Raw genomic sequence first — 115,343 nt, forward strand, 5'->3', positions numbered from 1 at the left:
AGTTCGTACACTGCATCTCCCAAATAGGCCCAGGCTGCGGGCGAAATTCTTTCTATTTCTGCTGGTGTAGCCCTCGCAGGATGCACTCGATTTAAACTGATATCCGTCAGACTCAGTTTGAGCCCGTCATCTGCGATCGGCGACATACTTTTTTAAATAAAACTTCCGCACAGCTTGGTTTTTCTAGTCACTTACTTATTGCGTCTTTCGCTACTTCAGCAATTATAGCTTTCCCAGGAGTGTTCGCGGTCAGATCACGAAGCGAGATATATAGGCAAAGCTTGGCGCAAAGACGATCGCACTCCTAATCGCACTCCTAAAAAAGGCTTTTTACCAAATCTGGATGCTCTAATTTTTATACCATTTTTCCGCGTGTTTGCCACACATATTTTACTGCCCATCCACCGAAACTCTAAGCATCGGGGAAAGGGTGGCTGGCCCGTGTCACAGCTTCTGGGTAAATCGGTATTGTTTTACCAGCAAAAAAATAAAAATTTGCTATCCAGCGTTGAGAACCGGATAGCTAATTTAATCCACTTTGGCGTCAAGCATCCTTGACGTTTTTTACCGCCTCATCAACCGAAGGCTGCAAAGACAAAAATTTCTCTAAGCGAACCAGTTTAACAGTCTGAGTTACGCGGGGATTTGAGACAATTTGCAATGTCCCCTCCAAGGTTTGGGCTTTTTTGACAAGTTGCACAAGTGCGCCCAGGCCTGAACTATCCACAAAGTCTATCTGAGACAAGTCCAAAATTACGTGTTTTGGGCCCTCGTCAATACATTTGCTTATTACCTTCCGAAAAGTTGCCTCAGAAAAAGCGTCCAGCAGGCCCGTCAGGCGAAATAACTGACAGTTATTCCTGACTTCGCGAGTGCCTCTGAGGCTAACGGTCAGGGTCAATGACTCAGGAATGACACCCTCCTAGCTAGATATGGCTTAAAGTCGAGGCTTCATTATAGGAGTTTTTTGGTCTTTTGTCTACAGTTTTTTTTGGTCAGTGGTTTTTAGTTTTTTTGAGGCAGCAGTCATTAACGGTTGACTGCTGACTGCTGACTATTTACTGCTGGCTACTTTCTGATTGTCTCGCATTGACTGCACGAATCGATCGAATAAATAATCGGCGTCGTGCGGGCCCGGACTAGCTTCTGGGTGGTACTGCACTGAGAACAGTGGCAGAGTTTTATGCTTCAATCCGGCTACGGTGCGATCGTTCAAATTGAGATGAGTAATTTCTACTTCTGGGACTAAGGAATCGGGGTCGATCGCAAAACCATGATTTTGGCTAGTAATTTCTACTTGCTGAGTTAAACCCGCTGGATGATTCAATCCCCGGTGGCCGAACTTAAGTTTAAAAGTTTCTGCACCCAAGGAAAGTCCTAAAATCTGGTGTCCCATGCAGATGCCGAATACCGGTTTGTCCGACTTTAACAAAGCTTTCGCAGTCGCGATCCCTTCCGTTACCGCCGCCGGATCTCCGGGGCCGTTGGACAGAAAAATGCCGTCCGGGTTGTATTTGAGGATTTCCTCGGGCGACGTGTCAGCGGGGACAACGATGACCCGACACCCATAACTCGCCAGACGCCGCAGGATGTTGCGCTTGATCCCAAAGTCTAGCGCTACCACCGTCCACATTTCGCCGTTAGCAGGTTTGACTGTAGGACTGAACTCCCAAACCGAGTCCGTGGCTTCAGACCACTCGTAAACCTCGCGAGTGGTGACTTCCTGGACCAGATTCAGCCCGTCCATGCTGGGGGCATCTTGCACTTGCTCCAAAAGTTCCGCCTGGTCGAGAATCGTGGTCGAAATGCCACCGTTGATCGCTCCCACCGTGCGAATTTTGCGAGTGAGGGCGCGGGTGTCGATCCCGTAAATGCCGGGGATATCGTACTGTTTTAGGTAGTCTTGCAGAGATTGCGAGCAGCGCCAGTTGCTGGGGCGGCTGGATACGTTCCGGGCGATCGCACCTCGAATTTGGGGGCGCGAGGATTCTTCGTCTTCGAGATTTACCCCGGTATTGCCCAATTCTGGATAAGTAAAAGTTACAATTTGACCGCAATAGCTGGGATCGGTCAATACTTCTTGGTAGCCCGTCATTCCCGTATTAAATACTACCTCGCCAACGACGGTGGCGTCAGCGCCAAACGACCAGCCGCGGTAAGCAGTACCGTCAGCCAGGACTAGGAGAGCGGGTTGTGCAGTTGAAAGTGACATGGCATCCTTAATTACTTTCGTTTGGTTTAATTCTTACCACTGCCAGCGATTTGATGCTAGTCGGCAATATACAGATATTATTTTAATTTGTGCAATGGTTCGGCAAACCAAGGCACCTATGCCCGAGGCAGAAGCAACAGGTAATCAAAAAGCTGCAACAAGTGCAAATTTTCCATCTCCCCCCGCCCCAGCAATTTATCTGCCAGCAGCTTATGAGGGCCTGAAGTCTAAATCTATACCAAAAGGCAGTTGTCGCTGTTACGATCGAGCTACAGCGTTTAACGAAACTATGGCTAGTAAATCTCCCTTGCCTTTACTCTCAAACTTATACAAGCATCTACTGAGCTCTCAAAAACTGTGCAAACCGTTACTGGTTGTAACAACAGCTATTTCTCTGAGCAGTTCAATTTTAATAGGGACTGTTGCCAACTCCTCGCGAGCAGTGGCTCAAGAAAGTGAGGGATGCTTCATGCGGAGCTCGTCAGGCCGAACCCTCAACCTCAGCCAATCAGTCTGCGGTTTTCTCCCCGAAGCATTGAATTCCGCTACTGCGCCCGCAGCGAAGTCTGGAGTATTTCAGGCAAAAATTAAACGCCGAGAGGCCAATATCCCCGTCATAGAAGTCACATTTAACGGTAAACAAAAGTTCGAGATGATGGTAGATTCTGGAGCTAGTGGCACAGTAATTACACCAGCAATGGCTAAAGCCTTGGGCGTTGTGCTCCAGGGAACAGTGCAAGCACAAACTCCGAACGGAGTGGCTACTTTTCCCCTCGGTCGTTTGACTTCTATGGAAGCTGGGGGTCTGGCGGTTAACAATGTAGTTGTCGCAGTCTCGCCGTCGCTAGATATCGGACTATTGGGTCACGACTTTTTTGGTAATAAAGACATAACGATTAAGCAAGATGTGATTGAATTTCGATCGCGCTCTTAAACAGAGGGTTGAAGGAAGAAGGAAGAAGGAAGAAGGAAGAAGGAAGAAGGAAGAAGGGTTTTTTTTTACTAACCAACAAGAAGAGAAGAGAGAAAAAAGTTTCCCAACTTGAAAAAGTATGAATGCAGAAGGCTGAGTTTTAGACGGTTAGAGCGGGAAGATTTGGGCATTCTAAATTTTTCTTTACTTCTTCCCTCTTCCTTCTTCCCTCTTCCCTCTTCCTTCTTCCTTCATTTCAAAAACTCAATCAACTGCTGCAACTTCAACCAAGATTCACCGCTCAATAAAATGTCCTTAGCCATAGAAACTCCTGCTGCGTGGGAACCCATAGGAATTGCACCTCCTACCTGAAAAGCCAAAGAAGCATTCAAAGCTACAACATCCATTTGTGCGGGCGTACCTTTGCCTTGCAAAACGTTCCGCAAAATCTCGGCGTTTTCCTCAACATTTCCGCCTTTTAACGAGCCGATCGCACTTGGTGTCAATCCTACCTTTTGGGGGTCTAAAGTAGTCAGTTCGACTTTGCCATCAGACAAAACCGCCAAATCAGTCACATCACCCAACCCCGCCTCGTCCAACTTTTCTCTGCCGTGAACGACTACAGCTAACTCAGTCCCCAACTCGCCCAAAGCTTGGGCAATAGTTGATACCAGACTAGGATCGAACACCCCAATTACCTGCCCTGTAGGGCGCATAGGATTGACAAGGGGCCCTAAAAGGTTAAAAACAGTCCGTACCTTCAAAGTGCGCCGGAGCGACGCTACAGCCTTAAGTGCGGGATGCCACCCAGGCGCAAATAAAAAGGTGATGCCTACTTCGTCTACCGCAGCTTTTACCTTCGCGGGATCGGCGTTGAGGTTGACTCCCAGTGCTTCCAACACGTCAGCAGAACCCACTTTGCTTGAGGCGGAGCGATTTCCGTGTTTGGCGACTCGAACTTTGCCGGCGGCGGCCACAAAAGCGACAGCAGTGGAAATGTTAAACGTGGAAGCGCCGTCGCCGCCGGTGCCACAAGTATCAATTAATTTGAGGTTGGAGATTGGAGATGGGGAATTGAAAACGCTCTCCGACTCACCTGCAAGCGACTGAGAATCCAATACCTGAGCCATTCCTACCAATTCTTGGGCAGAGATGCCTTTGGCTTGGATGGCCGCTAAAATAGCTCCTGAGAGGACGGGGGGAATAGCTTCTGCTAGCCATCCCTGCATCAAGTCGGCTGCTTGGGCGCGTGAGAGAGATTGTCTGTCTAATAGTTGTTGCAGGAGGGCTGGCCACACAGGAGAATCCGCCGTCTGGGTTGAAGCAGGGGATAACTCTGGCGTTGCTAGGAGAGGAGAATCTGTCATTTATTAGTTTTAGTCAAATTTAGCTCGATCGAGCTTTGCGGCCAAACCGAGAATCGATCGGGATTTTACCAGACTTGCCGACCACATTTTGCACGCCCCGATCCAGATTTTTGCCCAAATGCCAGCACTGCTACAGAATTTTTCTGCCCGCAGCAGCAGAATATGAATTTTTTGATACAACAATTACCCTCTTCTTGTGCCAACTTTACATAGAAACCCCAGAGCGTACAACTACCAGCAGTCTCCTGTATTATCTATCAGCAATAATACTTAACAGTAACTCAGAGAACCCAAAGACCGATAAAAGTTTGCGACAGGAGTTGTGGATAGCCAAAAATTTTAGACATTAGGAGAACCCCAGATTCATCTGTGGTGTCAACTTTAATCTAAAATCTCAAATCGACTGACAGCAAGGAGAGCGAGCTTTTAGCTCCTGCAGGCGGGTTTGTTGCCTCGCGTAATAGTCGATCGCACTCTCACCCAAATCCTAAAAATAGACTCTTGCGATTGTATAAGTCGCAGCCTTTTATTCTGGTAACAACATCCTTGCTAATAACTGATTTCAGGGGATTCAACTGCTAATATATTCAGGGAGATTTTAAGGAGCAGGTTTTGCTCGAACACCTGCACCGTAGACCGATCGATATGCCAATGCGATCGTGACAGCCACTCTAGCCTCAAATAAATACTGGATAAACTAAACTTTCAGCACCAACCACTAACAACTAACAGCCCAGTAGGACAGATGAATAAACACACTCGTCTCCGGCTGCAACACACTATCTTTCAGCCTAACTAACGGCTCAAATTTAAGAGGCGGTAGACCAAAATATTCAACTCACACACAAGAGCAGGGTATTCACAAGTGGTAAATCAAAAATTAGGAAATAAAGCGATAGAATGCCTGAATGTCGCGGAGGCACTGCACCAAATGGAAGCCAAATATTATAGTATGTTTGAAAATGCTGTGTCGGGTATTTTTCAAACAACTCAATCCGGTCGCTACATCAGCGCTAACCCAGCTTTAGCTCGCATTTACGGATATAATTCCCCCGCAGAATTGATGAGCTGTCTGACTGATATCAGCGATCAGCTTTACGTCAATCCTGATCGGCGCGATCAGTTTGTTTCTGCTTTGCAAGAACAGGGCGTCGTGTCGGATTTTGAGTCGCAGATTTATCGCCGAGACGGAACAATAATTTGGATCGCTGAAAATGCGCGGGCTGTCTGCGATGAACGAGGTAAATTGCTCTACTATGAAGGTTTTGTAGAAGATATCACCCAGCGCAAGCAGGCAGAATCTGGACTTCGAGAAAGCGAAGAACGCCTGCGCTTAATAATTGAAGGAGTTAAGGATTATGCTATATTTATGTTAGATCCTGATGGGTATGTAGCTAGTTGGAATTCTGGGGCAGAACGCATTTTGGGATACATATCTCATGAAATAGTCGGTCATAATTCGGAGTGTTTTTTCACCAAAGAAGATATTGAAAGCGGCAAGCCCCAAGAAAAATTAATCCGGGCAGTGGCAGAAGGTCGATACGAAAATGAAGGCTGGCGGCTTCGCAAAGACGGAACGCGATTTTGGGGGAATATTATTGTTACTCCTTTGCGCGATGAAAGGGGAAAGTTGCAGGGCTTTTCTCAAGTAATGCAGGACATTACCAAGCAAAAGCGAGCGGCAGAGGAAAAAATGCAGTTGATTGCTTCTTTGCAGGCCTCTGAAAAAAAGTTTCGCAGTTTGTACGAATCGACGACAGATGCGGTAATGCTGCTAGACGAAGAGGGTTTTTTGGATTGCAATCCGGCTACTTTAAAGTTATTTGGATGCAGCACTGAATCGGAGTTTTGCGGCAAGCATCCTTCGGAATTCAGCCCGGTGCTGCAACCCGACGGACAAGATTCTATGAGTCTTTCTCAAGAGCGAATTAATACGGCTCTGCGAGCGGGAAATTGCCGTTTTGACTGGCGGCACTGCCGTTTAGATGGTTCTGAGTTTCCGGCAGAAGTGCTGCTAACTTCTATGGATATTGGCGGCAAAATGGGGCTGCAAGGCGTGGTGCGCGATATCACTGAGCGGGTGCAGGCTGAGGAGGCCCTGAAGCAGGCTAACGAGGTATTGGAATGCCGGGTTAAAGAGCGGACAAGTCAGTTGGAAGAGGCTATTAAAAAGTTGAGATTGTCGGAAGAAAAGTTTTCTAAGGCTTTTCGCTCAAGTCCCGATCCGATGATTATTACTACTTTTGCAGAGGGTCGTTTTATTGAAGTTAATGATAGTTTTTTGTTGATGACTGGTTACGCTTTAGAAGAAACGACCTGGAATACAGTACCGGGGTTAAATATTTGGGTAAGGCCTCAAGACCGACTTAATTTTAGGCGAAGTTTGCACCAACAAGGTGTTGTTCGCAATCAGGAATGCGAGTTTCGGATGAAGTCGGGTTCGGTGGTGGTGTGTTTGCTGTCAGCAGAGTTGATTAATTTGGACGGCGAACTCTGTATGCTGGCGGTGATGACGGATATTACCGATCGCAAACACGCCGAAGAAGCCCTACGGGAAAGCCAGCGGGCCCTGGCAACGCTGATGAGCAATTTGCCGGGGATGGCCTACCGTTTTCGCAACGATGCCGATCGCAGTATGGAGTTTGTCAGCGAAGGTTGCTATCAGTTAGCCGGCTATTCTCCTGAAGAATTTATCGGCACTCGGCAAATTTCTCTCTCGGAATTGACTCACCCCGACGATCGCGATAATTTGTGGAATGCCGTGCAAGTTGCCTTGCAAGAAAATCGACCCTATCAGCTAAATTACCGAATTACTTCTAAAAATGGCGAATTAAAATGGGTTTGGGAGCAAGGTTTGGGAGTGTTTTCCGACTCGGGAGAATTGATAGCTTTGGAAGGGTTAATTACTGATATTTCCGAGCAGAAACGCAGTGAAGAAGCTTTGCTGCGATCGCAAATCGAGTTAACCCAACAAAAACTTCAACTCGAAAATACTTTGCACGAATTGCAGCAAACTCAAGCTCAATTGATTCATACTGAAAAAATGTCTACTCTCGGTCAAATGGTAGCGGGTGTAGCTCACGAAATTAACAATCCCGTTAGCAGCGTTTGCGGCAATCTGGTTCACGTCGGCCACTACACGGAAGATTTGCTGAATTTGCTCGATATGTACCAGCAAAACTGCCCGCAGCCGCCGGCAGCAATTCAAGATAAAATTAAGGATATCGAGCTAGACTTTCTGCTAGAAGATTTGCCGAAAGCGATGTCTTCGATGCAGGTAGGGGCCGATCGCATTCGGGAAATCGTGCGATCGCTCAGAAATTTCTCCCGCAAAGATGATTCTCAAATGAGCAAAGTTAACCTGCACGAAGGGATTGAAGGAACGTTGCTGATCCTGCAAAGTCGCCTGAAAGCCAGAGGCAACTATCCCGAAATTGCGGTAATTAAAGACTATGGCAATTTGCCTTTGGTTGAGTGTTATGCGGGGAAAGTCAATCAGGTATTTATGAATTTGATTGGAAATGCGATCGACGCGATCGAGGAATACAATGAAGGGCGTTCAGTTGCCGAAGTCAAAGCTAACCGCAGCAAGATTAAAATTAGGACAGAAGTTCAAAACTCCAATGCTGTAATTAGGATTTCTGACAACGGCCCCGGTATGCCAGAAGAAGTTTCCCAGCAGTTATTCGAGGCTTTTTTTACCACCAAGCCCGCCGGCAAAGGCACTGGTTTAGGCCTGTCAATTTCCTACAAAGTTCTCCAAGAACACGGGGGAAAACTTAGCTGCGTGTCTGCACTGGGTCACGGAGCAGAGTTTATCATAGAATTGCCGATCGAACAACCGATCAAACCATCCTAAAGTGCGATCGGCGCGATCGCATCCACATCACGAGTAGCGGTTTCTAGTGAGGACTAAAGTTCTCATAAAACTCGCTCTGACTAAAGCGGTAAGGTGCCGTGGGTATGGAGCCCTAAGTAGAGAAGTTTTGCTTATGTTCTGTATTGCTGAAACCCTGGCTTTTATCACAACTCAAATTACTGCCCGCACTCACCATTTAATGATTGAGAAAGCGACTAAGCTGTCGCGCATTTAAATTGTATATTTAGTTAGGCCGGGCGGGACACCCCACAATACTTTGATTTTTTTTGACCGATCCTTTAAATGCAGAATAGCTTAATAATACTGGTACTTACTGTTTAAGAATGGTTAACATTGACCTACCTGATTGTTTCTACGCCCTTTCTTTCACATTCTGGGAGAAAATGCAAGGGTTAGTTGAGAATGGTGCAAGATGTGAGATACAACTGAGATATTGCACCATTTCTCAATTAGTCTTTTATGAACAGGCTTTCCGGCCTGTTCCACAAAAGATAAATTTTCTTGTGGAACAGGCCGGAAAGCCTGTTGCTGACAATGGTGCAAGATATGAGATATAACTAACTATTTTTGACAAGGACTAAAAGATTGTCGGTGAAAGACAGATACACCCCAGCGTTCCAAAGCCAATTTATGTTTTGCTGTTCCATATCCCTTGTTATTTGTCAAGTCATATTCAGGATACTTAACAGCTAAACGTACTATTAATTCATCGCGCCAAACTTTCGCCACAATACTAGCAGCAGCAATCTGAATCGATCGCGCATCACCCTTGATCATCGTCTCTTGTTCGATCGCCAAATTGGGAATCCTTTGATTCCCATCAACCAAACACAAATCCGGCGTCACCTTCAACTTCAAAATCGCCCGTTTCATCGCCAACAAAGAAGCCTGCAAAATATTGAGGCGATCGATTTCCCGCACCGAAGCCACACCAATTTGACAGTCAACAGCCACAGCCCGGATTTTTACGGCTAACCGACTCCGGGCTGCGGCACTCAACTGCTTGCTGTCGCGCACCCCGCAACTTGCTAATTCATCGAGAACTTCGTCGGGCAAAATGCAGGCTGCAGCCACCACCGGCCCGAACAAAGCGCCTCGTCCGACTTCATCCACACCCGCAATTACCAGAGGGTTCGAGGGAGAGGGGGAAAGGGGAAGATGGAAAGATGGGAAGAGAGCAAAAATTTCTACTTCTTCCTTCTTCCTTCTTCTTTCTTCCCTCTTCTCTCTTCCCTCTTCTTTCATAACTATTCATCCACAACGGCAGATGAGCGGCGGCGGCGACGGCGGTTGATAGCAGGCTCCTCGGGTTCGCTCGACTCGATCGGCTCATTGGATTCGATCGGCTCATTGGATTCGATCGGCTCATTGGATTCGATCGGCTCATTGGATTCGATCGGCTCATTGAGTGCGATCGGCTCATAGGATTCGATCGGTTCATAGGATTCGCCCATCACATCGCTGGGTTCCTCAATCTGATCAAAATCATCAGCTTCGTCGATCAAACTCTCGCCATAAATTTGGGCCTCATCATCATCATCATCATCCGAAAAAACAGGCTCAACTACCGACCTTTCAGGATAATAATCTCGTTCCTCAACATTCTGTGCAGGAGGCGTCGTCGCTTCAAATTCAAACTCGAGCTGCTCGAAAGGCGGCTTGTTTGGGGCCACTCCGGGGAGAGTCACCGAAACGATCGCATTCTTAGGATTTTTCACGCTGCGATCAGTAAGCACCAAAGGAGAAACCCCCATCAGAGCATAAACATCCTGCTCCTCCGCCGTCATTTCCACCGAAATCACCTCCGGAGGCTCCACCATCGGCTTCATCAACTCAGACTTAGCCGGACGCACGCGATCGAAATCCTCGCGCCTGCCAACAGTCGCCATATTCACCAGCCCGAATCCCTCCGAAGCCGCCCGGATGCCGGGGGGCGCCAGATACTCAGAGCGGGTATCCGCCACAGGCGCGCTCGAAGTATTCGGCAGCCGCAACTTGCTGCGTACCGGTTCCTCCTCCACCGGGAGGGCAAAAGGCTCTTCGCCAATCCGGCGGCGGCGCCGCCGTCTGGTTCCGTTCCCCAAATCCTGATAGCTGGGATGGTTGAGCAAGTCCAAAGGCGAGGCGTTGCTGCCGGTCTCAAAATCCACACTTTCGCTCTGAGGTTCCCAAGCAGCCCGAGCAGGTTCGGGGGGGCGTTCTTCCCGCACTGGCGCAGGAGTTGCAGCCGGCACAGGCGTCAAGCTGCGACGTTCCAATCCTTCTGGCAAATTCAACAAAACGCGGTTCGAGGTAGCAACAGTGCGATCGCCCGATTCCCGCACCGCTGCGGCGAAGTCTTCTTCTCCGGGGAGTTGCACCAGATGACCCAACCCGCTGCAAGTAGGACAACTGTGGCCGAACAACTCGTAAATATTTTGACCTTGGCGCTTGCGAGTCAGTTCTACCAGCCCCAATTCCGACAGTTGAGCGATTTGCGGCCGAGCTTTGTCAGCTTTGAGAGCTTTATTGAAATGTTCCAGCACCTGCAACTGATCGCGGCGGGATTCCATGTCAATAAAGTCAACAATAATCACCCCGGCAATATTGCGTAACCGCAGTTGTCTAGCAATTTCCGTTGCTGCTTCGCAATTTGTCCAGAGTACAGTTTCTCGCGCCGTGGCCGATCGAGTAAACGAGCCAGAGTTGACATCGATCACCGTCAGCGCCTCAGTCGGCTCGATAATCACATAACCGCCCGAAGGCAAATCCACCCTTGGTCTGAGGGCTTCTCGAATCGCAGCGTTAACCCGGAAAAATTCTAAAATCGAGGCGCGCTCTCGGTGGTGGTCGATCAAAACTCCCGCAGGAAGTTTACCGCCGTTCCAGCTCATCAACTGTTGCTTCACCCGCTTAATTCCATTTTGCGAGTCCACCACAATCCGATTCACGTCACCGCTGAACATATCTCGCAGCACCCGCTGGATAAAATCGTCATCCCGGTTGAGCAGTGCCGGCGCCCGCGAAGTACCGCCTTCGAGTTGAACGGCTTCCCACTGTTTTTGGAGGACTTCCAAATCTTCCATGATCGCTTCTTCGGTCATCCCTTCAGCTTCAGTGCGTACCAGCAGCCCCATCCCCGCCGGTTTCACCAAAATAGCCAGGGCTCTGAGGCGGTTGCGCTCGGCTTCGGACTTGATCCGCCGCGAGAGATTGACTCCCCTGCCGTAGGGCATCAGTACCAAATAGCGACCCGGCAGGGTAATGTTGCCTGTCAGCCGGGGGCCTTTGCTGCCCGTCGGTTCTTTCATTACCTGTACCACCACTTTCTGCTGGGGGGTCAGGAGTTCTGTAATTGCTCCTGCCGAGCGTTTAAGGCGCAGCGGGCCGAGGTCTGTGACGTGCATAAACCCGTTACGTTCTGGGTCGCCAATGTTGACGAAGGCCGCATCTATCCCAGGGAGTACATTTTCAACAATTCCCAAGTAAATGTCACTGACTTGGTGGCTGCCTGTGGCTACCACAAGTTCTTGGATTTGATCTTCTGAAAAGACGGCAGCAATGCGATGCTGCTCTGCTATAACTATCTGCTTTGTCATTCAATTTCCTCAAAAAACTGGCAGCAAGTTAGAGACACTTACGCACTCATAGTGCCTCTGACTTAGACTGTAATTAGTAGTTGCTTGAAGAGTTATTAGCTGTGAGTTGGTGCAGGGTGGAAGGAAAGTTAACTGTTGACCGTTCACTGTTAACTGTTGACTGTTCACAGTTAACCGTTCACTGTTAACTGTTGACTGTTCACTGTTAACAGTTACAGATAAAGTAGTTAAACCCGCCCGTACAGAGTTATGAGTTATGCTCAGCAGATAAATCTGAGAGATAGAAATAAGGAGGCTTTTATCGAGTTAGCGGTATTGAGATTTGAGTTGAGAATTGCGAAATCAATACTCAAAACTCACCACTTACAACTCTTCCTTTGAACTCAGCGAATAAATTCATTGACACCGTACCAATTTCTTAACACACAACTTAACACTACGAACTGATAACTCCGCTTGCGTGGTGGTAGAGGGCTGGTTTTGAGGGAAAGTAGGTAGGAGTGAAAGCGCCTAGACTTTTGTTGAATTCTTGCGCGATCGCACTCAACACACCCCTGTTTGGCATTCGACTGCAACCTCCGCCCCTGCCAAGCCTAAAACCTTGTCAGTCGATTTTAGATTTTAGATTTTAGATTCTCGATCTACTCCACAGATAAATCTTGGAGATTGAAATTTAGTCTAAAATCTAAAATTTTGGTTCTCCACGAATTAAGTCGGGGGCTTATCTCCGTTTTTTGACGGGTCAGTCAATTTTAGATTTTAAATTTTAGATTTTAGATTGACTCCACAGATGAATCTGGGAGATTGAACTAAAGTCTAAAATCTAAAATTTTTGGTTCTCCACGACTTAAGTCGGGGGCTTATCTCGGTTTTTTGACGGGTCAGTCGATTTTAGATTTTAGGTTTTAGATTTTAGATTTACTCCACAGATGAATCTGGGAGCTGGAACTTTAATCTAAAATCTAAAATTTTTGGTTCTTCACGACTTAAGTCGGGGGCTTATCTCCATTTTTTGACCCGCCAAAAACATCTATTGTTGAATACCCGCTCTGCGGTTTGAACCGTGAGATTTTTGAATAAGCCGACCACCGACAACCAGTCGATCGATCGAAATTAATCGCTAAATTTGGTTCAGACCCCGCTCCTGCGGGTTTGGTGCTAGATTTAGCCCGTGAATGTACAACAAAAAGGCTTGAAGTCTTGAACAGAAGCAATTGCACCCAGCCCGCGTTGCTGGTTGACGAGGGCGGCGAGCGACTAAAGCGCTCGAGCCGCCGCGGCTTCCATAACAAGCGATTATAGCGTGAAACGACACATCCCGATCGAGAGCCGAAGGTGAAATATTCCACCACGGCTTCCCTATCTTAACCATAACCCAGGATTAGCTGACTACGCTCAACCTGCAGAAGCTGAATTTCCTGCTGGCTGACTTGTTCGAGCATGAAAACAATATGTTCTGGCTTTAGCAAGTTGCCGTCGCTGCGACAACTCCCGGTAAAGCGCAAGACGGCTCTACCTTCGGATGTAGCACTCTTAGCAGAGGTGCTGCTGTCTGGTTTCTGCTCTACAAGTTCTAGTTTGTGCAGCCTTTCGCGCAAATTGACATCCTGCGTCTTTCCCGACTTAGTAGTATGCACCCGCCAAAAAGCCTCGGTTTCGACGATCGTCTTGACCCAAGTTTCCCAGTTGGCATCAGGAGCCACCGAGACAGGAGCAGCATTGTCCCGGTCTAATTCGCCATTTTCTGTCAGCGAGCCTGCGGAGGTCACAGTAATCACGTACTCCGCTGCTTCTAACAACTGGTTAGCAGAAGGAGCCTTGAGATCGATCGACTCAACCTTGTAAATCGGAATATTTTCCGGCAGCTTAGCGGCCAACTTTTCCCGAAAACTCTCAATATCGATCGACTCAGTGAGCTCAAAGTCGGCAATTTCCCCAGTGCTGGTAACACCCAGAGGCAGAGCATTTGCCAGAGAAATCCGAGGGTTCGGGTGAAACCCGCCGGTAAACGAAATCGGCAAATCGGCTCTGCGGACTACTCGATCGAACAATCGGATCAAATCCAAATGACCAACCAAAGCCATATCGCCCACCTTGCCGAACCAAACCCGCAAACGCTGTTTCCGCTCCGTATTCGGCACGAACTCGCCGGCAAACTCAGGAATTGGCAGCGCATCCACAACCACATTGTGTCCGAAATCGGTGCCACACACCCCGCAGCGCGAACAGCCTTCAAAGGAACAGTCGGGAACCGTCGCTGCTTCTAAAGCCTTTTGCAAGTCAATTTTCAGCCAGTTTTTGTCAATTCCCGTATCTAAGTGATCCCAAGGCAGGGCCTGATCGAGAGAGAGGGGGAGAGAGGGGGAGGGGGAGAGGGGGAGAGTGGGGGAAGGGGAGAGGGGGAGAGAGGGAGAATTGGGAAAATCTTCCTTCTTCCCTCTTCCTTCTTCCTTCTTCCCTCTTCCTTCTTCCTTCTTCCCTCTTCCTTCTTCCTTCTTCCTTCTTCCTTCTTCCTTCTCAAAAAGATTCCACTCGCCGCTTTCGACTTGGCGGTATTTCCAGGTTAGGCCCGATTCATCGATCGCCTGAGTCCAAGCTTTGTAAGCCTGATCCAAGCTTTCCCACCACGCATCCATACCCGCGCCAAGTTCCCAAGCGCGGCGGACTACAGCAGCCAAACGTCGATCGCCCCGTCCGACAAAATCCTCCATTGCCGAAATCCGCACATCAGTGTAATTCACCTTAACGCCCCGCATCCCGCGAAATTCTCCCTTCAGGAGTTTTTGCTTGCGGGAAAACTCAGCATTAGAAACCGAGTGCCACTGAAAAGGAGTGTGAGGCTTAGGCGTAAAATTAGAAATTGTCAAATTAAAATTCAGTCCCCGCCGACCATCGATCCTGCATTCCCTGTGCAGCCAGCGGACTGTTTCGGCGATGCCCAGAACATCAAAATCTGTTTCTCCGGGCAAACCGATCATAAAATACAGCTTGATTTTATCCCAGCCGCGATCGACCGCAGTTTTGACACCCCGGAGCAATTCTTCGTTGGTCAAACCTTTGTTAACGATGTCGCGCATCCGCTGAGTACCAGCTTCCGGCGCAAAAGTCAAACCGCCTTGTCGCGTACCGCCGAGAATGTCGGCAATATTATCGTCAAATCTGTCTACCCGCTGGCTGGGGAGAGACAGAGAAATATTTTTATCTTTCAGGCGATTTTTGATTTCCATCCCAACTGCTGGGAGTGCCAGATAATCGGAACAACTGAGGGAAAGCAACGAAAACTCGCTGTGCCCGGTGGCTTGCATCCCCTGTTCCATCGCCTCTACGACTTGCTGCGGTTCGACATCGCGCGCGGGGCGAGTCAGCATTCCCGGCTGACAGAAGCGACATCCGCGGGTGCATCCCCGGCGGATTTCTACTGTCAATCTGTCATGTACTGTCTGGACGTAGGGAACCAGGCCGATCGAATAAGCTGGTATCGGAGTTGCCACGCGGCGCAGAATTCGTTCGGGAACTTGCGGGCGGTTGGGATGAACTGAACCGTCGGCCGCCATATCGTAGAATTGCGGGACGTAGACACCGGGAATTTGCGCTAAATCCAGCAGCAATGCTTCTCGGCTCAAATTATTAGTTTTGCCTTCTGCCAAAATCAAGCCAATTTCTGGCAGCAATTCTTCTCCATCTCCCAAAGCGATGAAGTCAAAAAAGTCAGCGTAGGGTTCGGGATTGGAAGTTGCTGTTTGCCCGCCAGCAAAAATCAGCGGCATTTGACCGTTTTGGCGATTGGTCGCTCTTTCTTGCCAAGTTAGGGGAATGCCGGCTAAATCCAGCATTTCCAGAATGTTTGTGGCTCCGAGTTCGTAGCTGAGGCTGAAGCCCAGAATATCAAATTCTGTGAGCGATCGCCTGGATTCTACGGCAAACAGGGGAGTTTTGGTCGATCGCAGTTTTGCTGCCAAGTCGGGGGCGGGCAAATAAGCTCGATCGCACAACTGTCTCGGCCCTGCGTTCAAAATGTTGTAAAGGATGATGTGTCCCAGATTGGAAGCACCAACTTCATACACTTCTGGGTAAGTGAGCACCCAGCGCACAGAAGCCGCGTCCCAAGGCTTGTGTGCAGCCCCCAATTCGTTTCCCAGATAACGAGCAGGCTGATTAATGTCTGCTGTAAGTAATTCTTCGACTTTTACTGCCACGGCTCGACTCGCTAAATATTTGCGACTCTTAAGCAGCCTACCTTAAAATCTGCCAACACGCCAACGACAGTCGTCTGTCTTTTCGGGCATTTAACCAAATTTACTAGGTTTTGTTGCTTATTTTCGCCGAGCAGGCACCTCTACCAGTGCTGGTTTACACAGGAGTTTTCGGCTTCAAAGCTATCGACATTTTCAAATATCTCAAAAACTCGATCGAGTTGGCTGAGTTCCAGAATCATCCTAATCCCGGCGGATACTGAGCAAATACTAAACCTCCGCCCCATTTTTTTCGCCTGCTTGAGGCCTGAAACCAATGCCATCAAACCAGCACTATCAATAAATGTTACTGCGCCCAAATCTACGAGTACCGCTACCACCCCGGGGGCTGAAATTGCTGTAATTAGGTGCCGTCCGAATTCTCCGCAGGTGGCTGCATTCAGGTGGTCTAGGGGTCGAATCACCGTAATTGGTTTATGGGCAAGAAGTGTCTGCATAATATGTCAAACCTATGGTTGCTACGTATTTTCAACTACTGTGCTGGCCAGGTGTAAGCCTAAACCTACTTGATTACTCTGAGCCTAACTGACTCGGAGGCAAACTGACCAGTGGTTTTCCGTAATTTTACTGAAACTTTATTTATTGACTCTTTTTTATAAAATTTTGTGCAAGATTTGCGAAGGAAACGTAAGCTACTATACTATTTTTTATTTATGCCGGCAGGTTTAGTCTTGAGAATTCTAAAAAATGCGATCGACTCGCCCCTGGCTGTTAGATAAAAGTGAATAATGTAATTGAAATCACTGGGTAGTTCTGATTTAGATCACGCGCTCGATCGACTGTTCAGATAATAATTAAATGGTACGGAGTTCTCCGAGCTACTATGCAAGCAACCTATGCTATTCGTCATCTTGTAGAAAAAGCCCTCTACATTAAGCAGTTAACGCCTGACATTGAAAACGAAATCAACTACGAGCTCACCCGTTTGGGCTACATCTCGGATATTGATTATGAGGCTTTAGAGTTATTAATGGATGAAATGGATGCCGGTCGGGTGCAACTGGTATCTAGTCGATAGTTGGAACCAGCGCCCAGAAAAATCCAATAACGACACAAAATCCTTGTAGGGCGGGAAATAGAGGAGTGCGAGAAGCATTGACCCCGACACTGAATTTTGCAATTGAAGCATCTGTTTCCTGAACTTGATATTTGAGGAGATAAAGTTAACGACGATCGCTCCTGCATCTCATACAATTTTAGATTTTAGATTTTAGATTTTAGATTTTAGAAGTCGGACGACTGATGATTATCAGGGTTTGGAACTTGTCTAAAGTTGCATTCATTTTAGAAACTGCTATCAGTATCAAAAATTACCAACTTTGAGGCAAATTAAATTTATAACTGTTAGGGCTTGACAAGTTAGATAGAGTTGTGATTTTTCCTAAGAAAAAGGTTGTTCTGCCAAATTCCCCGATCGCTCGAATGCAAGAAAATTGGTTTTTAGTCACCACATCCCTCCTCCAAGTTTGCAAACGCATTAAATCTAAAATCTAAAATCTAAAATCGTTCGATCGCCCCACCAAACTTGCCACCACCGCTACCAACTCAGCAGGCTCGATCGGCTTGGGCACATAAATTTGAAAACCTTCCTGCAGCGCCCGTACCCGTTCCTCTACCCTACCAACCGTCGTGAAGGCCAATGCCGGAATTTCCCTGTCCACCATCCGCGATCGCACTTGTTGCAGCAGAGCCTCTCCATCAAGGGCCTGTATCCCGATATCGATCGCCAAAACATCCGGATTCAGCCTTTCAATCGCTTCCAAGGCAGCCTTTCCAGAGCTAGCAGTCTCCACCTGGGCCCCGCAATCTTCGAGCACGGTACAGGCAAAATCCAGGGAATCCGCGTCGATATCGACCACCAATACCCGCACTCCAGAAAGATTGCTGTTGACAAAAGACTCCTTTACAGGGGCTCGCGCCTTGCTTTGAGGAATCGCAACCTCCCCGAGTGCGGCAACAGAAAATCCGCCCTCGCCATGAAGCTGTTGAATTGGCAATCTCACTAAAAATATCGAGCCTTTTCCCTTCCCGGCGGATTCGGCTTGCACCGTCCCCCCGTGCATTTCCACAAAATGCCGCACTAGGGCCAAACCCAAACCCAATCCGTTGTACGATCGCCTTGTAGAGCTGTCAGCTTGGCTGAACCGCTGGAAAACCTGCGGCAAAAACTCTTCTGAAATCCCTTCTCCGGTGTCGCTAACCTCAATTTCCACAGTAGCGGGCGACAATTTTTTACAACAAGCGGATTCCTCAGGGGCAAAAGTCCCCTGCATCTTTCCCACCCGCACCTTCACCTGTCCGCCATCGGGGGTAAACTTAATCGCATTCGACAGCAAATTCCAGGCTACCTGCTGCAAGCGACCAGAATCGGCAAAAATCCGCCCTGCATTGGGGTCGAAATCCGTCACCATTTCAATATTTTTGGCGGCAATCGCGGGCGCGAGAGTATCGATCGCAGCCTCAACAGTCGAAATCACATCCACCCACCGCAAATTCAGCGACAGTTTCCCAGTAATAATCTGCGACACGTCCAGCAAATCCTCGATCAGAGTTGCCAGCGAGCGTGTATTGCGGTCGATCGTTTCCAGAGCCCGAACAGTCGTTTTTTCGTCAAACTTGCGGTTTCGCAGCAGTTGCGCCCATCCCAGCATCGCATTCAGCGGCGTCCGCAATTCGTGGGACAAAGTTCCTAGAAACTCGTCTTTAATCCGGTTCGCCCGCGCCAATTCCTCGGCTCGATCTTGCAGTTCTCTTTCCAACTGCTTGCCAACCGTCAAATCGAGAATAAAAGCCACAAATTCTTGGTGCTTTTGGGCAAGCAAAACATATCCGATCAGCACCGGAATCCGGCTGCCGTCTGGCCTCCGGTATTCCTTTTCGTAGGGAGTGCAAACTCCCGTTGCTTGTGCCTCTGCAATCCCCTTCTTGTCGAGAGACCGGTACTCCGGCGGCGTAATGTCAATGCAGTTTAATTCGCCGCGCTGCAACTGTTCCCGTCTGTAGCCAACCATCCGCAAAAATTCGTCGTTAGCCTCCATAATGCCGCCGTTAACATCCCCGAAGATAATTCCTATCAAGTTAGCTTCTGCCAACATTCTCAGCTTTTCTTCGCTAGCTTTGAGTGCAGCTTCTGCTTGCTTGCGCTCGGTAACGTCTTGGATGTAAGCCGACAAACCAGAATCGGAAGGATAAAAACGCACCTTCAACCACTTATTCCATAGCTGCACGAATTCTTCATACTCGACCGTTACCTTTTCTGTTGATGCTTTGGCAGCCATTTCGTAACACGGTAAATCGACAGCCCAGGGAAATATCTCCAAAACATTTTTACCGATCAGTTCAGCTTTTGGTCTGCCTAAAAGCTCAATAGCTTTCTGGTTGACATAGGTATAGTTCCAATTTAAATCTACTGCGATAAAAGCGTCAGTAATGCTTTCGAGAATGTTAGTAATTTGATCGTTTGCCCCTTGTAGCGCTTTAGCTGTTTCTTCTGCTTGCTTGCGGGCTGCTTGTTCGCGCGACAAAGCGGCAGCGCGTTCTTGTTCTGCCTGTTTCCGATCGCTAATATCGATGTAAGAACTGATGTAACCTGCAAAAGTGCGATCGGGCCTATACCTGGGTACGCCCGTACCCAAAACCCAGCGGTATTCCCCGTCATAGCGTCTCATGCGGCATTCCATCCGGTACTCGCTGCCAGCATCGAAGGCTTTTTGGTAAATATCCAGACATTCTGGCAAGTCATCTGGGTGCAAGCTTTCCATCCAACCAGTGCCCATTTCTTGCGCCAAAGTTCTACCGGTAAACTCCAGCCAAAATTTGTTAAAGTAATCGCCAAGTTTGTCAGTGTCTGACATCCAAATCATCACCGGCGCGGTATCTGCCATAATCCGAAATCGAGCTTCGCTTTCCTGCTGCTGTGCTTCAGCTTGCTTGCGCTCGTTCCGTTCTTGAACTTCCCGCAGGGCCCGCTGAATCGACGGCACCAAGCGTATCAAACGGCGTTTGAGAACATAATCAGTAGCGCCACTTTTCAAAGTTTCGATCGCCACTTCTTCGCCCAAAGTAGCCGACACAAAAATAAACGGCACTCCCGGACAAGTAGCGCGGGCGATTTCCAGTGCAGCTATCCCGTTAAAACAAGGCAGCATATAATCTGCCAAAATAATGTCAAAACGTTGTTTTTCCAGCGCCGTGGCAAAGTCTTCTCGATTTTCCACACACACCAGAGAAAATTGGAGTCCGCCATCCATTAGATATGCCTCAATCAGTTCGGCATCTAGGGGACTGTCTTCTACTAAGAGGATACTGAGCGTTTTCACAAAAATTCCTTTTACTTAAATATTAATTATCGGACACAAAATTTGATCGGGCTGCGGCTGGTTAAGTGAAGTCCAAAAAAGTCTTGCGTTTTGAATTGCCTAAAAAAATGTAAAAATTAAGGGGTTTCATGAGTTGAGCATTCACATCTCAATCCTAACTTCTAATCAAGTCTATTGCTGCTTGCCGCGAGGTGAATCACAGCTCTGAATTGATTGGTTAGTACGCTTGTTTTTCCTTCACTTTCGTCTGGTTCCAAGGAATAGGCACCGCTTGAGTCTTGCTTCTGTTCAGCAGTTTAGCTATACCCTGTCGAACAAATAGTTTCCCGCTTCTGGCTAGAAACAACTAGCTATGTAGTAATTTATCTCGCTTGCTACTAAATACTGCTACCTCGTTTGGCAGATTATTTTTTTTGTAGTGATGCCCGAGTTAATTCTATATTGCTTTACCGCTCCTCTCAAACTCGAATTCGCTTGAATTGTGCCCTTATTTCCTGAATATCAATTAGTCCTGTCAAAGCAAGTCAAAGTTGCTGGTCTGTCTGCTTTACTTTTTGCCGAAGTTGCCTAATATGCCACACTTGCATGGTAGGCAACTGTTGCCTTGTTGAGCGCTGTAGACTATCAAAAAAATTACACTTTATACTAACAAAACTCATGCTGCATCTATCCAAATATATATTTTTGGATAGACACTGAACTCAACCGGCAGAGATTCCCGTGAATTCGGTAAAACGAAGTGCCACCCCGCCGAAAATCTGAGAAAGCTCGATCGACCAATTAATTTCCGATACAAATCACAGAAAATTTTCTCTGGACTAGCTACAGTTGCACTCCCAGGCTGCCTCTGACCGATCGGCTTATTGATTTATACCGCGCCAAAGTGTCTTAAAATATACAATACGGTGAGCTGCTGCACAGCCCGCATATATTAAAATCAAGCGCCAACTTGCAATAATTCTTTAAAATAGAGGTACAGCACCGGCGAGCCTTAACTCTTCCCCGTAAGAAAGGGTAGGGTTTAGCAGAATTAAAGATGATCGTCTATGGTGACTTCCAGTAAAGCCCGTGCAGTTGCTTGAGTCTCAGGTTTATTCAGGTTATTGGCAACCAGTTACGAGGAGATTTGACCCGCCGTGCTCCAACGCATCAAACAAGACTTAAAAAACGACCTGATCGCAGGTCTACTGGTAGTGATCCCCTTAGCTACCACCATCTGGCTGACAATTACCGTCGCCAATTGGGTCATCAATTTTCTCACCAAAATTCCCAAGCAGATCAACCCTTTTGACGGACTCCACCCGATTTTGGTGAATCTGCTAAATCTGTTAGTAGGCCTGGCGGTACCCCTGCTGAGCATCTTACTCATCGGTTTAATGGCCCGCAACATTTTTGGTAAGTGGCTACTAGACTTTGGCGAACGGGTGTTGCAGGCAATTCCCCTAGCGGGTTCGGTTTACAAAACCCTCAAACAACTGCTGGGAACCATCCTCAACTCAAACGACAAATTTCGTCGCGTGGTGTTAGTGGAATATCCCCGGCGGGGAATTTGGACTTTAGCATTTGTGACCGGTACGATCGAGAGTAAGGATATCCCGCCTCACCTTTCCGGTGAAACCCCGATCGGCATTTTCATCCCCACCACTCCCAACCCCACCACCGGATGGTACGCTATCGTCCCCGAAGCAGATTTAGTCAATTTGTCAATGTCGATCGAAGATGCCTTTAAAGTCATCATCTCCGGCGGCATCGTCAACCCCAACAACTCAATTGCAGTAACCCCCGAAAATATTAAGGGCAAAACACTCGAACCCTTGGTATCCGAATCAAGATACCAGGCTGTCCCAGTCGAAGAAGACTAAACCAAGACTTCTTTAGTGGCTCGTAAGACCGTGTAAACTTTCCCCATAGCAGATAATATTTCGACAAAACCAGCCCAAAGCGAGAAAGCCTATACTCAGAAACCCGGTTTCGAGCATAAATTTTGGGTTTGAGAGCGAAGTTATCTGTAAACTACCCGCCGCTGGCGAGTCCGACGGCTGGTCTTGTACCGCTTTTAGTCGAGTTTTCTGCTAAAGTTCAAGTCCGCGCGCGATCGAAAAACTTCCTAAATTCTCAATTCCTATCTAAAAACTATGAAAAAAGCCCGCGAAACAGCACGCGAACTCGCACTCCTCGGCATCAGCCAACTGCCGGCCAATCCAGAACTCTTAGAAGCCAAAAAACTGCAAGATGTTCTCCTCGCCGCTATCCGTACCCTGACAACAGAAGTTCAAGAATCCCTAGAAGCAGCAGCATCCGAAGTGCAGCGGAGTAGCGACAAACTGCTGGCGAGCGAAATCCGCGCCGCCGATATACAAAGTGCTAGAGCAATGGTGCGGGAAGCAGTCGAACTCACCCAAACCGCAATCAACCGTCTCGGTTCAGCAATGGAGTTTCCAGAACTGATCCAGCTAGCCAACCAGCAAGATGTCCGCACCTATGCTTTGCAAATCCTGACCAAAGTCAGCGCCAACCGTGTTCAAATTGACGAATTGCTCTCAGAAGCCCTTGTAGACTGGCAAATAGAACGGTTGGCCCGGATCGATCGAGATATCATGAGAATCGCGATCGCCGAAATGCTATATCTCGGCTTACCCGAACAAGTCAGCGTCAACGAAGCCGTCCAACTGGCAAAACGCTACAGCGGTGACGAAGGACATCGCTTCATCAACGGAGTCCTCCGCCGAGTAGTCGATAAAATCAAGGCAGAAGTTGTTAGTCAGTAGTCCTTAGTCAGTAGTCATTAGTCAGCAGTCATTGGTCATTAGTGATTGGCAATCCGCAATCGGCTCTACACTAGGGACTGAGGACTAATGACTAATAACTATTCTCTATTCCCCATGAACTATGGTATTTAATTGGTTTCGTCGCCAGTACAGCGAAAGCAAATCTTCAGAAACAGAGGCAACCCCCGAACAGCCGCAAGATGAGTCGGCAAAATCCGCACCGGTTGAGCCTCAAACAGATGCAACAGAGCAAGGCTCTGCTGCTGTAGCCGAAGATTATCTCAATTGGGCAAAAGCTGCTTACAAAAATATTCAAAAACAGCAAAAACCCGAAACAGAAGTTTCCGAGACAGCAGCGCCCGATGTTCCAGCAGCCGAAGCAGAAATCGCGACAGTTGCAGAAGTTGCAGAACCGGCGACTATTGAAGCTACCGAGCCGATCGAACTTGAACCAGTACCCACAGCACCAACTGTTGCAGAAGTTCCAGAAGTTGCAGCACCAGCAACAGTTGAAGCAACCGAGGTTTCGGAACTCGATGCAGCCAAGCCAGCAGAAATTGCAGAAACTCTGCAACCCACAGCCGGGGCGATCGACATTGCACCTATTGCTCAAAAATTAGAAGTTACAGCAGAAAATATAGAAATTGCCGAGCCTGCAACGGAGGTTGTAGAAACCGACTCACTCGCATCCGACGGCCAAACAGAGGAAGCCCTGCCGTTTTGGGCCAGAGCTCAGGCCGATCGCATGGAGCGCATCGAACGCCTCAAAGAAACCGCAATTGAAGAACCCGACGTAATTGCAGCCGCCGCCGAGAGAGCCGCCATTATCGAAGAAATTCCCGGTTTCGCCTTTGACGAAGGCTTCCTGTGGTCCTCAGAAATCTTAGCCAGTCAAGGCCGCCGGCCAGACCAAGTATCAGTTGAAGAAATCACTTGGCTGCAAAAACTGCGGAAAGGCTTAGAAAGAACTCGTCGCAGCTTAATTAATCGACTAAAGGCGATCGTCGGTCAAGGCCCGCTCAATCAAGACGCAGTAGCCGAAATTGAGACTTTGCTGCTGCAAGCCGATGTCGGAGTCGCAGCCACCGACATCATTATCAGTCGCCTCCAAGAAAGACTCACACAAGAAGTGCTGCCGCCAGAACAGGCTCTAGCCTACCTCAAAACCATCCTGCGCGACATTCTCGACGCTCCCTGTGCCGAAACCGCCGCCGGCAATCCCGCCTACAGCCTGACATTTGCCCCGGAAAAAGACACATTCAACATCTGGTTAATCGTAGGAGTCAACGGTGCGGGCAAAACTACGACGATCGGCAAACTAGCCCACATTGCCCAAAAATCCGGCTACAAAACCCTCATTGCTGCCGCCGACACTTTCCGCGCTGCCGCCGTCGAACAGGTGAAAGTTTGGGGTTCCCGCAGCGGCGTCGAAATTATTGCCAACCCAGGGAAAAATACCGATCCGGCTGCTGTCGTGTTTGATGCGATCGCCGCCGCTAGCGCCCGAGGCACAGAACTGCTGATCGTAGACACCGCAGGCCGCCTGCAAAACAAAAAAAATCTGATGGACGAATTAAGCAAAATCCGTCGCATTGTAGATAAGAAAGCCCCAGGCGCTACCGTAGAATCTCTACTGGTCTTGGATGCCACACTGGGTCAAAATGGTTTGCGACAGGCAGAAGTGTTCGCAGAATCGGCAAAATTAAGCGGAGTAGTATTGACAAAACTCGACGGTTCTGCTAAAGGTGGTGTTGCCCTAGCAGTAGTGCAGCAGCTTGGTCTGCCAATCCGGTTTATTGGAGTCGGGGAAAGCATCGAAGACTTGCGCCCGTTTTCTAGTTACGAATTTGTGGAAGCCCTACTCGATTTTAGATTTTAGATTTTAGATTTTAGATTGATCAGGTATCTGTGGTCGTCCCGATTTTTGGAGGCGGATACAGAGTTTCAAAATCTCAAATCCTTAACCTCAAACTACCATCGCAGGACTTGCGCCGATCGCCACGGGTGGCGAGTGAAAACTAAATACCTACAAACAATACTTTCGCTCTGTTCTTGCTGGGTTCGGTTCAAAGCGTCAGTAGTGTGTCAAATTAATCTCAAATTTAGTATCAGTCTGCTGTCTGATTGTAGAGTCTTCCCGAGCCCCCTGCCCCTCCCCTTAAGAAGGGCGACAGCAAATGCTTAAAGTCCCCCTTCTTAATGGAAGCCGCTGCGGTCTTGGGGCCCCCCAAGTAAAGCAAGCGGCGGGGATTTAGGGGGCTCTAGACTCAGCTATAAACGAGATTGCTTAAGAATTTCAGAGTTAAGTTGATACCAATGTACGAGTACCGAACCTACTTGCTCAAACCAAACTACTTGTTCTAAAAAAAACGAGTTTCTGTTCAAGGGGCCCCTAAGTCCTCAATCATTCCTCCTCCGTCTAAGATAGAAAATCACAAATTTAAAATGACTGCTGTGCCTTTGCCTCGCTCCTCACCTCAACCTGCTGACCGCCCACCTGGTCGCAATTCTACCGACGCGACGCCAGTATTTGCCCTCAAAGAACTGGTGGCGCGGTTGCACCGATACCAGCACAACGTTCAAGATATGTTGGGTTCGCTGGGATTTGCCCTCCGCAGTTTTAATAATCTCAACCAATTTTTGGAGTTGGTGCCTTTGGTGGCGACTCGCGTTACCGACGCCGACGGGGGAGCTTTAGTGCTGTTCAAGCCCAACGGTCAAGTCAGGTTCCAGCAGTTGCATTGTCAGGAAGGACGGCAGTGCCAAGATATGCGAAAAGCGCTGGAAATCGCCACCAGGCAAGCTACAGCAGGTGCAGGCGCTACTGCTGCATCGTTTTCGGAAACCTCTGGGCAAACCTCTAGTCTTGACCTGCAAGTGGGTCGTTATTTGGGCCCGGATGTTCATTTGTTTGGGGCGCCAATTTTAGTCAACAATTTGGAGCGGGGACGGCTTTATGTTTTTAGCAGTGACCCGCAATATCTCTGGACTCCCAGCAGACAGAAATTAGTTCGGTTGGTGGCGGATCAAACCGCCGTGGCTATTTGCAAAGACGAACTTACTGTTAAGTTGGCGGAAAAAGACCGCTTAGACAGAGAGTTAGAAATCGGGGCGGAAATTCAATTGCGGCTGCAGCCCCGTAGTTGTCCGAAAATTCCCGGCCTTGACGTGGCAGCCCGCTGCCAAACTGCTAGCAGAGTTGGCGGAGATTATTATGATTTTATTCCCGCTGACTATGACCCGATCGGCAAGGAAGAGGGGGGGGAACAGCCCCCATCCCTGATGAAAAATCTCAAGTCCAAAATCGACAAGGGCCGCTGGAGCATTGTGATCGGCGACGTGATGGGCAAGGGAGTACCGGCTGGCCTGTTGATGACGATGACACGGGGTATGCTGCGGGCGGAGGTGTTGAACCGCCACTCGCCGTCGAGAATTTTGCAACATTTAAACCGGGTTATGCACGCGGATTTGGAAAATTCCCACCGTTTTGTGACTCTGTTTTATTCGGAGTATGACCCGAAAACTCGCGTTCTGTGTTACAGCAATGCTGCTCACCACCCGCCTTTGCTGTGGCAAGCTGCAACTAATTCGATTCTTCAGCTTGATACTTTGGAGGGAATGTTAATTGGCCTGGATGCTGATTCGCATTACCAAGAAGCCCAAGTGCAATTGCAGCCAGGAGATACTATTATTTATTACACAGACGGATTTACCGATGCTGCTAATCAAAGGGGCGATCGGTTTGATGAGGATAACTTGACCTCGGCTTTTCAGTGGGCCTGTCAAAATTATCAGCAGTCTGAAGAAATTTTGGATTATTTGTTCGATCGCGTACACCAGTTTATCGGCATCGGCAATCGTAACGAAGATGACATGACACTGGTTGTACTGAGGGTAACACCTTTAGCAGGAGAAAATCACCATGATAGTTAATTTAATCCCGGAAATTACTGCTGAATTAACAAGTTCGATTAATGGGAACGATGTCGCTCACGTGTTAGTTTTGAAATCTCATTTGATATCGACGGTGGTTTTGGCCCAAAGTTACGACATTTTTACTAATTTCCAGAAAGCTTGGAACAATTTTGTTTCGACTGGTCAAATAGGAGCTTTTTTTATAGGTATTTTTGTTGGCTGGTTCTTTAAAGGGATTTTTCGTTAGAGTTATTGTCCAATAAGATATCGGGAACGGAATAAAAAGGTTTGTAGCCAAAACTTCACTTTTTTCTGATGCAGCAAAAGTTTCACAATTTTGTAGTCCAGACTTCAGTTTTTTCTGGTCAAAAGTTGTATAAAAAGTTTGTAGTCAGGACTTGAGTTTTTTATAGTCGAAGTTGGGATGTAGAACTAAAGTCCTGGCTACAAACCGGAAGAAGGACTAAAGTCTTTGCAACCAACCGGTTTTTATAGACTTCTGCAAGAGAGATATAATCTAGTTTTAGCTTGAGCAATGACAACACAACAAAAAACTTGGAGTCAAAGATTTGAATCGGCGCTGCACCCGGCGATCGCCCGATTCAATGCTAGTATTGGCTTCGATATTGAATTGATTGAGTACGACTTGACTGGTTCTGTCGCTCACGCTAAAATGCTGGCCAAAACGGGGATTATTTCCGCAGCAGAAGGCGAACAGTTAGTCAATGGTTTGGAACAGATCCGCCGCGAATACCGCCAAGGACTTTTTGTTCCGGGAGTTGATGCAGAAGACGTTCACTTCGCAGTAGAGAAGCGGCTGACGGATATCGTGGGGGAGGCGGGGAAAAAGTTGCACACGGCCCGATCGCGCAACGATCAAGCCGGCACTGATACTCGCTTGTATTTGCGCGATCGCATCGCAGAAATTCGCGAGCAATTGCGGGAATTTCAAGGAGTTTTGCTCGATCTTGCCGATCGTAACGTAGAAACTTTAATCCCCGGTTACACGCACTTGCAGCGCGCTCAGCCGATCAGCTTGGCTCATTACTTGTTAGCTTATTTTGAAATGACCGATCGCGATTGGGAACGTCTTGGCGATATCTGCAAGCGGGTGAATGTTTCCCCTTTGGGTTGTGGCGCGCTGGCGGGGACGACTTTCCCGATCGACCGACATTATACGGCCGAACTCTTGCAATTTGACAAGGTTTATGCTAATAGCTTAGATGGAGTGAGCGATCGAGATTTTGCGATCGAATTTCTCGCCGCAGCTAGCTTGATTATGGTACACCTGAGCCGTTTGTCAGAAGAAATGATTTTGTGGTCTTCTCACGAATTTGGATTTATTACGCTCAAAGATAGCTGCGCTACGGGCTCTAGCATCATGCCCCAGAAAAAAAATCCCGACGTGCCGGAGTTGGTGCGGGGCAAAGCGGGGCGGGTGTTCGGTAACTTGCAAGCCTTGTTGGTAGTAGTGAAGGGACTTCCTTTGGCCTACAACAAAGATTTGCAAGAAGATAAAGAGGCTTTGTTTGATACCGTCAGAACGGTACAGGGTTGCTTGGAAGCAATGACAATTTTGTTGCGCGAAGGAATCGAGTTTAATGGCGAGATCCTCGCTGCCGCTGTTACAGAAGACTTTTCTAACGCTACAGACGTAGCAGACTACTTGGCAACCAAAGGCGTTCCCTTCCGGGAAGCTTACAATCTTGTCGGCCAAGTTGTCAAAACTTGCCTTTCGAGGGGCAAACTCCTCAAAGATTTGACACTTGAGGAGTGGAAAGACTTGCACCCAGCCTTTGAGACAGACATTTACAGCGCGATCGCACCTCAGCAAGTGGTGGCGGCTCGCAATAGTTACGGGGGTACCGGGTTTGAACAAGTGAGAAAATCACTTATCGCTGCGCGCGATCGACTCGCCTAAACATCGTTGAATTATTGGACGAATTCCGGCTGGCTATCTCTACGAAAGAACGATCGTGTTTTCCACTCTGGTTCTAACTTCGGCAGATAGCCTGACTCAATTAATCTTCAGCAGCAGCCATATCTTTGTCTCTGCCGCCGCCACTCATGGCGCCCATGCCACCGCCGTTGCCGCCGTCAAATCGTCTTCTCTTGTTGGAGAACATATCTTGATTTCTCCGCTTGCGAAACTTGCGAGCGTATGCTTGATTTCGTTGTGCCTTCTCTTTCTTGAGATTGCGGCGCTTAGCCATTCTGACCTCACTAATAAACATTGACAGTCCCCGGGCTTTCACGCCCAGGGATTCTTAAGTTTGACACTCTGTGCACTTTTGGTGACTAAGATTCTTGGTTCACCGAAGCCACTTACTGGAGACAGGATTGCTCCCGCCCAAGTATAGGTGTCCTCTCCCCAAGCGTAAATTCCGGTATGCCCTACCGTACTCGATCAGTTCTCTTTCTGTAGCTAGGTTTTGTTCAAATTTAGCTTCCCTAAACCGCAACACCGTTAGGTGTGACTACGCACTCAACTAATCCAGTTAAGTTTTTACGTTGTCTAGTTATACTCAATTTTAGACCGATGACGATCATAGCACACCCGGTACAAGACCCAGAAAAAATAACACGGGGATTCAAGTCGCTGGGAATGCGGGCCCCATGGGACGCAATGTTTTCGCTCTTGCCGAATACTTCTATAAACTCTTGACAAAATACGACAATTGACATCCTCACCGACCTAAAGCCACGGTGATTCCAAGAATCACTTCTTGAACCTTTCTGCTTCTTAGCAGCGGCCTCCACCCTCAAGGAGATTTGGTCTTATGCTCGCTCCACAGACTAACCCCGCAAGCCCTGCGGTTTTATGTGTCGAATACCAACAAAAATCTTTGTTGTTTGATTCTAGGGGTGGACTGCCCATTGCCCTGTCATCTTTTCCCGGTCTACCGATTTTTCTTCCCCGTTGCAGTCATTGCAAGCTTTGGTGTTAGGGTTTATGTCTCCATCGTCGCGGGTGGGTCATTGACCAATTAGATTGTAACACAAAGCCGTCCTAAAAGGACGGGGTTTCTACCCACTTTTTTGATGACGATTTATCCCGGTGACGTAGCTCCTGTCTTCAGCCTGCCCGACGCGCAAGGCAATATCGTCAGCCTTGCAGATTTTCGAGGGCGGCGAGTTGTACTTTACTTTTATCCTCGGGACAATACCCCAGGCTGTACTAAAGAAGCTTGCGGCTTTCGCGATCTTCACTCAGACTACGAGTCGCGCAATATTTCAGTCCTCGGCGTCAGTACAGACGGGGCCGGGGCCCATGCCAAGTTTGCAGCTAAATATCAACTGCCTTTTCCCTTGCTGTGCGACTTAAACGCCGAAGTGGCTACCGCCTACGGCTGTTACGGACTCAAAAAATTTATGGGAAAAGAATTTATGGGAATTACTCGATCGACCTTCGCGATCGACCCTGATGGTAGGATTGAAAAGGTTTATCGGAAAGTCAAACCAGAAACTCACGCGGCGGAGATCCTAGCAGACTTGCCAGACCTCTCGCGCGAATGAAAAATTAAAAATTAAGACTCCGGAGCTGCAAGCTAGGAGGCCTGAAATTACTATCTCCTAAACAAGCTTTTGAGTTTATGCGTCGATTGTGGCAAATTGTACAAACTGTGCTGGGACTGATTTTTCGACATCCCGTCACTGGTACTGCGGTGATTCCCGTATTGCCTGACGGGCGAATTGTGTTAATTCGCCGCCGCGACAACGGTCGCTGGGCACTGCCGGGAGGTATGGTGGATTGGGGAGAGGATATTCCGACAACTGTGCGCCGGGAATTAGCGGAGGAAACAGGACTCGATTTAGTCAAAATCCGCCGCTTGGTGGGTGTTTATTCGGCTGCCGATAGAGACCCTCGCCTGCACTCGATTTGTATCGTGGTGGCGGCAGAGGTAGAGGGAAAGATGCAAGTTCAGGATACCCTTGAAGTCAGCGAGGTTGAGGCTTTTTTGCCCGAATCGCTGCCGGAGGGCGCACTCAGCCACGATAACGACCAACACTTACAGGACTATTTTCAAGGCCTGACAACTTTGGCGTAAATCGGCGGGGCATCCAAATTTTCAGAAAAGTCGGAAATTACCTCGCCGTCAAAAATTGTCTGTGATGACTGTGGAATTAATTTTTAATGTTTTCCTACTTTAATTCACAATCTCTGAAGATTAAATTAATCATATTTTTATTACTAAATATTTAACCGGATGTACTCACCGCTACGCAATTCTCGGGTAAAACTCTCTGTAGGGCAAATCTTCTGGCACGAAGTCGGTCAAGGCCCGAAGTTAGTATTTTTGCACGGTTCTTGGCAGGACAGCAGTCAGTGGCTGCGGACGATCGAACATTTGAGCCCCTACTACCAATGCTTCGCACCGGATTTGCTGGGGTTTGGCGACTCGGAACGCCCGAAAATTCATTATTCGATCGACCTGGAAGTAGAATGTCTCGCTCAATACCTCGATACTTTGAAGCTGCGAGAGGTTTATTTAATCGCTCACTCTCTGGGTGGTTGGGTGGCCACAAGCTACGCTATCAAATATCCCGATCGAGTTCAGGGTTTGGTTTTGTTGGCCCCAGAAGGCGTCAAGGTTGGCAACCGGCGCGGGCGCTGGCAGACGGCTAGCTGGCTAATGGGCCAACCACCCCTGGCTTTTTGGTGGCTGCGATCGATCTATCCAATTGCTAAGTTGCTGGGTAGTCAAAACAAGATTGACGGACTGCTAAATTTCAGACAGGAGTTGATGCAGTCCCCAGTTGCGGTGCAGTTGCTGTTCCGGCGGCGGCAGGCTGAAATTACAGCGGAATTAGTTGATGAGAATTTGCCTTTGCTGAAAGCGCCTGTTTTGCTGTTGCACGGTTCTGAAGATACCACTGCAGCTTCGTCTCTGTGTCAATCCTATGCTGCTCTAGCTCCTAATGCCGAACTGCAATTGGTTAGTCCAGGGGGAAGCAATTTGCCGCAGGAAGTCCCGGATGTTGTTGCTAAGTATATTCGGGAATTTGCTAAGTGAATTGGTAATTGGTAAGGAAGAAAGAAGGAAGAGAGAAGAGGGAAGAGGGAAGAAGAATTCCCCATTACCCATCCCCCTTAACAATGACTCATAATTCATAACTCATAACTCATGAGTCATTCCCCAAAAAATAGCCTCTGGTGCGTAAATTAAGCCTGCGGCTGTATCAGGAAAGGCTGCGGTGAGGTATTTTAAAAGCATAGTGCGATCGCCCCCCGTGACCGCAATTTTGCTATCAGGAAACAAACACCGCCAATCTTCAATAAAATCCCTAACTCCTGCCACCGTCGCATACACAACTCCGCTTTGAATTGCCCCCGCAGTATCTTTCGCCCAGCGGTGCGGCAGATTTTGTGGTAAACTGATTAAAGGTAATGCAGCAGTTTTTTTACCGAGCGACGATAACTGCAAACCCAAGCCTGGTAAGATGGCGCCCCCAACTAAATACCTATTGACATCAACCCCAGTAAATGTTAAGGCTGTACCAGCATCTATAAGTAAAACTGGCCAACCCAATTCCTTGCCAGCGCCCAGTACAGCCAAAGCTCTGTCAATTCCCAGGGTAGGATAGAGTCCCCCGATCGGCAACTGGTCTAAAGTAATAATTCGGACATCAGGATAACTCTGCCAAATTGCTGTTTGCTGGGTAACTACTGAGGCCAAAATTAGAGGCAGTGGCACTAAAGAAAGTGTGTGAGGACTAGAAAAAGCGGGAGTAGCAGGAAGAGAAAGGAGATTTTGAGAAGATGCTTCCTCGATCGACCTCATTACTGTTTGCACCAAATATTCGGCCTTTTCCTGCTGGGAGAGCGGGGAAACAGTATCAGCATTGAGATGCTGTGTATCCCATGTTTTCTCCAGAGTTTTGCCCGCAAATAATCCCCAGTGCAGCCGAGAATTGCCGATCGCCAAAGCTATTTTAATCTGGCCTTTACCTTTCGCTCCCGAAGTAATGTTGTCGCTGGTTGCTGGCGAACGAAAATTGTCGGTAATTGAGTTTTCCATGTTGATCGAGCGCGCACAAACATTGAACTAAAGATAGATTTTATATTAATTTTCTTCGATTAACCGGGCAGTTAACTCTATTTGACATCTGACCAAGTTCTATGGCGCGCCAATTAGTATTCTCGCCTGCAGAGCGCATACTTGATAAATATAAATATTTGTAAAGCAAATAATTGCTTTGCTCAGGCTGCATCCTTTATAATGTCTTAAGATATTCCAAAAGTCCTGGTAGCTGCGATGGGGCTGTTGGCGGGGTAAGCATAGGTTTAAAAAAACAGACTCAATCAAAATACTGTACAACTCCTGAGTAAATATGTCTTTGAAAATACAAGAACACGAAAACCCCTGGCAAAGAGTAACTTCGCGGTTGCCTGAATCTGAAAAGTGGAGGCAGGAAGAAAGTCTTTCGCTGCCGGAAGTAGACCGACAAAAAGCCCTAATCGTGCAGATGCAGCAGCAAGTTCAGTTATCAAACTTGCTGAACCAAATTAATAACGAAATTCGCAGTACACTTGACATAGAAGAAATTTTGACATCGGCCTGCAGATTGCTGGGGCAAGCGTTACAGTGCAGCCGCGTGAGCATTTTAGTCAAAGAATCAAATACAGAAAAAACTTTAGTCACGCGCGGAGAGTACAACGCGGGGGACTATCCGATTCAACTTGGTATGAAAGTACCAATGAGTGACAACCCGCATTTGGCTGCCGTCGTGTCTCAGCAAGAGTCGCTAGCAGTGACGAAGTTTCTCGATTTTCCGGGATTGAACCCACAAACTCGAAAAATTGCCGAAGCTTTGGAGATTAAGTCAATGCTGGCAATAGCTACTCGCTATCAAGGTGAAGTGAATGGCATAATTGGCTTGCATCAGTGCGATCGCCAACGGGAATGGACTGAGTGGGAAAGGCAGCTTTTAGAAGGGGTAGGATCGCAATTGGCGATCGCGATCAATCAAGCCAAACTCTATAGCAAAACCAGGCGCCAAGCCGAACGAGAATCGCTGCTGCGGCTGATCGGCAACCAAATTCGCAGTACCCTCGATCTGGAAACTATTCTACAAACAGCGGTGAGAGAAGTCCGCCAAATGTTGAAGTGCGATCGAGTAATCATCTATCAGTTTCAAGACAACTGGCAAGGAAAAGTTGTTGTTGAAGATATGGTGATTCCTTGGCCTTCAATTTTAGGAGATATGGGGGCGGATAAGTGTTTCCGGGGAGATTACGCGGATCTTTACCAGCAAGGGCGAGTCAAAGCCATTAATGATATTTTTAATGCTGGTTTAGAGCCTTGTCACGTTGATTTCTTAGACCGTTTGCAGGTAAAAGCTAATCTGATCGTGCCGATTGTTACATCGAGAACTGAAGAAAGTTCCTCCGAAACAGCGGCAAGCTATAATCCTAAATTTCCCGGTAGGCTGTGGGGTTTGCTGATTGCTCACGAGTGCCGGGATACCCGCAATTGGCAGCGGCAAGAAATGGAGTTGCTCTCCCAGATAGCCAACCAAATGGCGATCGCCATTCAGCAAGCAGAACTTTATAGCCAAGTCCAAGATGCTGCGGTAAAATCTCAAGCTCAAACCCAGCAATTGCAGGCTGCCTTAGAAGAATTGCGATCGGCGCAGCAGCAATTGATTCAAAGCGAAAAAATGTCAGGTTTGGGGCAAATGGTAGCGGGAATTGCTCACGAAATTAACAACGCCAACAATTTTATCCACGCTAACTTGTTTCACGCTCAAGAATATTTTAAAGTCTTGAACGAAGCTCTAGAACAGGCCGGAAATGCCTGCCCGGAAGCAGCGGAGGCCATTGTTAGAATCAATGAAGAACTAGAACTCGATTACATTCGAGAAGACTTTGGTAAACTGATCAATTCAATGCGAGAAGGCAGCGGGAGGATTCGCTCGATCGTGATGACGCTGCGAAATTTTTCTCGTTTAGACCACGCTGAATTAAAACCAGTAGATTTGAATGAAGGTTTAGAAAGCAGTTTCTTGATGCTGCAAAATAAGCTAAAAACCCATATCAAAATAGACAAGCAATACGGCAGTTTGCCGCCCGTCCAATGTCATGCCAGTCAAATCAACCAAGTATTTTATAATTTGATTGACAATGCTTTAGATGCGCTCCAGTCAACGAGCAAACCGGGGGAATTAACCATCCGCAGTTGGCAAAGCGAGCCGGACTGGGTAACAATCTCTGTCCGCGACACGGGATCTGGCATTCCTGCTGAAATTCAAGACAAGATTTTTGACCCCTTTTTTACTACTAAACCTGTGGGTAAAGGCACGGGTTTGGGACTTTCAGTGTGCTATCAGGTAATTGTTCAAGCTCATGGTGGTAAGCTGAGCTGCGTCAGTCAGGTGGGCCAAGGAACTGAGTTTATTGTAGAGTTGCCGCTGACAAATCAGAGGGTAAGTGCATAATTCCTGCTTTAGTCAGATTAATGACCCATGCCCCATGCCCTCTCTCCGTGGATTTGTTACAGCACTTCCGGATGTTATGAGGTACAGTAGCAGCAATTAGTAAACCAGTTTTTGAGATGTTTCGGATTAATTAAGTCAAGAGCCACAGCAATTATCGTGTCAACCATTTTAGTGCTGGTTGGTGAAAACTGTCGCAATAAAGATTTAAGTTGCGACCACCATAATTCAATCGGATTAAAATCAGGAGAGTATGGGGATAAACATAAAATAGAAGCACCCACCACGGCAATCATCGATGTAATTGAATCTACTTTATGCGCTGGTAAGTTATCCATCACTACTACGGCTCCGGGCCACAATTGTGGCACTAAACATTTCTCGATAAACACCTCAAATGCTTTGCTATCCATCGAGTTGTCCAGGGTCATTAATGCCACTACTTTCGTGAGGCTAATTGCACCAATTACTGTGACTTTCTTGCCTCGATAAAAAGGTTTGACCGCATAGGCTCTAGTTCCTCGTTGCGAACGTGCATGAGTTCTGGTTAAACCTAGCAATACTCCAGTCTCATCTAAAAATACTAGATTTTTTGGCTCGATATCCTTGACTTTTTCCCAATAGTCTAACCTTAACTTCATCACTCTTTCTGTGCCTGCTTGGCTACTCCTGACTGTTTTTTTTTACGATTTAATCCCAACTTCTGTAAGGCGCTACACATGGCTGTTCTGCCTACCCAATTTCCTGTCTTTTGGGCGAACAACTCACACAATTCTACCAAAGTTGCATCGGGATGTGTGACCACTATTTCTCTTAACTCTTGTGACGCATTATTCAAATGACTGAATCTGGGTTTACCCCTCGGTTTAGGCTGTAAATTCCCCTCTATTTTTTGTTGCTTGACAAGTTTTTGAACTAAGCTTTTACTGCAGGCAAATATTTCTGCTGTTTTTCTGATCGACAGCTTCTGCTCGACATGGGCTGCTACTATTTTGGATCGCAAATCTACTGAGTATGCTTTCATTGGTATATTATTTTTAGTCGATTCTATTGTACCTCATAACATCCGGAAGTGCTGTAGTAATTAACCCGACTTGATACTAATTGTCAACTTGCTGCTGATAAGCCTGATATACAGCCTCTAAAAAGACATTAGCATCAACTTTTTTCTGCGTTTTTTCCCAACCTATGATTTCTTTAACTTGAGTAGCCAGTTGTTTGCTCAATTCATTTCTGGCATTAGGTATCATCCCTTCGCGCCGCTGTAAATACTCTCGAATTACAGCAAAATCTTCTGGCAGCAAGCTGGAAATATCGGCCTCTAGCACCAGTTTATTTGCTAGGGATTGAGCCGATGTTGATACTTTCAATGCAGCAGTTGTCATAGGTTGTTCTTCTTGAATTACCAGGGTGCCTCCTACCAAATCTCCTAAACGTTTTTCCTGCTGGTTGAACACGATCAAAAATACACCTATAAAAAATAAGTCGTCAAAAGGCCGCAGCAAAGCCCGTAGAGTTGATTGCTGAAGCCTGACTGGACGGCCATCATCCCGAATTACTCGGATTTTGACATAACGCTTGCCTGGTGTTTTACCAGACCACACCGTTTCATAAAATACAAAGTAACCTACATAAATGAAAAAACCAATTAATGCTTGAACTGCTATCAACCAGAGTTCTAAGCGATTGGTACTTCCTAGCAACTTTGCGATCGTCTCCAGCAACACTGAATTAAATATCAGCGCACCTAATAGAAATACTACTATAATTAAACCCAAAATGATATAGTCGATCAGCAATGCGTAGGCGCGGTTGCCAATTCCCGCTAATGTAAATTCTAGTTCTACACTTTCGGGAGTGTGGAGAGTGAATCGATTAAAAAGTCGCATAAATTTGAGCAAATTTTATGTTTTGACTGAGGCTGAATTAGCGATCGCGCATTTGCAAACCAAAACCTTCTTTGCGGCTGCGGAGGTCATAGTAGATAATGGCTTTCATAGCTTGCCAAAAAGGAGTCACCAGCGCCGCGCTGCCAAAGCTCAATGGCAAAATAAGAAGATAATAAACTAAGTAAAATAGACCCGTTTCTCCGCCCAAAAGTGGAGTCAAAAAAAGTTGAACGATCACAGTAAGTATCTGCACAACAATCGTGATCGGGAGCGAAACCAAAATGCCCACAAAAACTATCCACTGAATGCGTCCGACCGACCCCTTAGTTAACTGCCAACTGCGACCGATTGCTGAACTAGCACCTATATTATTTTCGATCGCCAGCGGCAACTCAACAATCAGCAAGCGAGAGAAAATTCGGATATAGATAATTAAGAAAGCAATGACCGCAACTGCCACCAAAGCTGCAATAAGTAGGTAATTTTGCCCCAAGATCGCAGCAGCCCCCCCTCCCAAGATTGCCATAGCGATCCCACCTACCAAAGATCCCCCAAAAAAAATCAGAAATGTCAATATACCCGCCCCGAAAAAACTCCACATCCGAGGATTCACCTCACGGCGAGCATCACTGACAGTCTCTGGCTTTTCCCTAACTTCACCGAAAGCCAGACGAGAAATGAGCCCTAAGATCGCAGAATATTTAGCCCAACCGTAAATCGGAACTAACAACCACAGATTAGCTACGAATGCCAAACCAAAATATGACTTAAAATGGTCGCGGTAAATCCGCAAGCTAGCACTAACAACATTACCGACGCTCAAGGGGCCTGTTTGTCCAGAAGAACTAAGATTTTTTTTAGGCATGACTGGATGAGTGTAGTTGTGTGAGGCGAAAAATTTACAACTATCTTAAGCTATATCTAATAGAACTTAGTGAAAACTTTATGAATATTAAACGTTGGATCGCGCGGCGAGAACCCAACTGGAAACGGTTGGACACTCTTTTACAGCAAGTAGAAAAAAAGGGGCTAAAGTCCTTACCTGCGTCTGAAATCAGGGAATTAGCGAGTTTGTACCGTTCTGTTTCGGCAGATTTGGCTAGGGCTAGGACAAATGAAGTCGGTAATATTTTGTTACAAGATTTGCAAAGGTTAACTTCTCGTGGCTACACCCAAATTTACCAAGGTTCGCGCCGCCAAGATTGGGAAGCTATGGTGGAGTTTTGCCGCTGGGGTTTTCCGGCTACGGTACAGCAGACGTTTGGTTATACGGCGACTGCGACGGGTATTTTTTTAGTAATGGCGTTGATTGCTTGGTGGTTTGCTTGGCAAGATCCGGCGTTTTTGTCCCTCGTAGTTCCTGGACATTTGATTAAAACGGTACGCGATGAGGGGAAATTGTGGATGGGTTCAATTGTGGGAATCGAACCTTTAGCTTCTAGCGGTATTATGACTAACAATCTATCCGTATGTTTTGCGGCTGTTGGGGGAGGGATTGTTTTCGGTCTTTACACTGTTTATATTATGGCATTTAATGGAGTGAGCATCGGCGCGATCGCCAGTTTAGTAGCTCAGCACAATTTAGCTTACCCTTTTTGGGCGTTTGTATTTCCTCACGGTTCCCTGGAATTGCCGGCGATTTTTTTAGCTGGCGGCGCTGGTTTAATCATCGCCCGCGCCATCTTTTTTCCTGGCAAATATCGTCGTGCTGATGCCATGAAGTTTTATGGTACTCAAGCTGCACAATTGCTATTTGGAATTGTGCCGATGCTGGTAATTGCTGGTACGATCGAGGGTTTTTTCTCGCCAAATCCGGCAATTCCCGATCCGTTGAAGTATTTGGCTGGGATCGGGTTGTTTGCGCTCTTGGTGATGTATTGCAGTAAAAGGCGATCGGCTACAACTCCTATTCAAAGCTAGGGCGTGTTTTCAAAGCCGGAGATACCCCTCGCATCCCCCTTAAAAAGGGGGACTTTGACGCTCATTCTCGCCCCTTTTTGGAATCGATCGAGCCAAGTAACTAATTAAAATCATGACTCTTACTAACATCCGCTTTCCGGAAGACAATCCTTTTTCTCGAATCAAACTTCGGCATATATTTGGATGGTACTGCTTATTGGGTACAGGCATTTACTTTCAATTGGCAATGATTGGCTATACACGGGGGATACAGTTCGATGGTAAAACACCATTCGATCTATTAGTTGTGGCAATATTTGGAACTTATTTAACGATTTTGCTACTGGCTTTGGTGGGGCGAGAATGCAGGCTAGCAGGAATTGAAATTAAATATCTGGTTGGTAAAGTTCCCACTCACTACCCATGGTTGCCATTAGTAGGTCTTGCGCTCGCTAACGTGGTTTTTTCACTAAGTGTATTCCGAGTATTTTATTATCCTTTGTCTTTTATTGTACCTTCGTTTGTTGAAAAAATATTGATTGACAATAGAGATACCAGTACCAGTATTTTAATTACACCTTCAAACACCTTTTTTCCTGCGCTTTACTACTTGAGTTCCGCTATCTACTCTTATGTAATATTTCCCATATTTTATGCCTTTATTTTCGAGGCTATTCTATTACACAGATGGGCGGCAAAATGGGGAAACACCCGAGCAATAATAGCTTTTTTCCTGCTGCCTCTAATTTCTTATAATTTTATATCTAGTGTTATTGCAACCATCATCAACGCAATTTTGTATGTAAAAAGCCGCAGCTTACTTGTACTAATAATTTTTATGGCTTTGAAAAAGCTTATTTGGGGAATTTGGAATGTGTCATATACAACCTTTTTAGACAATCAAGTAGGAAGCACTCTAGATGTATTTCGCTCTCAAATACAGCTAAATGTCTTATTTTTTGCTTTGTCAGCCCCTTGGGTAATCGGTTTCATCTATAAAAACTGGTCTGTTCTCAAAGGGCCTTTACCTTACTTTGCGAATGCTGCGGAAGCTGAGAAGATTAAAGCTGATTCCGCGACTTAAGTTGCAAATATCTGTTAACTAATTGCTCGCTAATTTGATTGGCTGGTGCATCCAAAACCAAAACTCCTTTTTGTTTCAACTGTGCAAAAGCTACCTGACGCTGGGCTAGTAAATCTAAAGCTACAGCACGATTATAAGCAGGTGTAATTTCCACGGTGGAAGTGTGAGCGATTTGGTCAACGAGAGGGTCGCGCAAAGTTACGCAAAAAGGCAAATAACGAGGTGCTAAACGCGCTAAAGCCGAAAGCATTTCTGTAGAAGCTGTGACATCTACTAAATCAGTAATTAGCACTACTAATGCACGGCGAGTTTGTTGACTTACTAATTTAGTTACAGCACCAACATAGTCTGGTTCTAACAAAACTGGCTGAATTGGCGCCAGGCGTTCAATCAATTTAGATAGTTGATGTTGACCCCTTTCCGGGGATATCCAAGTCGTGATTTCCCGATCGAACACACCGACTCCCACGCGATCGCCCCGATTTAGTCCAGCCAAGGCTAAAGACAGCGCTGCATTCACTCCCCAGTCAAAACGCTTCAAACCCTGCACTCGCGCCGTCATCAGCCGTCCCCTGTCGAGTAAAATAATCAAGGTTTGCTCTTTTTCTGGTTCTAAAACTCTGACTAAAGGGCGCGATCGTCTTGCAGTAGCTTTCCAATCAATCAAGCGAGGATCGTCACCAATACCATATTCCCGGAGTTCGGCAAATTCAGTTCCCATGCCGAGTTTTCGTAACCCACGCATTGTGCCGCTATTTTCTAATGTTAGCCGAATAGAGAGTTCTTTCAACATCACTAAATCGGGATAAACGGCCACTTTTTCACTAGCAGGTATTGTCCAGTCGTTCCATGCTAAACCCCAGTTTCCCAACTGCCGCACTTGAATGTCTCCCCACTTATACTCTCCGCGATTTGACGGGCGGATTGTATAAGTTAATTCTTCCTCGCTGTTAGGATTGAGGGAGGCTTCTAGCATCGGTTGAGAGACATCAAACTCTAGCGGATAGGAGTCGCGCAGGCGAATTTTAGCTGTTTGATTTGCCGTTAGCGCAGCCCTCGGAGAGGATCGCACTGACAGTAAAACCGGATTGTCTCGCCCAATCGAAAGTCGGTGCAACGGATGGCGTGTCACTTGCACCCGATGAGATTTTACGCGCAGTGCGTCGGTAATGGCTAGACCTACAATTAAACAGTCAAATAGCAAAGTGCCGATAATACTTGTCTGCAGATTTACAAGCATAGCGAGCAAAAGGGCGATCGGAATTGCGATCGCTAACAGGAAATAAAGACGAATAGAAGGAATCATTTGGTTTACCTCGGTACAGCAACTTGTTTTAATACCGAAGCAATTACCGAATCAATTTGCAAGCCATCTAGCAGCGATTCTGGTTTGAGAATCAGACGGTGACGCAAAAGCGGCAGTGCGATCGCCTTCACATCATCAGGAGTAGTATAATCCCTGCCCGCTAGCCAAGCGTGAGCTTTACTACTTTGCAACCAAGCTACTGCCGATCGCGGAGAAGCACCCAATGCCAAATCCGGATGTTTTCGCGTATTGTGTACCAAAGCTAGCACGTAATCGAGCACTTTCTCTTCTACTTTGACTGTTTGTACAGCTTGACGGGCGCTAATTATTTGCTCTACCGTTGCTAAAGATTTGATCCGAGCTAAATCGAGACGTTTGGCGCGAAATCCTGCCTCTGCGTTCAGCAACATTTGCTTTTCGGCGGCTGCATCGGGATAGTCAACCACAAGTTTAAATAAAAATCGGTCTAACTGAGCTTCTGGTAGCGGATAAGTGCCTTCAAATTCTAGGGAATTTTGAGTGGCGATCGTCCAAAATAATTCTGGCAGAGCTAAAGTCTCACCGTCTAACGTTACCTGCTGTTCTTCCATTGCTTCTAGCAGTGCTGACTGGGTTTTCGGAGGCGTGCGATTAATTTCATCCGCCAGCAAAACTTCAGTAAACACAGGCCCTTTTTTCAGGGTAAAACTGCGGCTTTCAAAATCAAAAATATTCGTTCCCAAGATATCCGACGGCAAAATATCCGGCGTTAGTTGAATGCGACGAAAATCTGCTTGAATCAATTGGGCGATCGCTTTTACAAGTAGAGTTTTCCCGGTTCCAGGGACTCCCTCAATAATTACGTGTCCGCCGCTCAAAAGTGCCACTAGCAAGTGCTGTACAGTGGAAGATTGACCCACAACTATTTTGTCGAGGGCTTGGCTGAGGCGTTTAAAAATAGAGTTTGTTTCGCTCATTTTAGATTTTTCCTGTCAGAGGGGAGATGTTGACGGATTTGCTGCCATTTACCCAACCACGCTAGCAAATCTGAATCGCTGATTCGCCGTTTATGAGATGGCGAGGGCAGCACTTCTGACAATTCTGCCGCTTTTCGCCCTGTTTGCTCAACCCAAGCATTTGTTAGGGTTTCACTTTCCAGCGATCCCTGTCCTAATAATGCTTTTTGCAGTTGTAACTGTTCTTCTTTTCCGATAATTTCTACGGCAAAATCAGTGCTGTTTGCTTTTTGCAAAACACCTGCTAATGCTTGAATGTAAGCTTCGCTGTTGTCAACCTGCGGCGCTGATAAAGTTACAGGCTGTCCAAACCTGTTCCACCCGGCAAAAATAGCAACGATTAAAATAATTGTCGCCTGTATTAAAACGGGAAATAGAGGAGTTTTGGCTAAATAAGTGAATAAATTTCCCTGGTATTCGCGTTCAATAACTTCTGCATCTTTGTAGCCGTGAATGTATTCGTCTACCCAGACTTTATTGAGGATTTCACTCGTTCCCTGGCTTTGGGGATTGCTCGAATTTTGGATTAATTTCACTTTTAGAGCCTGCTCGACCCCCTCTATTTCTTGTTCTCCACCTTCTAATTGAGTAACCAGCCCTGCTAAAAATTCATAATTACCTGGAAAATCCTGATAAGCATTAGCAGCTAAATGGGAGGTACTGGCAAAATAAACTGTTCCCTTACCAAGTGTTTTTCTCCAAACAATTGCCCCAAATTGATCGTCTAAAACTTGTTTTTTATTGCTGGGGTATCTCCGCCCCGTGTCAATCTTGATTTCCCCGGCTGAAGCTGGGTGCAAGCTACTAAAAGGTGCTGGTGTCACCGGGGCGCGAACTCCCAAATTTACCAAAGTATTGCCTTGTTCCACCCACTTTCTCTCTGTATCAGAAACAACTTCTGGTATCAATTTACTATAGATACGCAAAAGTGTACTGGGTGGTTTTGCATCTTGGTTTTTAGCAAAGTCTTCAAAAGGTTTTTGCCAGCGCTGAACCTCGGTTCCCCGTTTTGACATAAAAGCATACCATGCTCCGTAGCCGTCCGGCGCTCTATTATAAGTAGAACCGCTGTTGACTTTGTTGTTAGCCGGAGCAAATAGCAGGGTAATGATCATTATTGCAGTAATGGCGATCGCTCCCAACAACCACAACCTACGCTTTGACAAGTTCATCTATCTTTAATCCTTAATTTGTTGATAAGCTTGCTGACACTGTTCAAAGGTTGAGGCGTCAGCTTCCGTCTTACTAAAATATAACTGCTCATGTATTCTTATCAAAGTTTCGTAAGGCACTGGCTGCGGTAATTGCTGGATTAATTGCAAATATTCGCCATCCGTGCGGCTGGGTTGATAAACCACGGTTCCCGCGTCATTTAACCGCTGCAACACGGCCATGTAAAGACAGCGGCAAGCTTGGCGGTATTTGCCTTGTTGCTGCAATTTTTGCGATCGCAAAAACCACTCTGCTACCGACAAATCTTTAATTGTTTTTTTTGCACTTCCATCAGCTATTTGATTCCTCTTTTGAAAATTATGAATATAAAAACGTAACAGTTGCCAAATCTGCCAACTCGCCCAGACTGTGAGCAATGCTAAGATTAACCAAAAGGCCGTTTTAGCGATCGCCCCCAAGATGGGGGAATCAAACCAAGATGGCAATTTGACATTCGGTATATTTTGGGCAGTTTTTAGTTCCCACCACTCCTGCAATCGCTGTTGCGACTGTCCTAATTGCCAGCCCAAATTAGTTTTATCAAAGGAGCTTTCAGACATAGCTTTACATCAATGAGTAGATTTTTGATTGCGGATTGGAAAATTTTTTCTTCTATCATTATCCCCAAATCCCCGACTTCTTAAACATATCCCGATAAGAGAGCGCGATCGCATTTGACGTTTGATTAGGTTGACTTAAATGCCGAGTTATTGTCCCTAATCCTAATTGCCGTGCGATCGAGAATCGCATTTGAGTGATATTCTTCTAAAGTGGCGATCGCCCAACCGCTTGAATTCAGTTTTATTACCACAGAGATAAGTTTATTGTCAACTGTTTATAGGCCCAAAATTGATTTTATTGAATTTTCCTTCTTCCTCAAATCCCTTACATCCGGTACAGTGCTTTGTTGCCGAACTGCCTTACGCCATAAATTTTGGGATACTTAACAGCCTTATAAGAAATTTTATAAAGATTTACAAAAGAAACGTGTCAGAATGGAAACAATAAGGTAATGGGTAAAAGACAAGGAGGCACTGATGGTAGCGCTGACTGAACGAGTCCAACGCAGATTGACGGTGGAAAAAGTCGAAATTGCCCCTGACACAACGGCAATTCGATGCCTGGACTGGGATAGAGACCGCTTTGACATCGAATTCGGACTCAAAAACGGTACAACTTACAACTCATTCATCATTCGCGGTGAAAAAACTGCCCTCGTCGATACCTCGCACGAGAAGTTTCGCCAGCAATACATGGACACTCTGACGGGCGAAATTGACCCGAAAGAGATTGACTATCTAATTATCAGCCACACCGAACCAGACCACAGCGGTTTAGTCAAAGACGTGCTGGCGTTGGCACCCCAAGCAATTGTCGTGGGGGCAAAAGTAGCAATTCAATTTTTAGAAAACCTTGTACACCAACCATTTGAGCGATTGGTAGTAAAAAACGGGGACAAACTAGATTTAGGAAACGGCCACATTATCGAATTTGTATCGGCCCCGAACTTGCACTGGCCCGATACTATTTTCAGCTACGACAGCAAAACTCAAGTGCTGTTCACCTGCGATGCTTTCGGGATGCACTACTGTTCCGACAGCACCTTCGATGACGATTTAGCAGCAGTTGAGGAAGATTACCACTTTTATTATGAGTGTTTGATGGCTCCCAATGCTCGATCGGTACTCGCTGCGATGAAGCGGATGGCCGAGTTGGGAGAAATTGGTACAGTTGCGACCGGTCACGGCCCGCTGCTGCGGCACAATGTGGTGGAACTTACCGGACGCTACAAAAAGTGGAGCCAAGCGCAAGCTAAGGCAGAAACCACTGTAGCGGTATTTTACACTTCCGACTACGGATTTAGCGATCGACTCAGCCAGGCGATCGCCCACGGTATCACCAAAACCGGTGTCGCTGTGGAAATGATGGATTTGAGAATCGCCGACTTGCAAGAAGTTGCGGAACTTGTCGGTAATGCTGCCGGCATCGTAATTTGTTCGCCACCGAGTGGCGGTACTGCTGCTGTGAATGCCGAAGCAGTAATCAACACAATTTTAGTTGCAGCTAACAACAAACAATCTTTCGGTTTGTGTGAATCTGGTGGCGGCGATGACGTATCTATTTACCCGCTGAGAAACAAGTTCAAAGAGTTGGGTTTAAAAGAAGCATTTCCCAACATTTTAATTAAAGAATCACCGACAGAAGCGAGTTATCAACTTTGCGACGAAGCCGGCACCGACTTGGGACAGTGGCTGACGCGGGACAAAGCAGTCAAACAGATGAAATCCCTCGATAGCGACCTCGATAAAGCTTTGGGACGAATCAGTGGCGGACTGTACATCATCACCGCTCAAAAAGGCGATGTTAGCGGTGCGATGCTAGCTTCTTGGGTAACGCAGGCAAGTTTTAAACCGCTGGGTTTAACAATAGCAGTTGCGAAGGATCGGGCGATTGAATCGATGATGCACGCGGGAGATAAATTTGTTCTCAACGTGCTCGAAGAAGGCAATTATCAAACCTTGATGAGGCACTTTTTAAAGCGTTTTGCTCCTGGTGCCGATCGATTTGCCGGAGTTAAAACTCAACCTGCTACCAACGGTTCTCCGATTTTGACCGATGCTTTGGCGTACATGGAATGCGAAGTAGTCAGCCGGATGGAACTTTCGGATCATCATATCGTATATGCGATCGTCGATAGCGGCCGCGTATCCAATCCCGATGCACTGCCGGCAGTTCACCACCGCAAAGTGGGAAATCACTATTAGGAAGTCTGTTGACGGTTGACAGTTGACTGTTGTCAGTTGACAGTTGACTGTTGGCAGTTGTCAGAAGCAATAGGGAAATTCAACGATATATTAATACTGATCGACTGTCTGAGTCAACACACCCCAAACTTATGAGTAAGGTGCGTCAGCCGATGTTTTGTTCGACTTCATCATCGACTATCTACTGACGCACCCTACAATTACAGTCCAGGACGCAACTGGCTACGCAAAAACTCTCAACGTTGGGTGCTTGTGGCGCACCTTACCGGGTTCTGGGTGTTGGGTGCGCCACAAACACCTTACCGGGCCAACCGTTGTCATTTTGACTCCATTTTAACTAGGGGAATTGCCAATGCCTGTCAATCTTTTAGAAGACCGAGATTACACAATTATTATTGCCAGAAGCGATGCCAGCAGAGACCCCCAACATCCTTGGTACGAGGATTGGATAGAAGCACAGGCATCTCTGATCGATTTAGCAAAAAAATGTCAGGAATTTGACAGCGACGGCATCACTCTTTACGAGGCTTCTACTCCTATGTGGAAGTATAAAAATTCCAATGTGGCGCGGTTAGCTGAAATTTTGCAGCGACAAAATACGGAACCGGATTCAGCAAACCCCACTGCAATTAATTTGGAAGAAGCTCTTAATGCAAGTTTTACCGATTATTTCGTCAACAAAACAGATGGCAAAAGGAATAAAGGAGCAATAATTGTTGCAGTCCTTGATGAAAAACCCGCACAAGTCGCTGCTGTCGCCGAAATTATTGTAAGTGCGGCAAATAAAATAGAGGAAGATGAAGAAATTGGAGTGAGCTTTATCCAAATTGGGGACGATCTGAAAACCAGGGAATTTCTGATTGACCTAGATACCAATTTACAGGGTCGAGGTGCAAGGTTTGACATTGTAGATACTAAATTTTGGCACGAAATCAAAAGAAGTTCTGTAGTTCAGTTTCTCATAGGTGCAATTAATGACTAACACTTTGACTCCTAGACTCGCATCGGATACCAAACCCCGTGACGTGCAGTTTATCCCGATCGCACTCGATACTTTTATTGTACGATCGCGCACTTGGGACAGACTCAAATTTGAAGTCGAGTATTCGCTGCAAAAGGGTACGACAGCAAATAGCTATATTATTCAAGCTGACAAAACTGCTTTGTTCGACCCGCCGGGGGAATCTTTTACTCAAAATTACCTGGAATTTTTGCAGCAACGGGTGGACTTGACAAAGCTGGATTACATAATTTTGGGGCATTTCAATGCTAACAGAGCAAGCACGATTAAAGCTTTGTTAGAAGTAGCTCCTGAAGTAGCTTTGGTTTGCACGAATCCAGCGGCAATTAATTTACGAGCCGCTTTCCCCGACCAAGAATTAAACATTATGATCGTTCGGGGAGAAGAAACTCTCAACTTAGGAAAAGGTCACGCCTTAAAATTCATTGCGACTCCGACTCCCCGCTGGCCTGACCAACTTTGCACCTACGATCCGCACACTCGAATCGTGTTCACTGACAAACTATTTGGAGCTCACGTTTGCGGCGACCAAGTATTTGATGAAGGCTGGAGCGTTTACAGCGAAGATCGGCGCTATTATTACGATTCTCTGCACGCATCTCAGGCAAAACAAGTGCTGACCGCAATGGATAAATTAGCGGATTTACCAACAGCATTTTATGCTCCCGGTCACGGCCCGATCGTCCGTTACGGCCTTAATGAACTGAGCAATTTGTATCGGGAATGGAGCCAGCAACAAAATTCCAAAGACTTGACAGTTGCTTTGATTTATGCTTCGGCATACGGAAATACGGCGACTTTAGCGCAGGCGATCGCCAAAGGAATTACGAAAGCAGGCGTTGCGGTGGAAAGTATCAACTGCGAATTTGCCGAACCAGGAGAAATCAAAGATGCTATCGAAAAATGCGCGGGATTTATCATCGGAACTCCCACGCTAGCAGGACACGCTCCGACGCAAATTCAAACTGCTTTGGGAATTGTTTTATCTACCGCAACTAAGAGCAAACTAGCGGGGGTTTTCGGTTCTTTTGGCTGGAGTGGAGAGGCGATCGACTTAGTGGAAAATAAGCTGAAAGATGCCGGCTATCGAATTGGATTTGAGCCGATTAGAACCAAATTTAAGCCGACGGCGGCGACGATTCACGAGTGCACAGATGTGGGAACAGATTTTGCTCAAGCTTTGATTAAAGCGCAAAAATTGCGGGCACCAAAACCGCAGTTAGCAGCAGGGAGCGATCGCACTGAACAAGCCGTAGGGAGACTCGTTGGTTCGCTGTGTGTAGTCTCGGCGAAGCGGGAGGATGTCACCAGTGCGATGCTGGCTTCCTGGGTGTCGCAAGCAACGTTTAATCCGCCCGGTGTGACGATTGCGGTGGCCAAAGATCGATCGATCGAATCTTTGATGTATGCCGGAGATAAATTTGTGCTCAACATCTTAGCAGAAGGGCGACAGTTGCGGAAGTATTTCATGAAAAACTTTGCTCCGGGAGAAGACAGATTTGCCGGAGTTGAAACAATGGAAGCTAGCAACGGCTGTCTCGTTTTGACTGATGCTCTAGCTTATCTGGAATGCGAAGTGATAAGTCGGATGGAATGCGGCGATCACTGGGTAGTCTATGCGGCGATTGACAACGGTCATTTGCTCAAAAATGAGGGCGTGACAGCGGTGCACTACCGGAAATCTGGGACTCATTATTAACGGGAAGTAATCTTGATAAATCCTCGCTTTTCCACAAGTCCGCCGGGGGTTTAAACCCCCGGCTAATAGCAAAAGTCCTCTAAAGAGGACTGATGATTTTAACAGTCCTCTTTAGAGGACTTTCGCTTTGAGGCAGGGGTTTAAACCCCTGCCGGACTGGGGGAAAGCGCGTGTTTAATGATATAAAACTCCCTTACTTTTCTTTTATTTCCTGTTCCGGCCACAGATAAATAGCACCCGAAATCAACGTTAAAGCCACAGAAACCCAAAAAGCAATTAATGCGGGAAAATTCCACGCTTCAGACAGAGGAGCAATTAAAAGTGCGATCGCCACAATCTGACTCACCGTCTTCAATTTGCCCCAAATATTAGCTCCCGAAATCGTAGTTTTATTAACACGCCACCCCGCAATTGTCAACTCCCTGCCCAAAATCAAAAATACTCCCCAAGCCGGAACTCGACCCAACTCAATCAACACTAAAAGCGGCGCGAGAACCAACAATTTATCCACCAAAGGATCGAGAAACTTACCCAAATCGGTAATTTGATTCAGCTTCCTAGCCAAATAGCCGTCCAGCCAATCAGTAGCCGCAGCTACCACAAAAATCGCCGTGCAAATCCAGCGACTTTGCGCGCTTGGGTCGTACAAACCGTAGAGCAGAAAAGGCACTCCCAGCAAGCGAGAGAAAGTAATCAAATTAGGCAAATTCATAATAGATATGACTAAGGCCAACTGGCACATTAAACAAAGGTATGTAGTTGCGCTTGGGCGCTCTTTCCTAAGCTAAGAGCGCTAAAGCGCAACTACATACCTAAAATTTAACCCTATTTGTGACAGTTGGTCTTAATCCTAATAGAAAGAAGTTCGGCCACGATACAGTGTAAGGGATTTAACGGATGTAACCTATATCAGGAAGTCAGAAGTAGATCGCGCAATTCATTAACTGTCTATCCAGTTCTCTGATATAATCTCTGCCGTAAGATTTATTTTCTAATCCTTGTACCAGATTTTCGGGCAGGTCTTGGGCAATTTCATTGCTACAGGAAGCCGCAGCTAAAGCAATAGTTGCTACTGTATCGACATCTCCCGAAAAAGCAATGCAATCTTGGAGCAGTTTGCTCATACTATCATTTCGCATGACCGCAGTAATAGCTGCTCTAACACAGTCCAAACCTTTAACGCTAACTTTTCCTTGCCAAGGTATCGACCACTCACCAGCTACGTGCTTTTCTAGAAAATTTGCCAAATTCTTCTTTAAACCTAGCTGATAAATAAAGTAATGGGACATCAAAGCGGCCGCTATAGCTGCTTTAAGGCCATCAGGAGTGTTGTGAGTAATGGCAGCTTGAATGGTAGCATTTTCAATAACTTTTTCAATAGTAGGAAAAACGCCAATGGGCCCGGCTCGCATCGCCGATCCGCTTTTATCGCTAGCGGAGTGAATTTTTGCTAAGAATTCTTTGCCGTCTTGAACTTGTAGCAAAAAATTGTAAAATTTGCCAGCATAACCAACTCGCCGATCGCGCTGAAAAGCTGCAACAAATTTGCTGGCTAAAAGTTCCGGTGTCCAAGGTTCTCCGCTGACGATAGCTTCTGCGACGGCTAAACTCATCTGCGTATCATCTGTGTAACATCCAGGCTGGATCTCGTGACGGGGATGCTTGATGTAACCGTTGAGATTGTTGTACATTTCAATCGTCTGCTGGTCAACAAATTCAAAACCAGCACCGTAAGCGTCACCAATTGCTAATTCTATTAACATATATTTAATCCGTTTCCTACTATTTCATCCGCTTTTTTTCCTAAAATTTAAAATCCCAAAACACCCCAAAATAGCAAATCTATTAACACGCACCATTTTTGCTGAAGACCACCCAAATTGTTTTCCAAATCAAAGTGATGTCGTAGACAACAGACCACTTACCCTGATAGTCGAGATCCATGCGGACAATCTCGTCAAAGTCTTTAACTCCAGACCGTCCGTTGACTTGCCACTCCCCAGTCAGACCGGGTTTGACATTTAAACGCTGCCAGTGGAACTCGTCATAGGCAGCAACCTCATCGGGAGTTGGCGGTCGAGTTCCCACTAAACTCATGTCGCCAACTAACACATTCCAGAATTGAGGCAACTCGTCCAAACTCGTACTCCGCAAGAAGCGGCCGACGCGGGTAATTCGCGGGTCATTTTCATTCTTAAAAATGTGACCCTTGGCTTGGTTGCTAACTAAATGTTTGAGATTGTCTGCACCGACAACCATCGATCTAAATTTCCATATTCTGAAATGTCGCCCTTTGAAGCTGCAGCGGACTTGACTGTAAAGCAGCGGGCCCGGATTGTCCAACAGCATCGCCACTGCCACCGGCACCGCCACCACTGCAGCAATTGCCAATCCCAGCAGCGAGCCCAAAATATCGATCGCCCGCTTTACCTTGCTCGTTACGGATCGGTGATGCTGTTGTTTTGATACACAGACTTTGTAAGTAAATTCTTGAAAAAATAAGGACAGCGTTTCTGATAATGATGATTTCGACGAGGCACCCATCGGAAATTTCATATGATTTGTCTCAACTTCAACGATCTCTTACCTCCATCTTATTAGCCATCCCAAATCTGCAGAACTTGAAATGCTGAGCTTTGCACAATCTTTAAAAACCAATAACACTTTTATAAAGTTTCTATGTATTTTTTATAAAAAAGTATAAAGTGTATGTAAAGTTACGTAAATTTACAGAAAAAAGTTAGTCCTGGACGCAAAAAAACCTGGTTTCGACTAGGACTCTTCCCGAAAGACAGGGAGGATTCTACTGAGAAACCGGGTTTCTTGCCGTTTAGCGATAAATATCTGTGCGAACATCCCAAGCAAGTGTTAGCGGCTCTAACAATTTTTGCTGGCTGCTAGAGGCGAGTTTGCCTAAATATTCGCGGACAACAGAGGCGTGTTCGAGATTCAAACGATAACCCCGTGAGACATCTTCAAAGAAAAGCGGCTCAGCCCAAATTGCTTCCCAATCGGGATTTTGTCTCGACTCCTCGGCCAACAGCATGGAATCTTCCTCCGCAGGTACAAGTCCCGCCGGCAAATTTCCTTCCAAAATCCGCAAAATCCGTGGTTCGCAGGTGCGGGTATTCACGCCCTGGCGTTCCAACAACTGCAAAATTTCTTGAAAGCTCAGAGTTTCCTCACCCAAAACCTGCATTAATTCCCACAGCAGAAAAAAGTCGCTGTACTGCTGCTGCGACACACCCAAAATGTGAGGATAGAGAGCCACACTCGCCAACCCGCAAGCAACTCGACCAATTTTTTGGGAAAAATTTGTACTTGGAGATACAGAATTTAATGCAGAATTGGGAATCTCAAAAATATCTCGATCGACCTGCAATTCCTGGTCTTGAACCACGATCGCATTCGGCAGCTTCTGCCGCAACCAGCGGGCGATCGCAGGCCAAGCACCCATACCCCCCGCACAAATCGCCTGATTAATTCCCGCCGGCGACATTCCCGCGCGGCTGAGCAAAGCATTTAATTCGCGGTTCAACTGCTGCACAAAAGGCACTAAAACCAGACTTTCCAAATCTTTGCGCTTCACATCCCAATGCTGCTGGCCAATATCCAAAGCAAAACTTTTTTGATGTTGCAAAATAACTTTTATTTGCCTTGCCGCCTCTAACAATTGCAGGCCAAAAGCAGAACCTTGTAACCGCTGCTGCAATTGATAGCGACTCGGCAAATCTGGACGGCCAGGACGTGGCAAATCGATCGACATTCCCCAAGTTTCATTTTTAGCCAACAACTGACAGATAATATCCTGATCGAAAGCATCGCCAGCAAAACCAAAACTGTGGCAAGTAAAATCAGCACGAGTTAAATCTTGAAGATTGGACGGCAACTCAACTAAAGCTAATTCCACCGTCGCCGCCCCCGCATTCAAAATCAAAGTTCCCCCGCTAAAAGATGAAGCATTCACAGTCAGCGGTGCAGCTTCTTCAGCGTCCTTAGCAGAATCCACGGCTGACGACTCGACTTCCATACCATTTTTCACAGGAGTTACAGCAGCAAGCAAAGTGGCGATCGCATCTTCCACCACAAAAATTTGCGAACTCGAAGCCACCAGAGACGCGCCCAAAACAGCCTCCCGCAGATTAAACCGATAAACATCCGACCAACCGGCCGGAGTCCCCAAAATTACACCCCGCAAGTCTAAAAGCGCAGCATCCAGAGTTTCTGGCGTCAGTCCCGAAGCCCTACAAATTAAATTAGAAACTGGCCATCCTGCAAAATTCACCCTCGACATTGCAGAATCCAAAATTTCCCCTGATTCGGCAAATTTTTGCCCTTGCGTCCTCGGATTCAAAGTAGCCAGCAATGCCCGCACACCTTGCAGCGGCAAGGCGATCGAAAAAGCCTGCAAGGGCGACCACTGCAACAGCGGTTCGTACATCCCATCCCCCTCCCGCTGATAAGGAATGCCCACCTTTAAAGGCAATTTAAAATTTTCCAGTAAAAATTCTTCTGCAGGCAAAGCCTGGGGTCGGAATCCCACCGACTTGACTGTCACCTCTGACCCTGGGCTTCCTGGGGCTGTGTTCGCCAGCACCGCAGCCGAGGGAATCCGAAAGCTGGCGTCTGCTGCGGAACCATCAGCCTGCGATGATTCCCAGTAAATCGGGTGCAACTGGCCACTGGTGCGATCGACCAAAGCCGCAGATAGGCCACTGGAACCAAAATCAATGCCCAAATACCAGCTAGAATTCCGGCGTTCTCGGGATGGGGCGATCGCACCTGCTGCAGAATGCCCAGCCGACTCTTGCTGCTGTATCCCGACCAACTCGCTAAAATCGGTTTTCCCCTCAACAACTCCTGCTTTACTCTCTGTCGAAATTAGGTTTTTTTTTTACTTTTTGGAGGACTCGATCGCAGTTCGTTAGTTTCGGCAGTTTCTGGAGGGGGAGAATCAATCAAAGGTCGATCGGTCTCGGTCAAACTAGCCAAAATTTCGTCTAGCGTCAAATTCGAGTCGTCTTCCTCCGCAAACAAATCATCCTCAAGTTCGTTTTCCAAAACAAAGGGTTCATCCTCAGATGAGAGTTCCAACACATCGGAGAACAAATCCTCCAGCGTGCCAAGTTCTTCCTCTGCAACCTCGACAAAGGGATTGTTTGCACCGCCATCCTCGGGGGAACTCGCCGATAAATCCAAGCTGTTAGCGACGGAGAAATTCGATCCCCCAAAGCTAGTATTTTCCAATCCCTCCAGATTGTAGAGGTCGGCCTCCAAAAGTTCCAGAGTATTGTTGTCCAAATTTAGAGCTCGATCGAGGTCATCTTCTAATGCCTCGACCGGCAGCAAATCCTCGTCCGGCGAAGCTTGGATGTACCCATCATCGAGCCCCTGCGAGGATGAGTCGAACTCACCCGTTTGAACATCCCTGACACTCGGCACATGGGGCGTGGCACTGGGGGGGTTTGCGCTAGTTTCGGCAGGCGTTTTCAACGGCAAAGCTGCTGATTGAGGCGCAGTAGCGCCGAACTGATCGCTGAGGTTTTGAGCCGTTTCTAGATTTTCTCGATCGTCCGTGTCAAGTTGCACCGCGGCGGTTGAGGTTGGTGGTTCTGAAACTTGAGGTACTGTTGCTACTTGCGGTTCAAATAAATCTGCACTATCTAAAGTTAGAGAGTCTACAGAATTCCCCATTACAAAGTCTGAACCGTCATCTACTAAAATCTCTTCCAGAGATTCGCCTTCATCCAGCAGATTTACCAACAAATCTTCGGTCATTTTTAGCGATTCGGCAGTTCCCTTATCCGGCGCTTGATATTTTCCACCTTCACTTTTCGTCTCAATTACAGTATTCTCTACCGGGAAACTTTCGACTTGTAATTCTACTTCAGGAACCGCTTCTCCCGCGAACAAACTTGCATACAAATCCTCAATCTCTTCGCCTGTTTCTGTTAACGTATTTTCCGATTCACCGCCAGGAAACCGAGTTGCCTCTTGAGATATTTCGGGTTCAGAACCGAACAAGTTATTTTCCGACTCCGGGAGCAAAATTGGAGCTTGAATGCGGTCGCGGTCGCGCCTCAACTGTCTGAATTGAGGAGAAATTTCTGTACCTGCGTAGGGAAATCTGTCTTGTTCTCCGAATTCGCCGGTGCGAATTTCCTGCACCGAGTCTCCAGTCCGAGTCTCTGCAGTATTTGAAAGGGCGGGAGCGACAGGAGATTGATCGGCTGCGGTTGGGGTGACGGTTTCGCGATTATTTGCTAAATCGATCGGCTGTTGAACGTAGGAAGATGCTTCTCGTCCCAACTGTGTGGCTAAGTGGTTGACAAAAGCCGCGAACATCGCCTCGCTCTGCTGACTCAAACCGTACATATTTTCGAGTTCTTGCCTCAAGGAAGCTTGATAGCTTTGCAGATTTGCTTGCAAAGCCTCGAACACGATACCCATCCTAGAATCGAGACTCATCAGCAGACTGTCAGCATGAGATTGAAACAGTTGCATTTGCTCCAACCTCTGAGCCGGCGTCAGCAGCGGGTGTTCTTCTGAGGTTTGTCGGTTAAGTGTTACGTCAATAGCAGATTGTTCATCAGCCGCACTGCCCAAAGAGTATGGTGCTGCGCTGCTTTGCAATAACTGATTTTCTAGGGAACTTAGAATTTGGGAGAAATCGCTAGTCAAGGTTTCTTCCAAGCGGGCAGTCAGTACCTGCAAGAATTCAGCAATGATTTGCTGTTGGTTGGCTTGTTGCTGAGCTAGGGATTGTTGCTGCTGCCGTTTTGCTTCTAGCTTTTTGATTTCTTGAATGAGAGCTTGCTGCTCTTGCCGCAGAGCTTCTATGTCTTCTTGGAGCGGGCCTGTCAGGCTTGAACGCAGGTTGCTGATTTCTCCGGTTACGGCAAGCATGATTTGCTCTGCGGCTGAGGGGCCAGGGGCGGGCAGAGGCACTTTGGGCACTGGAACTGGTTGCGGGCGCACATTTGGGCGGGCGGGGGCTTTTGGGGCCGTTAGCTTGGAGTCTGAGGAAACCAGATAAGCGCGAACTCGCTCTAAAAGTTGGCGCTGGTGGACAGTATCGATCGAACCCGTCCAAGGCAAGCGGGGTGCGGGCTTGCTGAGTACCTCGTCTATCTCAGCAATCAGTGCTTGAATTTTGTACTTCTGAGAATTCAAGGGCGGAACCTCTGGGAATGCGGCTTGGGAGAAACTTTACCGAAAAAAGACTGAAGTCAGGCGGCAGCGATGCCAATAGATAGAATAATCTGAATGCGAGTCCGTCAATAATTCACTAATATTTTCTGACAACTGTTAATTAACGTTTTGCCTTCGGATAACTTCTATTGCCTATGATAGGTTAGCCGGTACTTCCGCACCAAATGCCCGCTTCTATCAATTGCAAGTGCTGTCAAATTCTGCGGCTCAGGGGCGAGTTTCCCGACCCGGAGGCTGATTCCTGCTCGTAAGAGCTGCGATCCCGATGAACTTTTGCCTTCACCTGCTTGAACGGCGGGCCGCACACTGTCACCGCGAGTTTCGTTAGTTTCGTTAGTATGGTGGCGCGCCCCTGTCTCTTGATCTTTCACCGACTTGGAAAAAACCTCAAACAATTTGGCATTTGGGATACCGAGATTCGGGATTGTCCCCGTATACTGGGTTTGAGTAACCTTCTATCATAGCCTTTTATCTGTATTCATGGCTACATACTAATGGTACAATAATCTTGGGGTAGCATAAAAGTTTGCTGGGAAGTGGGTGGGTTTTGCTCGCCAAGAGCGCCAGTCTTTAGGCTCCCAATGGCTTTGGATTTTGCCGATCGTGCTGACACTTGCCAGGTTCTAGGCAGTTGCTCGGATTTGGGATCTGTCTACCGTGCTTGCAGGCTGGTGTTCGGGGATTCTGCCTTCTCGACAGCAGGGCCGAGTGACAACAAATCTCTCAGCAGTGTTAAGCTTTCTAAGCGAAGTGCTTTCAAAGGTAATTCGATCGGCTCACTCGTTTGCCACATTGCTAAAATTTTGTTAATAAAATTTGCTCAGTGGTATATATCTAAAAAATTATGGTATATTCTTTAGTTTCTAGCTCCCAATCAGAGCTTGAGGCTATTAATTCCCATATTGAGCCTTTGACCGCAAAACTTTAGAGGTAAAATTGCCGATTTTAGATCCTTGATTTTAGATCATTGTTTCTCAAATCTTGAATCTCAAATCGAATGACTCGGCTGCAAGCTATTTCTAACTGCCCAGCGCAGCTCAAGCGCATAAATTAAAATGATGGCCTCATGGAAGACCGCTTTAACACCCGAGATCCGAATTCTAATATAAATCAATTGATAGTTTCTACTCCTTTTTTTGCAGGATTACCCGATCCTGTAATCGAGAGAGCAACTGTCCACATCGTTACCCGCAGTCATCCGTCAAATCAAGTGATTTTACTCGAAAATGACTGGGGAACATCAGTGTATTTTATATTGGATGGTTGGGTGAAAATTCGCACCTACAACCTAGACGGAAAAGAAGTAACACTGAATATTTTAGGCAAAGGAGAATTATTCGGGGAAATGGCTGCGATCGAAGAAGCACCGCGATCGACAGATGTGATCACCCTAGCCCCGACACTGATCGGCAATATGCCATCTCAGGATTTTGTGCAGCTCATTCATACCGAGCCACTAGCCGGCATTCGCCTAGCTCAACTGATGGCGCGTCGCCTGCGACAAGTCAACCGCCGCTTGCGTTTGCGAGAGTCGGACAGTACCTCGCGAGTAGCAGATATTCTATTATTTTTGGCAGAGGGGCAAGGCAAAAAAATCCTGGAAACAGGAGGTACAGAAATTCCCAACCTGCCACACAGAGAATTGAGCAGCCTCAGCGGGCTGGCTCGCGAAACAGTAACGCGAGTGCTGAGCAAGCTGGAAAAAAAAGGAACTATTCAGCGCGAACGTGACGTTTTGTGCATTCCCGACCTGCACGCCTTAGAGCGTCTGTTAGTCTAGAAGTATCAGAGTTTGCTAATTGGAATTAGATTCAAAAGCACTCTCTCTTAACTAACTGATATTAGTGATTGCCCGCAGGAGGTAAAGCTGTGAGTTTTAAGAAAATTTTCGCCGCCTTAGATGATTCTGAACTGGGCCACCGCGTCTTCAGTCAAGCTCTAGATTTAGCTCTCAGGGATCACGCCCAAGTGATGCTATTTAACTGCGTTACTGTCAACACCCTGGGGGAGACGGCAGTGCCAATTCCGGTAGATTTGGGCATGAATGTCGAGTTAATGGATCAAGCTTATCAAGCTCAACGTTTGCGGCTGGAAAGGGATGTAAAACAGGCTTCGGGTTTGCTGAAAAATTACTGCGACGCGGCAACCAAACAAGGATTGCAGGTAGAATTTGACTGCAAAATGGACGGTGCTCCTGGGCATAGTATCTGTGAATTCGCCCAAAATTGGGGCGCAGATTTAATAGTGTTGGGGAGGCGCGGCCGGACGGGGCTGGCAGAAGCTTTCCTCGGTAGCGTCAGTAATTATGTCGTTCACCACGCATCTTGTTCGGTTTTGGTAATCCAGGAAGGCAAAATCGAAAAATAATGCTGCTGAAAATTTTTGCTGAGAAAATCCATCTAAAATAAGACTTGCGTTCCTACCGAAACCCAGTTTCTGCGAGCAATATTAAATTTGGCGGCGAGGCATCCAAACAGTGAAACCGGGAATCAGCCGTATCGGGCGCAAGTCCCGTAAAATCGGAAAATCGGAAAATTGGGAATCAGCCGTATCGGTCGTCAGTTCCATGAGAAGGAGTCAGAAGACAGAATTCAGAATTGAGAATACCCCATGCCCCAAGTCAGGGGAAACGGTCACGGAAAGAATTTTTTGTGCTCCACGATTAAAATCGGGGGCTTTCAACCTCGATTCTCCATGCAGTCGCAGATAATTTATTCTGGATTCTGGCTCATAAATTCTGAATTCTTATTCGGTAAAATCTAAAATCTAAAATCTAAAATCGGATGAGTGATTTTTTGTCAGCAGATGCTGCGTCTAATTCGGGTAGTTCTCCCAGTACAAATAACGAGCCGCAAACCGCCGATATTTCAGCAATGGCTGGCGATCGTACAAATCCCGCTACGGGGAAGCGCTCATCGGAAGAAGCGCCTTTAAGGCTTGTAGAAACGGCTTTTTTGGCAAGTACCGCTAGCTTAATTTGGCTGGTAAATTATTACTTTCCGCTGGGGCCTTTGCTGCGGGTTTTTTTCCCGATACCCATCGCCCTGGTTTACTTGCGCTGGGGCAACAGAGCCGCTTGGATGGCAGCTTTGGTATCGGGTTTGCTGCTGTCGGTACTTATGGGCCCGACGCGGAGCATTTTATACGTGATGCCTTTTGGAATTATGGGAGTGGCGCTAGGAGGACTTTGGAGGCGCAAAGCGAGTTGGTCATTATCTATTAGTGTGGGTGCAGTAATTGGTACTGTAGGGTTCTTTTTTCGGTTTTGGCTGCTGTCCGCGTTGGTGGGTCAAGATCTATGGGTTTACGTAACGGCCCAGGTAACAGAGATGGTGGAATGGCTGTTTGTGAAGCTGGGCTGGCTTAATGTACCGAGTTTGAGCACAATTGGGGCGATCGCCGCCGGGATGATTTTGGTTAACAATATTGTCTATTTATTTGTAGTGCATTTAGTAGCTGTGCTGCTATTAGATCGTTTGGGGAATCCAATTCCGCGTCCGCCAAGCTGGGTGCAAGTTTTGATCGATTATGAAGAGTAGTTATTTGAAGGAAGAGGGAAGAAGGAAGAAGGAAGAAGGAAGAGGGAAGAGGGAAGAAGGAAGAGGGAAGAGGGAAGAGGGAAGAAGGAAGAGGGAAGAAGAATCTCTTTACCAATTATATTATTTCTATTCTGATAACCGTTATAAATTTTGTAGTGAGGACTTGAGTCCTCAGATATTTATGAGGACTAAAATTTTCACTACAAACCTCTTTAATTGCAGATATTTATGAGGACTAAAATTTTTACTACAAACCTCTTCAATTGCGATCGTGACGGCGGACATGATATGACTAATTTAGCAACCGCCAAGACGGTTAAGGCATTCTTAATCCTTGAAACTATCACTATTACTACTTCTTTTTTATTATTCCTTCTTCCTTCTGCTATAGCAATCCTTGCAGAAGTCGTAATTTTTTTACCCTACCCCAACCCTCCCCGAACCCGCAGGGAGAAAGTAAGAAATTCACAAATGATGCGAGGATTGCTATCTAACTAATAACTAACTATTATGATTGGTATTTATACAAAAGTTGAACAGGGGCAGCGATGGCTCGATCGCTATCGGGGACGAAAACCGATATTTGCCTGCGTGTTAGGATTTACCGCTACTGGCTTAATTCCGGGGATTTCAGCAGCAGGAGCAACGCCGCACGATCGACAATTTACTTGTTTAGCCGATGCAGAATTTTTGTATAACGGCCCCCAACCGTCGCCCCAATATCCTTTGCCGCCCCTAGAAGCGGGGGCCTCGCCGGTATTGATATCTCGCGCTGTAGTCGAAGCTTTAGAACTTCCCCTTTACCTATTTAATGCTGGTTTGCCTCTCCCACCTCCCGTACCTGCAATTGATTTGGGTGGCACTCCGGCAAAATGTCTGATTTCTGGGAAGGCTTTAGAACTCGAAACAGTCAAACATTTGCTCGAACAAGGATTAATTTGGGGAGCTAAATTGGCTGCTCAAACTAATGGCAGCTATTTAATTTTAGGGGAGTGCGTAGTTGGGGGAACGACTACTGCTTTGGGCGTGTTAATGGGTTTGGGTATTGCAGCGGCGGGCAAAGTTAATAGTTCTCATCCTCGCTGCAATCACGCTCAAAAATTGGCTGCGGTGACAGCGGGACTCAATAATGCTGAGTGGGAAATTGGCGGACAAAACAGCACTCCCCTGGAATTGGTAGCGGCGGTGGGTGATCCGATGCAAATAGCGGTGGCGGCAATGGCGATCGCCGCGAGTCGGACTTGCGGGGTACTCCTCGCCGGGGGCACGCAAATGCTGGCAGTGTACGCTTTGATGCAAGCCTTAGTCAGGGAATATGCTCTGGTATGGCGTCCCAAACAAGTTGCGGTGGGGACTACGCGCTGGGTGGCCGAAGACCCTACAGGAGACACTGTAGGACTCGCTAATCATATCGGCGGTGTGCCTCTGTTGGCCGCGCAGCTAAGTTTTGCTGGATCTCGCTACGGGCAATTGCAAGCTTACGATCGCGGCTATGTTAAGGAAGGTGTGGGTGCGGGAGCCTGTGCGATCGCCAGTGGCCTGACTGCAAATTGGACTCCTCCTCAACTCCTTCAAGCTGTTGAGAGTTTAGCCTTGCGGTGTGAAATTAAACATTAGAGAGTGCTGGAGGCAAAAAACCAGGTTTGGTGTTTACTGAAAATATTGGGGTTTTGCAGCGACGAATACACTCGCAAACCGGGTTTTTAGTTTTCTCTGCGTCCAGGAATGTTAGGAATTAAATATTAAAAATTCAGAGGCGGCGATCGAGCTGCGAACATGGTTGTGCTGCTCACCCAGCTTCGTTTGGGCTGAATAATTATATCACTTTTTGTAGCATTTATGCTCTCACCTTTACAGAATTTTCTACACAATATCTGGCTTGGATGCAGTATTCCTCCTGCTAATTGGGGGAGATAAACAACTGTATGAAAGGAATCTCTAAGTAGACCAGCATAAATCAACGCAACTTGTAGTTTTTTTAAATTACTACCCGATCCCCGCTAGCAATATTTAATTAGGCCCGCCTAGATGTTGCGAGTGCATTCTTTTGGAGAGCAACTGTTCTTCCAAGGCGGCAATTCGATTATAAGCTGCTGTTAGCTGAGCTGTTAAGCGCTGGATTTGAATCTCTGCGCTCAGCTCTTTTTCCAGGCTTTGAGAGTTCTTGTCGAAGTAGCTGTCATCTAACAGAATGTCTTTGTGTTCGAGGAGGCCATCGAGACTGCTGTAGCTTTGATAGGGGGAGGTTTGGTCATTTCCTAGCGTTCCAGAGCGATCGTTTCTCTGTTGCTGGGTCAGCTTCGTCTCCTTGGCAGACTCCAAGAGCTTTTCATTGAGGTTTTCTATGAGTTTGTAGAGGGCCTCGACTTGTTGGCTCAATACTGTAACTTGCTGGCGGAGCGCTTCCATACAATAATCCTTTGGCTCGTAAATTATATCTTTACATTTTAGGTAAATCTTTACATAACTTGGATTTATTACTAAATTATTTAATTTTTGACGTAATTGTTGTGTTCCCAATCCTGACGGTAGACTGAGGGAGCCAGCTTGAAGATAATCGATCGCCATTCGTGAGTCGATTGTAGATTGTAGATTTTAGGTTTTATAGAGTCTGGGACACAGGAACCGGGTTGGTTAACCTCCATACTTCGTTCAAACCTTCAATCAGAGTTAAAACGTCGGGTTTCTGAGAGTGGGATCGCAGAGTGTCCTATTAGATTGACTTCGCTCTCGCCAGTGCTTTCAGGATTCACATGAATGGATTTTTAGTTTTTTTAGTTATTAAGCTGTCCCCGATTTAAAAAGGATTTTTCACTTCGGTTGTGTAAAAAGCGTCATCCAACGGCAGATGGCAGCGCTCTCGTTGTTTTGTTATATTAAAAAATGTAACACAGATGCAGTCGATCGACCCCGCTGGCGATCACAACTGGCTCAAAGGAACTTCCAGCAGAGAAATTAGGCGTTAAGTTGACGGCGTTTTCGGCATCCGAAAGCTCGATCGACAAGCTAGAAGGTAAAATCAGGGCAAGAGCAAAACAGACTCAGAAGGCAGCAGACTTAAAAGGGAGCAGAACCGAGTACAATGGCTCTGTGTTTGAGGAAGAAATAAGACAAATCGGCGCCAACTACCGGACTCGACAAACAATTATTTCCCGGGCTGTAGAACACAAAACGATCGGTCAATATTTAGAAAAGCGGATTCACAGGTGAAACGAAGGTCTTTGCTATTGGGGGCCGCCACCCTAACTCTAAGTCAATTGGCGGCAGGGTGCGACTCGAAGCCCATTCTCAAAATTCAATCGCTCAAAAACGGTATTCCGGCCCAACTGGTAAGCAAATTTAGCCGCGATGTACAACCGTCTCCGCTTTTACAAGTAAGGCAAGAAGCACAATTAAAAGAATTATTCGCCCTGTTGCAGGAGTGGAAACGGGTTCCCAAATCAAAAAATCAAGCTAACTTGGTGATGTTGGGAGATTACTGGCTGACTTTGGCAATTCGGCAAAAATTGATTAAGCCGATCGATCCTGCTAAGTTTGCTAATTGGTCACAATTGCCCGAAAGATGGCAACAACTCGTCAGGCGCAACGATGACGGTAAATTAGATCCTAAAGGTAAAATTTGGGCCGCACCTTACCGCTGGGGAAGTACGGTAATTGCCTATCGAACCGACAAATTTAAGGCTTTGGGGTGGACTCCGACAGATTGGAAAGACTTGTGGCGACCCGAATTGCGCGATCGAATTTCTCTGCCGGACAGTGCTAGAGAAGTTATCGGTTTAACTTTAAAAAAAATCGGAAAATCTTACAATACGCAGCAATTAGATCAAGTCCCAAATCTTAAAAAAGAACTTGCAAATCTGCACGAACAAGTTAAACTTTATAGTTCTGACGCTTACCTGCAACCATTAATTTTAGGCGATACTTGGTTGGCAGTAGGTTCCTCTGCGGACTTGCTGCCACTGCTGCAAACTCAAAAGGATATTGCTTTAGTAACTCCAGTTTCGGGAACTGCACTTTGGACGGATTTGTGGGTAGAACCAGCCTCAGGGAAGCCACTTTCTTTAGTGGAAAAATGGATTGATTTTTGCTTGCATCCTCGGATCGCTCCTCAATTATCTTTGCTGGCTAAGGCTAGTTCCCCGATAATTGTCGGCATGAAACCCGAAAATTTGCCGGAAGCTATTCGCACTAATTCTGTGTTGTTGCCGGATGCGAAGATTCTTGCGGCTAGCGAGTTTCTGCTGCCTTTGGGCGATGCGGGGATTGCCGAATATCGATCGCTCTGGCAAGAAATTCGGCAAGTAGTGAGAAGTTAAAATGTAGAGTGCGTCAGCTCTTGATTTATGGATTATCCAGAAAATAACTCGCGGATGACGCACCCTACTAAAATTCCTTCAGCTTTCCTCGAAGACCTGGATTTGAGAGAGATTCTAAATCAATCCGACAGTTAAGCCCATCGCCCTTGCACGAATAAACTGCCAAAGCAGTGCCTTGACGGTTGCAAACTCGCACATTGTAACCGTAGTCGCGGGCGACAGTGCCAAAGTGGTTGACAAACTGATAGCGTTCTATATAATCGAGCAAACTCCAAAGTTGGCGGTTGACTATGAGAATTACCCAAGTATTGCCGGGATCGACAAACCAGCGATCGAGCAATTTGCCGCCAAACAGTTTTTGAGCTAACCACAGACTCGGCACGCTTTTTTCGGTTTGCGAAAGCGGGGGCGACGGGAAATTCGCAGCGTTGCCAGTCGGGCAGATCGGCTGCTGGGAAAATGCCGCAGACTGTCCCCACAGCAAGGCTCCGAGGCACGCAGAACAGGCGATCGGGAACAAAAATAAACTTTTTGTCAAAATGCCGTGTTTGCGGCGAGAAACTTGATTTTCGTGGCGCATTTTGTGGTAATTCATCATATTCTTAGACAAGATTGCATAAATCATTCATTGATACAGAAACCGCCGATGTAAGGCAGATAAACACGGATAAACGCAGATAATTTTAAATTACTCGTTACTAGGCTCCAGCCTAGTAACGCAGATCCGGAGGCTCTGCCTCCATGTTTCCAAGCGAGGCAAAGCCTCTAGATTTAGGTTCCCAGGCTGGAGCCTGGGAACCAGTTAATTTTATTATTCTTCAGTCCGCGGAGGCGGACATTGTTTGTATAGTAGCGGTTTCAACCGCCGACTCTTCTTGCTCTTATTTCTGCAAAATTATTAAAATTCCGATCGCCTAAACAATGAAGCAGGCAGACAAGCAGTAAAAGTAGAACCACAATTCAACTCGCTATAAACTTCAATATCGCCGCCCATCATCTGACAGAAACGCTGGCTGATAGTCAGTCCCAAACCAGTACCGCCGTACTTGCGAGTAGTTGAATTGTCAGCTTGAGTAAAAGGTTGGAACAGTCGCTCTTGCTGCTCTGGTGTCATGCCGATGCCCGTGTCCGTCACTCGGAAAATTAAAAATTCTGCATCCAAAATTAACAGTTGAGAAACTCTCGGTTGATATTTATTTTTTAATTCTTCACTGGTAATTCTTTCGACAGTAAGCACGATCGCCCCATTAGCAGAAAATTTAGCGGCATTGCTAAGCAAATTCAGCATTACCTGCCGCACTTTCATCAAATCGCCGTGCATAGCCCCGATATTGTCAGAACTCAATACTTCCAAAGTATTGCCGTTTTTATCCATTAGCGGTTTGATAGTTGTTACCACCTCCTCGATTAAGCCTCCAACATCGAAGCTTTCGAGGTAAATCTCCATCTTGTCAGCTTCAATTTTGGAAATGTCTAGAATGTCGTCAATTAGGCGCAGCAAGTGTTTGCCAGCAGTGCGAATTTTGTCTAAATCCGAGACTACCTGTAAGTTGCCTAACTCTTCGGCATCTTCCACCAGCATATCGCTGTAGCCGATAATCGCGTTCAGGGGAGTGCGTAACTCGTGGCTCATGTTTGCCAGAAAAGCACTCTTGGCGCGGTTGGCGAGTTCTGCGGCTTCTTTGGCCAATTGCCATGCTTCCTCAGCGTCTTTGCGTTCAGTGATATCCCGCAGTGTCGCCACCACCGCTTCGACGCTGCCGTCTGTGGCACAAAGCGGGCTGAGAATGTACTCGTAGTCGCGGGTTCCCCAGCTTGCCGTGGGGACAATTACTTCGCCTTTCACGGGCTCGGCTGTGGCAAATATGCCGTCGCATTCTTGGTGAACCCGGTGCATAATTGTTGGCGACCAGCCTAATTCCTGCCAGGTTTTGCCAATCATTTCTCTGGGGTTCATGCCGGCAGCTTGAGCGGCGGTGCGGCTGACATAGGTGTATTTTCCCGATCGATCTACTAGAAAAATTAGGTCAAGAGAAGCGCCGAGAATCCCGTCAACTGTTCTGGCGTGTCGGGCTACCTGAGCGGTCATTTGTCTGACTGTGATGGCGCCGCGGACTCTGGCGGCAAGTTCAAACTGCAAGAGTTCGTTGGTTTGTTGGAGGAATAGAGTGCGCTGTTCGACTTCTATTTCTAGTTCTGCTTTGGCTTTTTCTAGGGTGAGTTCGGCAAGTTTGCGATCGCTCACATCTGTAGAAATTGTACCGACTGCATAAGCTTTACCTTCGGAGTTGCAGAGGGGAAATTTCAGAGAAATATAAGTGTGCGGGCCATCGTCTTGAGGGATGATTTCTTCGATGGTTAGGGGCGAGGAGGATTCGAGAACTTTCAGGTCATTTTCTCGCAAGGCTGCTGCTTTGTCTTGGGGAAAAATATCGCCATCAGTTTTCCCTGTTATTTGCTCTTTTGCGATGTCGAACAAATTGTCAAAATGGCGGTTGGTGAGTAGGTATTTTCCCTCAACATCTTTGATGTAAATTACTGCTGTTGAGTTGTCTAAAATCGCTTGCAGCAGTGCTTCGCTCTTTCGCAGGGCTTTTTGAGTGTTTTGGCGATCGAGTATTTCTGGCTGCAGCAATTCCAAGTTGAGGCGGTTTAAGTCTTGCCAAGCTTCCTGGACTTGATTTAAGGCGATCGCGCTTTTTTCTTGTTGTGTATTGGCCGGCCGCGACTGATTTGAGACGGAGTGTGCAGGCAATTCTAGGGGTTGGAAAGCGAGCGGGATGTGGGGATTTGCGATTGGGCCATCGCCCGAAATTTTTTTATATCGAAAATCGACCGCTAATTTACCGTTTAAACTCGATTTTTTAGGGAATAAATCGGAAAATTCGCCGAAATTTAAATTGTCATAAATTAGATCCACATTCCGGGATCGCTGCGGCGGTTCGGCGGTGGAGTTAGATGCCCCATTCCCGTCTGCTGTTGATAAATCTGAGTTAGCGAGTTTGGCAATCCGGCGCGTGACTGCAACGCCCAAGGCGAAGGGGACAACGGCAGCCGCAGACATTGCCAGCAGCCAGTTATTGCCCCACCAAGCGATCGAGGTTTTGGGGATGCCCCGCACTAAAATTGCTGCGGGTTTTCCCGCTAAATTGCCGAGGGATTTGGCAGCTACTGCATAAGTTTGACTACCTTTTTGTACGTTTCCGGCGACTGGTTTCCCGCCGGCGGCGAGTGCAGATTTCAGCAGCGATTTTTCTGCCAGCAAGTCTGGTAACTGTTGGTTTTTTGTAACTGCTTGCGAACTTGCCAAAACAAATTTGCCGTCAGCCAGCGGTGCGTAGATAGCCTGATATCCGCCGCCCTCTAAATTGACCATTTCGCTGCTAGCAACTGCTGGCCTTGGGTTGAGAATTTTTCCTAACACTAAGGCAGCAATCACTGTATGAGTTTTTGGATCTTTTACGGGAATTGCTGCGTAACGGACGAGCACAGGGCGATCGCCCTTTCCGGGTGGCAAAGATCCCAATTGTTTCTGAACTTGTGATTTGGCAATGATTTCGGTAGCTGTAATTTGCTGTTTTGCAGCGAATACTTGATCGACTATTTTTTGCAGGTTAAAACTTTTTCCCTTTTGGCTGGGGTTGACGCTAACAACTATCTGCCGATTTTTTCCTACTAACGCCGCACTGTCTATTTCCCCTGTTTTGACTTGATTTTCCAAAAGTTGCTTGACAGATTTTTCTAAATATGAGTTTTTTTTCGGGCTGTTGTAAGCTAAAGCTGTTTGGGCGATCGTTTTAGTGTCTGAGGAGTTTTGCAAACGGTCGGCGGCGCGATCGAGTTTGAGATTGTAGTTAATTTCACTAAGGCTCAGTTCTGATTTTGCTTGATTTTGCAGTTGATTGTTTGCAAGGGCCGATGTTAGCCAAAGTGCTGCTCCCGTTAGTCCGACTGGCAAAATTGTTTGTAAAGCCACCAGTCCAATTAGCTGTTTTCTGGTGACGGACAAGTTGTAAGTGGACGGATTTAAAGCTGTTTTAAACCTTTCGTCGGAAGTCGCAACTTTCGTTGACTGCAGACAATTTTGCTGGCTGTCGTTTAACTGAGTTGGAGCCATAGTAGTAGATGGTGAATCGGTTATAGATGACAGGCGATAAATTAATTTGGAAGGCAATCAATTGTAGATTTTAGATTTTAGATTATAGATTTTAGATTTTAGACTTCGGCGTGAGCGCTCAGTTGAACGATTTTAGATTTTATATCGACTTCGGTTAATCACTCATCATAAAATTGTTGCCTCTCGCCGGTGCCAACCCCGCAAGAAAATGACTGGGGTATTCGCAAAGAAATCAGTTTCTAGGCGTTAATCAGATTATCTTATTTAGGTGTTTTTACTTATACTGTCGGCTCGCTCCTATTGAAAGTTTGTTCGGAGCATCCCAATGATTGCTCTCACAGGAGTGCTCGCGCTTAGATGTAGGCTTGGCTTTGCAGGATGCTCGCACTTCTGTGAAAACGCTTTGTGCAAAATCGGGATGCTCCTGCTGACAGTCGCCAGAATAAGTAATTTTTCTATGACTGTATCGTAAATTTACTTAAACTGAGATGTTGCACCATTCTCAATAAGGTTTTTATGGGCGGGCAGGAGGCCCAAGCCCTATTCCCCACAAGAAATTAATTCTTTGTGGAACAGTCCTCTTGCCTGTTAAGCGAGAATGGTGCAGGATGTAAGGTTAAACCAAAGTTTAGCCTAATTATTGCAAAACTTAGATACGCTCGATCGACCTTTTCCCTTCATCACCTTTTTTTCAATCCCACAACCGCCTGCCTGCTTTGCCGCCGAGTCGCTGGTGAGTATCTTTGAGCAAAGTTGGGATGTCTAACTCTTCGGGACACCGGGGCAAACATTCGCCACAATCGGTGCAGCGGTTGCCTTTGCTGCCGGGAAACCAGTGTCCGGCATTTTCAAACATGGCGTAGCGGTATTTGCCAAACTCAGTCATGTCGCACCCGACGGCGAGATTGCGGAGTCGCAATACTTCGGGAATGTTGATGTTTTCCGGGCAAGGCAAACAGGCATAGCACTGGCTGCATTTGTCGGTTTTCAAAGTGGCTGCAATAACCGACTCTAGCCGATCGAATGCAGCGATTTCGGCGTTGGTGAGGGGAAAGTCGCGATCGCAATATTTCAGGGGTTGCTCCAATTCTGTCGGATTTGCAGCCCCCACACTCAAAGTCCCAATCCTAGTATCGCTAAGTAAAAACCGATAGTTTAACTCTAAGGGCGAGAAAGGCGAGCACAATTGTGCGAGAGTTTCCGGGGGGGTGTAGAGTTGCCCTCCTTTGTCTGACGGGGAAATGATGAAAACGCCCATATCTTTGTGCTTGGCGAGTTCAATTGCCGGGGCGTTGCGCTGAAAAAAATAGTAGTAATGCAGATTGACAAATTCAAACAAATCTGTATTGATTGCAGCCAAAATCAGATCCAGAGGCCCGTGAGTCGAAAAGCCGACGTGCCGAATGCGACCATCGGCGAGGGCTTTGCGTACAGCTTCCATGCAGCCTGTGGCCGATCGCACAATCGCCAAATGTTCCCAAGTATTCAAACCGTGAATTGCCAGACAATCGATATAGTCTAAATTCAGGCGTTTGAGGGATGCGTCTATGCAGCGTTCCATTGCTGCTGCATCCTCGGTTGGGGAAATTTTTGTAGTGATGTGGAGGCGCGATCGATCGACAGACAAACCCGCCGAGAGGGCCGCGCCAAGATATTCTTCGCTGCAACCGTAACCAGCCGCCGTTTCCAGGTGATTGATTCCCAGAGACACCGCCTGTTTTACAGTCTGACAGGCAGTTTCCTCAGAAGCCAAATAGCGCATGGTTCCCAAGGAAAATACCGACAGGTGCAACTCCGTTTTGCCAAACCGTCGATAGCGCATAAAGGTTAGGAAGTTTCGCCCGGGCCCAAGCCGCTTCTCTTGATCAAATCCTCTGGACGGAGGTTTGAGATAAATTCCCGGAAGGCCCGGCGTTCGGCCTCATCAGCATCTCGATCGACCGGTATCGAAGCATCGGCGACGACTTCTTCCATCACCCAGATGGGGCAGTTCGTTCGCAGGGCTAGGGCGATCGCGTCGCTAGGTCGGGCATCGATCTCTTTTTTAACTTCACCCTGACGAACTATCAGCACGGCATAAAACGTGTTATCTTGCAGCGAGTGAATAACTATACGCTCCAAGGTAAGACTCCATGCCTCTAAGAAATTGACCATCAGATCGTGAGTTAAGGGGCGAGGAGGCTTGTGACCTTCGATCGCGCTAATAATAGCCTTTGCTTGCTCCTGACCGATATAAATAGGCAAAGCCCGTCGCTCAGTAGCGTCTCTCAATAGGACAATAGGACTGCGCGTGGCTGCATCTAAGGCAATTCCAGCGACTTTCATTTCAATCATTCGATCGGCCTCATAGAATTAAGAAACTGTAAGGCAGTAGAGAACTTGGACATAAAGATCACCTAAATCCAGTATGACTTGATCTTCGCCTGAATCTGCAACAGATCTGGGACTGTCGATTTTAGATTTTAGATTTTAGATTTTAGATGAGGTTGGGGGGGAGAGGGGGACGGCAAAACCTCAGGTATCTGGTTTGTGGCTGTGGTTTGATGTAAATAAGCGATCAATTACGGAAAAATACTGATGTTTACAGGACTAATTCAATCTCGGGGAAAGCTGAAGTCGCTAGGCAACGATTATTTCCAAATTTCCTGCACATCAAACAACTCCTATCAGATTTTACAAGATTTAGCCATTGGGGACAGCGTAGCCGTGGATGGAGTCTGTTTGACGGTGGTGGAAGTTCTGCCGCAAGGTTTTGTCGCCGTCGCTTCCCCTGAAACCCTGCGCCGCACAACTCTGGGATCATTCCCCGATGCTTTGGTGAACCTAGAAACCTCCCTGCGCGCCGGTAGCAAATTGGGGGGACATTTTGTGACGGGGCACGTAGATGCGATCGGCACTTTAGCCACATCAACCCAAACCGCCAACGCCTGGGAGATGCGGTTCACGGCCCCACCAACAGCAAATTCGGGATGGCAACGTCAAATCGCACCTTACATCGTTTCCAAGGGCAGTATCGCCGTCAACGGCATCAGCTTAACCGTGGCAGATTGCGATGCTGACGGCAATTGGTTTGAAGTTGCTGTCATTCCCCACAGTTTCGGTGAGACAAACCTCAGCTATTTGCAACCAGGAAGTTTAGTAAACTTAGAAGCAGATATTTTGGGCAAATATGTCGCCAAATTTCTCCGCAGCGGCTCAAAATCCCATCCCGAACCGTGGGAAGAAACCCCCACAATCAACAGTTTGGGAACAATTACACCAGAATTCTTAGCAGAACACGGATTTATCTAATCGTAGATCAAACTCGGCGGTTGAAACCGCTACTATACAAACGAAGTCCGTCTCTGCGGACTAAAGAATAAAGTTTTCGGGTGCGTCAGCAGCGAATTATTCTATCAATAATTGACTGTTCAAAGCAGACGCACCCCACTAACTCTGAATTCTCTCTCTGCTTCATCAATTGATGGGACGGGCAAGATGCCCATCCCACAAGAAAAAATAACTCTTGTGGGATGGGCATCTTGCCCGTCCTAATTATTTTGGCAAGAGATCTATTAATAAAACTCTATTCCTCAACAAAATTGTTTTTCTCCCAAAACAATCCCGCAGCAATTCCCGCCTGAGAAACTAAAAACAATGCAGCAATTAATAGCTTTTGAAAGCCCGGTGCGTGGAAAAATGGATAAGTTAGCAAATTCAGATAAAATGACGGATGTTGTAGTTTCCCATTAGCCCCGCGTTTCGAGATCATTTGCTGAAACAAAAAAGCACCTCTACCATAATTGAATTGCTGTTTCCAAAATTTGCGAAGAGTTAGTGCGTGTGAGTGATAAACTATAACTTCGGGAGCGTAAATTGCGGCATTGCCCGAATGCAACCACCGAGCGCAAAATTCCCGATCTTCTCCAGCCGCGAGAGAAAAAGTCGTGTCAAAGCCGCCGATTTTTTGGAAAGCCTCAGCGGGAAGGGCAAAATTGTTAGAAGTGAAAAATTGCGCGCGATCGCCAATAGCATTATAGTAACTGTAAAGGTAATCGATCAGTTGCTGGCTGGCAGTAGAATAAATGTTATCCGGCAGCGCGTTTACAGTTCGACCTCCGATTAAGCAATCTGGTGTTTCCACAAATCGCTTTTCCAGATTTTGCAGCCAATCTACCCCCACAGTACAGTCATCGTCTGTAAACACTAAAAATTTGCCTTCTGCGGCAAAAGAGCCAGTATTTCGCGCCGTTGCAGGGCCAGAGTTGGGTTGTGTCAGAAGTGTGATATTTAGTTGATTTTTAAAAGGGGAAATTGTATTTTCTACAGAGATTTCGGTGCTATCGTTGACCACGATCACTTGAAATTGATCACGCGGATATTCAATTTCAACAAAAGACTGAATACACGCCGCTAATTTATCGGGGCGATTGTAGGTTGGAACAATAATTGAAAATAGAGTTTTAGCTTGGTTCATGATAACTAATAACTTTTAATTTTTCAAGCGATATAGCACCGACTCAGTATTAAAATCTTTACCAAAAACTGGTTGCAGCGGGCCCTGGGCACTTGTCAGCCAAGATAGAGCTTTTCTGGTAGCTGAGTCTGTCTCAGTCAGGGGGCCGAATCCCACAGTCCTAATTTTATTTTGCCGCAGGTTGTCAATCCATGCCGAAAGTCGATCGGCTCTAAACGGCACATATAAAACTTGTCTGTCCAAATTTCTCCCGTAAAACAGGTAGCTGCGCGAACTTAAAAAGAAGCCTATTCTTTCATCTGGTACTGTATTTTTATCAATATATTCGTAAATACCACGATACAGCTCTGTGCGTGCAAAATCTCGCTTTTCCCTCCAATGACCAATTACTATTAATCCTATACACACACCAATTATCACTATATAAATTGATTTTCTGCGGGTGGGAAATAGATGATTCAGCCATCCGAAGCCAGGATTGATTTTCAACCATATCGCAGCCAGAGTCAGTGACGCAATATAAAATATCGGATATGGTAATATATATTGCCAACTCGGAGCTAATATTTTACCGATACTATTAATAGCTCCTACTGGATTAGACTTAAAATTGTCAATCAACAAACTCCCCCAAACAATGCTATCTCCGGTGAAAGAAGCATTTTTAATATAATCAAAAATTGTGTTGCTAGTAATTCCGAACAAACCACTAACCAAAACCACTGCCAGAACAACTTGATTTTGAGTTTTCAAGAGAGTTGCTGTAGCTGCTGCTGCGACGGCGAGTACGCTTAAAAAGGGAAATCCGTATCTGAGGTTAAAACCGAGTATAGGGCTGAGTTGACCGATCGACTCTCCGACAGTACCGGAGGTGTAAGGTGTAATTAGGTACAGAATTCCTGTACAGGCGAGAACTACAATTAAAATGATATTATTTTGATTAATTATTCTGGTTTTACCTTTGCTCAAAGCCAGAGGCGCTGCCAATACCTGAAGTGCGATCGCCAGAAATGGCAGTTGCAACCTAATAATAATTTGTAAGCCGACAGTTTGCCAGTGGGAAAAATTGCTGGGATTAAATTGAGCTGCTAAAGTGCTTTGCCAAATCTTTAGAAGTGGCGAAGCGGGCCGCTGCTGTACCGGAGGTATTGGAGACGGTAAGGGAACAGGCTCTAAGGGAATTTTAATATCGCCGACTTCGGCGACAGGATAATTGATTTGCAGCAAGTTTCTCGCATACCAAAAACATCCTAAAAGCAAGCAACAAGCTATGCCGCACAGTAACACTGGTTTGAGAAAGTGGCGAATTCTAAATTTAGCTGGTGTGGAATTTTTATTAACCGCGAATCTTTTAATTTCTAATATTGCTAATCCTCCTAAAAGTGAGGCTGCATAGACTATTCCAGTGATTTTTATGCCGGCTAGCATTCCTGTGGCTGCCAAAAATAGGGAAAGTTCGGATTGCGATCGGCTGCTATGATAGGATAAACCTAGATACAAACCCACTGTAAATATTGCAGCTAGCGGTAAGTCTGGGTGAATGGTGTTAACTTGGTTGAGCATCATCGGTACTGTCAATACTAAAGATGCTGCTGCCATACCGTGAAGTCGCGTTGCTCCAAATTTTACGCTCAAGAGATAGACGGCAATTCCCTCAAGTACCCAAGCAATTACCAGGGGAAAAGCTGCGAGAAAGTCTTCTTTGAATGGGATTACACACAAAGCAGATAAAACGTGCCAATTGTAGGGATATACTCTGGCTTGTTCTTGTTCAAAAATCCAATTTCCGGCGGCATCTAATAAGGTAAATGAATGCGTTTGATACCATCGGGCGATCGCAGGTAGGTGAAACCACAATGAATCATAATTGGTTGTGGGTTTGGTTGCGAGAGTTTCCAACAGCAGAAATCCTGCAACAGCGGTGGCAAAAATAATTAGGAATTCGGATAATCCCAGAGGTCGCTTAAGTTTGGGAATCGGCGACTCGGAGAAGGTAAAAGTTTTGTGGTTTTGGGTATAAATCAGGATGAAGCCGATCGCACAAATCAGAATTTCAGCTATAATCACCCCAGCAATATTTAGGCGATCGGCACTTCCTAAAATCAAGCCTGTACAAACTTGTGCAATACTCCATCCCGTCAGGAGTACGAGGAGAAAATGGGGAAATGAATAGTTATTGTTTTCTTTCTGATTCTCGAAGGCAAGAGACAAGCTTAAGGGAATCGGGCCGACTAGAATAATCAGAAATAAAATTAATTCCCACAAATGCTGCGCTATTAGCATAAGCTGCAAGTTACCATTTTTTATCAGTTTTTCCTCGTTACCCGAAAGAGCCTGGTAACGAGGAAAAACCACGAGTTCGCGTGCTGGTTGCACAAAACATTAATTTTCTTGTGGGGTGCGCTTTTCGACCGTTCCACAAGAAAATTTATCTAGCCAATCCCCAATTTTTACCTGTTAGCTTGCTTCTGAATTTTGGGTTTGACGGCTGCGGCATCTTTGGGCTTAGAAGTATCAGCTTTTAAGAATTCCGGGAATGGCGGCTGGAGGTTGTGAACTTCGATGTCCATTCCCAGCGGCAGAGGTGGAAGCTGGGGCAGATCGTTTTCCCAATCCTTGAGTGAGTTAGCGGTTTGTATTTCCACCATTTTCGGCATTTGCGGTACTTTGGCGGTTTCCAAAGTGCCGATCATTTTTGCCAGAGCGAATTCTAGCTGAGAGCCCGGGTCGATCGCCACCCAACCCTGGTCAGTCATTTGGCGAACCTCGAAGTGAAGGTGAGGCCCTGTAGACATTCCCGTACTCCCGACGCGGCCGATCGTCTCTCCCTGTTTCACGAACTCTCCCGGTTTCACAAACAGTTCCGAAAGGTGGGCGTAGAGAGTTTCCTGAGACTTTTTGTTGTGGTTGAGAACCACTGTCAAACCGTAACCGCCCAACCAATCGGCGATCGCCACTTGACCGGCATAGGCCGCCAGTACAGGCGTTCCCATCGGAGCCCCCAAGTCAGTTCCGGTGTGAAACCTGCCGTAGCCCAGAACTGGGTGAGTCCGCCACCCAAACGGCGAAGTAATTGCCGAAGCAATAGATAGCGGGAACAGCAAGCTGGTGTTGCCATTTCCGGGGACGCCTGGGGGACGCGGCGTGAGATTGTAGTAAGCAAAACCGGTATTGCTGCCGCTGCTGACACTAACGGCACCGACTTGAACCGGCCCGAGTCCCATGCTGGGCGCTGGAGCGCCGCCGCCGTAAGATGCAGATCCGGCATAATATCCTGCGTCTGCCGAGTAGCCTGCGTCTGCCGAGTAGCCTGCGTCTGCCGAGTAGCCTGCGTTTGCCGAGTAGCCGATGTTAGCCGGGTATCCTGCGTCTGCCGAGTATCCACCGCCTGCTGAGTAGCGCGGGGGTGCGTAAGCAGATTCCCGCGGGTTTGAACTCTCCCAAACCTGGCTGCCTATTTGTTGAACGGCTTGACCGAGTTTACTGACAGGATTCCCGTTACTATTTCCGGCCACAGTTCCCCGAACATTTTCTGGAATGCTTTCTGGCAGATTTCGAGGAGGAGGGGCTGCAATATAGCGCTCCTCTGCGATCGGAGTTTCCTCTGTGTAGTTTGGTTCTCCGGCATCTGCTGTCACCGGCTCGGAAACAGGAGGAGGCGCGCACAAACCGCTTTCTTCGCAGCCGGGCGATCGTTCTGCAAACTCTATTCTTGTTGGCGGTTCGTACTCTGCGTAGTCTTCATACTCGGTGGTAGCGCCAATGCTGTAGTCTGTTTGGTCGATTTCAGCGTGGGCTGGGTTAACTGGCGCTTCAAAAGGCTCCTGGGCCGTCGCTTCTGGCAGGGGAATCAGGTCGGGTTCTGGCAGATAATATTGCGTGGGAGGTGGTTCGCTGGCGTACTCCGGCTCACTGGGCGGTGCGGCATCGAAAGGCTCGGACGGTGGAACTTCTGCCTGCGGTTCAGGGTATGGTTCTGGCTCGACTTGGCTGTATTCGGGTTCCGGGGGCGGGAGAGGAGCTTCAAATAATGGCTGGAGGTCTGCTGCGCCGGGGGCGGCTTGTTCTACTGGCGGAGTTTCGGCTTGGGCCCACACTAGGCCTTTGCTGAGCAGTCCCAGACTGGCAAGGCAACCCAGTCCCACCAGCAGTGAGCGATCGCACAAAAGGCGCGATCGAGTCCGGGTGCCTGTAGGGTTCTTTTTTTGCTGTTTGGTGTTCAAAGGGGCTGTTATTTGCTTGTCTGGAACTGGTTTCACGATTTTTTTTCCCAACTCAACAGGGGGCGCAAGGATCTCGAAGTCAGGATCGAATGTATGGCAATCCTTGTCTTTATATACAGGCCTAACTGATTTTACCGGGCTTGAGGCAATTTTTTTTGCCCATAGAACAAGCTCGAATGCCTTGCACATTCAGTCGCGCTCGATATCCGGTTTTTTTGATCCCGAGGGCACTTGCGTAAAAGTGTCTTAGGGCCACAATGATGATAGCGCTTTGGCGTTCGTCTATGTTAATTAGTTGCCTATATTTCTCGGGTTATGCAAAATTTCGGCGCAGTTGGTCGTCCTGAGATATTGCACCATTCTCAATAATCTTTTCAGGGCCGGCTCTCCTGCCCACCCTACAAGAAAATCTGCGGGAGCATCTCACTTTTGCAGCCAAGCCCAAAATTGGAGCCAGGAGCCAGGAGTCAGGAGTCAGGAGGAAAGAGGAAGAAGGAAGGAGGAAGAAGCCAGAATAAGTGTTTTTACAAATATGAGATGCTCCCAAATCTACTCTTTGTGGAACAGGCATCTTGCCTGTTCTTGAGTATGGTGCAAGATGTGAGTTGTCCTACAACCGCTGACTCATCGCGATTTTTTCCTTAAAGCTGGCGCTGCCTTTAAACTACGCGGACAAAATTTTTGATTGTTTAGAATACAAGCTAAATGATTCGCTTGGGGATGGATGGGTTTTCATGACTTTAGCTGGCGATCTCTTGACAAATTTTCCTGACTGTGAAGGCGCCGGACAACCTGACGGTATTAGTTGGGACTGGCAGAGCTGGCAAGGCTTGCCTTATCTGACTTGTAGCTTGCTTTCTCGATGGTCTCACGGCTTTTTTACTCGCGATTTCTCGCCCCAGGGGCCGATCGATCTGACGGAAGTTCTGGAACCTGGAGCTAAGGTTTACCGACTTCAACAGGTACACGGCAATGGGGTACTCAAAACGAGTGAGTTGTCCCCGGTTGTGGCTCCGGGCCCGGAAACCGATGTCCCAAGCTATGCTGAGGCTGATGGCTTGGTGGCCGAGCGAGAATTGGAGGCGCTGTGGGTTTGCTCGGCTGACTGTGTGCCGGTGCTGATTGCTGACGATCGCACGGGACTGGTTGCGGCAGTTCACGCGGGTTGGCGCGGGACTGCTGCTAAGATATTACCAGAGGCGATCGCTCAACTTGTGGCACAAGGCAGTCAACTAGAAAATCTGAAGATTGCTATGGGGCCGGCGATCGCTGGAAAGGTTTACCAGGTATCTGTGGAAGTAGCAGCGGAACTGGGAGCCACTATTGCTCCTAAGAGTGGCGTTAGTGCGACAGCCGACGGCATTCTAGAGTTTTTGCACCAACTGCCAGAAACGCCTGTCTTGGCCGATCCAGAACCGGGAAAGGTACGCTTGGATGTTCGCCTCTGCAATGCTTTGCAATTGCAGCAGTTGGGGATCGATTTTTCTCAAGTGGCGATCGCTCCTTTCTGTACTTATTCTGACTCGGCTCGCTTTTTTTCGTACCGCCGCGATCGACTTAAAAAAATCCAGTGGTCGGGAATTGTGAGCGCCGGCGGCACAAGTTCCTTCTGAGGGCATTTGGCAGAAGGTAAAATTGTAGACGGCCAAGATAAAAATAAAAATCTTTGGATTCATTATTTTTTATTTCCAACTGCCAAATGCCTTCTATCTTCTACCTTGCTAAGGTTTGCTGGTTCCTGTTTTAAAGCACCAAAAACTAGCAGCAAAACTTTTGGGAAAGCGGCCCAAGCCCCCGCCCCGCTTTCCTCTCTTGTTAAGATTACTCTATAACGAGAGTCTTCAGCGGGTTATTACAATGAGTGAGCCAACTCCCTATCAACTGCTTGAAGTCGATGAAGATGCTTCCTTTGATGAAGTGCAAGAGGCCCGCATACGCCTAGGTGAGCAGTACAGCGGTGACAAGAAACGTTTGGAATTGATCGAAGCAGCTTATGACGCGATCCTCATGGATCGCCTCCGGCAGCGACAGGAAGGTAAAATTAAAGTACCTGAACGCATCCGCTTTCCTGAGCGGCTGACGCCCCCGCCCGCAAGCTTTACTCCGTCTCCTCCTAGTGGCAGCCCAGCTTGGTTGCAGCGGCTAATCGATACTCCGAGTCGATCGGACATTTTGTGGCCGGCTGGGGTGTATGTGGGGTTGAGCGGACTGAGTATTTATCCCGCGGCTAATGATTCTTTACTACAGTTGACTCTCGCTCTTGGGGTCGGCTGTTGTCTTTATTTTCTTAATCGCAAGGAACAAAAATTTGGTCGGGCAGTGCTGCTGACTGTGGCTGGCCTGGTTATAGGCTTGTTGCTGGCAGGCTTTTTGGGTTCTTTGGTCAGTCCGGCATTTATAACAACAGAGAAATTTATCGCTTTGTTTACGTTTTTAATTCTGTGGCTGGTCAGCGCTTTTCTGCGATAGTCAGCAGTCATTAGTCAGCGGTTATTAGTCATGAGTCAGCAGTCATTAGTCAGCAGTCAGCAACTAATAACTGTCGAATCAAGACCTCGGACAAATAACATCAGCTAATGACTAATGACTCATGACTAATAACTAATTTTTGCGACCTAAAATAATCTCAACTGCTTCGCTCAAATTGTTAGCAATTAAATCCGGTTGGTGCATTTCTAGTTGGGTACGATCGCGAATTCCGCACAAAACACCAATTACCTTGACACCGTGTGTTTTTGCGGCTACGATGTCCGCCTCCGTATCCCCAACCATCCACATCTCTGAAGCCGGTGGCAGTTCGGCGAGAGCTTTTGCCATCAACAGCGGCTTATCTTTGACATCCCCGGTTTTGACGTAATCGTTGGGGAGGCAATAGCGGCGGTTTTCAGGGAAAAATTGCCCTAAATTGCAGCGGTTGAAGGCTTCGTCCAGTTCCCTAACACGGCGCATGGTCATCACCGCTAAGTCTACTCCAGCGCGCTGCACCTTTTCGAGCGTTTCCCGAGCGGTGGGGACTGGTTGATCGTAAACCATGTAGGGGAGGGTGTGGACGGTTTGACGGCGTTTCTGAGCAAAATCGCGGGCTTGGTCTGCGTCTAATCCTGAGAGGATGGCAATTTCGGTTTCGGGAACCCGCGCGCGCTTCAGGTCCCAAAACTCGGCTTTGGGGAGTTCGCGCACTGCTTGGCCCGAACGCTTAGTCTCGGCGAGACACTCCTGGTAAACTCGGTAGTAGCGATCGGACACGTCCATGATCGGGCCGTCAAAGTCGGTAATAAGTCTCAGCATTTAGCAGAGTATTTTTAAGCTTTTATACAAATCTTTCGATACTATATCATTTAAAGGTAACACTTTGTTTACAAAAATTGACACAAATACCCAGGGGAGGTAAGGTCTAGAGGAATGGTGCTAATTAAAACAAACATTTGAATTAAACTGTGCTGTTCCTCAACTTTAGCGGTTGTAAGCCATATCGGGGAATTTAAAATTAAAATGTGTCGCACAAAGAGTGTAAACCGCTACATATTGTTCACAAATTTCAACCTCAATCGAGGCTGATTGTGACTGCGATTTCTCAAAAAAAAGTTGGTCAAATTAATATTTTGCCCCATTTTTTAAATAAGCAAAAAACTGCTTGGAGAATCCAAAGTGTACTGTTTGCCTAAATTAGCCAGCGGTACCAGATGGTGACATCTGCAAGTATAAAAAATACTATGAGAAATAGCAGCCAAACAACAACTAACTTTACCTGCTAATTTTTGAGATTGATGCTCTACAAGAACGAGATGCTTCCAATATTAACTGTAGAGAGCAGCGCCAGAAGTATTAATATTCTTCTTTATAAGCTGTTATCCCTACGCAGGATTGAATACCTCACAGTCGATCGCGAACTTAAAATTCAAGAAATATCTTTGAAAGTGCAAGATTTTGCCTACATTCATGAGGAAGTAGGCGAAGGAAAAGACGTGCGCGATAGTTTTCCCGAACTGATCGGAATTGAAGGACTCCTTGAAGATATTATTGAAGAACGACAGCAAGATTGTCAGTTAAAATCAATTAGCCGAGTTCTCAAAGACGGATCTTATTTGTATCTAAACTTGTATATTTTTGGTTATAAGGGGCAAGCCAATGCTGACAGATTGATTATTTTATGTGAAGATGTGACAGATAGCATTGGATCTCAGCCAACCATGGTTCAGGCTGCCAACAAAAGAAGTATTAAAGGCGAGAACTTAGCTGCGGCTGGCGATTATATTGACAAAATTATTAATTCCCTAGGGGATGTTTTGTTCGTAACAGGAACATCGGGCGAAATCAAAAAAGTGAATCAAGCTGCACAGCAATTATTTGGATATACCGAATCCGAATTAATCGGCCAATCCATATCCATGATTACGGCTGAGGAGGAATTGTTACGCAAAGTCAGCCAGCTACCTCCTGCACTTAAAAGCGAATATTGGCCTCAAGTAAAAGTAGCTTGCCAAACGAAAATAGGTTTAAAGTTGATTGTTGCGTTTTCATGCTCTAATTTTGAGACAAGCACAGGAAGCCCGGATGCAGATAGCGAGGTTATACAAGATTTTGTTTATATCGGCAAAGACGTTACCAAGCAACAACGCATAAAAAAGTGTCAAGAAGCACAGTATGCTGTTACTCATATCCTGTCAGAATCAACTTCTCTAGATAGCGCAACTCCGAAAATTTTGCAAGCTATTTGCCAAAGTTTTGGGTGGGATTTTGGCGAACTTTGGACGCCTGCAGAGGCGGAGAAAGAAACTAGATGGGGTGAGGAAATAAACTCTGAAAAAGATCCGCTTTGGTGCCTGCCGCTTTGCTGTCCGATCGAGGAAACTCCTTGTTGGCGGCGGGTGGCAGTTTGGCAAGCAGCGGAGGAAGTTAGGCAGTTTGCCGAAAACTATCAGCAGATTACTTTGGCTGCGGGTGAGGGTTTGCCGGGAGCGGTTTCCAGAAGCGGTTCTACGCAGTGGATTACTGATCTTGTGGGCGATCGCAATTTCGTGCGATCGCGCTTGGCCGAGGAAGCGGGATTGCGATCGGGATTCGGTTTCCCCATTCACGCTAGGAACCAAGTTGTAGGAGTAATGACTTTTTTTTGCCGGGAAGAGCTGCCACCGGATCAAGATTTACTTCAGATCATAGCTGTGGTAAGTTCTCAATTAGGAGAATTTGTCAAGCGCAAATATGCAGAGAAAGAATTGCAGGAAGCTGAAGCTTCAATCCGATTTTTGTACGAACAAGAAAAACGCCAAAGTGAAGAATTAGCTCGGCAAAATTTAGCTTTAGAACAAGCCAAATTAGAATTACAAGCCGCTAACATGGAATTGCAGCGCCTCGCTTCGGTGGATGGATTGACTCAAATTCCCAACCGCCGCTGTTTTGACAAAAAATTGGAGTTAGAATGGCAGTTGATGGAGCGAGAAAAAGAGTCGCTGTCTTTAATTTTGTGCGATATCGATTTTTTCAAACTTTACAACGATCATTACGGGCATCAAGGAGGCGACGAATGTTTAAAACAAGTAGCCGAGATTTTAGCTAGCAACGCTCAGCGGGCAGGAGATTTAGCCGCCCGCTACGGTGGCGAAGAATTTGCGGTAATTTTGTCGCGAACTGATGTGCAAGGAGCAAAGCAGGTAGCTGAAGCAATTCGCAGCGATTTGAAAGCAGCGGCAATTTTTCATGCTGCTTCCAAGGTAAGTAAGTTTATAACTCTCAGTATGGGGATAGCTACTACTGTACCTGCTGCTGGTTTATCGATTGAGGAGTTAATTGGACAGGCTGATCGAGCGCTGTATCAAGCTAAACTAGAAGGGCGCGATCGTATAGTCTGCCTAGACTTGAAAAGATAATTTCAAGGCCCGAAAGGAGTATTTTCTGATGATTGTGAGAGAAGCTAAAATCGCTGACACACCTGCAATCACACGGGTGAATCTAGATACTTGGCGGACAGCTTACCGAAAAATCGTACCAGCAGATTACCTCGCCCAACTGTCCTATGAAAAAGCAGAAAGCCGTTGGCAAGAAATCCTGACAAACGTCAAAAATACTGGGGTTTTTGTCTGCGTTGCTGAGAATGACTCGGGACAAATTGTGGGTTTTGCTGCGGGTGGTGGCGAGCGCACGGGCAAATATGTATATAAAGGAGAATTATTGGCCATCTATATTTTGGAGGAATATCAGCGTCAAGGAATCGGACGGCAACTCGTGAGAACAGTTGCCACAAAATTGGCAGAATTAAGTTTGAACTCGATGCTGGTTTGGGTACTAGGAGACAATTCAGCCTACAAATTTTATGAATTGTTAGGAGGTGAAAAAGTAGATGAACAGCAAACAAGTAGAGCCGGAGTTGCACTCAAAGAAATTGCCTACGGGTGGAAAGATATCGCAGTGCTGATTAACCAGTCTGTATGACCTAAAAAGTGGAAGTTTTGTCAATCATCTCTCAAACTTCCCCTCTTCATTTGTTCCCGTTCTATCGCCTCAAACAAAGCTCGAAAATTCCCAGCCCCAAAACCTCCAGCTTGCACCTGTTTGCCGTTAACTAAACTAACTCGGCGCTCAATAATCTCGAAAAAGAAAGTCGGTTCTGCAAAAATTGGCTGGGTAAAGATTTGCAGCAGCATCGCTGCGGGAGTATCTTCTTGCCAATCGGCCAAAACTTGACAAGCTGCAATTTCTTGCCAATCTGCGGGCAAATAGTTTTGGCGCTGCTGCAATTCCGAGTAGTATGTTGGAGGAACCGGTAGAAAAGGCAAACCGCACGATCGCAAATCGGCAACAACCCCCACAATATTATTAGTTTGCAAAGCCATGTGCTGAATTCCCGGCCCTCGATTTGCACTCAAAAACTCTTGAATTTGAGAATTAGCTGTTGCCGGTTCATTAATCGGGAATTGCACCCCACCTTCAGCGTGCACCATAACTTGGCTCCGCAAAGCCGATTTCTCAGTCTGAATGTCAAAATTTTGCTGCGGTTGAAAACCTAATATTTTTTGATACCAACTCACAGCACTTGACAAATCGCCCGATTCCACATTTAACACTACGTGGTCAATCCGGGTAAACAATGGCAGCTTATCCGAAGCCGATAGCAGTGAATGGCTGCCAATGCGCTCCACGAGAGTATGGGTTAAATCTCCCCATCCCGCGATTTTTGCCCGCTTAAAATAGCCTCCTGCGTTTAGGTCTTCTTGAATCGGTTCCAGGATTTTAGCGCCTTGTGCAGCCGCTCTAGCTACCGCTAATTCGATATTTTTTACCCGAAAACCCACATCGGCAATCCCTGGAGGATGAAACTTCAACCAACTAGCAGCGGGACTAGCGGGTGTCAGGGGCGAAGATAAAATAAAACATACATTGCCGCTGCTGACAGCTTCAGTGTGAGTGTGGCTATTGGCATAACCTGCTATTGATTGAAAGCCTAACTTGCCGACAAACCACTCGCGGGATACTTGAGCGTTTTCAACGTAAAATTGAATGCGATCGAACTCCATAATCAATAATTGAAAATGGAAACTGAAAAATGGAAAATCTGCTGATTTTCAAGGCAAACTTGCAACGGAGGGACTGAGTAAGGGAGATTTTTCATATTTTTTATTGCGCGCCCACTTAATAATAACCTAAAGATTGAATATCCTAGATCCCTCTGAAGGCAGAAATAAGTCAGCACTGAAAAGAAAAGACACCAGGTGTCTGGGATAACTTGAGTTTGCCCCGACGCCTTCGCCAAAAGGACTTACGCAAAAAACAAATAGTTTGACGCGCTAATTATAGTGGTTAGGTGCGCGGCCGCGCCCACCCTACATAATGAGGTACTGTACAAGTTCTCAAACCTAAAAATATCATAATTTTTTGGGGCTTGATCTGCCGGTGCTGCCTTCAAATCACCCGTCAATCGCTAAAAGAACAAATGACTTTCTGGCTGAATATTAATCTCCATCGGCACAGCTTGCGGGTGAGCAGAAAGAGCAAACATAATCGCATTTGCAGCAGTTTCGGTACTTAGCATTTTTGACCTGTCTACCTTCAAACTCACATTATCCCAAAACGGAGAATCTACCCCGCCAAAATAGAATAGCGTAAACTTAATGCCGTAGCGTCGCAGTTCATCTGCCATGCACTTGCTGAAACCAACTACCCCAAACTTTGAAGCGCAATAAGCGGTTCCCATCGCCATCGAATGCTTGCCCAAAATCCCGATGACATTGCAAATGTGGCCGGATTTGCGCTCTTTCATCACATTCGCCGCTGCTTGAGACGTGTAAAAACTGCCTTTCAAGTTCAAGTCAAGCATGGCGTCTAAATCCGCAGGTTCTAACTTGTTCCACTGCTTGAGAATTCCGGCACCGGCGGCGTTTACGAGAGCATCAATTTGTCCGAAATGTTCCAGCGTTGTCTGCATCAGCGTCTCGACTTGCTGCAAATCGGTGATATCTGTGGGTACGCACAGTACCTCTGTTGCCGAAAGTTCGCTGGCTAAAGCGTCTAACTTGCTGCTGTCTCTGGCTGCGAGCACTAGCTTCGCACCCGCATCGGCGAGTTGGCGGGCCACCGCTGAACCGATGCCGCCAGTCGCACCCACCACAACCACAACTTTATCCTGCATATCCCTTTACATTTCTTTACGTCCCGATTGTATGATAACTCAAGTTGCTAGTAATGGGGATGCTTATATAGCCTTTCTCAAAAAGATGAGGTACAATAACAGCAGTGTGTAAACCAGTTAAAAATATTTGACGATGTAACTTGTCCGAACGCAAAATCTATGGCTTTTCCTAATTCTTGATAATTAGTAGTCTTGATAGAACGGAGAATGATTTTAAGTTTTGACCACAGATTTTCAATTGGTGAAAAATCTGGTGAATAAGGTGATAAGTATATTAATTTTGCCCCTGTTTTTTCGATCGCTTTTTTCACTTCTTCTCCCAAGTGAATGGGACAATTATCCATCACTACACAAGCACCTTTCCAGAGTTTTGGCACAAGTTTTCTGATAATAAAAGCTTCAAATGTAATTGCATCAGTTCCGCCTATTAGATTAACCGATGTCAAAATCTCATTGACTGACCTTGCTCCAATTATTGAGACATTTTTGCCACGTTTAGTTGGTTTTGACCCCTTGGCTCTTTCACCTTTTTGCATACCTAGCATATAACCTAACCATTGCCAAATTAACTCCCGATTCGTCAATGAATATTAAGTCTTTCAAACTAATCTCTTTAATTGTTTTCCAGAACTCACATCGCAGGATTTGAACTCGCTCTGTCCCTTTCCCTGAAGGGAAGAGAGTTTTTTTTGACAGTAATGTCTAAGAGTTTTATCATTCTTCCTATTGTTGCTCTACTAACAGAAAATCCAATTCTCCCATAAAGTAAATAACGGAGTTCTTCAAGAGTTGCATCATTATTTCCTTCAATCAATTCCGCCAAGATGAGTAGTTGCTCCGCATTCAGTTTGCCTTTGACTCCACATCGGTCAGTTCTCGGAGTAATGTTTTTTGTTTCACGATATTGTTTAAGCAATTTTTGTACAAAACTCAGGGCTACAGAAAAACGCTTAGCTATTGCTTTTTGTGAAATGGGTTCAGTATGATAAGTATCAAGGATTTTTTGCCTAACATCAATCGAATAAGCTTTCATTTTTAACAATGTATGAAGTTTGGTACAAGTAAACGTGTTGTGAGTCAAGCATCGTGTGCTTTCAAAAAAATGCTATTATGTGTGGTATCGCTTTCGCGTGGCTTTACTCAACCATGTAATTATAGTTCATTTGATCTTATCTTCTCTGTTTGACCCTCACGAGTGAGTGTCAGTAACATCATACCTCATCTTTCTGAGAAAGGCTATATATTTTAATTTTTAATTAATTGAGGGAAACTTGCCAGCCTTTTTCGGCTTTTTTTAGCTGGAGAGAAGCGCAGGATTGCAAAAATTTAGTAAATTTCCTGCCGAGATTAAAATCTTTAATTATTTGGGTAATTTGTTTGCCGTATTGTCTGTGAAATTCGCTGCCTACATTGGAAAGAAATACAGAATTTTCAGGAGAGTTGCCGGTTAAGTCACCAACTATTTTGACAAGAGCTCTTTCCAAGTCTTCTAAAGAATTAATATCTGTCAAAGTTGCAGGTGCTGCTTGGTGGTTATTCAGAGTTTCTTGGCTCAGTATTGGCGGTGGGGGCGACAATCTCACTTCAAAAAGAGTAACATAAGTTTGAGAAGTTTCTGATGGTTTGTGGAGGACAAAATCGGTGGGATATTTTAGAAAGATATCCCTGGTTTTAGTGCCGAGCAAGTGATTTGCAACAACTTGATTGAGGACTAAACCGTAATTTTCCCTAAATAAAGCTGAAACAGTAGAAAGTTTTATCCACTGAGTTGAGGTGCGTTTTTGCTCTTTTTGGATTAATTCTTTGAGCTGAATAACTAATTGTTCTAGGGGTGGAATTTCCGGTGTGGTTACGAGGGAATGGGTTTCAACTTGTCCGGTTTTGCTGTTTAAAACTATGATTTTATCTATTTGTTTGCGGACTTGAAATACGGTTAATCCGTGGGCTTGCAGTGTATTGCTGAGGTGAGTCAGGGCGCGATCGGACGAACAGACAAAAATCTCTTTGGCTGTGGGATAATGTACGAAAATCGATGCGCCGACTGTAGCCATTTTTAAGTCGGCGCTGTCTTTGCCGGGGGGGACGTGAATCAGTTGATAGCCGCGCTGGTGAAATTCGGCATCTTTCTTGCCCATGCTGCGCCAGTTGGCAAAGGCAACTTTGATTTGGATTGGATAGTGGCAAATTCCCTCTAGGAATTTTTCGGTTTCGACGGTGAGTTGCAAGTTTTCGACATCTAGCAGCAAGATAGCAATGCCGACAGGAAGCGGGGCTGGTTGATTGGCTGTTGGAGTTGGAGGTTCGGACGAAACTGAGTTTTCTGATTTAGCCGGTGCTGTTTGAGATTGGGCTAGCTGCTGAATTTTGGCAGATAATTTGCTGAATTGAGGTGAATTAACGAATTCTGGAACCAGCAGAATTTGTAGGTATTTTTTCGCAGTCAGCAGCAGGGAATCTGTATCGCTGGCTACTGTGAAACTTTTTGTCAATTTTCCAATCAAAACTGACTGAAAATCAGGTTTGGCCCAGGGGGTTTTCCTGTATTTTTCAGCTATCCATTCGGGATGCTGTTCCTGAATGGTAATTAGGGTTTGAGCGATATAGCGACTGATGGCGCTGAATGCGGGAGATTCTTGAGTCGCAAGCTCGGGAGTTTGATCGGGCATGGCCCTCTACAATGCGGGATGCTGTTTCAATTTATCACAATTCTAGTTTGTCGCCGGGAGTCGGACGATCGCCCGCCAAATTAAACCGGCGGCAATTAATGCCAATCCTGTCAGCCAAATTTCCCTCTCCACCCAGAAAGCCAGAAACAGACAATTCCCCAAACCCAACCAAGCCAACCACTGCGGATAAAGCCTTTCGGCGGGGGAAAGTTGCAGCGCGGCGAGGTTGGTGATAGCGTAATATATCAAAACGCTAAAAGCGCTAAATGACCAAGTGGTTTTGACATCGCCGACGAGGATTAAAAGTGCGATCGTAACTTCCACAACCACCACCGCCACGTAGGGAGTTGTCCCCGAAGGATTTAGCCGCGCCAAGACTCTCGGCATATCCAAGCGCCGCCCCATCGCCAGCCAGATGCGCGACAGCCCTAAAATTAAGTTCAGCAAGACTCCCAACATAGCGGTAATTGCGCCGACGGCTAGCAGTTGAGAAACTCCTGGAATTGGGAAACTGCGGGCGATGACTTCCAGGGGTGCAACCGTGCCGCCTGGTTGTAAAGACAATTTATCGGCTCCCCCCGCGCCGGCGACAACTATTGCTACCCCCACGTAAAGCAGCATTGTCAGCACCAAAGTGAAAATTATGGCTTTGGGAATGGTTTCCCTGGGTTCCCGCACTTCCTCGCTCATTGTGGTGATGCGGGCGTAACCGCTATAAGCGACAAACATCAGGGCGGTGGCCTGGAGGATGGAGCCGATCGAGCTATCATTCTGTAGGGCGGGCATTTCCCACCTTACCTGTGGCAAACCGACAGCAACAAACACCGCTAAGGATAGAAGTGTAACGGAGACTATGGCAGTATTGGCAATATTCGATCGCCTAATTCCCGTCAATACAATTAAAGTGAGGGCGGCGAGGGCGACTAAAGCTGTTAGGATCAGGTAAGTGCGATCGGCTACACCAACTGCATTTAAAAAATACCCCGCAAAACCTAAAGCAGCAGTAGCCGCAGAAGCCGTTTTCGCCAACAGAAACATCCAGCCGGCAGTAAAACCCAGCCAAGGATTGAGATATTTGTAGCCATATTCATAAGTACCGCCGCTAACAGGATGATTTGCCGCTAATTGAGCGCTGCTAAGGCCATTGCAAACAGCCACTAAAGCCGCAATACCTACAGCCAAAATCACTCCCGGCCCAGCAACTTCCGCAGCAATGCCGATACTCACAAATACTCCGGTACCGAGGATTGAGCCCAAGCCCATGAGAGTTGCGCCGAAAACACCTAACTCTCGCTTCAGAAGTGGTGAAGACATAAATATAGCGGTTTTCTGTTCATTGCCATACTGATATTAGGTTACATCTAGTAATATTTGCAATAATTCCGGCAGGGGCTTAAACCCCCGCCTCAAAAATTAAGTCCCCAGCTAGGAGGACTGAAATACTTATTGAGAATGTTGCCAAATCTGAGTTAACACTAATATCAATTCCGCTTGCATTGGAATGATTAAACCACAGAGTACGCAGAGAACGCAGAGGAAGAGAACAGAGAGATGAATAATTCCGATGCTAACGGATTGGATATAACTCAAATACTATTACTATTTCATAGTGTTCTTAAGAGGACTTTAACTGTGACACAGGGACTTAAGCCCCTGTCATAATATAGCGACTGAGAGAAAGAAAAACACCCTGGTATTAACCGAAACGGCCTTGAATGTAATCTCTCGTACTCGAATTGCCCGCAGAAGTAAAAATCTTACTTGTCGGCCCAAATTCAACCAGGCGGCCGATGCGGCTTTCATCAGTATTAAAAAATGCCGTGTAATCAGAAACACGAGCCGCCTGCTGCATATTGTGTGTCACAATCACAACAGTTAACTGCTGGCGTAGAGTCTGAAATAACTCCTCAATTTTCATCGTTGAAATCGGATCTAGAGCAGAACAAGGTTCATCCATCAGCAAAATTTTTGGCTTCACAGCCAAAGCGCGAGCAATACAAAGTCGCTGTTGCTGTCCCCCCGAAATCCCCTGAGCAGATTTCTTCAAATCGTCTTTGACTTCATTCCAAAGCGCCGCACTTTTAAGTGCAGATTCCACAATTTCATCTAATTCTGCTTTGCTTTTGCGACCAAAAATTCTCACCCCGTAAGCAATATTATCGTAGATGCTCAGCGGAAAAGGATTGGGTCTTTGAAACACCATCCCAATTTGGCGGCGCAAACTATTAATGTTTACTTTCGGGCTGTAAATATCCTGTCCAAAAAACTCTACTCTTCCTTTAATTTGAACCTTTCCCTCCAATTCACCAATCCGGTTGAGAGCTTTGAGAAAGGTGGATTTCCCGCAACCTGAAGGGCCAATAATAGCCGTAATTTGCGGGTGAGGGATATTCATCGATAAATTTTCTAAGACTTTGTGAGTTCCGTAATAAAAACTCAAGTCCTGAACCCGCAGTGCTGGCATTGCATTGGGGTCAATTTCCGGTGTGGCATCTTCTAGGAATTTATCTGTATGCTTGTCGGATTTCAAGTTAGCTTTAGGTTTCATTATTTGCCGGGTTATAGTGTTAATATTTGACGAATAGATGCACTTTAGTTATTGATTTATCTATTTTGCAAGCGTTTCCGAGTTACTGTACGGGATGCGACGCTAGCAATCAAAACCATGCCCAAAAGGACAGAGGCAGCAGTCCACGCCAATTCGTTCTGCTCTTTGTAGGGAGAGCTGGCGTAGCTATAGATTAATACTGACATAGAAGGAGTCGGAGTCAGCAGTGTTTCGGGAATTTCTTTGAGTTTTGAGATAGTTTCTGCACCTATGGGAGACTGCATTATCTCGCCCAATTTATCAACTAAAGGAGGCCAAAATTGACTTGACAACGCCGTTACAATCAGCGGTGCGGTTTCGCCGGCGGCCCGGGAAGCAGCAAGTAAAATACCTGTGGTAATAGTTGGAAGTGCTGAGGGTATGATGATGCGAAACATAGTTTGAAAGCGTCCGCCTCCCAAACCAGCAGAAGCGAGGCGGTAAGAAGTAGGCACTAATTTTAATGCTTGTTCTGTTGTCAGAGCAACAACTGGAAGCATGATGATGCCGAGGGCAAAACCGCCTGCTAAGGATGAAAATGCTTTGGTGGTAACGACAATTAGGGCGTAGGAAAAGACGCCAACGACGATCGAGGGAACGCTGCTGAGAATGACGGTGATAAAGCGAATACTATTGGTAATCGCTTTGTTTTCTCTACCAAACTCCGACAAAAATATTCCCGTCATTACGCCTATGGGTACGCTGATTAAGGTAGCAATTCCTACCATTAAAGCAGTGCCGATAATCGCATTTGCAAAGCCGTTGGGCTGGTCTTCAACTCCGACGGGTGCTGGTAGAGACACTAGCACTTCCCAGCTCAAATGTGTCAGTCCTTCCCCCAGGATCTTGTATAAAATAGCAAACAAAGGGAGCAGGGCCAGAGCTGTCAGAGCGAAAGCGATAACTGTCATTCCCCGGCTGAAAAGAGTTCGGCTTAGCGACAGGGGGTTGTTGATTTCTGCATCCAGAATACTGTTTGAATTTTGTGCTTGAGTCATGCGATTTTAGATTATTAGATTGAACCAGCGGATAAATCCGGCGGCGCGGCTTGTGACCAAATTGCTTTCGATGATGTTAAGTTTTAGCTTCCTTGGCCCCAATTAGCTGAACTAACAATACTGCGATCGCATTTACCAACAAAGTGATCACAAATAAAATTAAGGCTAAATACATCAAAGCGCCGGTGTGCAGCGGTTCGACAGCTTCTCGAAATTGACTGGCCAAAACAGCAGGAATTGAGTAGCTGGGAGCGAGCAGGGATGGGTTAATTTGAATCGAGTTGCCAATTACCATTGTGACTGCCATTGTTTCGCCTAATGCGCGTCCCAATGCTAATATGGTGGCGCCGATAATCCCTGAACTAGCTGCTGGTAATAACAGCTTGAATATCGTTTCCCAGCGGGTGGCACCGAGGGACATGGAAGCACTTCGCAAATCTACTGGAACTGATATCAATACATCGCGGCTGATGGCGGCTACTGTTGGCAAAATCATAATTGATAACAGTATTCCTGCAGGCAGCATTCCGGGGCCTAAAGGTTCGCTGCTGAACAGGGGAAACCAACTGAAATTATCGAACAATGACTGCTGCAATGGCAACAAAAAGGGAATCAAAACAAAAATTCCCCACAGCCCAACTATCACGCTGGGAATAGCCGCGATTAATTCAACCATGAATCCCAAGGGCGATCGCACCCAAAGGGGTAAGAAGTTCTCGCTAGTCACTATAGCTACTGACAGCCCTAAAGGAAGTGCGATGATTATGCCGATCGCAGAACTAATTACAGTACCGTAAATAAACGGCAAAGCCCCAAATTGCAACTCGCCGATATCCCACTTGGGATTCCACAAGAAAGAGAGTCCAAAATTGCTAATAGCAGGCCAAGCATCTTTAAAAATTACCGCACTCATCAAAAACAACGTACCCGCTGTTGCTAGGGCAAAACCCCATACAAATAGTGTAAATCCTGACTCCATCCATAGACCTTCACCAGCAGTATCTGTCAAATCTACTTCTGTGTTCATTTCTGTCGGTTTCCGAGTCAATCTATTCCGCTTTTTTGAAATATTGGTCATACCGAAATTAGTGTGTGCAAAGTAAAATATTTGCTTAAAGGACGAGGAATTATAATGGGCTGGTTGCGCGCTGCGAACCTAGTTTGTAAGGTACGCAGTGCGTACCTTACACAGTAAATTTAGTGCACATTAACCTGATCATTTATGAATTTTGAGTCATCGATTTAACTCGTCAACTCATAACCCCGTGCGATCGCCGGAATTAACCTCTGGCAATCACAGTCTGATTAACTGCTTGAACCACCTTTTGAGCTGTAGCTGAAGGAATCTGAGTAAACTCTAGCTGTTTGTTGATACCTTGACCTGTAGTCATCACCCAATTAACCATCTTTTTAATAGCCTCTGCTTTGGCAGCAGGATACTGTTTGTAGATTAACAGCCAAGTCAAACCAACAATCGGATAACCATCGTTAGGGTTGCCTTCTACTAAGCGGAAATCTGCGGGGAATGTTTCCCCTGCTAAAGCTTTCTCTGCTTCAGCCAAGCTAGGCTCTACAAACCGGCCAGCTTTATTTTGAATAAATGCTGTTTGGAGATTATTTTGCCGAGCAAAAGTATCTTGAACGTAGCCGATCGCACCCGCTGTATTTTTCACCAAAGCAGCTACGCCGGGGTTTCCTTGACCCCTGACAGCGTTGTCTGGCCATTTCGGCTGAGCGGCAGCTTTGATGGTGCTACCAGTTGCCTGCAAGTGATTAGCAAAAATAAAGCTAGTACCGCTGCTGTCTGCCCGTACAGCTACTCGAATCGCAGTATTTGGCAAGCCTTTAGCTTGTCCAGAAATTCCGGCTATTTTCGCATCATTCCAGCGAGTAATCTTGCCTTCAAAGATGCCGTTCATGGCCTCCTTATTTAGCCTGAGATTGGTCACTCCGGGCAAGTTGTAAACAACTGCAACAGCACCGCCAGCAGTCGGAACCGCCATGACGCCGCGCTTTACCTCAGCGATTTGTGCAGCAGTCATCAGCGCGTCGCTGCCTGCGAAATCAACAGTGCCTGTAATTAATGCTTTGATGCCAGCACCGCTGCCAGTTCCTTCGTAGTTTACAGTAATTTTATTGGCACTTCTCATCTGAGAGAAGTAGCGATCGTAAAGAGGTTTAGGGAAAGTTGCTCCCGAACCGTTTAGTGTGACAGCAGCTACAGCAGAAGTAATCAACGAGAGCGAAAATGCTGCTACCGCTAGCGTAACTATAAAAGCACGCCGCCAACGTGCTGTGAAGAAAGTCATAATTGTCGTCCTCAATATTGATAGCAGGCTTTGGGAATCCCTACATAGGATAGACTGAAATCCCTAAGTAAAGGCCTAGAAAACAATAAGCTTGTTTTAAATTATGGTTAATTTTAGATTAAACTTTTAACTATTAAGAAATGGCTGCAATAACAATAAGCTTGTTTTAAATTATGGTTAACCTTAGATTAAGGTTTTGACGGTTAACTGCTGCAAGTTATATTGGAGTTATTACGCGTAGGGTGGACCCTCGGAATAGGCGCTCACCGCAAAAAAATATTTTTCAGCTCGCGCTCGGCTAATTTCATATTTCGGCGGGGGATTTACAGCGCAGGTAGGGCGGATTTATAAAAAAGCTAGGAAAGTGCGATCGCCAATTAATAATTCTTATTCTTATTCTGAACTTTCAATCTTTGGCATGATTGCCACTTGATGTTCGCTACCGATTAATTTTATTTTAAAATCCGCCGATTCTGACTGGAATAATTTGATTAGACTGGAATTATTCCCCAACAATTGTTTGACAATTAAATCAGCATGAAACTGATATTTTGCAAAAAATTTTTTCTTAATTATTGTCACAGGAATATAATCTTCTTTTAAGTCAACTTTTGCAGTTTCAATTATTTCCACAAGTATATATTTTAAAACATCCAGCGACTCAATAGGATTTGAATTGAGATCGGGAATTATTTCTGGCAAATTTTGATTGACAGCAACAGAAGCCAAAGATACTTCAGCCACCTGGGTAAGTTCATTTTCTCCTGATTCCGACACTGCTGCTGCATGGGAAGTTGTAGAAGGGAAAACAAGAGTTCGGCGCTCTTGAAAAAGCTCCGCCACACTAGAAAAACGAGCGATTCGCTCATCAATAGATTTGTGTTCAGCCTTCAAAAACTCACCAATTTGATTAGCCAATTCTTCAAAAGTAGGAACTTCCTCTTCCCTTTGGCAAGAATAGTGATTAGTATCACCAGTCAGAAGATTTTCTACAGACAAAACCGAATTTTGCCGACGCACCCGAAACACAGTCAATCCCTGATTTTGCAACTGATTGCAAAGGTGATTTAACAAACCGTCAGAAGAACAGACAAAAACTTGTCTGACATCCCGATATCGATATAAAATAGCAGCGCCAAAAGCAATCATCTTACCATCAGCACTATTAGCACCGCCGGGAACGTGAATCAGTTCGTAACCGCGATCGTAAAGTTCAGCATCCAACTTGCCGATACTCGGGTTTTTCCAGTTAGCAAAAGCAATTTTAACTTGCAGGGGATAGTCGCACAAACTGGCTAAGAATTGTTCTGTATTAACCTTAAGTTTCAGATTTTCGGCATCTAACAGCAAAATCGAAATCCCGCCGGACTCTGTGGTGGTTGCAGGGGCGATTTCCTTCGGGATAGCTTCGCTTAACCGTGTTTCGGTGCATTTGCGATTTAAAGAGTCCGGGCCGGCGGGCTCAAAGAATTGTTTGCGACAAGCTTTGCAAAGATACCGCTGGTGACCGTTGGGACGGCCGTTTTTACGAACTTGGTCAGATTCGCATCTTGGACATTTCATGTAACCCATTATGCAGCCTACTCCCGAACCGAACAAGGCATTACCTATCTTCTTCTTTCTCTTCCTTCGCGCCCTTGGCGTCTTCGCGGTTCGTTAAATACGTATCTTTTGAGCGGTTCAGGAGTAACTTGTGGCAGTCGATCGGCTCATAATAACAAAAGAACGTTAACAATTCTTAAAAAAAATGGCTAGAGACTTGCGGGGATTCCTAAAACTACTCGAAGAACGGGGACAACTGCGCCGGATTAGCGCTTTAGTCGATTCCGACCTCGAAATTGCCGAAATTTCCAACCAAATGCTGCAAAAAGGTGGTCCTGGGCTGTTGTTTGAAAACGTCAAAGGGGCAGATTTCCCCGTTGCGATTAACCTGTTGGGTACGGAACAGCGCGTTTGCTGGGCGATGAACATGGAAAAGCCGATCGAACTAGAAGAGCTCGGCAAAAAACTGGGAATGCTGCAACAGCCAAAACCGCCCAAAAAGATTTCCCAAGCGATAGAATTCGGCAAAGTGCTGTTCGACGTAGTGAAAGCCAAACCGGGCCGCGACTTTTTCCCAGCTTGTCAGCAAGTGGTATTTGAGGGAGAAGGGGTGGATTTGAACAAAATCCCGATGATTCGCCCTTATACGGGAGATGCCGGCAAAATTATCACCCTGGGTTTGGTAATTACCAAAGATTGCGAAACGGGTACGCCGAATGTGGGGGTTTATCGGTTGCAGTTGCAGTCAAAAAACACGATGACTGTACACTGGTTATCGGTGCGGGGCGGGGCGCGACACTTGCGGAAAGCGGCGCAGGCTGGTAAAAAGTTGGAAGTTGCGATCGCCCTTGGAGTTGACCCGCTGATTATTCTCGCCGCTGCAACGCCAATTCCTGTAGATTTATCGGAATGGTTATTTGCCGGACTTTATGGCGGTTCCGGCGTGCAATTGGCGAAGTGCAAAACCGTAGATTTGGAAGTACCGGCGGACTCGGAAATCGTGTTAGAAGGAACGATTACGCCGGGGGAAGTTCTGCCCGACGGGCCCTTCGGCGATCACATGGGTTATTACGGCGGCGTGGAAGATTCGCCGTTGGTGCGGTTCCACTGCATGACGCACCGCAAAGACCCGATTTATCTGACCACATTTAGCGGGCGGCCACCGAAAGAAGAAGCAATGATGGCGATCGCGCTTAACCGTATTTATACGCCTATTTTGCGGCAGCAAGTATCGGAAATTGTCGATTTCTTCTTACCGATGGAAGCACTGAGTTATAAAGCGGCAATTATCTCGATTGATAAAGCATATCCCGGTCAAGCGCGCCGGGCTGCTTTAGCATTTTGGAGTGCATTACCGCAGTTTACTTACACTAAGTTTGTGATTGTTGTCGATAAAAGTATCAACATTCGCGACCCGCGTCAAGTAGTTTGGGCAATTAGTTCTAAAGTCGATCCGGTTCGGGATGTATTTATTCTGCCGAATACGCCTTTTGATACGTTAGATTTTGCCAGTGAAAAGATTGGTTTGGGAGGCCGAATGGGGATTGATGCTACTACGAAGATGCCGCCGGAAACCGATCACGAATGGGGGGAAGTTTTGGAGTCAGATCCTGATGTGGCGGCGATGGTAGAAAGGCGTTGGGCTGAGTATGGTTTGGCCGATTTGAATTTGGGTGAAGTCGATCCGAATTTGTTTGGATATGAGATGAAGTAGGGGAATCAACCGTAAAATCTGGAATCTCGCACATCCTCGATCGACCTGTGGGGGCGGGTTTTTCCAACCCTTTATGACACAGATAGACAATCTCAAAAACCCGCCCCCACCCAACGAAAAATCGCAATTTACCTCTTTTTAATGCGATCGGGACTTATGCGCTTCGTCAGAGAAACCGGGTTTTTTGCCAAATCTGCGGGCTGTAACGAAGTATTCTGGAAAAAACCCGGTTTCTGGGCCTCATGCGTAAGTTTTGTAGGAAATTGGCAACAATCGCTTTAGCAGCAACAGCTACTCCGTCTCCCGAAGTTGCTGAAGCATTGCTTGCGTTGTTGGATGCTGGGAAAGTTGCGAGTCTTGACCCGCTGACATCGCCTCCCGGAGACAATCAATGAAATTTCTCCAAACTTTTTGGGTGTTGTGATGATTCTCTCCCAATCGGTTAAACAAGATTTCTAATGCTCTCAGGTAAAGCGGTTCTGCCTCCGGGTAGCATCCTGTTGCACGGTATAGCGCTGCCAGATTGTTCAAACTCGTTGCCGTATGGGAATGGTCGGCTCCGAGCTGCTGCTCCATGATGGCGAGCGATCGCACATAAAAGGGTTCCGCCTCCGGGTAGCGTCCCATTGCCTCGTACAGCGCTGCCAGATTGTTCAAACTCATTGCGGTATTGGGATGGTTGGCTCCGAGCTGCTGCTCCATGATGGCGAGCGATCGCACATAAAAGGGTTCCGCCTCCGGGTAGCGTCCCATCGCACGGTATAGCTCTGCCAGATTGTTCAAACTCGTTGCCGTATAGGGATGTTCTGCTCCGAGCTTCTGCTCTCTGATCGCGAGTGATCGCAGATACAAGGGTTCCGCCTCCGCGTAGCGACCCATTGCATCGTACAGCAATGCCTGATTGTTCAAACTCTGAGCTGTAGCGGGATGGTCTGCTCCGAGCTGTTGCTCACGGATAGAGAGCGATCGCACATAAAAGGGTTCCGCCTCCGGGTAGCGTCCCATCGCACGGTATAGCTCTGCCAGATTGTTCAAAGTCGCAGCCGTATTGGGATGGTCGGCTCCGAGCTGCTGCTCGTCAATAGAGAGTGAGCGCAGATACAAGGGTTCCGCCTCTGGGTAGCGACCCATTGCATAGTACAGCACTGCCAGATTGTTCAAACTCATTGCCGTATCGGGATGGTCGGCTCCGAGCTGCTGCTCGTCAATAGAGAGTGAGCGCAGATACAAGGGTTCCGCCTCTGGGTAGCGACCCATTGCACGGTATAGCAATGCCAGATTGTTCAAACTGCTTGCCGTATCGGGATGTTCGGCTCCGCAGCGTTTCTCTGTCATCTGGAGGCAAGCTTTCGACCAATTCTCCGCCTCTGCCCACAAACTCTGTCCCTGGGCAACCCGCGCTAAGCCTATGGAAGACCACGTAGCATCACTATCTTCCAGCAAATGCGACCATTGCTCCGCCACCACTTCCAAATGGGGCAGCGCCTCCTTCACCCGTTCCTGCACCTCCAGCGTCACAGTCTGCGGAATCGTCTTCGCCACCGCTGTCAGCACCACTGCAAAGTTGCTCCGCAAAATCTCAGCATCGGCCTGTCCCTGCAATTTGGCCGCAAAAAATTCCCGAATCAAAGCATGAAGTTGATAGCGTGGCTGCACCAGCCCCGATTGAGCGGGATCTGAAATTTCATCCTCCACCAGCGACAGCAAACTCTGTTCCAGCAGTTCGTAATCCCGACAATCTTCCAAATCCTCCTCATCCCAACCCGGCAAACACTCGGCTACCAACTCCCAAGGAATCGGAGCCAGAGCAAACACGCTCAGCAGACAACCCAGCGTCCGCGCCGGAGGTTTCAACTCCGCCCAACTCAACTCAAAAGCTGCCGCCACTCCGCGCCTAGCCGTCATCCCAGCCTCCGCCTCCTGCAATGCCCGCGCCTCCAATCGCTGACTCTGCAACCGTTGCAGCATTTCTGCCAAAGACAGCGCCCGCTTGCGTCGCAGATAGCGCCCTACCAGTTCGATACCCAAAGGCAAATAATCCAACCACTGACAAAGCGCTTGAGCATCTTCAAGCTGGGCATCAATCCGTCCCAGCCCGTTTCCCGGCAAATCCCCAGCCGTCAGCCGCAGCAAGTTTAGCGCCGCCTCTGGTTTCAACACTTTTAACGGCAAACACCCCACAGGCGACGGCAAAATTTGTCGCGCTGTCAGCAACACTTTAAAGCGGGGATTTCTAGGCAGCAACGGCTGCACCGCCCGGTAATCGCTGACATCATCCAATACCAGCAGAGCATTCCCAGAGGTTTTTTTTGCCCACTCTTCGTAGCAAAACTGCAACCGTTCCTCCAGATTGTCGAGAGTATCCGGCGGCTCAATTCCCATTCGCAGCGCTTTCTGCAACACCTGCGGCGCTAAATCGATTTCCCGCACAAACAGCCACCAAATCCCCGCTGGATAGGTGTTGCAGTCGCGGTGAAATGTTGCATACTGCCATGCCAATTCTGTCTTGCCGATGCCGCCCATTCCCGACGCAGCGGCGATCGCAACGCGGCTTCCATCCTGCAACAATCCGTGCAATTGCTGCATCTCCTCATCCCGTCCGACAAAGTTTTTTGAACCGAGTTCCGAGGGAATATCGTATAGTTGGTAAAAACTTGTGAAACCTGGATTCGGTGTTTTTAGCTCCAGGTCTAGGACTTTTTTGCTAATACCTTAATCAATTTCCGAAACGTTTTCCGAAACGTGGGAAAATGCTGCTGGAAAATATTCTCTGTATCCAATTCAGCCTCGTAGGAAATTCCCACAAACGGCGGAATGCTTGAGATTACGCCTTTAAGTTTCGCGGCCGCTGTTGCTCCCGGTTGGTTTAGCTTGTCCCGAATCTCCTGCAAAATCTGAAGCACTTCATCTGAATACTGTCCCTGCACTTCAATTTGCCCAACTTCTTCGACAATCTCGGCAACAATAATCTCAGCCTCCTGTTCGGGAATTTCCACCGTTTTCGTTTGCTGAGCGAGAACCTGCCAATACTTTTCTTCCTGCTCCCGAATCTCCTTACATAGCTCTCTAATTTGCTGTTTAATTAGGGTTTTATCTTCTAATCGTGCTAAAACTTGAGCCTTCTCCTTGCCCCCTAATTGCTCTCGCAGCGATTCCAAGTTCTCTTCAATTTGAGACAGATGATTAATTGGCATTAATATAACTCCGGCAGACTGAACAACTCCTGACTCTAGTCTACAACCGGAAAATTCCAATATACGCATTAATGCGATCGAACTGATATCTTGCATTTGTTGCCAGATTCCGGCAGGGGTTTCAACCCCTGCCTCAAAGCGAAAGTCCACGCTTTGTGGACTGAAGAAAGGATTGATTAAAAATTTCAAAAAAAGGATTGAAGCGGAGATCGATCGCCTTTTCAGTCGTCTTTAGACGACTTGAGCTTTGAGGCGGGGGTTTCAACCCCCGACGGACTGTTGCAAGAAGTGCAAAAACTAAATCACAAATCAGTTTACCGTTCCAAAACCTCAACCAAGTCTTCCACCATCACATCGAAGACTTCAGCAAGTTTCTGCAAAGCCGTGTAGTCCACCGTTGCCATTTTGGGAGCTTGGGCGTATTTTTTAACCGTGCTGTAGGGAATTCCCGTTCTGTCAGAGACTTCTTTCAGCGTCCAACCCTTTTCCTCAGCTAGTTCTCGAACTCGCAACCGAATTAACCCCATCTTCCCGCTGACAAATCAGTTTATTGTTCCAAAATCTCAACTAAATCTTCGATCGCAATATCGAACGCACGGGCCATCTTGTCCAAAGCTGTGTAGTCTACAGTTGCCATACCTGGAGAATTAGCATAGGTAATGATCGTGGTATATGGAATACCTGTTCTTTTGGAGACTTCTGTCAGATTCCAACCCTTCTCTTGAGCAAATTCTCGAACTCGCAGCCTAATTCGTCCCCTATTCCGAGCAAAAAATCAGCCTACTCTTCCAAAATCTCCACTAAATCTTCGATCGCAATATCGAACACGCGAGCCATTTTGTTTAAAGCTGTGTAATCTACCGTTGCCAGCTTGGGAGAATGGGCATAACTTCTAACCGTACTGTAAGCAATGCCCGATCGCTCAGAAACTTCTTTAAGCGTCCAACCCTTTTCCTCAGCTAGTTCTCGAACCCGCAACCGAATTAGACCCATCTTGCACTTGACAGCCGATACGAACGTATCATAGGATTAATATTATCAAATTAGCGATCGCCCTCCGACCTGAGAAATCTAGAGCGATCGCCTTTCATTCACCACCCACAAAAGTGGGAAGGATTTTCCTATGATACCAAAACAACCGACATATCGCGATCGACTTCAACCTTGGCATCTAATTCGCCATCTCCCCAACTGTCAGCGGTTAACAGTCGCCCGTTTCGCCCGCCGCCCCGATGCCGAATCTTACTTGAACGCGCTGCGCCGCTTAATGCCCGCAGTCCCGCATACAATTGTGTTCGTGAATACGGTGTCTGTATTGGATGAAAACAGCGTTCCAATTCAAACACAATTGGCGATCGAAGTTTAATGCGATCGAACTGATATCTTGCATTTGTTGCCCGATTCCCGCGGGGGTTTCAACCCCCGACGGACTAATGTCGCTAAACTATAAATAGACTTGAGTCAAGGAGTCAAATTAATGCCATCTCCCTTTCCCGGTATGGACCCGTATTTAGAACATCCTAACCTATGGCCTGAATTGCATCATTGGTTGATTAGTGAAATCGCCAGATTTTTATCTCCGCAACTGCGTCCTAAATATCGAGTTTCCGTAGAGTTGCGAATGTATGAAACCAGCAGCGAAAATTCAGTGCTTGTCGGTATTCCCGATGTAACTGTACAGCGTTCTGAGACATCAAATAACCCATCCACAAATGTGGCTGTTTTGTCACCTCCAACACAACCAGTGACCGTGACACTTCCTATGCCTGAAATTATCAAGGAAGGTTATTTAGAGATAAGAGGAGTGGAAACCAAAGAAGTAGTCACAACGATCGAAATCCTTTCACCTACTAATAAACGACCGGGAAAAGGTCGGCAAATGTATCAGAAAAAACGCGAAAAAATACTTGGCAGTCGCACTCATTTGATTGAAATTGATTTGCTGCGACACGGTGAACCCATGCCAGTGTTTGGGAATAATCTTGACAGTCAATATCGGATTTTGGTTTGTAGGGGAAATCGCCTTCCTTCCGGCGATATGTATGCTTTTGATATTCAAGATTCAATTCCTGCTTTCCCGATTCCTTTACGTCCCGAAGACTCTGAACCTATTGTTGATTTGCAAATACTTTTCAATCAAGTATACGATATTGCGGGTTACGACCTGGAAATAGATTACTGTCGGGAGCCAATACCGCCCTTGTCGGAAACAGATGCGACTTGGGCAGATGCTTGGTTGCGCGATCGAGGATTGCGGGAAAGTTGCTAAACTGTAAATAGACTTAAGTCAAGGAGTCAAATCAATGCCATCTCCCTTTCCCGGTATGGACCCGTATTTAGAGCATCCTGAACTCTGGCCTGCTCTACACCACTGGCTAATTATTGAAATTGCCAGATTATTATCTCCGCAACTACGTCCTAAGTATTTAGTGTCTGTAGAAGTGAGAATGTATGAAACCGCTGACGACAATTTATCAATTGGCATTCCTGATGTAAACGTAATTCAGCCAAGAACTACAACCGAATTAATAACATCAAACGTAGCCGTTGCAGCGCCACCAACACAACCCTTGACAGTAAATATTCCCATGCCCTACCAGGTTCGGGAAGGCTATTTAGAAATTAGAGAAAGAGGAAACCAAGAATTAATCACCCTGATTGAAATCCTCTCGCCTAGCAATAAGCGCACAGGAAAAGGGCGACAAATGTACGAAGAAAAGCGAGAAGAAATTTTAGGTAGCCGCACTCATTTAATTGAAATAGATTTATTGCGGCGCGGTCAAAAAATGCCAGTTATTGGCAATGACATTGAAAGCCACTATAGCGTTTTGGTGTGTCGGGGAAATCGCCGTCCCAGAGCAGATTTGTACGCTTTTAACGTGCAGAACCCGCTGCCTGCCTTTCCTTTGCCACTGCGATCGGGCGATACCGAACCTATAATCAATTTGCAGGAATTATTCACTCAAATTTACGACATAGCAAGTTACGACCTGAAGATAGATTATCGCAACTGGGAAGTCATACCACCGCTGTCAGAAGCCGATACAATTTGGGCATATGCTTGGTTGCGCGATCGAGGATTGCGAGATTGATTTGGCCTGCAGCCATTCTCTTAGTCTGCAGAGGCAGACTTCGTTTTTGTAGAAGCGATTTCAATCGCAGAATGACTTAATTCTCAAATTGCTTGACAGCTAAACATCAGGATTTTGCATCAACCGCTGCTTCAAACGCGCCGGATCTCCCCGATCGACCACTTCGCCCTTTTCCAACAAAAAAGCCCCATCACAATAATTCAACTCATCCAAACGGTGAGTCACCCACAAAGCCGTAATCCCGCGATTTTTCACCAACCGCTGCACCGCCGCCACCAAATCCAACTGAGAATCAGGATCTAACAAAGCCGTCGGTTCATCCAACAGCAGAATTTCGCAGTGACGGGCGATCGCCCCAGCCAGGGCAATTCGCTGCTTTTGGCCCCCACTCAAAGCATAAATCGGCCGCCGCTGCAAATCCAGCAAATTCACAGCCTCCAAAGCCTCCGCCACCCTCTCCCGCACCTGAACGTTAGAAAGCTTTTCCTCCACCAAACCAAAAGCCACATCCGCACCCACCGTCGGCATAACCAATTGGTGATCGGGGTTTTGAAACACAAACCCCACCCGTCCACTCAGGTCAATTTCCCCCGACAGGGGGTGCAGCAGCCCAGCCATCAGCCTCAACAGCGTAGACTTGCCGCTGCCGTTAGTGCCCAAAAGCATCCAAAACTCGCCCTTAGGTACGTCCAGAGAGCAACCTTGCAACACTCGATCGCCCGACGGCCAGCAAAAACCCAAATCCCGCACAGCAACGGCTGACTGGCTCATATCGGCACCAACACCCCCAGCCCTCATTCTGCTCCCATCGAGACAAAACCAGGGGATCTGCCTGTAGATGACGCCCCCGATTTCTGAGAAACCACCACCCCAGAAATCTCGCTGCTGAGTACAGCCACCTTTTTCTCAGGATTTTTCTCGCAAGTGAGTTCCAAAATTTGCTGTTGGGAGTTGCGAATCGCGTCTAAAACCTGTTGATAAACAGCCTCAGCGTCCTCCGCCAACTTCCGCTGCACCGACAGCGAGACGGGCGTATTTTTCACAATGATGTCAATGCTGAACATATAGTCTTAAAAACCTAAGTTTGGAGCTCTATCCTCAGTATATATATAGGACTCACCCACGGAAACCCAGTTTCTTAGAAAAATGAGAGGTTGAGGCCGATATATATACGAAGCCACCGGGCTTCTGACGCAAAGCGCAAAGACTCCTATATAGTAGAAGTTCCCAAATGCAGGGCAAGGACTTGGGGGGCTTAGAGGGCTTCGGGGACTTCGGGGACTTCCGACAAGTCAAGAGCCGGAAGTTTTTTAATAAAAACTTGCTCTTGTAAAGAATTACCTCTATAATCGTTAATACGGTAAAGAAAAGTAAACTCTGTTCATAATCCAACTTGTTTTCTGCTAAGCAGAGGCAACGGTTAGAGATTAATGACTAGAGGCAGATCCGTTGTAATTATATCCATTTGGAGATTTGCGTAAATGACAATCGCAGTCGGACGCGCCCAGACCGAAAGAGGCATCTTTGATGCACTCGACGACTGGCTCAAACGCGATCGCTTCGTCTTCGTAGGCTGGTCTGGCATCCTGCTATTCCCCTGCGCCTACCTCGCCATCGGTGGCTGGTTAACAGGCACCACCTTCGTCACATCCTGGTACACCCACGGTTTGGCAAGCTCCTACCTCGAAGGAGCCAACTTCCTCACCGTAGCAGTTTCCACCCCAGCCAACAGCCTCGGACACTCCCTGCTGTTCCTGTGGGGCCCCGAAGCACAGTGGGACTTTACCCGCTGGTTCCAACTCGGTGGCCTGTGGACATTCGTAGCCCTCCACGGCGCTTTCGCACTGATCGGCTTTTGCCTGCGTCAGATTGAAATCGCCCGTTTGGTAGGCATCCGTCCCTACAACGCCCTAGCATTCACCGGCCCCATCGCCGTGTTTGTTTCGGTGTTCCTGCTTTACCCCTTGGGTCAATCAGGCTGGTTCTTCGCCCCCAGTTTCGGCGTCGCAGCAATTTTCCGCTTCCTGTTATTCCTGCAAGGCTTCCACAACTGGACGCTCAACCCCTTCCACATGATGGGCGTTGCAGGCATCTTGGGCGGCGCGCTGTTGTGCGCCATCCACGGTGCAACCGTAGAAAACACCTTGTTTGAAGACGGCGAAGGCTCAAACACCTTCCGCGCCTTCAACCCAACTCAGTCAGAAGAAACCTACTCGATGGTTACAGCTAACCGCTTTTGGTCGCAAATCTTCGGAATTGCGTTCTCCAACAAGCGCTGGTTGCACTTCTTCATGCTGTTCGTACCTGTCACAGGCTTGTGGATGAGCTCCATTGGCATCGTCGGTTTAGCATTAAACCTGCGCGCCTATGACTTCGTATCACAAGAATTGCGCGCTGCTGAAGATCCTGAGTTTGAAACGTTCTACACTAAGAACATTCTGCTTAACGAAGGCATTCGTGCTTGGATGGCTCCTACTGACCAACCTCACGAAAACTACATCTTCCCTGAAGAAGTTCTGCCTCGCGGTAACGCTCTGTAATCAGGGCGAAATATCAAAATTTCCAACATTTTAAAAGGGTAAGATAAAGCAGTTTAGGCTTTACCCTTAATGCTTAAAAAGCTCCCGCCACCAGGCAGGAGCTTTTTGTTTCCGGGATGCGATCGAATTAGCGCCCTAAAAAAGTTGATTTTGTACAAAAACAAACTCTGCCGGCAATTAGAACAACTCGTCTCTTTATATTGGGTGAACTCTCCTATCTGGCAAGAAATCGAGCTGCCTTTGCCGGAGGCCACAGTTGCCATGCACCTGATAGCCAGACAGCCCGCCCGGATTCTGAAGAACAACATATCGGCAAATGGCTGAAGCTGCGATCGCCCGCTTGCTGTAGAGATCGATCAAAGACCTTGCAGCAGCAGTAATTTCACCCAATCTTGCAAAAATCTCAATTTGTATCCCCCCACTTCTAATTCCTTGTGTTATTCTAATAATTGTGAATACTAGAATGACACTCAGAACGCAAGTTCTTCTGGTAACGCTGGCAAGGGCTAGCGCACAAATCATCACCTTAAATCTTGTATTTAGGTGATGTGCGTTCCAATATGAAGCCATTTAGCTAAACCTGGAGGTGATGCCCATGATAGAAAGTAGTAAACGCATGGGTCATCAGATTGGAAACTACCGGCTGTGCGCCGGGGCCGCTCACTAGCAGTCAGCCGTCGTCTCCAACGGGAAACGACTTCCACGGGGAACCAGGCTGAGCTAGGGATTCTCCCGGCAGTCAGGTTCTAATCTGAAGACCCGCTAGACCGCTCTCACCTCAAATAGTGTTAAATCTTAAGTATTAAAACTTGAGGCTAAACGCTATTGGTGAGAGCGGATAGTTTTTGGTCAGGATGTCTACAAGTGGGTAGTTAATCTGCCATTGCTAATCCCAAAGAAAAAAAATTATGGCTGAGCTAATTAACAATACTGAAATTAAAGAGCGCGCCAGTCAATTGTCAGGTTGGACAATTGAAGGTAAACAACTGCGCTCTACCCGTTTATTTAAAGATTTTATCGAAGCGATCGCCTTTGTAAATAAGTTGGTCGCCCCCTCAGAAGCCGCAGGACATCACCCCGACATAGAAATCTCCTACAACAAAGTTACAGTTAACTTGACAACCCACGATGCCGGAGGCTTAACTGAGAAAGACTTTGCGCTAGCCCAAGAGATTTCTACGCTAGATTAAAAGAGTGCCCGTTGGCCCCACAAGAGCCACTGCATCTAGCGACATTCCCGGATCGAGGAAAGCTCGCAAATAAAAATCGACTGGGGGTTAAAATCGGGTGTGAAAAAGTAGAGAGGCCCAACGTTCAATGTATAAAAGGCTATTCCCCATCATCCGACCATGATCGTATTTGAAAAGCCAGAGTTCAAGAACGAGTCTGCAGCAGAAAAAACCGATCTTATAGAAAAGCTTTTAGATATTGGCGCGGCTCTGTCGAGCGCCCAAGATTTGGGCGAATTGTTAAACTTAATTTTATCCAAAAGTAGAGAAATTACCTACAGCGATGCTGGCAGTGTTTACTTAGTAGATCACAGCGACGAAAAATCTAAGCTGCTGTTCAAGGTAGCGCAAAACGGTTCTAAACCCAGCCTGTCGTTTAAAGAGTTTGCCCTGCCGCTGACAGACAAAAGCTTGGCGGGATACGTGGCAATTACAGGTCAAAGTTTGAACCTGTCTGATGCCTACGACTTACCCACGGGCGTACCCTACCGGCTAGATACCAGTTTTGACAGGGATATTAATTACCGCACCTGCTCGGTAATGGTACTGCCGATGCAAAACCGACAGGGGGAGACAATAGGTGTACTGCAACTGATCAACCGCAAAACAAAGTCAGATACGGTGCTGACAGCAGAAAATGCCTGGGAATCGACGCAGCAGTATTCGGAGTGGGAAGAAAGGATAGTTCGATCGCTTGCTTCTCAAGCAGCCATCTCGATCGAGCGCAATCAACTCCAAGATAGCATAGAAAATTTGTTCGAGGGCTTCGTGAAAGCCTCGGTGCAAGTCATAGAAGCCAGAGACCCCTGTACCTACGGTCATTCAGAACGAGTAGCAGCCCTCACAGTACGCCTTTCAGAAGAAGTAAACACCGTCACCAGCGGAGGACTGCGCTCTATTTACTTTAACAGCCGCCAAATTCAAGAAATTCGCTACGCCGCCCTGCTGCACGATTTTGGCAAAATCGGAGTCTCCGAAGCAGTTTTGACCAAACAGAAAAAGCTCTACCCCGCACAGCTAGAAATTATTCGCCACCGCTTTGGCTTAGCTCAGCGGACGATGGAAATGGAATGCGTCCAGTCTAAATATAAATACTTGCTGGAGCATTCAGCCTACCGAAAACACCCGAGCCAGGAGCCAGAGTGCGCTCAATGCCAGGAAATTGAACAGCTAGACACTAAGCTAGCAGAGGCGAAAACCAGATTAGCAGAATACTGGGAAGTGCTGCTAGAGGCAAACGAGCCTCACATTTTGGCAGCAGAACCCCTAGCTCAACTGCGAGAGATTTCTCGACAAACTTACAGAGATATAGATGGGGCAAAGAAACCCCTGTTGAACCCAGACGAGATCATGCAATTGATGGTGTCGAGGGGCAACCTGACGCAGGAAGAACGATCGGCAATAGAATTTCACGTAACTCACACTTACGAGTTTCTGAAACAAATTCCTTGGACAAAGGATTTGAAAAATGTTCCAGACATTGCTTACGGACATCATGAAAAACTCGACGGCACAGGCTATCCGCGAGGTCTAAACAACTCAGAAATTCCCATTCAAGCACAATTGATGACGATCGCCGATATTTACGACGCCCTGACAGCGGGCGATCGCCCCTACAAGCGAGCTCTGCGAACAGAGGCAGCGATGAAAATTTTGCGGCAAGAAGCAGCTCACCACAAAATCAACGCTGATTTGTTAGAATTGTTCGATCATCGCCAAGTCTTTAGCGTTCTCGGGCACAGCTTGGAGGTTAAAGTCGAATCAGCCTAGACGAGTCGGGCGGGCTGTGCTAAAAAGTAAATAGGCGATCGGGCGCTATCAAGTGTCACCCGTCAGATCAATTCACAACCCAAGCGGGGTCGGATTTTGACGCAGTTGAGTACAGGTTAAAAAACAGGCTCTCTGCAGGCGTCAGTCACATCTATATACTCGGTCAATCCGAAAGAATCAAAAGAAAAAGTGAATTTTAGGTGTCTTTTTAGAGTATGCTTGTGGAGCAACGACTGACCACATAGAAGACTAGAAAAGTTTCTCTGTAATCGGTGTGAGGATGAGAGTGAATATGTCGAAATTTTTGTGGAGTTACTTACTAATCAGCCCAGCAGTCTTAGGAGCTACCCTAGTAGTTTCTTCGAGCGCGATGGCAGCAGACGCTCAGCAGGCTGCTGATGCGCTCAATCCCGCTGTCGCAAAAGCTGAAACCGCTGAAACCTCCGAAGCGAAACTAAATGCTTTAGCTGCTGTTTCCGAAACAACTGCAGCCTCCGAGCCAGTAGAAGAAATTTCCGAAGCCGCCGCAGGCAGCGAAACTAAGGCAGCGATTGCAGATTGGGCCACGGCTGCAACTGAAAATGCGATCGTCGGAGCCAACACAGCCCCCGCAGACGCAAATCCCCAAGCGGCATCACAACCTACAAGTGAATCTTTAGCTGCAGTTGAGCCAACAGTCGCTCAACCAGTAGAAAATTCGGTCCCAGCAGCCCAACTAGAAATTCCAGCCCCGGCAGCTACCGCTCTCCCAGAAGAAATCGGTGCAGTTCAATTAGAAACTCCAGCCCCAGCAGTGGCAGAGTCGGCAGTGGCAGAGTCGGCAGTGGCAGAGTCGGCAGTGGCAGAGCCAGCAGTGGCAGAATCGGCAGTGGCAGAGTCAGCAGAAAAAAGTTTGCCACAACCGGCTGAAGCTTTAGCCCAAACTGCCGCACCGCAAGAGCAAAACCCAGCCGCCACATTAGAACAGCTCAACCAGTACACCAGCGAAGGTGCTGCAGGCGGCGAAACTGAAGGTCAAGTTACCTCAGTATCTCAACTTTCCGACGTGCGGCCCACAGACTGGGCCTTCCAAGCACTGCAATCCCTAGTCGAGCGCTACGGCTGTATTGCCGGTTATCCCGACGGCACCTTCCGCGGCAACCGGGCAATGACTCGCTACGAATTCGCAGCCGGTTTAAATGCTTGCTTAGACAAGGTGAGCGAGCTAATTAGAGGTGGCACTGGCAACTTGGCGACGAGAGATGACTTGGCGGCCCTCCAACGGCTCCAAGAAGAATTTGCAGCGGAACTGGCAACCCTGCGCGGTCGCGTCGATGCTCTGGAAGCTCGGACATCCGAACTCGAAGCCAACCAATTCTCCACCACTACTAAGCTGACTGGGGAAGCAATTTTCGCTCTCAGCGACGACTTTAGTAGCGACGTTAGCGTTTTTGGCAGAGACGGCGAAAGAATCGGCAGCAACAATAACGAAGCTGTCTTCCAACAGCGGGTGCGTCTCAATTTAAATACGAGCTTCACCGGCAGAGACTTGCTGCTGACCAGGCTTCAAGTCGGCAACGGTCAAAGATTCAACCTTGGGGCTACCACCGAAGGCACTCAAACTTGGAATTTTGTCGGCAGAACCGACAACGTTGTTTCCCTCGACACCTTGCTGTACAAGTTCCCCGTCGGTCAGCGACTGAACGTTAGCCTGATAGCCAACGCTGGCGTTTGGGACGACATTCTGCCGACTGTCAACCCTTACTTTGAAGACTTTGACGGCGGCAACGGGTCATTGAGCACCTTTGGACAGCGGAACCCGATTTATCGCTTAGGTGGCGGTGCAGGTATCGGCTTTGACTATGCCTTCGGTGGCAGGGGTTTGCTGGGCGGCGTGTTCGGCCCGACTTCTCTGTCCTTCGGTTATTTGTCGTCCACAGCAGCCAGCCCGGCTAGGGGTGCAGGCTTGTTGAACGGCGACTACGCGGCGATGGGTCAGTTGACTTTTACCCCCGGACGCAACTTGCAAGTTGCTTTCAACTATAACCACGGTTACTTTAGCAGAGGTAACTTTGGGTTTGACAATGGTTTAGCGAATGGGCCAGGCAGTCTCGGCGGTTTCACCGGTACGGGCGTGGCTAATTCTCTTAACGGTTTGAGCGAGGGTTTTGAGTTGGCTGACGGCACCAGCTTTGGTGCTCGCAAAGTTGTCACCAACTCCTACGGTGCTCAGGCTTCCTTGCGACTCAACCCGAGATTTATCCTTGGTGGCTGGGCTGGTTTAACCAATGCCCGCATTATCGGTATCGGCGATGCGAAAATTTGGAACTACGCTGTAACCTTGGCTTTGCCCGATTTAGGGAAAGAAGGCAATTTGCTAGGACTCGTGGTAGGTCGTGAGCCTTACTTGGATAAACTTGAAGCCTCCAGGAGTTTGCGGAGCTTCCGCAACGATGATTCCTATCACGTTGAAGGGTTCTACAAGTTTCAGCTCTCGGACAACATTTCTGTTACTCCGGGCGTGATTTGGGTGACTAATCCTAATCAAGATGACCGTAATGATGACATCATCATCGGTACTCTGAGAACTACTTTCACGTTCTAAGAGCGGATTAGAGGAGGCAGGGGGAGGGGGGTCATACTCTCTCTCCTAGCAACTCTCAAGGCCCAGTTTAGCCCTGCCTGCCGCAGGGCTTTTTTGTTTGCGGGACAAAGGGGGCGCCCAGAATCTATTAAAATAAAAATTAAAAATTATTAGTCATAGACGCAGAAACCCGGTTTCTTGAGGTAATGCCGATCGTTCTAACGATCGAGTGATGAAAGTCGATTAAGTTCAGGGGAAAACCGGGGTATAATAAAAGGTAAAGTGAGGGGTTAGAATTGGGAACTCAACATTGAGGAGAATTTTAACCTCTGACTTCGGAGTTGATAATTCGGGTATTGGAAGCAATTATGGTAGAACTCTCCTGTAAAAGCGAATACGCAATCTTAGCTTTGCTGGAGCTTGCCGATTGCTACGAAGAAGGCGAGCCTCTGCAAATTCGTCAGATAGCGGCTCAGCAAAATATTCCCGATCGATATTTAGAGCAGTTGCTGGCTACAATGAGACGCTGCGGGCTGATTCGCAGCCAGCGAGGAGCTAAGGGAGGTTATATCTTGGCGAGGGAACCGTGGAAAATTACACTCCTAGAAATTATCAACTGTCTCGAAGGCTCAGAGTTCGATCGCTCTGAAAAAGATTCGCCTGCTCAAACTGTAGAAAGTGCGGTGATTTGGGAAGTTTGGCAAGAAGCTCGATCGATTGCCAACTCAGTGTTGCAAAAATATACGCTACAGGATCTGTGCGAAAAGCGCAATGGCAGACGGCAGCTCGATATCATGTATTACATCTAGTTAAAATATTGCCAACTAGGAATTAACATTTACTTTCAACCACAAACTGACAAAGATTATGCGTATTGCTGGCGACATTACAGAATTGGTAGGACGGACGCCTCTGGTGCAACTCAACCGCATTCCCCAAGCTGAAGGCTGCTTGGCTCGGATTGTGGTAAAACTCGAAGGCATGAATCCGGCATCATCGGTGAAAGACCGCATCGGTGTCAGTATGGTCAATCAAGCCGAGGCAGAAGGGCTGATTACTCCAGGCAAAACGGTTTTAGTGGAACCGACTTCTGGCAATACCGGAATTGCTCTGGCAATGGTGGCGGCGGCTAAGGGCTACCAGTTGATTTTGACCATGCCTGATACGATGAGCACGGAACGCCGATCGATGCTGCGAGCTTACGGGGCCCAACTAGAACTGACTCCCGGAATTGAGGGCATGAGCGGCTGCATCCGCCGCGCTCAAGAGATTGTAGACAAAACTCCCAATGCGTATATGTTGCAGCAGTTTCGGAATCCAGCGAACCCGCAGGTTCACCGTTCGACAACGGCTGAGGAAATTTGGGAGGATACAGACGGCGAGGTGGATTTCCTGATTTCCGGAGTCGGCACGGGCGGTACGATTACGGGTGTCGCAGAGGTGATTAAGTCGCGGAAACCCGGGTTTAAGGCGATCGCCGTTGAGCCGGCTAACAGTCAGGTACTCTCGGGCGGAAAGCCAGGGCCTCACAAAATTCAAGGTATCGGTGCTGGTTTTGTGCCGCCGGTGCTGAATGTGGATTCGATGGACGAAATTATAGTTGTTACGGATGACGAGTCGATCGCCTACAGCCGCCGCTTGGCCAGAGAAGAAGGACTGTTGTCCGGTATTTCCAGCGGTGCGGCACTATGTGCGGCTGTGAAAGTCGGCAAGCGCCCCGAAAATGCAGGGAAATTGATTGTAATGATTCAGCCTAGCTTCGGCGAACGCTATCTGAGCACTCCCTTGTTCCAAGATCCAGAACTCAATATGGCGATGATCCTCAACTAGGCTAGCCTCCGGCAAAGTCGCAGAAACAGAGAGCAGGGCGTACACTGTACGCCCTGCTTGCATTTGTGGCGACGATAATGCAAAGCCTACAAACTCACGCCTCTTAGAGAGTCTACACTTGAGAAAGGATAAAGCCGCGTCGCTGCATTAAAAGCTGTATCGGGAAAATCGCTAAACACACCGTCTACACCTAAGCGGTAAAATTGTTCGTACTCCAAAGCTGGATTACCGCCATACTCGGAAGCCAAAAAAGTAGGAGATTCATTGCGGAAAGTGTAAGGGTGAACTAATAAGCCAGCCTGGTGAGCATCGGTTATTAAACTATTAGCCGGCTGTAATTTCTTATCTGCACCTTCGACAACTATTGTCCGCTTCCCAGGCCCTATTCCGTCCGCATAGGTTTTGATTTCTGCCAACCCTTGGGTTGTCATTAAATCGCGGTAGGTACGGCGATCGCCACTCACTACAAAATCATAAGGTTTTGCTCCAAAGTCACCCATTAGCTGCACCAGCGGCAAGTCTGTCAAGCGATTTAACTCTTGGAGATTCCCCACTTCAAAGGATTGGATAAACACAGGATCTGTGCGTTTGGTATATCCATTAGCAGACAGCACTTGCACTAACGGCTGCTCTAAAGGCAAATTAACTGACTTAAAATAAGTCGGGTGTTTTGTCTCTGGATAAATTCCAACAGTCCGTCCTTTTTCGGCGCTTTTGCGCTTAGCTAAATCGATTACTTCTTGAAGTGTAGGAACCTGAAATTGACCGTCAAATTCTGTCCCCCGCAACTCTGGCACCCGTTCTCGCGCCCGCAAACTTTTTATTTCTGCTAAAGTCAAATCTTCTGTAAACCAACCTTCTACTTCTTGACCGTCAATTGTCTTTTTGCGTTTGCGATCGGCAAATTCCGGTCGTTTGGCAATATCAGTCGTCCCCGAAATTTCATTTTCGTGGCGGGCAACTAACACTCCATCTTTAGTGGAAACTAAGTCGGGTTCAATGAAGTCTGCACCCATCTCGATAGCCAATTCGTAGGCAGCTAGGGTATGTTCAGGACGGTAGCCGCTTGCGCCGCGATGTCCGATAATTAAAGGGCGGCGGGGTAGTTCAACAAAATTGTTTTGGTTAATAGCTTGTGCTCCATTTATCGTTGCCAACAATGTGCCGTCTCGGAGGCTAATGGCTGTATTTGTCGCGGTGCTACTAATCAACAAATCCGAGAATTGAAATTGACTTTCCAAAGTCAAGCTATCGCCCGCTCCAAAATCAGTAATAATATCACCACCCTGAGTGCTACGCAACAAAAACGTAT

97 protein-coding genes and 2 pseudogenes (2 of these 99 running past the window's edge) are annotated in these 115,343 nt (G+C 47.0%); 42 read left to right on the forward strand and 57 right to left on the reverse strand.

Annotated elements, in window-relative coordinates; translation table 11 throughout:
- The 3 genes from D0A37_RS16290 to carA form a co-directional block, all read right to left on the reverse strand.
- Positions 1–146: the start of a Mini-ribonuclease 3 gene (locus tag D0A37_RS16290; RefSeq protein WP_190662113.1), read on the reverse strand. It extends 301 nt beyond the left edge of the window; only the first 146 of its 447 coding nucleotides appear in the window; its start codon is at positions 144–146; its stop codon lies off the left edge, out of view.
- A gap of 398 nt (positions 147–544) precedes the next feature.
- On the reverse strand, positions 545–901 hold the full coding sequence (locus tag D0A37_RS16295; protein WP_015176627.1) for an STAS domain-containing protein: 357 nt from the start codon (positions 899–901) through the stop codon (positions 545–547).
- 153 nt (positions 902–1,054) lie between these two features.
- On the reverse strand, positions 1,055–2,212 hold the full coding sequence (gene carA, locus D0A37_RS16300; RefSeq protein ID WP_242715882.1) for a glutamine-hydrolyzing carbamoyl-phosphate synthase small subunit: 1,158 nt from the start codon (positions 2,210–2,212) through the stop codon (positions 1,055–1,057).
- Between carA and D0A37_RS16305 the strand changes: the two genes are divergently transcribed.
- Both D0A37_RS16305 and D0A37_RS29065 read left to right on the forward strand, forming a co-directional pair.
- Entirely contained in the window at positions 2,211–3,146 is a 936-nt protein-coding gene (locus D0A37_RS16305; RefSeq protein WP_242715883.1) for a retropepsin-like aspartic protease family protein, read from the forward strand. The genes carA and D0A37_RS16305 overlap by 2 nt on opposite strands.
- A complete protein-coding gene (locus tag D0A37_RS29065) occupies positions 3,124–3,258 on the forward strand; it encodes a hypothetical protein (RefSeq protein ID WP_278187075.1) in 135 nt (44 codons plus the stop codon). The genes D0A37_RS16305 and D0A37_RS29065 overlap by 23 nt, the downstream gene beginning before the upstream one ends.
- Before the next feature lie 118 nt (positions 3,259–3,376).
- Here D0A37_RS29065 and trpD read toward each other — a convergent pair whose 3' ends face one another.
- Both trpD and D0A37_RS16315 read right to left on the reverse strand, forming a co-directional pair.
- Positions 3,377–4,492 carry an anthranilate phosphoribosyltransferase gene (trpD, locus tag D0A37_RS16310; protein WP_242715884.1) on the reverse strand — a complete coding sequence of 372 codons (1,116 nt, stop codon included), beginning with the start codon at positions 4,490–4,492 and terminating at the stop codon, positions 3,377–3,379.
- Between the two features lie 9 nt (positions 4,493–4,501).
- Positions 4,502–4,672, reverse strand: coding sequence for a hypothetical protein (locus D0A37_RS16315; RefSeq protein ID WP_242715885.1), 171 nt, complete (start codon positions 4,670–4,672; stop codon positions 4,502–4,504).
- Positions 4,673–5,357: 685 nt separating this feature from the next.
- On the opposite strand from D0A37_RS16315, the gene D0A37_RS16320 reads away from it, so the two are divergent.
- Positions 5,358–8,351: a PAS domain-containing sensor histidine kinase gene (locus D0A37_RS16320; RefSeq protein ID WP_242715887.1), complete on the forward strand. Its 2,994-nt coding sequence runs from the start codon at positions 5,358–5,360 to the stop codon at positions 8,349–8,351.
- Positions 8,352–8,933: 582 nt separating this feature from the next.
- On the opposite strand, the gene D0A37_RS16325 is transcribed toward D0A37_RS16320, so the two are convergent.
- From D0A37_RS16325 to D0A37_RS16340, 5 genes are all read right to left on the reverse strand, one after another.
- Positions 8,934–9,617 (reverse strand): ribonuclease HII, encoded by a 684-nt coding sequence (locus D0A37_RS16325; protein ID WP_242715889.1) that lies wholly within the window; start codon positions 9,615–9,617, stop codon positions 8,934–8,936.
- 2 nt (positions 9,618–9,619) lie between these two features.
- On the reverse strand, positions 9,620–11,950 hold the full coding sequence (gene rne / locus D0A37_RS16330; RefSeq protein WP_242715891.1) for a ribonuclease E: 2,331 nt from the start codon (positions 11,948–11,950) through the stop codon (positions 9,620–9,622).
- 436 nt (positions 11,951–12,386) lie between these two features.
- On the reverse strand, positions 12,387–12,515 hold the full coding sequence (locus tag D0A37_RS29070) for a hypothetical protein (RefSeq protein ID WP_278187076.1): 129 nt from the start codon (positions 12,513–12,515) through the stop codon (positions 12,387–12,389).
- 799 nt (positions 12,516–13,314) lie between these two features.
- The gene (locus D0A37_RS16335; RefSeq protein WP_242715893.1) at positions 13,315–16,146 is read right to left on the reverse strand and encodes a TIGR03960 family B12-binding radical SAM protein; all 2,832 of its coding nucleotides are present in this window, start codon (positions 16,144–16,146) and stop codon (positions 13,315–13,317) included.
- A gap of 140 nt (positions 16,147–16,286) precedes the next feature.
- Positions 16,287–16,640 (reverse strand): STAS domain-containing protein, encoded by a 354-nt coding sequence (locus tag D0A37_RS16340; protein WP_242715895.1) that lies wholly within the window; start codon positions 16,638–16,640, stop codon positions 16,287–16,289.
- 386 nt (positions 16,641–17,026) lie between these two features.
- Between D0A37_RS16340 and D0A37_RS16345 the strand changes: the two genes are divergently transcribed.
- Positions 17,027–17,221 carry a hypothetical protein gene (locus D0A37_RS16345; protein WP_193975465.1) on the forward strand — a complete coding sequence of 65 codons (195 nt, stop codon included), beginning with the start codon at positions 17,027–17,029 and terminating at the stop codon, positions 17,219–17,221.
- Between the two features lie 472 nt (positions 17,222–17,693).
- On the opposite strand, the gene D0A37_RS16350 is transcribed toward D0A37_RS16345, so the two are convergent.
- Complete coding sequence (locus D0A37_RS16350; protein WP_242715897.1) at positions 17,694–20,522, reverse strand: PAS domain S-box protein; 2,829 nt, start codon at positions 20,520–20,522, stop codon at positions 17,694–17,696.
- Positions 20,523–21,658: 1,136 nt separating this feature from the next.
- Here D0A37_RS16350 and D0A37_RS16355 point away from each other — a divergent pair.
- The 6 genes from D0A37_RS16355 to argH all read left to right on the forward strand — a co-directional run bounded on the left by D0A37_RS16355 (position 21,659) and on the right by argH (position 29,126).
- Positions 21,659–22,384 carry a DUF502 domain-containing protein gene (locus tag D0A37_RS16355; RefSeq protein ID WP_242715899.1) on the forward strand — a complete coding sequence of 242 codons (726 nt, stop codon included), beginning with the start codon at positions 21,659–21,661 and terminating at the stop codon, positions 22,382–22,384.
- 273 nt (positions 22,385–22,657) lie between these two features.
- Positions 22,658–23,290 carry a transcription antitermination factor NusB gene (gene nusB / locus D0A37_RS16360; RefSeq protein ID WP_242715901.1) on the forward strand — a complete coding sequence of 211 codons (633 nt, stop codon included), beginning with the start codon at positions 22,658–22,660 and terminating at the stop codon, positions 23,288–23,290.
- A 121-nt stretch (positions 23,291–23,411) separates the two neighbouring features.
- Positions 23,412–25,169, forward strand: a complete 1,758-nt coding sequence (gene ftsY, locus D0A37_RS16365) for a signal recognition particle-docking protein FtsY (protein ID WP_242715903.1) — start codon at positions 23,412–23,414, stop codon at positions 25,167–25,169.
- A gap of 566 nt (positions 25,170–25,735) precedes the next feature.
- On the forward strand, positions 25,736–27,223 hold the full coding sequence (locus D0A37_RS16370) for a PP2C family protein-serine/threonine phosphatase (protein WP_242715905.1): 1,488 nt from the start codon (positions 25,736–25,738) through the stop codon (positions 27,221–27,223).
- Positions 27,213–27,452, forward strand: a complete 240-nt coding sequence (locus D0A37_RS16375; protein ID WP_242715907.1) for a hypothetical protein — start codon at positions 27,213–27,215, stop codon at positions 27,450–27,452. The genes D0A37_RS16370 and D0A37_RS16375 overlap by 11 nt, the downstream gene beginning before the upstream one ends.
- A gap of 288 nt (positions 27,453–27,740) precedes the next feature.
- A complete protein-coding gene (argH, locus tag D0A37_RS16380; RefSeq protein WP_242715909.1) occupies positions 27,741–29,126 on the forward strand; it encodes an argininosuccinate lyase in 1,386 nt (461 codons plus the stop codon).
- 100 nt (positions 29,127–29,226) lie between these two features.
- Here argH and D0A37_RS16385 read toward each other — a convergent pair whose 3' ends face one another.
- On the reverse strand, positions 29,227–29,418 hold the full coding sequence (locus tag D0A37_RS16385) for an Asl3888 family RNA-binding protein (RefSeq protein ID WP_190738786.1): 192 nt from the start codon (positions 29,416–29,418) through the stop codon (positions 29,227–29,229).
- 829 nt (positions 29,419–30,247) lie between these two features.
- Between D0A37_RS16385 and bcp the strand changes: the two genes are divergently transcribed.
- From bcp to D0A37_RS16400, 3 genes are all read left to right on the forward strand, one after another.
- The gene (bcp, locus tag D0A37_RS16390; RefSeq protein ID WP_242715911.1) at positions 30,248–30,721 is read left to right on the forward strand and encodes a thioredoxin-dependent thiol peroxidase; all 474 of its coding nucleotides are present in this window, start codon (positions 30,248–30,250) and stop codon (positions 30,719–30,721) included.
- Between the two features lie 77 nt (positions 30,722–30,798).
- The gene (locus tag D0A37_RS16395; RefSeq protein ID WP_242715913.1) at positions 30,799–31,254 is read left to right on the forward strand and encodes an NUDIX hydrolase; all 456 of its coding nucleotides are present in this window, start codon (positions 30,799–30,801) and stop codon (positions 31,252–31,254) included.
- Between the two features lie 159 nt (positions 31,255–31,413).
- On the forward strand, positions 31,414–32,220 hold the full coding sequence (locus tag D0A37_RS16400; protein WP_242715915.1) for an alpha/beta fold hydrolase: 807 nt from the start codon (positions 31,414–31,416) through the stop codon (positions 32,218–32,220).
- A gap of 102 nt (positions 32,221–32,322) precedes the next feature.
- On the opposite strand, the gene D0A37_RS16405 is transcribed toward D0A37_RS16400, so the two are convergent.
- Positions 32,323–33,225, reverse strand: coding sequence for a pantothenate kinase (locus D0A37_RS16405; protein WP_242715918.1), 903 nt, complete (start codon positions 33,223–33,225; stop codon positions 32,323–32,325).
- Between the two features lie 313 nt (positions 33,226–33,538).
- Between D0A37_RS16405 and D0A37_RS16410 the strand changes: the two genes are divergently transcribed.
- The gene (locus D0A37_RS16410) at positions 33,539–35,644 is read left to right on the forward strand and encodes a GAF domain-containing sensor histidine kinase (RefSeq protein ID WP_242715920.1); all 2,106 of its coding nucleotides are present in this window, start codon (positions 33,539–33,541) and stop codon (positions 35,642–35,644) included.
- 74 nt (positions 35,645–35,718) lie between these two features.
- On the opposite strand, the gene D0A37_RS16415 is transcribed toward D0A37_RS16410, so the two are convergent.
- The 4 genes from D0A37_RS16415 to D0A37_RS16430 all read right to left on the reverse strand — a co-directional run bounded on the left by D0A37_RS16415 (position 35,719) and on the right by D0A37_RS16430 (position 38,395).
- On the reverse strand, positions 35,719–36,282 hold the full coding sequence (locus D0A37_RS16415) for an IS630 family transposase (RefSeq protein WP_242715923.1): 564 nt from the start codon (positions 36,280–36,282) through the stop codon (positions 35,719–35,721).
- On the reverse strand, positions 36,282–36,665 hold the full coding sequence (locus tag D0A37_RS16420) for a helix-turn-helix domain-containing protein (protein ID WP_242715925.1): 384 nt from the start codon (positions 36,663–36,665) through the stop codon (positions 36,282–36,284). The genes D0A37_RS16415 and D0A37_RS16420 overlap by 1 nt, the downstream gene beginning before the upstream one ends.
- Before the next feature lie 76 nt (positions 36,666–36,741).
- Positions 36,742–37,530, reverse strand: coding sequence for an RDD family protein (locus D0A37_RS16425; RefSeq protein WP_242715927.1), 789 nt, complete (start codon positions 37,528–37,530; stop codon positions 36,742–36,744).
- Between the two features lie 37 nt (positions 37,531–37,567).
- Positions 37,568–38,395 carry a DUF975 domain-containing protein gene (locus D0A37_RS16430; RefSeq protein WP_242715930.1) on the reverse strand — a complete coding sequence of 276 codons (828 nt, stop codon included), beginning with the start codon at positions 38,393–38,395 and terminating at the stop codon, positions 37,568–37,570.
- A gap of 80 nt (positions 38,396–38,475) precedes the next feature.
- Between D0A37_RS16430 and D0A37_RS16435 the strand changes: the two genes are divergently transcribed.
- Complete coding sequence (locus D0A37_RS16435) at positions 38,476–39,450, forward strand: stage II sporulation protein M (protein ID WP_242715932.1); 975 nt, start codon at positions 38,476–38,478, stop codon at positions 39,448–39,450.
- Positions 39,451–39,562: 112 nt separating this feature from the next.
- Positions 39,563–40,513, forward strand: coding sequence for a hypothetical protein (locus tag D0A37_RS16440; RefSeq protein ID WP_242715933.1), 951 nt, complete (start codon positions 39,563–39,565; stop codon positions 40,511–40,513).
- Here the strand turns inward: D0A37_RS16440 and D0A37_RS16445 are convergent.
- From D0A37_RS16445 to D0A37_RS29075, 5 genes are all read right to left on the reverse strand, one after another.
- Positions 40,491–41,819, reverse strand: a complete 1,329-nt coding sequence (locus D0A37_RS16445) for a DUF58 domain-containing protein (RefSeq protein WP_242715934.1) — start codon at positions 41,817–41,819, stop codon at positions 40,491–40,493. The genes D0A37_RS16440 and D0A37_RS16445 overlap by 23 nt on opposite strands.
- A gap of 5 nt (positions 41,820–41,824) precedes the next feature.
- Positions 41,825–42,775 carry an AAA family ATPase gene (locus D0A37_RS16450; protein WP_242715935.1) on the reverse strand — a complete coding sequence of 317 codons (951 nt, stop codon included), beginning with the start codon at positions 42,773–42,775 and terminating at the stop codon, positions 41,825–41,827.
- On the reverse strand, positions 42,772–43,986 hold the full coding sequence (locus D0A37_RS16455; RefSeq protein ID WP_242715936.1) for a DUF4350 domain-containing protein: 1,215 nt from the start codon (positions 43,984–43,986) through the stop codon (positions 42,772–42,774). Before D0A37_RS16455 ends, D0A37_RS16450 begins: the two co-directional genes overlap by 4 nt.
- Before the next feature lie 6 nt (positions 43,987–43,992).
- Positions 43,993–44,586, reverse strand: coding sequence for a DUF4129 domain-containing protein (locus D0A37_RS16460; RefSeq protein ID WP_242715937.1), 594 nt, complete (start codon positions 44,584–44,586; stop codon positions 43,993–43,995).
- Positions 44,587–44,711: 125 nt separating this feature from the next.
- Positions 44,712–44,837, reverse strand: a complete 126-nt coding sequence (locus tag D0A37_RS29075; protein ID WP_278187077.1) for a hypothetical protein — start codon at positions 44,835–44,837, stop codon at positions 44,712–44,714.
- 226 nt (positions 44,838–45,063) lie between these two features.
- On the opposite strand from D0A37_RS29075, the gene D0A37_RS16465 reads away from it, so the two are divergent.
- The 3 genes from D0A37_RS16465 to D0A37_RS16475 all read left to right on the forward strand — a co-directional run bounded on the left by D0A37_RS16465 (position 45,064) and on the right by D0A37_RS16475 (position 49,511).
- Positions 45,064–46,791, forward strand: coding sequence for a diflavin flavoprotein (locus D0A37_RS16465; protein WP_242715938.1), 1,728 nt, complete (start codon positions 45,064–45,066; stop codon positions 46,789–46,791).
- A 352-nt stretch (positions 46,792–47,143) separates the two neighbouring features.
- On the forward strand, positions 47,144–47,773 hold the full coding sequence (locus tag D0A37_RS16470; protein ID WP_242715939.1) for a vWA domain-containing protein: 630 nt from the start codon (positions 47,144–47,146) through the stop codon (positions 47,771–47,773).
- Positions 47,766–49,511 carry a diflavin flavoprotein gene (locus tag D0A37_RS16475; RefSeq protein ID WP_242715941.1) on the forward strand — a complete coding sequence of 582 codons (1,746 nt, stop codon included), beginning with the start codon at positions 47,766–47,768 and terminating at the stop codon, positions 49,509–49,511. Before D0A37_RS16470 ends, D0A37_RS16475 begins: the two co-directional genes overlap by 8 nt.
- 193 nt (positions 49,512–49,704) lie before the next feature.
- Here the strand turns inward: D0A37_RS16475 and pgsA are convergent, their stop codons facing one another.
- The 7 genes from pgsA to D0A37_RS16510 form a co-directional block, all read right to left on the reverse strand.
- Positions 49,705–50,223 (reverse strand): CDP-diacylglycerol--glycerol-3-phosphate 3-phosphatidyltransferase, encoded by a 519-nt coding sequence (pgsA, locus tag D0A37_RS16480; protein WP_242715943.1) that lies wholly within the window; start codon positions 50,221–50,223, stop codon positions 49,705–49,707.
- 205 nt (positions 50,224–50,428) lie between these two features.
- Positions 50,429–51,274 carry an ADP-ribosylglycohydrolase family protein gene (locus D0A37_RS16485; RefSeq protein WP_242715945.1) on the reverse strand — a complete coding sequence of 282 codons (846 nt, stop codon included), beginning with the start codon at positions 51,272–51,274 and terminating at the stop codon, positions 50,429–50,431.
- 82 nt (positions 51,275–51,356) lie between these two features.
- Positions 51,357–52,067, reverse strand: a complete 711-nt coding sequence (locus tag D0A37_RS16490; RefSeq protein ID WP_242715948.1) for a sugar transferase — start codon at positions 52,065–52,067, stop codon at positions 51,357–51,359.
- A gap of 274 nt (positions 52,068–52,341) precedes the next feature.
- Positions 52,342–54,339 (reverse strand): acetate and sugar kinases/Hsc70/actin family protein, encoded by a 1,998-nt coding sequence (locus D0A37_RS16495; protein ID WP_242715950.1) that lies wholly within the window; start codon positions 54,337–54,339, stop codon positions 52,342–52,344.
- 53 nt (positions 54,340–54,392) lie between these two features.
- Positions 54,393–56,684 (reverse strand): hypothetical protein, encoded by a 2,292-nt coding sequence (locus D0A37_RS16500; protein WP_242715952.1) that lies wholly within the window; start codon positions 56,682–56,684, stop codon positions 54,393–54,395.
- 164 nt (positions 56,685–56,848) lie between these two features.
- Positions 56,849–57,094, reverse strand: coding sequence for a hypothetical protein (locus tag D0A37_RS16505; protein ID WP_242715954.1), 246 nt, complete (start codon positions 57,092–57,094; stop codon positions 56,849–56,851).
- A gap of 281 nt (positions 57,095–57,375) precedes the next feature.
- A complete protein-coding gene (locus D0A37_RS16510) occupies positions 57,376–57,516 on the reverse strand; it encodes a hypothetical protein (protein ID WP_242715956.1) in 141 nt (46 codons plus the stop codon).
- A 273-nt stretch (positions 57,517–57,789) separates the two neighbouring features.
- Between D0A37_RS16510 and D0A37_RS16515 the strand changes: the two genes are divergently transcribed.
- The 5 genes from D0A37_RS16515 (at position 57,790) to cobT (ending at position 61,879) form a co-directional block, all read left to right on the forward strand.
- Complete coding sequence (locus D0A37_RS16515; protein WP_190663937.1) at positions 57,790–58,503, forward strand: Crp/Fnr family transcriptional regulator; 714 nt, start codon at positions 57,790–57,792, stop codon at positions 58,501–58,503.
- A gap of 89 nt (positions 58,504–58,592) precedes the next feature.
- Positions 58,593–59,090 (forward strand): universal stress protein, encoded by a 498-nt coding sequence (locus D0A37_RS16520; RefSeq protein ID WP_242715958.1) that lies wholly within the window; start codon positions 58,593–58,595, stop codon positions 59,088–59,090.
- Between the two features lie 416 nt (positions 59,091–59,506).
- Positions 59,507–60,262 carry a DUF2232 domain-containing protein gene (locus D0A37_RS16525; RefSeq protein ID WP_242715960.1) on the forward strand — a complete coding sequence of 252 codons (756 nt, stop codon included), beginning with the start codon at positions 59,507–59,509 and terminating at the stop codon, positions 60,260–60,262.
- Positions 60,252–60,494 carry a hypothetical protein gene (locus tag D0A37_RS16530; protein ID WP_242715962.1) on the forward strand — a complete coding sequence of 81 codons (243 nt, stop codon included), beginning with the start codon at positions 60,252–60,254 and terminating at the stop codon, positions 60,492–60,494. Before D0A37_RS16525 ends, D0A37_RS16530 begins: the two co-directional genes overlap by 11 nt.
- A 278-nt stretch (positions 60,495–60,772) precedes the next feature.
- Positions 60,773–61,879, forward strand: coding sequence for a nicotinate mononucleotide-dependent phosphoribosyltransferase CobT (gene cobT, locus D0A37_RS16535; protein ID WP_242715964.1), 1,107 nt, complete (start codon positions 60,773–60,775; stop codon positions 61,877–61,879).
- A gap of 393 nt (positions 61,880–62,272) precedes the next feature.
- Here the strand turns inward: cobT and D0A37_RS16540 are convergent, their stop codons facing one another.
- Entirely contained in the window at positions 62,273–62,671 is a 399-nt protein-coding gene (locus D0A37_RS16540) for a hypothetical protein (protein WP_242715966.1), read from the reverse strand.
- Between the two features lie 558 nt (positions 62,672–63,229).
- Here D0A37_RS16540 and D0A37_RS16545 point away from each other — a divergent pair.
- Together D0A37_RS16545 and D0A37_RS16550 are read left to right on the forward strand one after the other, a co-directional pair.
- Positions 63,230–63,472, forward strand: coding sequence for a phycobiliprotein lyase (locus D0A37_RS16545; protein ID WP_242715968.1), 243 nt, complete (start codon positions 63,230–63,232; stop codon positions 63,470–63,472).
- Positions 63,469–64,578 carry an extracellular solute-binding protein gene (locus D0A37_RS16550; RefSeq protein WP_242715970.1) on the forward strand — a complete coding sequence of 370 codons (1,110 nt, stop codon included), beginning with the start codon at positions 63,469–63,471 and terminating at the stop codon, positions 64,576–64,578. Before D0A37_RS16545 ends, D0A37_RS16550 begins: the two co-directional genes overlap by 4 nt.
- 67 nt (positions 64,579–64,645) lie before the next feature.
- On the opposite strand, the gene D0A37_RS16555 is transcribed toward D0A37_RS16550, so the two are convergent.
- The 4 genes from D0A37_RS16555 to D0A37_RS16570 form a co-directional block, all read right to left on the reverse strand.
- On the reverse strand, positions 64,646–65,176 hold the full coding sequence (locus D0A37_RS16555) for a hypothetical protein (protein ID WP_242715972.1): 531 nt from the start codon (positions 65,174–65,176) through the stop codon (positions 64,646–64,648).
- Between the two features lie 300 nt (positions 65,177–65,476).
- Positions 65,477–68,695 carry a PAS domain-containing sensor histidine kinase gene (locus tag D0A37_RS16560; protein WP_242715974.1) on the reverse strand — a complete coding sequence of 1,073 codons (3,219 nt, stop codon included), beginning with the start codon at positions 68,693–68,695 and terminating at the stop codon, positions 65,477–65,479.
- 691 nt (positions 68,696–69,386) lie between these two features.
- The gene (locus tag D0A37_RS16565; RefSeq protein WP_242715976.1) at positions 69,387–70,517 is read right to left on the reverse strand and encodes an aldo/keto reductase; all 1,131 of its coding nucleotides are present in this window, start codon (positions 70,515–70,517) and stop codon (positions 69,387–69,389) included.
- Positions 70,518–70,522: 5 nt separating this feature from the next.
- The gene (locus tag D0A37_RS16570) at positions 70,523–71,029 is read right to left on the reverse strand and encodes a bifunctional nuclease family protein (protein ID WP_015176672.1); all 507 of its coding nucleotides are present in this window, start codon (positions 71,027–71,029) and stop codon (positions 70,523–70,525) included.
- Positions 71,030–71,272: 243 nt separating this feature from the next.
- Here D0A37_RS16570 and ribE point away from each other — a divergent pair, with 243 nt between their 5' ends.
- Complete coding sequence (ribE, locus tag D0A37_RS16575; RefSeq protein ID WP_242715979.1) at positions 71,273–71,986, forward strand: riboflavin synthase; 714 nt, start codon at positions 71,273–71,275, stop codon at positions 71,984–71,986.
- A gap of 274 nt (positions 71,987–72,260) precedes the next feature.
- Here the strand turns inward: ribE and D0A37_RS16580 are convergent, their stop codons facing one another.
- The 4 genes from D0A37_RS16580 to D0A37_RS16595 all read right to left on the reverse strand — a co-directional run bounded on the left by D0A37_RS16580 (position 72,261) and on the right by D0A37_RS16595 (position 77,945).
- Positions 72,261–73,151 carry a glycosyltransferase family 2 protein gene (locus tag D0A37_RS16580; RefSeq protein ID WP_242715981.1) on the reverse strand — a complete coding sequence of 297 codons (891 nt, stop codon included), beginning with the start codon at positions 73,149–73,151 and terminating at the stop codon, positions 72,261–72,263.
- 15 nt (positions 73,152–73,166) lie between these two features.
- Positions 73,167–75,527: a hypothetical protein gene (locus D0A37_RS16585; RefSeq protein WP_242715983.1), complete on the reverse strand. Its 2,361-nt coding sequence runs from the start codon at positions 75,525–75,527 to the stop codon at positions 73,167–73,169.
- 74 nt (positions 75,528–75,601) lie between these two features.
- Complete coding sequence (locus D0A37_RS16590) at positions 75,602–77,410, reverse strand: M23 family metallopeptidase (RefSeq protein WP_242715985.1); 1,809 nt, start codon at positions 77,408–77,410, stop codon at positions 75,602–75,604.
- Between the two features lie 277 nt (positions 77,411–77,687).
- Positions 77,688–77,945 carry a hypothetical protein gene (locus D0A37_RS16595; RefSeq protein ID WP_242715987.1) on the reverse strand — a complete coding sequence of 86 codons (258 nt, stop codon included), beginning with the start codon at positions 77,943–77,945 and terminating at the stop codon, positions 77,688–77,690.
- A gap of 163 nt (positions 77,946–78,108) precedes the next feature.
- On the opposite strand from D0A37_RS16595, the gene pgeF reads away from it, so the two are divergent.
- Entirely contained in the window at positions 78,109–78,987 is an 879-nt protein-coding gene (gene pgeF, locus D0A37_RS16600; protein WP_242715988.1) for a peptidoglycan editing factor PgeF, read from the forward strand.
- A 244-nt stretch (positions 78,988–79,231) separates the two neighbouring features.
- The gene (locus D0A37_RS16605) at positions 79,232–79,843 is read left to right on the forward strand and encodes a CPP1-like family protein (protein ID WP_242715989.1); all 612 of its coding nucleotides are present in this window, start codon (positions 79,232–79,234) and stop codon (positions 79,841–79,843) included.
- 132 nt (positions 79,844–79,975) lie between these two features.
- On the opposite strand, the gene D0A37_RS16610 is transcribed toward D0A37_RS16605, so the two are convergent.
- Positions 79,976–80,662, reverse strand: a complete 687-nt coding sequence (locus D0A37_RS16610; RefSeq protein WP_242715990.1) for an HAD family hydrolase — start codon at positions 80,660–80,662, stop codon at positions 79,976–79,978.
- Positions 80,663–81,159: 497 nt separating this feature from the next.
- On the opposite strand from D0A37_RS16610, the gene D0A37_RS16615 reads away from it, so the two are divergent.
- Together D0A37_RS16615 and D0A37_RS16620 are read left to right on the forward strand one after the other, a co-directional pair.
- Positions 81,160–83,241, forward strand: a complete 2,082-nt coding sequence (locus D0A37_RS16615) for a diguanylate cyclase domain-containing protein (protein ID WP_242715991.1) — start codon at positions 81,160–81,162, stop codon at positions 83,239–83,241.
- A gap of 28 nt (positions 83,242–83,269) precedes the next feature.
- Complete coding sequence (locus D0A37_RS16620; protein WP_242715992.1) at positions 83,270–83,803, forward strand: GNAT family N-acetyltransferase; 534 nt, start codon at positions 83,270–83,272, stop codon at positions 83,801–83,803.
- Positions 83,804–83,823: 20 nt separating this feature from the next.
- On the opposite strand, the gene hppD is transcribed toward D0A37_RS16620, so the two are convergent.
- The 10 genes and pseudogenes from hppD to D0A37_RS29485 form a co-directional block, all read right to left on the reverse strand.
- On the reverse strand, positions 83,824–84,885 hold the full coding sequence (gene hppD / locus D0A37_RS16625; protein ID WP_242715993.1) for a 4-hydroxyphenylpyruvate dioxygenase: 1,062 nt from the start codon (positions 84,883–84,885) through the stop codon (positions 83,824–83,826).
- 404 nt (positions 84,886–85,289) lie between these two features.
- Positions 85,290–85,997 (reverse strand): SDR family oxidoreductase, encoded by a 708-nt coding sequence (locus D0A37_RS16630; protein ID WP_242715995.1) that lies wholly within the window; start codon positions 85,995–85,997, stop codon positions 85,290–85,292.
- Between the two features lie 77 nt (positions 85,998–86,074).
- Positions 86,075–87,030, reverse strand: a pseudogene (locus D0A37_RS16635) (IS630 family transposase).
- 223 nt (positions 87,031–87,253) lie between these two features.
- Complete coding sequence (locus tag D0A37_RS16640) at positions 87,254–88,663, reverse strand: PIN domain-containing protein (protein ID WP_242715997.1); 1,410 nt, start codon at positions 88,661–88,663, stop codon at positions 87,254–87,256.
- A 42-nt stretch (positions 88,664–88,705) separates the two neighbouring features.
- Positions 88,706–89,977, reverse strand: coding sequence for an APC family permease (locus tag D0A37_RS16645; protein ID WP_242715998.1), 1,272 nt, complete (start codon positions 89,975–89,977; stop codon positions 88,706–88,708).
- A gap of 382 nt (positions 89,978–90,359) precedes the next feature.
- Positions 90,360–91,211 carry a phosphate ABC transporter ATP-binding protein PstB gene (pstB, locus tag D0A37_RS16650; RefSeq protein ID WP_242716000.1) on the reverse strand — a complete coding sequence of 284 codons (852 nt, stop codon included), beginning with the start codon at positions 91,209–91,211 and terminating at the stop codon, positions 90,360–90,362.
- Between the two features lie 56 nt (positions 91,212–91,267).
- Complete coding sequence (gene pstA / locus D0A37_RS16655; RefSeq protein ID WP_242716002.1) at positions 91,268–92,248, reverse strand: phosphate ABC transporter permease PstA; 981 nt, start codon at positions 92,246–92,248, stop codon at positions 91,268–91,270.
- A gap of 76 nt (positions 92,249–92,324) precedes the next feature.
- Positions 92,325–93,275, reverse strand: coding sequence for a phosphate ABC transporter permease subunit PstC (pstC, locus tag D0A37_RS16660; RefSeq protein WP_242716004.1), 951 nt, complete (start codon positions 93,273–93,275; stop codon positions 92,325–92,327).
- A gap of 253 nt (positions 93,276–93,528) precedes the next feature.
- On the reverse strand, positions 93,529–94,557 hold the full coding sequence (pstS, locus tag D0A37_RS16665) for a phosphate ABC transporter substrate-binding protein PstS (RefSeq protein WP_242716006.1): 1,029 nt from the start codon (positions 94,555–94,557) through the stop codon (positions 93,529–93,531).
- Positions 94,558–95,637: 1,080 nt separating this feature from the next.
- Positions 95,638–96,114 (reverse strand): annotated as a pseudogene (locus D0A37_RS29485) (IS1/IS1595 family N-terminal zinc-binding domain-containing protein); the annotation flags it as partial.
- Positions 96,115–96,304: 190 nt separating this feature from the next.
- Between D0A37_RS29485 and D0A37_RS16680 the strand changes: the two are divergent.
- On the forward strand, positions 96,305–97,813 hold the full coding sequence (locus tag D0A37_RS16680; protein WP_242716008.1) for a UbiD family decarboxylase: 1,509 nt from the start codon (positions 96,305–96,307) through the stop codon (positions 97,811–97,813).
- A 291-nt stretch (positions 97,814–98,104) separates the two neighbouring features.
- On the opposite strand, the gene D0A37_RS16685 is transcribed toward D0A37_RS16680, so the two are convergent.
- From D0A37_RS16685 to D0A37_RS16705, 5 genes are all read right to left on the reverse strand, one after another.
- Positions 98,105–100,399: a tetratricopeptide repeat protein gene (locus D0A37_RS16685; protein ID WP_242716010.1), complete on the reverse strand. Its 2,295-nt coding sequence runs from the start codon at positions 100,397–100,399 to the stop codon at positions 98,105–98,107.
- 104 nt (positions 100,400–100,503) lie between these two features.
- Positions 100,504–101,007 (reverse strand): hypothetical protein, encoded by a 504-nt coding sequence (locus tag D0A37_RS16690; RefSeq protein ID WP_242716012.1) that lies wholly within the window; start codon positions 101,005–101,007, stop codon positions 100,504–100,506.
- 314 nt (positions 101,008–101,321) lie between these two features.
- Positions 101,322–101,534, reverse strand: coding sequence for a helix-turn-helix domain-containing protein (locus D0A37_RS16695; protein ID WP_194063647.1), 213 nt, complete (start codon positions 101,532–101,534; stop codon positions 101,322–101,324).
- Positions 101,535–101,554: 20 nt separating this feature from the next.
- On the reverse strand, positions 101,555–101,758 hold the full coding sequence (locus D0A37_RS16700; RefSeq protein ID WP_242725571.1) for a helix-turn-helix domain-containing protein: 204 nt from the start codon (positions 101,756–101,758) through the stop codon (positions 101,555–101,557).
- A gap of 29 nt (positions 101,759–101,787) precedes the next feature.
- Positions 101,788–102,000 (reverse strand): helix-turn-helix domain-containing protein, encoded by a 213-nt coding sequence (locus D0A37_RS16705; protein ID WP_242716013.1) that lies wholly within the window; start codon positions 101,998–102,000, stop codon positions 101,788–101,790.
- A gap of 130 nt (positions 102,001–102,130) precedes the next feature.
- On the opposite strand from D0A37_RS16705, the gene D0A37_RS16710 reads away from it, so the two are divergent.
- The 3 genes from D0A37_RS16710 (at position 102,131) to D0A37_RS16720 (ending at position 104,099) form a co-directional block, all read left to right on the forward strand.
- Entirely contained in the window at positions 102,131–102,373 is a 243-nt protein-coding gene (locus D0A37_RS16710) for a hypothetical protein (protein ID WP_242716014.1), read from the forward strand.
- 111 nt (positions 102,374–102,484) lie between these two features.
- Complete coding sequence (locus D0A37_RS16715; protein WP_242716015.1) at positions 102,485–103,276, forward strand: DUF4058 family protein; 792 nt, start codon at positions 102,485–102,487, stop codon at positions 103,274–103,276.
- Between the two features lie 34 nt (positions 103,277–103,310).
- Positions 103,311–104,099, forward strand: coding sequence for a DUF4058 family protein (locus tag D0A37_RS16720; protein ID WP_242716016.1), 789 nt, complete (start codon positions 103,311–103,313; stop codon positions 104,097–104,099).
- A 99-nt stretch (positions 104,100–104,198) separates the two neighbouring features.
- Here D0A37_RS16720 and D0A37_RS16725 read toward each other — a convergent pair whose 3' ends face one another.
- Both D0A37_RS16725 and D0A37_RS16730 read right to left on the reverse strand, forming a co-directional pair.
- Positions 104,199–104,897 (reverse strand): energy-coupling factor ABC transporter ATP-binding protein, encoded by a 699-nt coding sequence (locus D0A37_RS16725; protein WP_242716017.1) that lies wholly within the window; start codon positions 104,895–104,897, stop codon positions 104,199–104,201.
- Positions 104,894–105,163 carry a UPF0367 protein family gene (locus D0A37_RS16730; protein ID WP_242716018.1) on the reverse strand — a complete coding sequence of 90 codons (270 nt, stop codon included), beginning with the start codon at positions 105,161–105,163 and terminating at the stop codon, positions 104,894–104,896. Before D0A37_RS16730 ends, D0A37_RS16725 begins: the two co-directional genes overlap by 4 nt.
- Before the next feature lie 417 nt (positions 105,164–105,580).
- On the opposite strand from D0A37_RS16730, the gene psbD reads away from it, so the two are divergent.
- The 7 genes from psbD to cysK all read left to right on the forward strand — a co-directional run bounded on the left by psbD (position 105,581) and on the right by cysK (position 114,031).
- Positions 105,581–106,639 (forward strand): photosystem II D2 protein (photosystem q(a) protein), encoded by a 1,059-nt coding sequence (gene psbD / locus D0A37_RS16735; protein ID WP_242716020.1) that lies wholly within the window; start codon positions 105,581–105,583, stop codon positions 106,637–106,639.
- Between the two features lie 69 nt (positions 106,640–106,708).
- A complete protein-coding gene (locus D0A37_RS16740) occupies positions 106,709–106,963 on the forward strand; it encodes a hypothetical protein (RefSeq protein ID WP_242716021.1) in 255 nt (84 codons plus the stop codon).
- A 584-nt stretch (positions 106,964–107,547) separates the two neighbouring features.
- Positions 107,548–107,829, forward strand: a complete 282-nt coding sequence (locus D0A37_RS16745) for a 4a-hydroxytetrahydrobiopterin dehydratase (protein ID WP_242716022.1) — start codon at positions 107,548–107,550, stop codon at positions 107,827–107,829.
- 159 nt (positions 107,830–107,988) lie between these two features.
- The gene (locus tag D0A37_RS16750) at positions 107,989–109,638 is read left to right on the forward strand and encodes an HD family phosphohydrolase (protein WP_242716023.1); all 1,650 of its coding nucleotides are present in this window, start codon (positions 107,989–107,991) and stop codon (positions 109,636–109,638) included.
- A gap of 292 nt (positions 109,639–109,930) precedes the next feature.
- The gene (locus D0A37_RS16755) at positions 109,931–112,222 is read left to right on the forward strand and encodes an iron uptake porin (RefSeq protein WP_242716024.1); all 2,292 of its coding nucleotides are present in this window, start codon (positions 109,931–109,933) and stop codon (positions 112,220–112,222) included.
- Positions 112,223–112,569: 347 nt separating this feature from the next.
- The gene (locus tag D0A37_RS16760) at positions 112,570–113,010 is read left to right on the forward strand and encodes an Rrf2 family transcriptional regulator (protein WP_242716025.1); all 441 of its coding nucleotides are present in this window, start codon (positions 112,570–112,572) and stop codon (positions 113,008–113,010) included.
- Between the two features lie 58 nt (positions 113,011–113,068).
- Positions 113,069–114,031, forward strand: a complete 963-nt coding sequence (gene cysK, locus D0A37_RS16765; protein ID WP_242716026.1) for a cysteine synthase A — start codon at positions 113,069–113,071, stop codon at positions 114,029–114,031.
- 86 nt (positions 114,032–114,117) lie between these two features.
- Here cysK and D0A37_RS16770 read toward each other — a convergent pair whose 3' ends face one another.
- Positions 114,118–115,343 carry the 3' portion of a glycerophosphodiester phosphodiesterase family protein gene (locus tag D0A37_RS16770; protein WP_242716028.1) on the reverse strand. 430 nt of this gene lie beyond the right edge of the window, so only the last 1,226 of its 1,656 coding nucleotides appear in the window; its start codon lies beyond the right edge, outside the window — the gene reads right to left on this strand; its stop codon occupies positions 114,118–114,120.

This window comes from Microcoleus vaginatus HSN003 (assembly GCF_022701255.1).
Lineage (GTDB): Bacteria > Cyanobacteriota > Cyanobacteriia > Cyanobacteriales > Microcoleaceae > Microcoleus > Microcoleus vaginatus_B.

Excerpts from the sequence above, each read along its gene's own strand:
- D0A37_RS16305 (WP_242715883.1), top strand. The coding sequence starts at position 2,211 with ATGGCATCCTTAATTACTTTCGTTTGGTTTAATTCTTACCACTGCCAG.
- carA (WP_242715882.1), bottom strand. The coding sequence starts at position 2,212 with ATGTCACTTTCAACTGCACAACCCGCTCTCCTAGTCCTGGCTGACGGT.
- trpD (WP_242715884.1), bottom strand. The coding sequence starts at position 4,492 with ATGACAGATTCTCCTCTCCTAGCAACGCCAGAGTTATCCCCTGCTTCA.
- D0A37_RS16325 (WP_242715889.1), bottom strand. The coding sequence starts at position 9,617 with ATGAAAGAAGAGGGAAGAGAGAAGAGGGAAGAAAGAAGAAGGAAGAAG.
- rne (WP_242715891.1), bottom strand. The coding sequence starts at position 11,950 with ATGACAAAGCAGATAGTTATAGCAGAGCAGCATCGCATTGCTGCCGTC.
- D0A37_RS29070 (WP_278187076.1), bottom strand. The coding sequence starts at position 12,515 with ATGCCAAACAGGGGTGTGTTGAGTGCGATCGCGCAAGAATTCAACAAA.
- D0A37_RS16340 (WP_242715895.1), bottom strand. The coding sequence starts at position 16,640 with ATGCAGACACTTCTTGCCCATAAACCAATTACGGTGATTCGACCCCTA.
- D0A37_RS16345 (WP_193975465.1), top strand. The coding sequence starts at position 17,027 with ATGCAAGCAACCTATGCTATTCGTCATCTTGTAGAAAAAGCCCTCTAC.
- nusB (WP_242715901.1), top strand. The coding sequence starts at position 22,658 with ATGAAAAAAGCCCGCGAAACAGCACGCGAACTCGCACTCCTCGGCATC.
- ftsY (WP_242715903.1), top strand. The coding sequence starts at position 23,412 with ATGGTATTTAATTGGTTTCGTCGCCAGTACAGCGAAAGCAAATCTTCA.
- D0A37_RS16370 (WP_242715905.1), top strand. The coding sequence starts at position 25,736 with ATGACTGCTGTGCCTTTGCCTCGCTCCTCACCTCAACCTGCTGACCGC.
- D0A37_RS16375 (WP_242715907.1), top strand. The coding sequence starts at position 27,213 with ATGATAGTTAATTTAATCCCGGAAATTACTGCTGAATTAACAAGTTCG.
- argH (WP_242715909.1), top strand. The coding sequence starts at position 27,741 with ATGACAACACAACAAAAAACTTGGAGTCAAAGATTTGAATCGGCGCTG.
- D0A37_RS16385 (WP_190738786.1), bottom strand. The coding sequence starts at position 29,418 with ATGGCTAAGCGCCGCAATCTCAAGAAAGAGAAGGCACAACGAAATCAA.
- bcp (WP_242715911.1), top strand. The coding sequence starts at position 30,248 with ATGACGATTTATCCCGGTGACGTAGCTCCTGTCTTCAGCCTGCCCGAC.
- D0A37_RS16395 (WP_242715913.1), top strand. The coding sequence starts at position 30,799 with ATGCGTCGATTGTGGCAAATTGTACAAACTGTGCTGGGACTGATTTTT.
- D0A37_RS16400 (WP_242715915.1), top strand. The coding sequence starts at position 31,414 with ATGTACTCACCGCTACGCAATTCTCGGGTAAAACTCTCTGTAGGGCAA.
- D0A37_RS16405 (WP_242715918.1), bottom strand. The coding sequence starts at position 33,225 with ATGGAAAACTCAATTACCGACAATTTTCGTTCGCCAGCAACCAGCGAC.
- D0A37_RS16410 (WP_242715920.1), top strand. The coding sequence starts at position 33,539 with ATGTCTTTGAAAATACAAGAACACGAAAACCCCTGGCAAAGAGTAACT.
- D0A37_RS16415 (WP_242715923.1), bottom strand. The coding sequence starts at position 36,282 with ATGAAGTTAAGGTTAGACTATTGGGAAAAAGTCAAGGATATCGAGCCA.
- D0A37_RS16420 (WP_242715925.1), bottom strand. The coding sequence starts at position 36,665 with ATGAAAGCATACTCAGTAGATTTGCGATCCAAAATAGTAGCAGCCCAT.
- D0A37_RS16425 (WP_242715927.1), bottom strand. The coding sequence starts at position 37,530 with ATGCGACTTTTTAATCGATTCACTCTCCACACTCCCGAAAGTGTAGAA.
- D0A37_RS16430 (WP_242715930.1), bottom strand. The coding sequence starts at position 38,395 with ATGCCTAAAAAAAATCTTAGTTCTTCTGGACAAACAGGCCCCTTGAGC.
- D0A37_RS16435 (WP_242715932.1), top strand. The coding sequence starts at position 38,476 with ATGAATATTAAACGTTGGATCGCGCGGCGAGAACCCAACTGGAAACGG.
- D0A37_RS16440 (WP_242715933.1), top strand. The coding sequence starts at position 39,563 with ATGACTCTTACTAACATCCGCTTTCCGGAAGACAATCCTTTTTCTCGA.
- D0A37_RS16445 (WP_242715934.1), bottom strand. The coding sequence starts at position 41,819 with ATGATTCCTTCTATTCGTCTTTATTTCCTGTTAGCGATCGCAATTCCG.
- D0A37_RS16450 (WP_242715935.1), bottom strand. The coding sequence starts at position 42,775 with ATGAGCGAAACAAACTCTATTTTTAAACGCCTCAGCCAAGCCCTCGAC.
- D0A37_RS16455 (WP_242715936.1), bottom strand. The coding sequence starts at position 43,986 with ATGAACTTGTCAAAGCGTAGGTTGTGGTTGTTGGGAGCGATCGCCATT.
- D0A37_RS16460 (WP_242715937.1), bottom strand. The coding sequence starts at position 44,586 with ATGTCTGAAAGCTCCTTTGATAAAACTAATTTGGGCTGGCAATTAGGA.
- D0A37_RS16465 (WP_242715938.1), top strand. The coding sequence starts at position 45,064 with ATGGTAGCGCTGACTGAACGAGTCCAACGCAGATTGACGGTGGAAAAA.
- D0A37_RS16470 (WP_242715939.1), top strand. The coding sequence starts at position 47,144 with ATGCCTGTCAATCTTTTAGAAGACCGAGATTACACAATTATTATTGCC.
- D0A37_RS16475 (WP_242715941.1), top strand. The coding sequence starts at position 47,766 with ATGACTAACACTTTGACTCCTAGACTCGCATCGGATACCAAACCCCGT.
- pgsA (WP_242715943.1), bottom strand. The coding sequence starts at position 50,223 with ATGAATTTGCCTAATTTGATTACTTTCTCTCGCTTGCTGGGAGTGCCT.
- D0A37_RS16485 (WP_242715945.1), bottom strand. The coding sequence starts at position 51,274 with ATGTTAATAGAATTAGCAATTGGTGACGCTTACGGTGCTGGTTTTGAA.
- D0A37_RS16490 (WP_242715948.1), bottom strand. The coding sequence starts at position 52,067 with ATGAAATTTCCGATGGGTGCCTCGTCGAAATCATCATTATCAGAAACG.
- D0A37_RS16510 (WP_242715956.1), bottom strand. The coding sequence starts at position 57,516 with ATGTGGCAAACGAGTGAGCCGATCGAATTACCTTTGAAAGCACTTCGC.
- D0A37_RS16515 (WP_190663937.1), top strand. The coding sequence starts at position 57,790 with ATGGAAGACCGCTTTAACACCCGAGATCCGAATTCTAATATAAATCAA.
- D0A37_RS16525 (WP_242715960.1), top strand. The coding sequence starts at position 59,507 with ATGAGTGATTTTTTGTCAGCAGATGCTGCGTCTAATTCGGGTAGTTCT.
- D0A37_RS16530 (WP_242715962.1), top strand. The coding sequence starts at position 60,252 with ATGAAGAGTAGTTATTTGAAGGAAGAGGGAAGAAGGAAGAAGGAAGAA.
- cobT (WP_242715964.1), top strand. The coding sequence starts at position 60,773 with ATGATTGGTATTTATACAAAAGTTGAACAGGGGCAGCGATGGCTCGAT.
- D0A37_RS16540 (WP_242715966.1), bottom strand. The coding sequence starts at position 62,671 with ATGGAAGCGCTCCGCCAGCAAGTTACAGTATTGAGCCAACAAGTCGAG.
- D0A37_RS16555 (WP_242715972.1), bottom strand. The coding sequence starts at position 65,176 with ATGATGAATTACCACAAAATGCGCCACGAAAATCAAGTTTCTCGCCGC.
- D0A37_RS16560 (WP_242715974.1), bottom strand. The coding sequence starts at position 68,695 with ATGGCTCCAACTCAGTTAAACGACAGCCAGCAAAATTGTCTGCAGTCA.
- D0A37_RS16565 (WP_242715976.1), bottom strand. The coding sequence starts at position 70,517 with ATGCGCTATCGACGGTTTGGCAAAACGGAGTTGCACCTGTCGGTATTT.
- D0A37_RS16570 (WP_015176672.1), bottom strand. The coding sequence starts at position 71,029 with ATGATTGAAATGAAAGTCGCTGGAATTGCCTTAGATGCAGCCACGCGC.
- ribE (WP_242715979.1), top strand. The coding sequence starts at position 71,273 with ATGTTTACAGGACTAATTCAATCTCGGGGAAAGCTGAAGTCGCTAGGC.
- D0A37_RS16580 (WP_242715981.1), bottom strand. The coding sequence starts at position 73,151 with ATGAACCAAGCTAAAACTCTATTTTCAATTATTGTTCCAACCTACAAT.
- D0A37_RS16595 (WP_242715987.1), bottom strand. The coding sequence starts at position 77,945 with ATGCCTGTTCCACAAAGAGTAGATTTGGGAGCATCTCATATTTGTAAA.
- pgeF (WP_242715988.1), top strand. The coding sequence starts at position 78,109 with ATGACTTTAGCTGGCGATCTCTTGACAAATTTTCCTGACTGTGAAGGC.
- D0A37_RS16605 (WP_242715989.1), top strand. The coding sequence starts at position 79,232 with ATGAGTGAGCCAACTCCCTATCAACTGCTTGAAGTCGATGAAGATGCT.
- D0A37_RS16610 (WP_242715990.1), bottom strand. The coding sequence starts at position 80,662 with ATGCTGAGACTTATTACCGACTTTGACGGCCCGATCATGGACGTGTCC.
- D0A37_RS16615 (WP_242715991.1), top strand. The coding sequence starts at position 81,160 with ATGCTTCCAATATTAACTGTAGAGAGCAGCGCCAGAAGTATTAATATT.
- D0A37_RS16620 (WP_242715992.1), top strand. The coding sequence starts at position 83,270 with ATGATTGTGAGAGAAGCTAAAATCGCTGACACACCTGCAATCACACGG.
- hppD (WP_242715993.1), bottom strand. The coding sequence starts at position 84,885 with ATGGAGTTCGATCGCATTCAATTTTACGTTGAAAACGCTCAAGTATCC.
- D0A37_RS16630 (WP_242715995.1), bottom strand. The coding sequence starts at position 85,997 with ATGCAGGATAAAGTTGTGGTTGTGGTGGGTGCGACTGGCGGCATCGGT.
- D0A37_RS16640 (WP_242715997.1), bottom strand. The coding sequence starts at position 88,663 with ATGCCCGATCAAACTCCCGAGCTTGCGACTCAAGAATCTCCCGCATTC.
- D0A37_RS16645 (WP_242715998.1), bottom strand. The coding sequence starts at position 89,977 with ATGTCTTCACCACTTCTGAAGCGAGAGTTAGGTGTTTTCGGCGCAACT.
- pstB (WP_242716000.1), bottom strand. The coding sequence starts at position 91,211 with ATGAAACCTAAAGCTAACTTGAAATCCGACAAGCATACAGATAAATTC.
- pstA (WP_242716002.1), bottom strand. The coding sequence starts at position 92,248 with ATGACTCAAGCACAAAATTCAAACAGTATTCTGGATGCAGAAATCAAC.
- pstC (WP_242716004.1), bottom strand. The coding sequence starts at position 93,275 with ATGAACACAGAAGTAGATTTGACAGATACTGCTGGTGAAGGTCTATGG.
- pstS (WP_242716006.1), bottom strand. The coding sequence starts at position 94,557 with ATGACTTTCTTCACAGCACGTTGGCGGCGTGCTTTTATAGTTACGCTA.
- D0A37_RS16680 (WP_242716008.1), top strand. The coding sequence starts at position 96,305 with ATGGCTAGAGACTTGCGGGGATTCCTAAAACTACTCGAAGAACGGGGA.
- D0A37_RS16685 (WP_242716010.1), bottom strand. The coding sequence starts at position 100,399 with ATGCAGCAATTGCACGGATTGTTGCAGGATGGAAGCCGCGTTGCGATC.
- D0A37_RS16690 (WP_242716012.1), bottom strand. The coding sequence starts at position 101,007 with ATGCCAATTAATCATCTGTCTCAAATTGAAGAGAACTTGGAATCGCTG.
- D0A37_RS16695 (WP_194063647.1), bottom strand. The coding sequence starts at position 101,534 with ATGGGGTTAATTCGGTTGCGAGTTCGAGAACTAGCTGAGGAAAAGGGT.
- D0A37_RS16705 (WP_242716013.1), bottom strand. The coding sequence starts at position 102,000 with ATGGGTCTAATTCGGTTGCGGGTTCGAGAACTAGCTGAGGAAAAGGGT.
- D0A37_RS16710 (WP_242716014.1), top strand. The coding sequence starts at position 102,131 with ATGATACCAAAACAACCGACATATCGCGATCGACTTCAACCTTGGCAT.
- D0A37_RS16715 (WP_242716015.1), top strand. The coding sequence starts at position 102,485 with ATGCCATCTCCCTTTCCCGGTATGGACCCGTATTTAGAACATCCTAAC.
- D0A37_RS16720 (WP_242716016.1), top strand. The coding sequence starts at position 103,311 with ATGCCATCTCCCTTTCCCGGTATGGACCCGTATTTAGAGCATCCTGAA.
- D0A37_RS16725 (WP_242716017.1), bottom strand. The coding sequence starts at position 104,897 with ATGAGGGCTGGGGGTGTTGGTGCCGATATGAGCCAGTCAGCCGTTGCT.
- D0A37_RS16730 (WP_242716018.1), bottom strand. The coding sequence starts at position 105,163 with ATGTTCAGCATTGACATCATTGTGAAAAATACGCCCGTCTCGCTGTCG.
- psbD (WP_242716020.1), top strand. The coding sequence starts at position 105,581 with ATGACAATCGCAGTCGGACGCGCCCAGACCGAAAGAGGCATCTTTGAT.
- D0A37_RS16740 (WP_242716021.1), top strand. The coding sequence starts at position 106,709 with ATGCTTAAAAAGCTCCCGCCACCAGGCAGGAGCTTTTTGTTTCCGGGA.
- D0A37_RS16745 (WP_242716022.1), top strand. The coding sequence starts at position 107,548 with ATGGCTGAGCTAATTAACAATACTGAAATTAAAGAGCGCGCCAGTCAA.
- D0A37_RS16750 (WP_242716023.1), top strand. The coding sequence starts at position 107,989 with ATGATCGTATTTGAAAAGCCAGAGTTCAAGAACGAGTCTGCAGCAGAA.
- D0A37_RS16755 (WP_242716024.1), top strand. The coding sequence starts at position 109,931 with ATGTCGAAATTTTTGTGGAGTTACTTACTAATCAGCCCAGCAGTCTTA.
- D0A37_RS16760 (WP_242716025.1), top strand. The coding sequence starts at position 112,570 with ATGGTAGAACTCTCCTGTAAAAGCGAATACGCAATCTTAGCTTTGCTG.
- cysK (WP_242716026.1), top strand. The coding sequence starts at position 113,069 with ATGCGTATTGCTGGCGACATTACAGAATTGGTAGGACGGACGCCTCTG.